The sequence below is a fragment of the Sphingobium yanoikuyae genome (assembly GCF_034424525.1).
Taxonomy (GTDB): Bacteria; Pseudomonadota; Alphaproteobacteria; order Sphingomonadales; family Sphingomonadaceae; genus Sphingobium; species Sphingobium yanoikuyae.
Window position 1 is genome coordinate 2387995 of record NZ_CP139979.1, and the last position, 114506, is coordinate 2502500.

The 114506-nt window shown below is 65.0% G+C and carries 92 protein-coding genes, 2 tRNA genes, 2 rRNA genes, 1 other RNA gene and 1 other annotated feature (2 of these 98 only partly in view); of the genes, 39 read left to right on the forward strand and 58 right to left on the reverse strand.

The genetic code is table 11. The features are described from left to right. Positions 1 to 1594, forward strand: the 3' portion of a protein-coding gene (locus U0025_RS10990) for a TonB-dependent receptor (RefSeq protein ID WP_004207426.1). It extends 1205 nt beyond the left edge of the window; only the last 1594 of its 2799 coding nucleotides appear in the window; the start codon falls outside the window, past its left edge; it ends in the stop codon at positions 1592 to 1594. 100 nt (positions 1595 to 1694) lie between these two features. On the opposite strand, the gene U0025_RS10995 is transcribed toward U0025_RS10990, so the two are convergent. Continuing rightward, entirely contained in the window at positions 1695 to 2312 is a 618-nt protein-coding gene (locus U0025_RS10995) for a hypothetical protein (RefSeq protein WP_004207427.1), read from the reverse strand. Further along, a complete protein-coding gene (locus tag U0025_RS11000; RefSeq protein WP_004207428.1) occupies positions 2309 to 3070 on the reverse strand; it encodes a DUF2092 domain-containing protein in 762 nt (253 codons plus the stop codon). The genes U0025_RS10995 and U0025_RS11000 overlap by 4 nt, the downstream gene beginning before the upstream one ends. A gap of 555 nt (positions 3071 to 3625) precedes the next feature. On the opposite strand from U0025_RS11000, the gene U0025_RS11005 reads away from it, so the two are divergent. Further along, on the forward strand, positions 3626 to 4003 hold the full coding sequence (locus U0025_RS11005; RefSeq protein ID WP_004207429.1) for a YidH family protein: 378 nt from the start codon (positions 3626 to 3628) through the stop codon (positions 4001 to 4003). A gap of 83 nt (positions 4004 to 4086) precedes the next feature. Then, the gene (locus tag U0025_RS11010) at positions 4087 to 5001 is read left to right on the forward strand and encodes a formylglycine-generating enzyme family protein (protein WP_051156873.1); all 915 of its coding nucleotides are present in this window, start codon (positions 4087 to 4089) and stop codon (positions 4999 to 5001) included. 45 nt (positions 5002 to 5046) lie between these two features. On the opposite strand, the gene U0025_RS11015 is transcribed toward U0025_RS11010, so the two are convergent. After that, positions 5047 to 5874: an outer membrane beta-barrel protein gene (locus U0025_RS11015; RefSeq protein ID WP_004207431.1), complete on the reverse strand. Its 828-nt coding sequence runs from the start codon at positions 5872 to 5874 to the stop codon at positions 5047 to 5049. A 662-nt stretch (positions 5875 to 6536) separates the two neighbouring features. Between U0025_RS11015 and U0025_RS11020 the strand changes: the two genes are divergently transcribed. After that, complete coding sequence (locus U0025_RS11020; RefSeq protein ID WP_004207432.1) at positions 6537 to 7694, forward strand: sensor histidine kinase; 1158 nt, start codon at positions 6537 to 6539, stop codon at positions 7692 to 7694. A 52-nt stretch (positions 7695 to 7746) separates the two neighbouring features. On the opposite strand, the gene U0025_RS11025 is transcribed toward U0025_RS11020, so the two are convergent. After that, positions 7747 to 8397 carry a response regulator gene (locus U0025_RS11025; RefSeq protein WP_004207433.1) on the reverse strand — a complete coding sequence of 217 codons (651 nt, stop codon included), beginning with the start codon at positions 8395 to 8397 and terminating at the stop codon, positions 7747 to 7749. Positions 8398 to 8698: 301 nt separating this feature from the next. Between U0025_RS11025 and U0025_RS11030 the strand changes: the two genes are divergently transcribed. Continuing rightward, positions 8699 to 9748, forward strand: a complete 1050-nt coding sequence (locus U0025_RS11030; RefSeq protein ID WP_004207434.1) for a SphA family protein — start codon at positions 8699 to 8701, stop codon at positions 9746 to 9748. Positions 9749 to 9764: 16 nt separating this feature from the next. Here the strand turns inward: U0025_RS11030 and U0025_RS11035 are convergent, their stop codons facing one another. Together U0025_RS11035 and U0025_RS11040 are read right to left on the reverse strand one after the other, a co-directional pair. After that, positions 9765 to 12281, reverse strand: a complete 2517-nt coding sequence (locus U0025_RS11035) for an ABC transporter permease (protein ID WP_004207435.1) — start codon at positions 12279 to 12281, stop codon at positions 9765 to 9767. Then, a complete protein-coding gene (locus U0025_RS11040; protein WP_004207436.1) occupies positions 12278 to 12967 on the reverse strand; it encodes an ABC transporter ATP-binding protein in 690 nt (229 codons plus the stop codon). Before U0025_RS11040 ends, U0025_RS11035 begins: the two co-directional genes overlap by 4 nt. Here U0025_RS11040 and U0025_RS11045 point away from each other — a divergent pair. Next, positions 12966 to 13688, forward strand: a complete 723-nt coding sequence (locus U0025_RS11045; RefSeq protein WP_037490195.1) for an arylesterase — start codon at positions 12966 to 12968, stop codon at positions 13686 to 13688. The two genes, U0025_RS11040 and U0025_RS11045, sit on opposite strands and share 2 nt — an antisense overlap. 285 nt (positions 13689 to 13973) lie before the next feature. On the opposite strand, the gene U0025_RS11050 is transcribed toward U0025_RS11045, so the two are convergent. The 13 genes from U0025_RS11050 to U0025_RS11110 all read right to left on the reverse strand — a co-directional run bounded on the left by U0025_RS11050 (position 13974) and on the right by U0025_RS11110 (position 26323). Next, a complete protein-coding gene (locus tag U0025_RS11050) occupies positions 13974 to 14720 on the reverse strand; it encodes a prepilin peptidase (protein ID WP_004207438.1) in 747 nt (248 codons plus the stop codon). After that, on the reverse strand, positions 14717 to 15439 hold the full coding sequence (gene gspN, locus U0025_RS11055; protein WP_004207439.1) for a type II secretion system protein N: 723 nt from the start codon (positions 15437 to 15439) through the stop codon (positions 14717 to 14719). Before gspN ends, U0025_RS11050 begins: the two co-directional genes overlap by 4 nt. After that, positions 15436 to 15924 (reverse strand): type II secretion system protein GspM, encoded by a 489-nt coding sequence (gene gspM, locus U0025_RS11060; protein ID WP_004207440.1) that lies wholly within the window; start codon positions 15922 to 15924, stop codon positions 15436 to 15438. Before gspM ends, gspN begins: the two co-directional genes overlap by 4 nt. After that, positions 15921 to 17039 carry a type II secretion system protein GspL gene (gene gspL, locus U0025_RS11065; RefSeq protein WP_004207441.1) on the reverse strand — a complete coding sequence of 373 codons (1119 nt, stop codon included), beginning with the start codon at positions 17037 to 17039 and terminating at the stop codon, positions 15921 to 15923. Before gspL ends, gspM begins: the two co-directional genes overlap by 4 nt. Continuing rightward, on the reverse strand, positions 17036 to 18031 hold the full coding sequence (gene gspK / locus U0025_RS11070) for a type II secretion system minor pseudopilin GspK (protein ID WP_004207442.1): 996 nt from the start codon (positions 18029 to 18031) through the stop codon (positions 17036 to 17038). Before gspK ends, gspL begins: the two co-directional genes overlap by 4 nt. Next, positions 18018 to 18704 (reverse strand): type II secretion system minor pseudopilin GspJ, encoded by a 687-nt coding sequence (gspJ, locus tag U0025_RS11075; protein WP_004207443.1) that lies wholly within the window; start codon positions 18702 to 18704, stop codon positions 18018 to 18020. The genes gspK and gspJ overlap by 14 nt, the downstream gene beginning before the upstream one ends. Continuing rightward, positions 18704 to 19066 carry a type II secretion system minor pseudopilin GspI gene (gene gspI / locus U0025_RS11080; protein WP_004207444.1) on the reverse strand — a complete coding sequence of 121 codons (363 nt, stop codon included), beginning with the start codon at positions 19064 to 19066 and terminating at the stop codon, positions 18704 to 18706. The genes gspJ and gspI overlap by 1 nt, the downstream gene beginning before the upstream one ends. Positions 19067 to 19283: 217 nt before the next feature. Next, positions 19284 to 19739, reverse strand: a complete 456-nt coding sequence (locus U0025_RS11085; RefSeq protein WP_051156944.1) for a GspH/FimT family pseudopilin — start codon at positions 19737 to 19739, stop codon at positions 19284 to 19286. Positions 19740 to 19935: 196 nt separating this feature from the next. Continuing rightward, complete coding sequence (gspG, locus tag U0025_RS11090) at positions 19936 to 20454, reverse strand: type II secretion system major pseudopilin GspG (protein ID WP_004207446.1); 519 nt, start codon at positions 20452 to 20454, stop codon at positions 19936 to 19938. 11 nt (positions 20455 to 20465) lie between these two features. After that, complete coding sequence (gspF, locus tag U0025_RS11095; RefSeq protein WP_004207447.1) at positions 20466 to 21683, reverse strand: type II secretion system inner membrane protein GspF; 1218 nt, start codon at positions 21681 to 21683, stop codon at positions 20466 to 20468. Further along, positions 21676 to 23190 carry a type II secretion system ATPase GspE gene (gene gspE / locus U0025_RS11100; RefSeq protein ID WP_010336568.1) on the reverse strand — a complete coding sequence of 505 codons (1515 nt, stop codon included), beginning with the start codon at positions 23188 to 23190 and terminating at the stop codon, positions 21676 to 21678. The genes gspF and gspE overlap by 8 nt, the downstream gene beginning before the upstream one ends. A 23-nt stretch (positions 23191 to 23213) precedes the next feature. After that, complete coding sequence (gene gspD, locus U0025_RS11105) at positions 23214 to 25466, reverse strand: type II secretion system secretin GspD (protein ID WP_004207449.1); 2253 nt, start codon at positions 25464 to 25466, stop codon at positions 23214 to 23216. Then, entirely contained in the window at positions 25463 to 26323 is an 861-nt protein-coding gene (locus tag U0025_RS11110) for a type II secretion system protein N (protein ID WP_004207450.1), read from the reverse strand. The genes gspD and U0025_RS11110 overlap by 4 nt, the downstream gene beginning before the upstream one ends. A 184-nt stretch (positions 26324 to 26507) precedes the next feature. On the opposite strand from U0025_RS11110, the gene U0025_RS11115 reads away from it, so the two are divergent. Next, complete coding sequence (locus U0025_RS11115) at positions 26508 to 27167, forward strand: prolyl hydroxylase family protein (protein WP_004207451.1); 660 nt, start codon at positions 26508 to 26510, stop codon at positions 27165 to 27167. 139 nt (positions 27168 to 27306) lie between these two features. On the opposite strand, the gene U0025_RS11120 is transcribed toward U0025_RS11115, so the two are convergent. Further along, entirely contained in the window at positions 27307 to 29436 is a 2130-nt protein-coding gene (locus U0025_RS11120) for a TonB-dependent receptor domain-containing protein (protein WP_004207452.1), read from the reverse strand. Between the two features lie 440 nt (positions 29437 to 29876). On the opposite strand from U0025_RS11120, the gene U0025_RS11125 reads away from it, so the two are divergent. Continuing rightward, positions 29877 to 32642, forward strand: a complete 2766-nt coding sequence (locus U0025_RS11125; protein WP_004207453.1) for a bifunctional aconitate hydratase 2/2-methylisocitrate dehydratase — start codon at positions 29877 to 29879, stop codon at positions 32640 to 32642. A 410-nt stretch (positions 32643 to 33052) separates the two neighbouring features. On the opposite strand, the gene U0025_RS11130 is transcribed toward U0025_RS11125, so the two are convergent. Beyond that, positions 33053 to 34762: a restriction endonuclease gene (locus tag U0025_RS11130; RefSeq protein WP_323156771.1), complete on the reverse strand. Its 1710-nt coding sequence runs from the start codon at positions 34760 to 34762 to the stop codon at positions 33053 to 33055. A gap of 761 nt (positions 34763 to 35523) precedes the next feature. Between U0025_RS11130 and U0025_RS11135 the strand changes: the two genes are divergently transcribed. Next, the gene (locus U0025_RS11135; RefSeq protein WP_004207456.1) at positions 35524 to 36033 is read left to right on the forward strand and encodes a hypothetical protein; all 510 of its coding nucleotides are present in this window, start codon (positions 35524 to 35526) and stop codon (positions 36031 to 36033) included. A 73-nt stretch (positions 36034 to 36106) separates the two neighbouring features. Here the strand turns inward: U0025_RS11135 and U0025_RS11140 are convergent, their stop codons facing one another. The 4 genes from U0025_RS11140 to ssrA all read right to left on the reverse strand — a co-directional run bounded on the left by U0025_RS11140 (position 36107) and on the right by ssrA (position 41870). Then, positions 36107 to 38806 carry a TonB-dependent receptor domain-containing protein gene (locus U0025_RS11140; RefSeq protein WP_004207458.1) on the reverse strand — a complete coding sequence of 900 codons (2700 nt, stop codon included), beginning with the start codon at positions 38804 to 38806 and terminating at the stop codon, positions 36107 to 36109. 91 nt (positions 38807 to 38897) lie between these two features. Then, the gene (locus U0025_RS11145; protein WP_004207459.1) at positions 38898 to 40583 is read right to left on the reverse strand and encodes a hypothetical protein; all 1686 of its coding nucleotides are present in this window, start codon (positions 40581 to 40583) and stop codon (positions 38898 to 38900) included. A 253-nt stretch (positions 40584 to 40836) separates the two neighbouring features. Further along, positions 40837 to 41217, reverse strand: coding sequence for a hypothetical protein (locus tag U0025_RS11150; protein WP_004207460.1), 381 nt, complete (start codon positions 41215 to 41217; stop codon positions 40837 to 40839). Positions 41218 to 41515: 298 nt separating this feature from the next. After that, positions 41516 to 41870: a transfer-messenger RNA gene (ssrA, locus tag U0025_RS11155) on the reverse strand. Between the two features lie 23 nt (positions 41871 to 41893). Between ssrA and U0025_RS11160 the strand changes: the two genes are divergently transcribed. Further along, positions 41894 to 42658: an NRDE family protein gene (locus tag U0025_RS11160; protein ID WP_004207461.1), complete on the forward strand. Its 765-nt coding sequence runs from the start codon at positions 41894 to 41896 to the stop codon at positions 42656 to 42658. Positions 42659 to 42868: 210 nt separating this feature from the next. Here the strand turns inward: U0025_RS11160 and U0025_RS11165 are convergent, their stop codons facing one another. The 3 genes from U0025_RS11165 to U0025_RS11175 all read right to left on the reverse strand — a co-directional run bounded on the left by U0025_RS11165 (position 42869) and on the right by U0025_RS11175 (position 45203). Next, positions 42869 to 43210 carry a gamma-glutamylcyclotransferase family protein gene (locus U0025_RS11165; RefSeq protein WP_004207462.1) on the reverse strand — a complete coding sequence of 114 codons (342 nt, stop codon included), beginning with the start codon at positions 43208 to 43210 and terminating at the stop codon, positions 42869 to 42871. A gap of 16 nt (positions 43211 to 43226) precedes the next feature. After that, complete coding sequence (locus U0025_RS11170) at positions 43227 to 44624, reverse strand: aldehyde dehydrogenase family protein (RefSeq protein WP_004207463.1); 1398 nt, start codon at positions 44622 to 44624, stop codon at positions 43227 to 43229. A 174-nt stretch (positions 44625 to 44798) separates the two neighbouring features. Continuing rightward, positions 44799 to 45203, reverse strand: a complete 405-nt coding sequence (locus U0025_RS11175) for a cupin domain-containing protein (protein WP_254792341.1) — start codon at positions 45201 to 45203, stop codon at positions 44799 to 44801. Between the two features lie 76 nt (positions 45204 to 45279). On the opposite strand from U0025_RS11175, the gene rnr reads away from it, so the two are divergent. Further along, positions 45280 to 47595 (forward strand): ribonuclease R, encoded by a 2316-nt coding sequence (gene rnr / locus U0025_RS11180; protein ID WP_004207465.1) that lies wholly within the window; start codon positions 45280 to 45282, stop codon positions 47593 to 47595. Between the two features lie 37 nt (positions 47596 to 47632). Here rnr and U0025_RS11185 read toward each other — a convergent pair whose 3' ends face one another. Continuing rightward, positions 47633 to 48121 carry a hypothetical protein gene (locus U0025_RS11185; RefSeq protein WP_004207466.1) on the reverse strand — a complete coding sequence of 163 codons (489 nt, stop codon included), beginning with the start codon at positions 48119 to 48121 and terminating at the stop codon, positions 47633 to 47635. Between the two features lie 143 nt (positions 48122 to 48264). Here U0025_RS11185 and U0025_RS11190 point away from each other — a divergent pair, with 143 nt between their 5' ends. Beyond that, positions 48265 to 48855 carry an anthranilate synthase component II gene (locus tag U0025_RS11190; protein ID WP_004207469.1) on the forward strand — a complete coding sequence of 197 codons (591 nt, stop codon included), beginning with the start codon at positions 48265 to 48267 and terminating at the stop codon, positions 48853 to 48855. A gap of 137 nt (positions 48856 to 48992) precedes the next feature. On the opposite strand, the gene U0025_RS11195 is transcribed toward U0025_RS11190, so the two are convergent. Both U0025_RS11195 and U0025_RS11200 read right to left on the reverse strand, forming a co-directional pair. Continuing rightward, entirely contained in the window at positions 48993 to 50483 is a 1491-nt protein-coding gene (locus U0025_RS11195) for a SulP family inorganic anion transporter (protein WP_004207470.1), read from the reverse strand. 76 nt (positions 50484 to 50559) lie between these two features. Then, positions 50560 to 50615: a sequence feature (sul1 is cis-regulatory element that is thought to sense ions involved in sulfur or methionine metabolism; They are found in Alphaproteobacteria), on the reverse strand. Between the two features lie 161 nt (positions 50616 to 50776). Beyond that, positions 50777 to 52531, reverse strand: coding sequence for a chloride channel protein (locus U0025_RS11200; protein ID WP_004207472.1), 1755 nt, complete (start codon positions 52529 to 52531; stop codon positions 50777 to 50779). 132 nt (positions 52532 to 52663) lie between these two features. Between U0025_RS11200 and trpD the strand changes: the two genes are divergently transcribed. The 5 genes from trpD (at position 52664) to lexA (ending at position 56873) form a co-directional block, all read left to right on the forward strand. Next, positions 52664 to 53656, forward strand: coding sequence for an anthranilate phosphoribosyltransferase (trpD, locus tag U0025_RS11205; RefSeq protein ID WP_004207474.1), 993 nt, complete (start codon positions 52664 to 52666; stop codon positions 53654 to 53656). Further along, the gene (trpC, locus tag U0025_RS11210) at positions 53653 to 54444 is read left to right on the forward strand and encodes an indole-3-glycerol phosphate synthase TrpC (protein WP_004207475.1); all 792 of its coding nucleotides are present in this window, start codon (positions 53653 to 53655) and stop codon (positions 54442 to 54444) included. The genes trpD and trpC overlap by 4 nt, the downstream gene beginning before the upstream one ends. Further along, the gene (gene moaC, locus U0025_RS11215) at positions 54441 to 54926 is read left to right on the forward strand and encodes a cyclic pyranopterin monophosphate synthase MoaC (protein WP_004207476.1); all 486 of its coding nucleotides are present in this window, start codon (positions 54441 to 54443) and stop codon (positions 54924 to 54926) included. The genes trpC and moaC overlap by 4 nt, the downstream gene beginning before the upstream one ends. Continuing rightward, positions 54923 to 56107 (forward strand): molybdopterin molybdotransferase MoeA, encoded by a 1185-nt coding sequence (locus tag U0025_RS11220; protein WP_004207477.1) that lies wholly within the window; start codon positions 54923 to 54925, stop codon positions 56105 to 56107. Before moaC ends, U0025_RS11220 begins: the two co-directional genes overlap by 4 nt. Positions 56108 to 56195: 88 nt before the next feature. After that, positions 56196 to 56873 carry a transcriptional repressor LexA gene (gene lexA / locus U0025_RS11225; RefSeq protein WP_004207478.1) on the forward strand — a complete coding sequence of 226 codons (678 nt, stop codon included), beginning with the start codon at positions 56196 to 56198 and terminating at the stop codon, positions 56871 to 56873. Here lexA and U0025_RS11230 read toward each other — a convergent pair. Continuing rightward, positions 56864 to 58996 (reverse strand): ComEC/Rec2 family competence protein, encoded by a 2133-nt coding sequence (locus U0025_RS11230; protein ID WP_004207479.1) that lies wholly within the window; start codon positions 58994 to 58996, stop codon positions 56864 to 56866. The two genes, lexA and U0025_RS11230, sit on opposite strands and share 10 nt — an antisense overlap. 49 nt (positions 58997 to 59045) lie before the next feature. Between U0025_RS11230 and gltX the strand changes: the two genes are divergently transcribed. Together gltX and gltA are read left to right on the forward strand one after the other, a co-directional pair. Then, the gene (gltX, locus tag U0025_RS11235) at positions 59046 to 60488 is read left to right on the forward strand and encodes a glutamate--tRNA ligase (RefSeq protein ID WP_257010910.1); all 1443 of its coding nucleotides are present in this window, start codon (positions 59046 to 59048) and stop codon (positions 60486 to 60488) included. A 20-nt stretch (positions 60489 to 60508) separates the two neighbouring features. Then, the gene (gltA, locus tag U0025_RS11240) at positions 60509 to 61795 is read left to right on the forward strand and encodes a citrate synthase (protein ID WP_004207481.1); all 1287 of its coding nucleotides are present in this window, start codon (positions 60509 to 60511) and stop codon (positions 61793 to 61795) included. Positions 61796 to 61855: 60 nt separating this feature from the next. Here gltA and U0025_RS11245 read toward each other — a convergent pair whose 3' ends face one another. From U0025_RS11245 to U0025_RS11265, 5 genes are all read right to left on the reverse strand, one after another. Beyond that, entirely contained in the window at positions 61856 to 62197 is a 342-nt protein-coding gene (locus tag U0025_RS11245) for a gamma-glutamylcyclotransferase family protein (protein ID WP_004207482.1), read from the reverse strand. A 76-nt stretch (positions 62198 to 62273) separates the two neighbouring features. Next, positions 62274 to 63665: a sensor histidine kinase gene (locus tag U0025_RS11250; protein ID WP_037490209.1), complete on the reverse strand. Its 1392-nt coding sequence runs from the start codon at positions 63663 to 63665 to the stop codon at positions 62274 to 62276. Beyond that, positions 63662 to 64747, reverse strand: a complete 1086-nt coding sequence (locus U0025_RS11255; RefSeq protein ID WP_017500594.1) for a DUF2336 domain-containing protein — start codon at positions 64745 to 64747, stop codon at positions 63662 to 63664. Before U0025_RS11255 ends, U0025_RS11250 begins: the two co-directional genes overlap by 4 nt. Positions 64748 to 64824: 77 nt before the next feature. Next, the gene (locus U0025_RS11260; RefSeq protein ID WP_037490212.1) at positions 64825 to 65997 is read right to left on the reverse strand and encodes a hypothetical protein; all 1173 of its coding nucleotides are present in this window, start codon (positions 65995 to 65997) and stop codon (positions 64825 to 64827) included. Between the two features lie 101 nt (positions 65998 to 66098). Beyond that, positions 66099 to 66401, reverse strand: coding sequence for an Hpt domain-containing protein (locus tag U0025_RS11265; protein WP_004207486.1), 303 nt, complete (start codon positions 66399 to 66401; stop codon positions 66099 to 66101). A gap of 81 nt (positions 66402 to 66482) precedes the next feature. Between U0025_RS11265 and U0025_RS11270 the strand changes: the two genes are divergently transcribed. Then, the gene (locus tag U0025_RS11270) at positions 66483 to 69158 is read left to right on the forward strand and encodes a coiled-coil domain-containing protein (protein ID WP_004207487.1); all 2676 of its coding nucleotides are present in this window, start codon (positions 66483 to 66485) and stop codon (positions 69156 to 69158) included. 38 nt (positions 69159 to 69196) lie between these two features. On the opposite strand, the gene U0025_RS11275 is transcribed toward U0025_RS11270, so the two are convergent. Next, positions 69197 to 70282, reverse strand: a complete 1086-nt coding sequence (locus tag U0025_RS11275; protein WP_004207488.1) for an anhydro-N-acetylmuramic acid kinase — start codon at positions 70280 to 70282, stop codon at positions 69197 to 69199. A gap of 55 nt (positions 70283 to 70337) precedes the next feature. On the opposite strand from U0025_RS11275, the gene tyrS reads away from it, so the two are divergent. Together tyrS and U0025_RS11285 are read left to right on the forward strand one after the other, a co-directional pair. Next, positions 70338 to 71555, forward strand: coding sequence for a tyrosine--tRNA ligase (gene tyrS / locus U0025_RS11280; protein ID WP_004207489.1), 1218 nt, complete (start codon positions 70338 to 70340; stop codon positions 71553 to 71555). A 76-nt stretch (positions 71556 to 71631) separates the two neighbouring features. After that, complete coding sequence (locus U0025_RS11285) at positions 71632 to 71988, forward strand: PilZ domain-containing protein (protein ID WP_004207490.1); 357 nt, start codon at positions 71632 to 71634, stop codon at positions 71986 to 71988. Here U0025_RS11285 and U0025_RS11290 read toward each other — a convergent pair. The 3 genes from U0025_RS11290 to recG form a co-directional block, all read right to left on the reverse strand. Then, a complete protein-coding gene (locus U0025_RS11290; RefSeq protein WP_254792343.1) occupies positions 71960 to 73036 on the reverse strand; it encodes a mechanosensitive ion channel family protein in 1077 nt (358 codons plus the stop codon). The two genes, U0025_RS11285 and U0025_RS11290, sit on opposite strands and share 29 nt — an antisense overlap. 90 nt (positions 73037 to 73126) lie before the next feature. Next, entirely contained in the window at positions 73127 to 73840 is a 714-nt protein-coding gene (locus U0025_RS11295) for a CPBP family intramembrane glutamic endopeptidase (protein WP_004207492.1), read from the reverse strand. Between the two features lie 52 nt (positions 73841 to 73892). Then, the gene (gene recG / locus U0025_RS11300) at positions 73893 to 75956 is read right to left on the reverse strand and encodes an ATP-dependent DNA helicase RecG (RefSeq protein WP_004207493.1); all 2064 of its coding nucleotides are present in this window, start codon (positions 75954 to 75956) and stop codon (positions 73893 to 73895) included. Positions 75957 to 76159: 203 nt separating this feature from the next. Between recG and U0025_RS11305 the strand changes: the two genes are divergently transcribed. The 3 genes from U0025_RS11305 (at position 76160) to U0025_RS11315 (ending at position 81835) form a co-directional block, all read left to right on the forward strand. After that, positions 76160 to 76426: an FAD assembly factor SdhE gene (locus U0025_RS11305; RefSeq protein ID WP_004207494.1), complete on the forward strand. Its 267-nt coding sequence runs from the start codon at positions 76160 to 76162 to the stop codon at positions 76424 to 76426. Positions 76427 to 76560: 134 nt separating this feature from the next. Beyond that, entirely contained in the window at positions 76561 to 80025 is a 3465-nt protein-coding gene (gene mfd / locus U0025_RS11310; RefSeq protein ID WP_004207495.1) for a transcription-repair coupling factor, read from the forward strand. 130 nt (positions 80026 to 80155) lie between these two features. Next, the gene (locus U0025_RS11315) at positions 80156 to 81835 is read left to right on the forward strand and encodes a DUF262 domain-containing protein (protein ID WP_004207496.1); all 1680 of its coding nucleotides are present in this window, start codon (positions 80156 to 80158) and stop codon (positions 81833 to 81835) included. Positions 81836 to 81934: 99 nt separating this feature from the next. Here the strand turns inward: U0025_RS11315 and U0025_RS11320 are convergent, their stop codons facing one another. Then, positions 81935 to 82270 (reverse strand): DUF2322 family protein, encoded by a 336-nt coding sequence (locus tag U0025_RS11320; protein WP_004207497.1) that lies wholly within the window; start codon positions 82268 to 82270, stop codon positions 81935 to 81937. Between the two features lie 481 nt (positions 82271 to 82751). Here U0025_RS11320 and U0025_RS11325 point away from each other — a divergent pair, with 481 nt between their 5' ends. Further along, positions 82752 to 83159, forward strand: coding sequence for a hypothetical protein (locus tag U0025_RS11325; protein WP_004207498.1), 408 nt, complete (start codon positions 82752 to 82754; stop codon positions 83157 to 83159). Beyond that, positions 83146 to 83883 carry a TorF family putative porin gene (locus tag U0025_RS11330; RefSeq protein ID WP_004207499.1) on the forward strand — a complete coding sequence of 246 codons (738 nt, stop codon included), beginning with the start codon at positions 83146 to 83148 and terminating at the stop codon, positions 83881 to 83883. The genes U0025_RS11325 and U0025_RS11330 overlap by 14 nt, the downstream gene beginning before the upstream one ends. On the opposite strand, the gene U0025_RS11335 is transcribed toward U0025_RS11330, so the two are convergent. After that, positions 83872 to 85884, reverse strand: a complete 2013-nt coding sequence (locus tag U0025_RS11335; RefSeq protein WP_004207500.1) for a putative bifunctional diguanylate cyclase/phosphodiesterase — start codon at positions 85882 to 85884, stop codon at positions 83872 to 83874. The genes U0025_RS11330 and U0025_RS11335 overlap by 12 nt on opposite strands. A 121-nt stretch (positions 85885 to 86005) precedes the next feature. Here U0025_RS11335 and moaA point away from each other — a divergent pair, with 121 nt between their 5' ends. From moaA to U0025_RS11350, 3 genes are all read left to right on the forward strand, one after another. Beyond that, positions 86006 to 87019: a GTP 3',8-cyclase MoaA gene (moaA, locus tag U0025_RS11340; RefSeq protein ID WP_037490215.1), complete on the forward strand. Its 1014-nt coding sequence runs from the start codon at positions 86006 to 86008 to the stop codon at positions 87017 to 87019. Next, complete coding sequence (locus U0025_RS11345; RefSeq protein WP_004207502.1) at positions 87016 to 87792, forward strand: NAD kinase; 777 nt, start codon at positions 87016 to 87018, stop codon at positions 87790 to 87792. Before moaA ends, U0025_RS11345 begins: the two co-directional genes overlap by 4 nt. Positions 87793 to 87868: 76 nt before the next feature. Beyond that, positions 87869 to 87943 (forward strand) — tRNA-Asn (locus U0025_RS11350). A gap of 103 nt (positions 87944 to 88046) precedes the next feature. Here the strand turns inward: U0025_RS11350 and U0025_RS11355 are convergent. Further along, positions 88047 to 90167, reverse strand: a complete 2121-nt coding sequence (locus U0025_RS11355) for a TonB-dependent siderophore receptor (protein ID WP_004207503.1) — start codon at positions 90165 to 90167, stop codon at positions 88047 to 88049. A 494-nt stretch (positions 90168 to 90661) separates the two neighbouring features. Here U0025_RS11355 and U0025_RS11360 point away from each other — a divergent pair, with 494 nt between their 5' ends. From U0025_RS11360 to U0025_RS11395, 8 genes are all read left to right on the forward strand, one after another. Beyond that, a complete protein-coding gene (locus tag U0025_RS11360) occupies positions 90662 to 92227 on the forward strand; it encodes a PepSY-associated TM helix domain-containing protein (protein WP_004207504.1) in 1566 nt (521 codons plus the stop codon). After that, on the forward strand, positions 92224 to 92514 hold the full coding sequence (locus tag U0025_RS11365; RefSeq protein ID WP_004207505.1) for a DUF3325 domain-containing protein: 291 nt from the start codon (positions 92224 to 92226) through the stop codon (positions 92512 to 92514). The genes U0025_RS11360 and U0025_RS11365 overlap by 4 nt, the downstream gene beginning before the upstream one ends. Further along, complete coding sequence (locus U0025_RS11370) at positions 92511 to 92804, forward strand: hypothetical protein (protein ID WP_004207506.1); 294 nt, start codon at positions 92511 to 92513, stop codon at positions 92802 to 92804. The genes U0025_RS11365 and U0025_RS11370 overlap by 4 nt, the downstream gene beginning before the upstream one ends. Positions 92805 to 92806: 2 nt before the next feature. Beyond that, entirely contained in the window at positions 92807 to 93568 is a 762-nt protein-coding gene (locus U0025_RS11375; RefSeq protein ID WP_004207507.1) for an energy transducer TonB family protein, read from the forward strand. After that, positions 93565 to 95619, forward strand: a complete 2055-nt coding sequence (locus tag U0025_RS11380) for a TonB-dependent receptor plug domain-containing protein (protein WP_037490218.1) — start codon at positions 93565 to 93567, stop codon at positions 95617 to 95619. The genes U0025_RS11375 and U0025_RS11380 overlap by 4 nt, the downstream gene beginning before the upstream one ends. A gap of 56 nt (positions 95620 to 95675) precedes the next feature. Next, the gene (locus U0025_RS11385; protein ID WP_004207509.1) at positions 95676 to 95978 is read left to right on the forward strand and encodes a hypothetical protein; all 303 of its coding nucleotides are present in this window, start codon (positions 95676 to 95678) and stop codon (positions 95976 to 95978) included. 158 nt (positions 95979 to 96136) lie between these two features. After that, positions 96137 to 98278: a TonB-dependent receptor gene (locus U0025_RS11390; RefSeq protein WP_004207510.1), complete on the forward strand. Its 2142-nt coding sequence runs from the start codon at positions 96137 to 96139 to the stop codon at positions 98276 to 98278. Between the two features lie 114 nt (positions 98279 to 98392). Further along, entirely contained in the window at positions 98393 to 99730 is a 1338-nt protein-coding gene (locus tag U0025_RS11395; protein WP_004207511.1) for an LLM class flavin-dependent oxidoreductase, read from the forward strand. Positions 99731 to 99787: 57 nt separating this feature from the next. Here the strand turns inward: U0025_RS11395 and U0025_RS11400 are convergent, their stop codons facing one another. The 8 genes from U0025_RS11400 to U0025_RS11435 form a co-directional block, all read right to left on the reverse strand. After that, entirely contained in the window at positions 99788 to 100438 is a 651-nt protein-coding gene (locus U0025_RS11400; protein WP_004207512.1) for a peroxiredoxin-like family protein, read from the reverse strand. Between the two features lie 95 nt (positions 100439 to 100533). After that, complete coding sequence (locus tag U0025_RS11405) at positions 100534 to 101325, reverse strand: class II aldolase/adducin family protein (RefSeq protein ID WP_004207513.1); 792 nt, start codon at positions 101323 to 101325, stop codon at positions 100534 to 100536. A gap of 17 nt (positions 101326 to 101342) precedes the next feature. Continuing rightward, positions 101343 to 102296: an aliphatic sulfonate ABC transporter substrate-binding protein gene (locus tag U0025_RS11410; protein WP_004207515.1), complete on the reverse strand. Its 954-nt coding sequence runs from the start codon at positions 102294 to 102296 to the stop codon at positions 101343 to 101345. Between the two features lies 1 nt (position 102297). Beyond that, complete coding sequence (locus tag U0025_RS11415) at positions 102298 to 103386, reverse strand: LLM class flavin-dependent oxidoreductase (protein WP_004207516.1); 1089 nt, start codon at positions 103384 to 103386, stop codon at positions 102298 to 102300. A 21-nt stretch (positions 103387 to 103407) separates the two neighbouring features. After that, the gene (locus tag U0025_RS11420; RefSeq protein WP_004207517.1) at positions 103408 to 104670 is read right to left on the reverse strand and encodes a rhodanese-like domain-containing protein; all 1263 of its coding nucleotides are present in this window, start codon (positions 104668 to 104670) and stop codon (positions 103408 to 103410) included. Further along, positions 104667 to 105281 (reverse strand): cysteine dioxygenase family protein, encoded by a 615-nt coding sequence (locus tag U0025_RS11425; RefSeq protein ID WP_004207518.1) that lies wholly within the window; start codon positions 105279 to 105281, stop codon positions 104667 to 104669. Before U0025_RS11425 ends, U0025_RS11420 begins: the two co-directional genes overlap by 4 nt. Further along, a complete protein-coding gene (locus U0025_RS11430; protein ID WP_004207519.1) occupies positions 105278 to 106069 on the reverse strand; it encodes an ABC transporter ATP-binding protein in 792 nt (263 codons plus the stop codon). Before U0025_RS11430 ends, U0025_RS11425 begins: the two co-directional genes overlap by 4 nt. A 2-nt stretch (positions 106070 to 106071) precedes the next feature. Further along, positions 106072 to 106890 (reverse strand): ABC transporter permease, encoded by an 819-nt coding sequence (locus U0025_RS11435; RefSeq protein ID WP_004207520.1) that lies wholly within the window; start codon positions 106888 to 106890, stop codon positions 106072 to 106074. Positions 106891 to 107158: 268 nt separating this feature from the next. Here U0025_RS11435 and U0025_RS11440 point away from each other — a divergent pair, with 268 nt between their 5' ends. Then, complete coding sequence (locus U0025_RS11440; RefSeq protein ID WP_004207521.1) at positions 107159 to 107995, forward strand: LysR substrate-binding domain-containing protein; 837 nt, start codon at positions 107159 to 107161, stop codon at positions 107993 to 107995. A 141-nt stretch (positions 107996 to 108136) separates the two neighbouring features. Here U0025_RS11440 and U0025_RS11445 read toward each other — a convergent pair whose 3' ends face one another. From U0025_RS11445 to U0025_RS11470, 6 genes are all read right to left on the reverse strand, one after another. Further along, the gene (locus tag U0025_RS11445) at positions 108137 to 109081 is read right to left on the reverse strand and encodes an NAD(P)-dependent oxidoreductase (RefSeq protein WP_004207522.1); all 945 of its coding nucleotides are present in this window, start codon (positions 109079 to 109081) and stop codon (positions 108137 to 108139) included. A gap of 4 nt (positions 109082 to 109085) precedes the next feature. Continuing rightward, a complete protein-coding gene (locus U0025_RS11450) occupies positions 109086 to 110261 on the reverse strand; it encodes an acyl-CoA dehydrogenase family protein (RefSeq protein WP_004207523.1) in 1176 nt (391 codons plus the stop codon). 4 nt (positions 110262 to 110265) lie between these two features. Further along, the gene (locus U0025_RS11455) at positions 110266 to 111240 is read right to left on the reverse strand and encodes an ABC transporter substrate-binding protein (protein WP_004207524.1); all 975 of its coding nucleotides are present in this window, start codon (positions 111238 to 111240) and stop codon (positions 110266 to 110268) included. A 449-nt stretch (positions 111241 to 111689) separates the two neighbouring features. Continuing rightward, positions 111690 to 111766 (reverse strand) — tRNA-Met (locus U0025_RS11460). A 111-nt stretch (positions 111767 to 111877) separates the two neighbouring features. After that, positions 111878 to 111992: ribosomal RNA gene (gene rrf / locus U0025_RS11465) — 5S ribosomal RNA — on the reverse strand. Positions 111993 to 112157: 165 nt separating this feature from the next. Beyond that, positions 112158 to 114506, reverse strand: a 23S ribosomal RNA gene (locus U0025_RS11470) (it continues 443 nt past the right edge of the window).

The window sequence follows — 114506 nt, forward strand, 5'->3', positions numbered from 1 at the left end:
CAGCTATTCGCGCACCAAGCAGGTCGAAACCCAGACCGGCAACGTATCGCGCAGCCGCGTGGAGCAGGCGCTCAAGACCACCTATGACAGCGACGGCAATCTGGTCTGTTCGGACACCAGCAATGGCTGCGTCCCGCTGAACATCTTCGGCGAAGGCAATATCAGCAGCGAAGCCGCCGCCTTCATCTCGATCCCGGTCAAGAATGTCAGCACCGTGACCGAACAGGTCGCCAGCTTCGCAGTCACCAACGGCAATCTGTTCGATCTGGGCGCCGGCCCGGCCGGCATCGCCTTCGGCGCCGAATATCGCTCCGAACATGGCAGCTATGATCCGGACTATGCCCTGTCCTCGGGCGACGTCGTCGGCTTCAACGCCGGTGAGGGCCTGTCGGGCGGCTATAATGTGAAGGAACTGTTCGCCGAAATCGACGTGCCGCTGCTCGCCGATCTGCCGCTGGTCCACAAGCTCGACTTCAACGGTGCCTATCGCTTCTCGCATTACTCGACCGCAGCCAAGAATGTCGGCACCTTCTCGGCCGGCCTCATCTATGCGCCGATCAAGGACGTCACCTTCCGCGGCCAGTATAGCCGGGCGGTGCGTGCGCCGACCGTCGCGGATCTCTATTCGGGCCAGTCGCAGGACTTCCCGACCGCGAACGATCCCTGCTCGACCGAGGACGCAACCACCAATGCCAGCCTGGCGGCCAGCTGCGTCGCGACCGGCGTTCCGTCGAGCGCGCTCGGCACCGACATCAACGGTGGCAGCTCGCAGATCGACTCGATCACCGGCGGCAACCCGAACCTGCGTGAGGAAAAGTCGGACACCTGGACCGCGGGCGTCGTGCTCCAGCCCAGCTTCCTGCCGCGCTTCAGCCTGACGGTCGATTATTACCATATCAAGATCGACAATTACATTTCGACGCCGGGCACCGCGAACATCATCAAGGCCTGCTATGGCGATCAGTCCAATGGCTGGACGCCCTATGACAGCAGCTATTGCTCCCTGCTGCCGCGCAACGAGAACAGCTATGCGATCGAAGGCGCGGAAAATCTCCTGTCCAACACCGGCGGTCTCAAGACCGAAGGCGTGGACTTCGAGATGAACTACAGCCTGCCGCTCAACTTCGGCGTGTTCGGCGCCAAGACCGGCAAGCTCAGCTTCCGCGTCGCGGGCACCCGTCTGATCCGTTACGACCTGAACCCGGTCGCGGCGATCCCGGAACTGAACCAGAGCTGTGCCGGTCGCTTCGGCGTCTATTGCGGCGATCCCTATTCCAAGCTGCGGCTCAACAACCGCATCACCTGGAGCAGCGGTCCGATCACCCTGGGCCTGACCCATCGCTATCTGTCGAGCGTCCGCGACGACGACGATACGACCACCTATACCGTCGAGAAGATCAAGGCCTACAACCTGTTCGACCTCGGTCTTCAGGTGCAGGCGACGGAAACCTTCGGCTGGTCGCTGGGCATGAACAATATGTTCAACAAGAAGCCGCCGATCATGGGCGACAATCAGCAGCAGTCGAACACCTATCCGTCGACCTACGACGTATATGGCCGCGCCTTCTTCGTGAACGCCTCGGTCAAGTTCTGATCGCTCTGCCGGACGGGCCTACTCGCCTGTCCGGCACCTGCCCCACAAAAAAGCGGCCGCCCTTTCGGACGGCCGCTTTTTCCTTTGATCGACCGGCGCATCAGCGCGGCGGATTGACCACCACATATTGCACCGACGATCCGACATATTGCGGCTGATACCAGCTGTTGCCGCACTGCGAATAGCTGATGCCGTTGACCACCACGGTCGAGCAATCCGGCGGAATGCTGCGCACGATCGAGCCGATCGCCGCCGCCGTCAGCGTCACTGCGGCCGCGGTCGCCACCGGATGCCAGTGATCGTCCCAATCATCATCCCACCGGTCATGGCGATGATGATCATAATGGTCGTAGCGGTCCGGACCGCCCCCATGATGCCCACCGCCATGATCGACATTCACATGGACATTATTGACCGTGTTGTGATGCCGGTTGTGATTGACATTGTTGACCGATCCGCCGCGCACGCCCGGCCGCCCGCCGGGATTGGAATTGCCCGGCCGCGCCGCATGACCGCCACCCGAGGGCCGCGCCGGTCGTGCGCGCCCGCCGCCACCGCGATTACCGCGGTTCCGGGGCGGCGCCGCCTCTGCCGTCGAAGCGGTCATGCCCAGCACCAGCGCCGCCGATGACAACATGACCCGACCGATGACGACCGGTTCAGCCATCAGGGCAAGCGATGCGATGATGGCCAGGCCGCGTTTTGCCTCCATGCTCATTTCGCCTCTCCCTTGCTCAGGTCCACCATGCGGATCGGATTGGCGCCGGCCGGCGCGGTGAAGGCGAGGTCAGCCGCCGACGGTCGCGCGCTGCCGTCCCAGCGCATCAGCGCGCTATATTGCGGCATCGACGGATCGTTCGTGTCGGTGATCACCATCTTGCAGGGCAACTGGCTGCTGTCCTCGATCCATATCTGCCAGTCGACCTTTTCCTGGCGGAAGGCATAATGGGTGCAGGTACGGCCATCGATCGTCTCGGGACGGATGACATAGCCCGACTTTATGCGGCTGCGCAGCGTCTGGTCCGTGCCCCAGGTGAACAGGTCGGCCAGCGGCAGTTCGACACCATAGGTGGTGCGCAGGCTGTCGAGCGACTGGCCGATCGAACCAGTCACCGGCACGCTGGCATAATAGTTCAGCCGCGGCGCCAGCACCGTGAACTTGCCGCCACCGAAATAATATTCGCGGTTCTGGATGTCGGATGTGGCGACGATCTTGAACGCGTCGGGCTTGTGGACCTGAATGTCCAGCGCACCGGTAAACTGAAGCTTCTGCCCGGTATCCAGCACCACTTCGGTCGTGACATCCGCCTTCAGCGCGAAGCCGGGCAGCGAGATCAGCTTGGCGCTCATCTTGTCCATGGCGTCCATCGCCCCCGGCTCGACCACGCCCGCCGCCTGCGCGGCAGTCTGCGCATGGGCAGTGGATGCGGCCAGCAGCGCCAGCGGCACACAGAGACATTTTATCCTAGACCTCATCACAAGCTCCTTCTGCCCGGATCGGACGCGCGGCGAGATGCGCGATGCAGCCATCGGACGCCATCTCCCTTGCTGCGGCCGACTATCGCTGTTCCGCCGATACGGCCCATCGGGATAATTGCCGATTTGGCCGCATTTCTTTCCGAGCAGGGCCTGAGCCTGACGGAGCATCAGGCGGAAAGTGCAGTCCTTCTTCCCGCCTGATGCATGACCACACCCGGGGGGATGGGTGGCAGTCATTTCATGGGCCGGTAGTCCCGGCCGATCCCTGCTGCCGGGTGGTCATTTGCGCACCATCCCGGCCTTGTCCTGTCGCTATCAAGCTAGAGCGCCGCCGGGGCCGGCCAAGTCGGGATTTGCCCTGATCGGCCTTTTGCGCCGATGCCCGTCATCCGGCGCGCGCCTAACATGCTGCTATCCAACGCTCCGCGCCGCTTTGCGCCCGCGCACCGGGAACAGATCCTCACTGTGCCGTCCCAGGGTTTATCATGATCGCCAATCCCCGACGGCACGCCTAGGATCACCGCAAGATTTCTCGCTGATGGAGCGGCGATCATGACGGAAGACATTCCCAATCTGCCAGCCGATCTGGGTGCAAAACGCACCGTCATGGCCGCCGATCGCACCTTGATGGCCTGGATTCGCACCTCGCTCTCGATGCTCAGCTTCGGCTTCACCATCTACAAATTTCTCGACGCCGCGACGGAGAAGACGGGCCATGGCGATTCCCAGAGCCCGCAGCATATCGGCCTGTTCCTCGCCGGCATGGGCACGCTGGCCATCCTGCTCGGCACATGGGGTTACTGGATGACGCTCTCCGACCTCAAGCAGACCAACCAGTTTCATCTGGGCCGGCCGGTGCTGGTCATGGCGCTGATCATGTGCGTGGCCGGCATCGCCCTGTTCGCGGCCATTGCGACGCGCGCCGTATAGGCGCATCAAAAGGATCGACAGACAAGGAGTATCGGTTGACCGTGCCATCCCCCCTCGCCCCTGCGGCCACTGCGCCGGACAACATGATCCATATTCCCGGCGGCCGCTTCATCATGGGGTCGGACCATCATTATCCCGAGGAAGCGCCGGCCCATCCGGTCGAGGTCGACGCCTTCTGGATCGATGCCACCCCCGTCACCAATCGCGACTTCCGTCGCTTCGTCGAGGCGACCGGCCATCGCACCACGGCGGAGATCGCCCCCAATCCGGACGATTATCCCGGCGCCCAACCGGACATGCTGCGCCCCGCCTCCTTGGTCTTCACGCCGACCGAACGCCCCGTGCCGCTGCATGACTGGAGCCAGTGGTGGCGCTATGTCTTCGACGCCGACTGGCGCCATCCGCTCGGCCCGGACTCCTCGATCGATGATCTCGACGATCATCCGGTGGTCCATGTCACCTATGACGATGCCGCAGCCTATGCCGCGTGGGCCGGCAAGGCGCTGCCCACGGAAGCGGAATGGGAATTTGCCGCGCGTGGCGGCGTCGATGGCCAGGAATTTGCCTGGGGCGACGAACTGTTGCCTGATGGCAAGGCGATGGCGAATTTCTGGCAGGGCAATTTCCCGTCCGAAAATCTGCTGATCGACGGCTATGAACGCACCTCGCCGGTCGGCAGCTTCCCCGCCAATGGCTATGGCCTGTCCGACATGATCGGCAATGTCTGGGAATGGACCGAGGATTTCTATGCGGCCCGGCATCAGGCCGATCCCTCGCGCCCCTGCTGCGCGCCGCGCAACCCGCTCAACCAGGCGCGCGAAGCCAGCTATGACCCGCACCAGCCGCACATCCTCATCCCCCGCCGTGTCCTGAAGGGTGGCTCGCACCTCTGTGCGCCCAGCTATTGCCGGCGCTATCGCCCCGCTGCGCGCCATGCCCAGGCGATCGACTCCTCGACCAGCCATATCGGCTTTCGCTGCGTGATCCGCGCCGTCTGACAGACAGAAGGGGCGTCGCGCCGACCCGCACGACGCCCTTTCCTGTCAGAACCCGACCTGCATGAAGACCGCCGGGCCGCTAAACCGATATTTCATCCGCCCGGCCCAGCTATCCTTGTCGACATCGACGCGATAATTGACGTAGCGCCACATCGCGCCGACCCCGACATTCCGGGCAAAGCGCCAGGTCATGGCCGCTTCGGCGTTGAGCAGCCGGCCCTTATAATCGTCGACCTTGAGCGACAGATAATCCGCCCTTGCGCTCAGCGTCAGGTCAGTGGCGATCCGCTGCGTCGCGAACAGCCCCACCGTCGGCAGCGGCGCCAGCGCCTTGCGACGACGTTGCGTGCCGCTCACCTGGGTTTCGCCCAATCGGGCATCCCCCTTGAGCGTCAGGGTGAAATCGGTCGCATGCAGCCCCAGCGCCGCGCCGACGCGGGTGTCAGGGGTGCTCACGAACGCATAGCCGAAGGTCAGCCGATAGACGTCGCTATCGAAGCCGCTCTCCACCCGCACCCCGGCCGGATAGGTGACATCGTCAAAGACTATATCGCGCGCCACCGTCTTTGACCCGTTACGGCTCAGCGAATAATATTCGCCCATCACCGACCAGTTGCCGCCCAATCTGATCCCCGCCGCGACCTGCGGCAGTGCCTTGTGCTTGTCGAGATCGAGGTCCGATTCCAGGTCGATATTCGTGCCGCCATCCGGATTGGACGCGGGTGCGACCCGGACATGGGAACTGACCGATGGCCAATAGGCCCCCACCTCGATCCAATATTTGTCGTCGAGCGATTGCGCATGCACGGGCGCTGCGGCTACCCACGTCATCACGACACAAATGCCGCCAAGCCTGATGCTGTGACGCGCCATTTCGTCCTCCCTGTGGCCAGCGGCCGCTCATTTGATATGGCGACCATGACGCCTGCCCCCCCTTGTGCGCCCTTGCGTAGAGCTTGGGCATCGGGGTCATTGCCTAGGAGCGCGGAGAATGTTGCCGGGGTAAACCCGATGCCGTCATCACCATTGGCCTGTAAAGCGGCCGGAAAATGCCGTGCGGGCCGATCCCCCCATCTCGGGGTAAATCCCCGGTCGTCAAATCAGGCCGCTCAACCATCCATCCGACATGCGCGACTCAGGAGCGTCGAGCAGGCCGCCGACCACATCCGCGCGTTACAGTAGGTATATTTCCTTAGACCTAAAATTATACATAAAACTCACATTTCTTCAAAGTATACAATGTCATACTTTAGTCCATTAACGCTGTTAAACGCCCATTTCCCATAGGTTTCGTGGCAGAAACCTGCCAAATATCCACCAATGCAGAAAGCATCTCAAGTTCGCGAAAAACTCCGACTTTTGCATCGCCCCAACCATTGCTACATAGAAATACCCCCGGTATACTTCCTGATAACAGGGTCGCTCGTTAGTTAGTCCATTTTCACGCGGCATTTGCCGCGCAGATGATCTTTACGCGCCGGGACTTTCGCCCCGGTCGAATGATACAGGGCATTTTAGCTGGTGAGGGAGACGTCATGCTCGAACTACATCAAGCGGGGGCACCCTATTATCCGGAGTTTTTCGGTGACGAACGTGGTAGTGCCACAGTTCCCGTGCCGATCTATCTGGTTCCGCCGAGTCCATCCCATACAACGTCCCGTGCAGAGCTGCAGCGCCTGATCAACAGCATTCCGGTCAAGATCGTGGTGGTGGATCGCGATGCCTGCATCGTGGCTATCAATGGCGCCTGCCAGCCCTATCTCCGCGCCGTTGGCCTCGACCTGCATCTCGTGGCAGGCCAGAGCTACTATGCCGTGAAGGCGCGTTTCGCCGCGCCGCCGCAGGATGCCCGCAGCGTGAGCGAACATGTCGCCGCCCTCTGTCAGCACAACACGCCCTTCAGCCAGACCCTCAGCTTCCCGCTCGCCGGGCAGGACATCCGCATGGTCGTCCATGGCGAACGCCTGCCGGGCGCCGAGGATCTGTTCATCCTCAGCCATCTCGATGATGAAGATCCGGAAAGCGAAACCGCCAATCCCCGTCGCTACCACCTCTCGATGCTGCAGGCGGAGGAAGAGGAGCGCAAGCGGATCGCCCGCGAGTTGCATGACGAAACGGCCCAGCAACTGGCCCTGATGCAGTTCAACCTCATGACGCTGCGCAACAGCGACATGAGCCCCCAGGCCAATGACGCCTATCAGGCCATGGAAATCTCGCTCAAGGCGATCCAGGACCAGGTGCGGACGCTCAGCTATCTGCTCCATCCGCCCGAACTGGCGGAGGATGGTATCGAGGCGGCCCTCGCCCATTTCACCCGCGGCTTCGCCCGCCGGTCCGGGCTCCAGGTCGAATTTCGCTGCCTTTCGGGGCCGATCAAGCGCGACCCGGACATGGAAATCGCCTTCTATCGCGTCGCGCAGGAAGCACTGGCCAATGTCTACAAACATGCCGATGCCCGCCACGCCGTCGTCCGCCTGCGACGGACCCAGACCAGCTTCACCCTGGAAATAGAGGATGATGGCCGGGGCGTGCCCGAACATATCCTCAACGGTCAGGGCCGCGACATCGTCGGCGTCGGCCTGTCGGGCATGCGGGAGCGGGTCGCGGCCCTCGCTGGCCAGTTGGAAGTCCGCCGCACCGGCGCTGGCACGCTCGTCACCGCGACCATACCGCGCCGACGTCAATGTGACTGAACCAGCCTGATCGGCGGCGCAGGATCAGGCCCGCCCGCCGATCGCCCGCCGATCAGGGTTCGACGATATTGTTGCGCACCGCATAGCGCACCAGCTCCGCCGTCGTTCCCAGCTTCAGCTTGTGCATCGCCGCCGCGCGGTGGGTCTCGACCGTCTTCACGCTGATATCCAGCAGATGGGCAATCTGCTTGTTGATCTTGCCCTCGGCGATCAGTTGAACGATCTCGCGCTCGCGCGGGGTCAGCGTGGCGACATTGCTGCCGGCCACGCTGCTCTTCACATAATGGTCGAGCAATGTTTCGGAGATCGCCGCCGAGAAATAGGGCTTGCGCAGCGACAGCGCCTCGACCGCCGACTGCAGATGCTGGCCGCTGTCGGACTTGAGCACATAGCCGCGCGCGCCCGCACGCAGCACCTCGACCAGCAGATCCTCCCGATCATGCATCGTGTAGATCAGTATTTCGATCCGCGGGAATTCCTGCTTGAGCGCGCGGGTCAGTTCCAGCCCGTTCATCAGCGGCAGCGAATAATCCAGGATCGCGATGTCCGGCTGGGTATCGCGCGCCGCTTTCAGCGCGTCATGCCCGTCCGATGCCTCGGCGACGATCTGCCAGCGATCCTGGGTTTCGAGGAAAGTCCGAACCCCCTGGCGCAAGGCCTGATGATCGTCGGCAATCAATATCCGCGTCAATGGCTTGCTCATCCCTTACCCCTGTCCACTCCCGATGGCGCCCATGATGAGCCCGCCTATCTTTGCGGCCCGCCCGCCTGAAACAATGGGGGTTTTCCCCCGCATCGGCCGATATTGCCCCGACAGCGCGCAAAGCCGCCAATATCGGCCTTTCCGTCATGGTCCACGTGGAGCCTGGCAGCGGAAAATCTGCCATGTCCCGCTTTGCTTGGCGAGAGGAAAGCATGGTTATCGTGCATTTTCCTGATCTTAGCATCGATCATAGGGTTTTCTGCGATGCGAGCGTCCCCCAACCGGATCGGGGATTATCCCGATGGCCCCACCCGCCGCGCCGATGGATGATGGCACCGGGCTTCATGGCCTTCAGGGAAATTGGGGACAGATGATGCGCAACGTGAAGACCTGCCTGCTGGGCGTTCTCCTGCCGCTGGCCGGTGCGATCAGCACCCCGGCGAAGGCCGTCGAGGGCGCAGCCAGCCTCTATGTTCCCGGCACCGGCGGCCCAGCGACCGCCGTGATGCCGCCGCTGGAGGGTGTCTATTTCGACGACACCATTTACATCTACAATGGCAGCGCGAGCGCCAGCAAGGAATTCGTCGTCGGCGGCAATGTCGTCGCCGGCCTCGATGCAACGATCGTCGCCGATTTCCTGACGACGCTGGTCGTGCCCTCCACCAACTTCCTGGGCGGCACATTGTCGATGGGCGTGACCGTGCCGGTCGGTGCGCCGATGATCGATGCCAATGCCGTCGTCACCGGCCCGTTCGGCAATCTGCGCAGCCTCAACGTCCATGATTCCGCGCTCGTCGTCGGCGATCCGGTGTTCAACACCATGCTCGGCTGGAAGGCAGGCAAGCTCCGCATCCAGGCCAGTAGCATGGTCAACATCCCGGTCGGCCATTATCGCGAGGACCAGCTGGCCAATCTGGCGCTGCATCGCTGGGCAGTCGACACCTCGCTCGCGCTCAGCCTGCATGATGATGAGAGCGGCTGGGATCTCACCGGCAAGGCCGGCGTCACCTTCAACGGCAAGAATGACTATACGGAATATGACAGCGGCAACGAGTTCCACCTCGAAGGATCGGTGGAAAAGGCGCTGTCGAAGAAATTCTCCATCGGCGCCCAGGGCTATTGGCTCAAGCAGATCAGCGATGACAAGAGCAGTGGCGCCCTGCTCGGTGCCTTCCGGGGTGAGGTGGTCGGCGTCGGCGGCACGGCCGCGCTCAATGTCACCATGGGCCGCTCGCCCGCGACCTTCCGCCTGCGCGCCTTCAAGGAACTCGACGCCACCAACCGGCTGAAGGGCGAGGCCTTCTTCCTCAGCCTCACCCTGCCGCTCTACATGAAGATGCCCCCGCAATAGCGCCGGGGCATCCCCTCTATAGCTGCCGCAGCGCCCTTGCGGGCCGCACCGACATCAGCGGGATCGATCCGGCAAGCCCAATCCCCAGCGTCAGCACCGCTCCGCCCGCCAGCGTCGCCAGCACCACGCCCCAGTCGGGCGCCCAGCCGAAACTGAACAGCTGCACCACCACATACCAGGCGGCGGCCCCACCCAGCAACAGCGCCACCAGCGCCAGAAGCCCGGCCAGCACGCCATATTCCAGCGCCTGCGCCCCCAATATCTGGCCGCGCGTCGCGCCCAGCAGCTTCAGCACCACGCTGTCATAGCTGCGGCTCTGCCGCCCGGCCGCGATCGCGCCGATCAGCACCGCGACCCCCGCCAGCACCGTCACCGACGCCGCCGCCAGGATCGCCCCCGACATCTGGTCCAGCAAGCCAGACACCTGGCCGATCACCTGCCCCACCTCGATCACCGACGCGCCGGGGAAGCTCGCCAGCAGCGCGCTGGTCACCGCCTGCTCCTGGCGCTTGTCGGGCAGGCTGATCGTCGCGGTCAGGCTGTGCGGCGCCGACGCCAGCGTGCTCGGCGAAAAGACCATCACATAGTTGAAACCCATCGTGTCCCAGTTGATCTTGCGCAGCGACGCGACCCGCGCCTCGATCTCGCGGCCCAGGATCGACACGGTGATGCGGTCGCCGACCCAGATGTCCAGCGCCTTGGCCTGGTCGGCGTCGAGCGACACCAGCGGCGGCCCGACATAATCGCGCGACCACCAGCGTCCCTCCACGATCTCGCTGCCCTCGGGCAGGGTCGCGCTATAGGTGACGCCGCGCTCGCCGCGCAGGATCCACGCCCCTTCCGGTTTTTCCTTGAGGTCGGCGACGCGCTTGCCCGAATAGCCGGTCACCGTGCCACGCAGGATCGGCACGACATTCAGCTTCGCCGCCGGCACGCGCCTGGCCATCAAGGCGCGAAACTGCGCCTCCGCCCCGGCCGGCATGTCGAGTATGAACAGGTTGGGCGCCTGTTTCGGCACGGTCCGGCCAATCTCCGCCTGGATGCTGGTCTGGATCGCCGCCAGCGTGACGAACAGGGTCAGCGCCAGCCCCAATGCCACGGTCAGCGCCGCGGTCTGCGCGCCGGGCCGATGGAGGTTGGCAAGCGCCAGCCGCAGCAGCGGCCGCCGCGCATGGGGCATGCGCCGCGCCAGCCACTTTATCCCCTGCCCCATCGCCAGCAGCAGCAACAGGGTCGCCGTAATGGCGCCCAGCATCGCCGCTGCGAACATCGGCGTACGCGCCGTCAGCAGCACGACCGCGACCAGCAGCGCGATCGCTCCGCCGACCAGCGCCAGCGTGTGCCGGTCGATCCGCCGCCGCCCGTCGACCAGAGTGCGCAGGATCGCCGCCACTGGCTCGGTCCGCGCACGGGCCAGCGGCGGCAACGTGAAGATCAGCGCGATCAGCAGGCCATAGGCGGCGCTCGTCGCCAGCGGCAGCGGATAGAGGTGGAAGCCCGGCGCCACCGGCAGCATGTCGCCCGCCGCCCAGACCAGCAAGGGCGGCGACAGCGCGCCCGCCACCAGCCCGGCCAATATGGCCAGCCCCGCAACCACCCCGATCTGCAGCAGATAGATGCGCTGGATATCGGCCGATGTCGCGCCCAGCACCTTGAAAGTGGCCAGCGCGCCGCGCTTGATCGCCAGATAGGACGCAACGCCATTGCTGACGCCGATCCCGGCAATCACCAGCGCGGCCAGGCCGATCAACAACAGGAACTGGCCCATATTCTCGATGAAGCGGTTGGTGCCCGGCGCTGCCCGCTCGCGGTCCTTATATTCCCAGCCCTGCTCGACATAGCGCTTCTCCAGCCGCTCGCGCAGCGCCTGCGCATCCGCCCCGGCGGGCAGGCGCAGCCGATATTTGGCGCGGTAGAGGCTGCCCGGCTGGATCAGCCCGGTGCGGTCCAGCCCGTCCATCGACACGATCGCCACCGGCCCCAGGGTAAAGCCCTCGCCCACCCGGTCCGGCTCGTCGGCGATGATCGCCGCCACCGTGAAATCGGCCGTGCCATAGCGCAGCGCGTCACCGACGCCGATCGCCATCCGCTCCGCCAAGGCCGGGCTGATCAGGATGCGGTCGGCCGCCAGCGGCGCATAGCGTCCATGCTGCAACGCCAGCGTGCCATAGAGCGGATAGGCATCGTCCACGCCTTTCAACTCGGTCAGCAGCGGCGGCGCCTCGAGCCCGCCGCCCTTGTGGACCATGGCGCGCAGCCGCACCGTCTCGCTCATCCGGCCCAGCCGCGTGATCGCCTGCTGGTCGCGCGCGTCCATCACCCGCTGGGTCATGGCTATCTCGACATCGCCGCCCAGGATCATCTGCCCCCGCGCCGAAATCTCGCCGGTGATCGCGCTGGTCAGGCTGCCGATCGCCGCCAGCGTCATCACGCCCAGGAACAGGCAGACGAACAGCAGCCGCAAGCCGCGGAACCCGGCATGCAGGTCGCGCCGCGCGATCCGCCAGCTTGCCCCCCACCCCAATGGCGTCACGCGGCAACCTCGCCGCTCAGCTGCCCGTCCCGCATCTCGACGGTCCGGTCACACCGCGCCGCCAGCGCCGGATCATGGGTGATGATCAGCAGGGTCGCGCCGCTCGCCTGTTGCCGGGCGAACAGCAGGTCGATGATCGCCGTGCCGGTCGACTGGTCCAGATTTCCCGTGGGTTCATCCGCGAACAATATCGCCGGATCGGGCGCCATGGCCCGCGCGATCGCCACGCGCTGCTGCTCGCCGCCCGACAGCTGGGCGGGATAATGGGACAGGCGATGGCCCAGACCCACCGCCTTCAATTCCTGCGCTGCCCGCTCGAACGGATCGGCCAGCCCCGCCAGTTCCAGCGGCACGGCGACATTTTCCAGTGCCGTCATCGTCGGCAACAGATGGAAGGATTGCAGGATGATGCCGATCCGCCCGCGCCGCGCCCGCGCCAGCCCATCCTCGTCGAGCGCGCGATAATTGACGCCCGCCACGCTGACCGTGCCGCCGCTCGCCTGCTCCAGCCCGGACAGGATCGCCATCAGCGATGACTTGCCCGATCCCGACGCCCCCAATATCGCCAGGCTCTCGCCGCGACGAATATCCAGGTCGATCCCCTTCAATATCTGCGTGTTGCCGAGCGAGAGGGTGACATTGCGCGCCTGGATCGCGATATGGGGGGCATCGATGGTCGCATGCATGAAGAAGGAAGGCTCCTTGGCGAACGGTTTCCGGCTATATGGGTTCTCGCTGCTGCTTGTCCAACTGCTCGCCGCCTGTTCCCCAACGAAGCAAGAGGCGCTTCCCGCCGCCGACAATAATGCAGCGAACATGACAGCGAAGGCGACACAGCCAATCGCCGATGGCAAGCTGGTCGTCGTCTTCGGCGACAGCCTCTATGCCGGCTATAATCTTCAGCAGGATCAGGGCTTTGCACCCATACTTGAACAAGCCCTGTCAAAACAGGGGATCAAGGCCCATGTCGTCAATGCCGGCGTGTCGGGCGACACCAGCGCGGACGGCCTCGCCCGCCTCGCCTTCGGTCTCGACGGCCTGCCGCGCAAGCCCGATCTGGTCCTCGTGGGCCTGGGCGGCAACGACATGCTGCGCGGCCTCAGCCCGCAGGCGACCCGGGCCAATATCGACGCCATCCTGACCGAACTCGACAAGCGCGGCATCCCGGCGATGCTGACCGGCATGATGGCCTCGCCCAATATGGGGCCGGACTATGCCGCCGCCTTCAACCCGATCTATCCCGATCTGGCAAAGAAGCATGGCGTGCCGCTCTACCCCTTCTTCCTCGACGGCGTGATCGGCCAGCGCAGCCTGCTGCTGCCCGACGGCATCCACCCCAATCCCCAAGGCGTCCAGCGCATCACCGCCAAGGTCGCGCCGTTGGTGGCCAGGCAGTTGGGGGAGTAGACCGCGGGCGAAAATCGGGTGTCCGTCAAAATGGCTAAAATGGGTGGGAACAAGACATTCCTCCCCGGCACGGGGAGGGGGACCGCTCGCGTAGCGAGTGGTGGAGGGGCACAGGCCGGATAGCGCAGCGCCAAGAGGCACCTGCCCCTCCGTCAGCGCTTCGCGTCTGTTCAATGGAGACCCGTGTCTCCATTGAACTCCCCGTTCCGGGGAGGAATGTCCACTTCTGGTCGCTTCCTGCCCGCCCAAATTTGCCCTCCCGGCCCAGACACGCTCGTCGGCCCGCTAGATCAGTCCTCGCACGATCCAGCCCGGCAGCGTCGCGATCGCCAGCAACGTCCCCAATGGCGCCCGGCTCTGCCCCTGCACCGCCCGGCCCAGCGCCAGCGCGACCAGCGCCCCCGCCAGCCCCAGCGACGCCGCGATCAGCAGGATGAAGGGCAGCGCCTGCCAGCCCAGCCAGGCGCCGATCGCGCCGAGCAGCTTGGCGTCGCCCAGCCCCAGCCCTTCGCGCCCACGCAGCGCGCGATAGCCGAGCGCGATCGCCAGCAGCCCCAGATAGCCCGCCGCCGCGCCGATCACCCGGTCGACCAGCGCGACGTCGGTGGTCCACAGCCCCAGGGTAAAGCCGAAGAAGGCAAGCGGCAGGGTCAGCGCATCGGGCAGCCAGAAATGGCGCCAGTCCAGTAGCGCCAGGGTCAGCAGCAGCCAGCCGAGCAGCGCCCAGCCGATCCCGCCCAGATCCGGCACGAACCCCAGCGCCAGCGCGCCGATGATGGCGCAGCCCGCCTCCACCCGGCCATGGAGCGGATCGATCGCCGCGCCGCAGCTCCGGCATCGCCCACGCTGCACCAGCGCGCTCAGCATCGGCACCAGGTCGATCGCCCCCAGCACCCGGCCACAGCCGTCGCAGGCCGACCGGCCGCGCATCACGCCCCGTCCCTGCGGCCAGCGCAGGATCAGGGTGGCAAGGAAGCTGCCCGCGATCGCACCCGCGACCGCGCCGAACAGGGCCGCCCAGGGATCGATCACAACGTCCCTTCGACCTTCAGCACATAGGCGTTGCCGACCGTGGCGAAGCCCGCCTGGCCCAGTGTCCCGGCCAGCGCCGGGTCGGCGGTTTCCACCCGCATTTCCGCAGTATAGCGGCCTGACCGCCAGATGCGCAGGTTGATCTTCTCCATCCCCGACTGGCTGACCAGCGGCAGCAGCAGCGCATCACCATCGCAGGCGACCGTGCCCGACAGCCCCTGCGACAGGTTCAGCCCGGCAATCTGCGTCGCCATCCGCGCCCGCACCCGGCCTTCGGCATGGCCGCAGACATCGCCGCGATAATAGCCGCTGACATCCTCCATCATCAGCCCGCTGACCGGCAGCGGCGCGAAGGTACGGCCCAGCGGTACCGAGCCGGTCACGTCATCGATGCCGATCCGGTCTAGCCCGACCGTCAGCGCCCCTTGGATGTCGTCGGGCTGGCCGCGATGGCGGGCAATGTCGAACCGCGCCCGGCCGACCAGCAGCGAGACAGGCGACAGGCCGGCGCGCACCGACCCCATCGGCATTTCGCCGAGCATCAACTGGTCGATCCGCCCGCTCCACACGCTGCCGCGTATCTCGCGCGCGGCCAGGCCCAGCCGGTCAAGCTGCGCCAGCCCCAGCGCCACGCGCATCGGAATGAAGACGATCAGGCCCAATATGAACAGCGCGATCAGGATCATGCGCATCCGGCGCGACAGGATCAGCCCCTTCATTGGCCACCTCCGCGCACCAGCACCGCCTGCACCGACACGCTGCCTGCGGTCGGCGAGGGCCGCGCGCTCATCGTCTCGACCCGAAGCCCCTGCGCCTCCAGCCCCGCAATCCAGCTCATCATCGCCACCGGTCGGACCGAGGCGATGGCGATCTCCATCCGGCCATTGCCCTGCGGCTGCGCCCGTTCCAGCGTCAGTCCGGCCTCGCCCGCGCTCTGGCCGACAAATTGTTCGATCGGGATGGCCGGGCCGGTCGGCGCGGGCCTGCGCGGCAGATGCTTGAGCAACTTCACCTTGGCGCGGATCGCCGCATTGCGATCGGTCGCCTCGCGCAAAGCATCGCGGGCGGAAACCTGCGCATGGGTCAGCGGCCGGGCCACGCCCAGCCACAATATCACCACTGCCAGCAGCGCGAACATCACGCCCAGCATCCATTGCTCACGCGGCGACCGCTCGATCCAATAGGCTTTCATCCTGTCCATCATGACCGCACCGTAATATCTGCCAGCGTGCGCCCGCCCGGATCCTGGGACGGGGTCGCCGTGATCGTGTAACCGGCCGCCTGCAACGCCAGCAGCACGATGTTGATGTCATCCGCCTTGGCGGCGGCCAGCGTCGCGCGCACCATGCCGTCGGGATCGCGCGACAGCGACGTCAGCGACACGCCCGGCGCATCCTGCATTGCGCTCATCAGTCCGGCGACCGGCGCGGTGAAGGCATAGGCGCCGGCCCCGCGCGCGGCGAGTTGCCGGTCCATCTCCGCCTCGACCTGCATCACGTCCGAAGCCTCCGGCAACACCTGCCGCGCCAGCGCCAGGCTCTCGCCATCGACCTGGCTGGCGGCGACATTCTGCCGCACCAGCGTCACCAGGCTGATAAGCAGGCTGGCCAGCAGGATCAGGCCGCACCAGATCGCGACCCGGCCCAGTGCCCGCGTGTCGATCTGACGCCGCACCCGCTTGGCGAAATCGCCCTGGCGCAGGTCGATCGGCGGCGTATCGAGCGCCGCCACCAGTCGCGCTTCGATCTCGTCGGCCGCGACCGCCCGCACCGGCGCGTCGCCGATCAGTTCGGGCAGCGCCATGTCAGCGGTCAGCGCCATGTCCGCGCCGCGCAGCACCTGCGCCCCGCCAATCATTCCGGAAACGAAACCATCATCACTTTCCGGCAACAGCAGCGCCGCCGGCACGATGATGTCCGGGTCCAGCCCATGATGCTGCGCCCAGAGCAGCCAATGCTGCATGTCGCTGCGCGCCGCGACCGCCACGATATGCGGGCGGGCCGGATCGTCATTCTCGTCAGCGGCGGCGAACAGCTGATCGGACGGCAGGATGGCGCCGGCCAGCGCGCCCAGCCGCGCCGCCGCCCGCCCCTGCCGCGCCGGCAGGTCGGGGTGCGACACCCAGTGCAGCGCCACCAGTGCGGCCGGCGGCACCAGCATAACCCGCGCCTTGTCGGACAGCTCGGCAAGGCCACAGGCGGCCAGCCAGTCGGCCCCGGCGCCGGTCTGGACGATCGCGCCATCCACCACCCGCATCCATGTCGGCGCGTCCTCCGCCCCTTCGGGCAGGGCAATGATCAGGGCATCGGCCGAACTCATGCGCCCGTCCCCCAATCGCGCCGCACCAGCCGGATCGGCGGTTGCCGGGCATCGATCAGCCCGCGCTCCACCACTTGCGTTCCCCCTACATTCACCGACACGTCCACTCTGAAAAATCCCGTCGTCAACTTGACCTGCTCGGCCACCTCGGTGAGCGGGCTGAGCCCGACCAGAGAGGGTGCCTGCCAGAATTGCGGTATGCTGCCGTAGCCTTCCGCCGGCCGTTGCGCCAGCAATTGCCGTGCCTGCGCCACGCTCAGCTGCCCCGGCAGCAGCATCGCGAACAAGGGCGCCTGATCGGGCAGCAAGGTATTGATATTGATCGGCGACATGTCCGATACCGGCAGCGCGCAGACCCAGGGCCGGACCAGATCATAGACCGCCGGCGTGATGCCGTTCACCGCCCGCAATTCGCTGGCGTCGACCATGAAGCGGTTGGCGGTGCGATAGGGCCGCGCCGCGCGGGCATAGGTCTCGTCCTCCGCCCCAGCCGGTTGGGGCACGCTGTCGGTATCGATCCAGTCGGCAAGCGAGGCAGCGGCGACCTGCGCCTGGCGCACATCGACGCCCAGCGCCTGCAACAGCGCCTGGAACTGCGAAACCGCCACCGGGCGCACCTTCAGGCTGTTCTCGTTGTTGCCGGCGACCACGCTGTTGAGGTTGAAGCAGTTGCTGCCGTCGGTCACCCGCGCCGTCGCCATGCCGCCGGGCACCGGGATCGCCTGCGGCGTGCCCATCCAGTTGCCCGCCAAGGTCGTCTTGCCGGGGCTGGCCGCGACCAGATCGCCGATCTTGAGGCGCGCGATCACCATGCCCGCATCGGCAAAGGCCCGCCCTTGATCGACCGCGCCGCCATTGCCGGTCATCCGCGTCGCCAGCGCCACCCGCTCCAGCGCCGTGGCCGCCACCACCGCCATCACCGCGACCAGCAGCAAGACGGTCAGCAGCGCGGCGCCGCGCTCCTCGGGACGGTTGGGATCAGGCCGCCGCATTGGCCGCCTCCTGATCGTCAAGCGGCGCTTCCTTGGGACCGGGCGCCACCAGGAAGCGCAGCGTGACCGGCGGCTCGCCGGTGCGCTTGACCACCATCTCCACCGCGCGCGGCATCAGATCGGGCTGGCCCGGCGTCCACTCCTCGCGCCACTCGCCTTCCCCATCGCGGAAGCGGAGCGTCACCTCCTCGACATGGTCGAGCAGCGCCGCCGGCTCGTCGCCCGCCGCCCCGTCGATCTGGGCATAGCCGCGCCGTTCCAGCCGGCCCTGCCGCACCCAATATTCGACCTTCTGCAAGGACGGCCGGGGCAGGTCGCCCAGATTATCCCATCCGCCGCGCACGAACTGCATCACCGGCTGTTCCTCGCCATCGCGATGCGCCCAGAAGGCCGGCGCCAGCGTCCCCGCCTCGGTGCGACTGATGCGCGGCACCGCCTGGCCAAGATCGGCCGACAGCGCGCCCGCGGCCCGCTGGATCGCCGCCATGTCGTCCAGCCGCGCCTTGACCTGCGCCTGCGCCGACACGCTGTTGCCCAGCAACAGCACGCCCGCCGCCGCCAGCATCGCAAAGATCATCAGCGCGACGAGCAGCTCGATCAGCGTGAAGCCGTGTTCGGCGGAACGCCTCAAAGACGTGAAGCCTTGTTCGCCCTGTGGCTTCTCCGGCCTCATCACTCCACCTCCCGCAGGAAGCTGAGCACCACCGGCGATGCGCCCGGCTGGCCATCAACCACCAGATCGACCTGCAACAGGCGCTTGTCCTCGCTCGCCTTGACGGTGCGCGTCCAGTGCCAGCGGCGGCCGCCATTCTCGACCTCGCCATCCTCCTCGCCGACCGAGGGCGGGGCGACATCGCTCTGCACCTCGACCATCAGGTTGCGCGCGACGATCTGGCCCAGCGCCTTGCTGTCGAGATCGGCGGCGGTGCGCAGCGTCACCCCCTGCAACCGCACCAGCGCCAAAGCCGCCAGGCTGAACACCGCCAGCGCAACCAGCATTTCGAGCAACGTGAAGCCGTGTTCGGCGGAACGCATAGGAGACGTGAAGCCGTTTTCGGCGGAACGCCTCCCCCTCTCACTGCCGTCATCCCGGACTTGATCCGGGATCCATTCGGCACTCCATCGCCGGGCGTGGAGCCCTGTTGGGCGGAACCCATAGGAGAGGTGATGCCCCGTTCGGCGGAACGCTTCAAAGCGCAGCGCCGAATGGATCCTGACTTTCGTCAGGATGACGGAAGAAAAGGGCCGCCGATCAGCCACCGACCGCGACCTTTCCGGCCATGTCGACGCTGACCTGCACCCGCTCCGCCTCGCGCGCCAGGGTGATGGTCAGCGGATCGGTGGGCAGGCCGGTGCCGTCGAAGGCGATCTGCTGACGGCCGTCCTGGCCCACGAGCGCCCGCGTGCCGGTCTTCCAGTTGGCGCTGACGAAGGGCTTTTCCTCCATCGGCACCCACTGGCCACCCTCGCGGCGCTGGAACCCATAGCCCGAGGCGGAGACCCACACGCCCATCGGGCGCGCGGTGACGACCGCTTCGTCGCGCGCGGCGGCAACGCGCGCGGCAAAGCGATCGGCATCGTCGACGATCCGGCCGCGCGGATCGGGAATGGCGATCACCACGGCAGCCGAAATGAAGCCGATGATCGTCAGCACGACCATCAGCTCGATCAGCGTGAAGCCGTGTTCGGCGTAACGCTCCAAAGGCATGAAGCCCTGCTGGGCGGAACGGCCGCCCCGCTCACCGTCGTCATCCCGGACTTGATCCGGGATCCATTCGGCGCTCCGCTCAAGGCGCAGCGCCGAATGGATCCTGACTTTCGTCAGGATGACGGCAGGAGAAATCCACCGGTCAGCCACCGCCATCCACCGTCCGGCCATCAAGGCGAGCGGAAGGCGTGCGGCATCACATTTCGCTGGAATAAATGTCCGCATTCTCATTCTCGCCGCCCGGCTGGCCATCGGCGCCCAGCGAGCTGATGTCGAACGCGCCCTTCTTGCCCGGCACGGTGTAGATATAGGCGCGGCCCCACGGGTCCTGCGGCAGCTTCTTGATATAGCCGCCACGGCGATAGCGCTGCGGCTGCGCCAGCGAGGCGGGCGGGTTGAGCAGTGCCTGCAGCCCATCCGACGCGGCGGGATAGGTCAGGTTGTCGAGGCGATATTGCTCCAGCGCCTGCTCGATGGTCGAAATGTCGGCCTTGGCCTTCTCGACGCGGGCGGTATCGGTGGCGGGAATGACGTTGATCGCCACGATCGTCGCCAGCAGGCCGATGATGACGATCACGACCATCAGTTCGACCAGCGTGAAGCCGTTTTCGGCGGAGCGCCGAAAGGGCGTGAAGCCGTTTTCGGCGGAGCGCCGGGCGGCAAGCTGCGCCTCCCGTTCGATCAGCGCGGCCCGGATCTTGTTCAACTTCAGCATATTCTACTCCTTCAAGCCCCGGTCAGGCTTTGCAGCTGCAGGATCGGCAGCAGGATGGACAGGATGATGACGGCGACGATGCCGCCCATCAATATGATGATGATCGGCTCCAGCATGGCGAGCGCGGCCGAGGTGAAGGCGTCGAACTCGCGCTCCAGATAATCGGCCGCGCGCTCCAGCATCGTGTCGAGCCGCCCGGCACTCTCGCCGCTCGCCGCCAGATAGACCAGCAACGGGGGAAACACCCCTGCCCGCTTCAACGCCGCCGACAGGCTGCCACCGCCCCGGATCGCCTCGACAATCTCGTCCGACGCCTTGCGCAGCACCCGATTATGCACCGTGTTGGCGGTCAGCGACAGACCCTCCATCAGTGGCAGCCGGCTCGCCACCATGGTCGAGAGCGTGCGCGCCATCCGCGCGGCATGCAGGTCGCGGATCAGCCGGCCCAGCACCGGCAGGCCCAGCAGCATCGCGTCGAAGCGATAGCGGAAGCTGTCGATCTTGAGCGCGCGCCAGAAGCCGAAGGCGCCAAGCCCGATCAGGATCAGCAACAACCACCAATAGCCCGCCAGAAAGGCGGAAATGCCCATCACCATCCGGGTCAGCAGCGGCAATTGCTGGCCCACCGTGTCGAACTGTTCGACCACCTTGGGCACCACGAAGATCATCAGCGCCGCGACCACAAACACGGCGAAGGTCGCCAATACCGAGGGATAGGCAATCGCGGTCAGCACCTTGGACCGCATCACTGCCTGCCGCTCCATCAGTTCGGACAGACGCTCCATGATGGTGGGCAGGCTGCCCGAGCTTTCGCCAGCCGAGATCATCGCGCGATAGAGGGCGGGAAAGCTTTTCGGCTCCGCGCCCAGCGCATCGGCCAGCCGCCGTCCCTCCAGCACGCCCGAATGGACCTTGCCCACGATCGCGCGGACATGATCCTGCTCGCTCTGCCGGCTGATCGTGCGCAGCGACTCCTCCAGCGGGCTCACCTGGATCAGGGTGGAAAGCTGCCGAGTGAAGAGCGTCAGTTCCTTGGCCGACAGCTTGGGCGCGCGCAGCGACAGGCCGGCCCGCTTGCGCGCGACCGACACCGCGCCCGGCTCCAGCCGCACGACGAACAGCTTGCGCGCATCCAGCTTTACCCGCGCCTCGTCCAGGCTGTCCGCCTTGACGCTGCCCTTGCGTTCCTTGCCCGCCGGGTCGATCGCGACATAGTCGAAATCAGCCATCGGCAATGGTTTCCACCTCGGTCGCGTCGCGGCGCGACACGCGGATCGCTTCCTCGGCCGTGGTCTGGCCGTCGCGCACCAGCGCGCGCGCGGCTGACCCCAGGTTCGGCGCATTGAGGAAGGCATGGCGGGCGATCAGCGACTCGTCGCCGCCATCGTTGATCAGGCGGCGGATCGTGTCGTCGACGCGGATCGCCTCGAACACGCCGATCCGGCCCTTGTAGCCGGTGCCATTGCATTCGTCGCAGCCACGCGCCCGGTAGATGATCGTGCCGGGGTCAAAGCCCAGCAGGGCGCTTGCCGACTTGTCGGCCTGCACCGGCTCGCGGCAATGCTGGCACAGCCGCCGCACCAGCCGCTGGGCGACGACGGCGCGCAGCGTGGAGGCGAGCAGGAAGGGTTCGACCCGCATGTCGCGCATACGGGTGATCGCGCCGACCGCGTCATTGGTATGGACGGTCGACAGCACGAGATGGCCGGTCAGCGACGCCTGCACCGCAATCTCGGCGGTCTCGCGGTCGCGGATTTCGCCGACCATGACGACATCGGGGTCCTGGCGCAGGATCGCGCGCAGCCCGGCGGCAAAGGTCAGGCCGACCTTGGCATTGACCTGGGTCTGGCCGACGCCCTCCATCGCATATTCGACCGGGTCTTCGACGGTCAGGATGTTGCGGCTGCCATCATTCAGGTTGCGCAGGCCGGCATAGAGCGTGGTGGTCTTGCCCGAACCGGTCGGCCCGGTGACCAGGATGATGCCGTTGGGCTCGCTCAGCCCCTCGCGGAAGATGCGGTCCGGCGCGCCGGTCATGCCCAGCAGGTCGAGCGTGATGCCCGCATTTTCCTTGTCCAGAATACGCAGCACCACCCGTTCGCCCGCCCGGCTCGGCAGCGTCGATACGCGCACGTCGAGCAGCTTGCCGCCCAGGGTCAGGCCGATGCGGCCATCCTGCGGCACGCGCCGTTCGGCAATGTCGAGCCGCGCCATCACCTTGATGCGGCTGACCACCACCGGCGCGACATGCGGCGGCATGCGCAGCGTCTCGCGCAGTACGCCATCCACGCGCATCCGCACGATCAGGCCCGTCTCATAGGGTTCGATATGAATGTCCGACACACCCTGGCGCGCGGCCTCGGCAATGATGCCGTTGATCAGGCGGATCGCCGGCGCGTCGTCCGCGCTGTCGAGCAGATCGTCGGCGGTCGGAATATCGGCGGCCAATATGTCCAGCTCGTCCGCGCCGACGTCGATCGACCCGGCCATGGCGGCGGCACTGCCCTCCATCGCATAATGATCGGACAGATGGCGGTCGAACTGCGGCGCCTCGACAAAGCGCACGTCGAAGCTGCGGGCGAGATGCCGGCGCACCTCCAGCAGCACGCGCGGATCGCTGCCCTCGCGCACCGCGATCGACAGTCGCTCGCCATCCTGCGGCAGCATCACCACGCCATGCTTGCGGGCAAAGCCATAAGGAATGTCGACCGGTCGTGGCGGAAGAACCGACGGCATTACCGTCACATGCTCCTGTTCGCTCACTTCTGCTCTCCGCTTGGCGGCAGGTCGACCGGGCGGACGACGCCGCTCGACTGCCGCACCGTGGGTTCGATGACCTGGACCTGCCCCGGTGCCGGCGAAGTCGCCGGCGCGGCGGCCGGCGCACCGGCCTGCGGTTCGACCAGCATGTCGCCGGGCTGCGGCGCGATCGGCGGCTGCGCGCCCATATAGTCACGCACCAGCTCGTCGATGGTCGGCTCGCTGTCGGGGCTGCGCTGCAACTGCATGCCGCGCACATAGCCATAGCGCTGCTGGGTCAGGCGCTGCGCATCTTCCTTGGTGCGCAGGATGGTCGGGCGGATGAAGACCATGAGGTTGGTCTTGGTCCGGCTTTTGCTGCGCGACTTGAACAGCTCGCCAATGCCCGGAATGTCGGACAGCAGCGGGATGCGCTCGATCGTCTTGCGCTCATTATCGTCCAGCAGGCCGCCCAGCGCCAGGATTTCGCCATCATCGACTGTGACCGTGGTCTCGATCTCGCGCTTGTTGATGATCAGGTCGCTGCTCGAATTGCTGACCGGGCCGGCCACGCTCGACACTTCCTGCTTCAGGAACAGCTTGATCGCACCGCCGGTGTTGATCTGCGGCTTCACCTCCAGCTTGATGCCGACATCCTGGCGCTGGACGGTGCGGAACTGGTTGTCGAAATTCTGGCTCAGCGCCTCGCCGGTGGTCACCGGCACCTGCTGGCCGACCAGGATCGACGCCTTCTGATTGTCCAGCGTCATCACCGACGGCGTGGAAAGCAGATTGCTCTCGGTATCCGACTTCACCGCATTGATGATCGCGCCGAAAATGCCATTCTTGCCGATCTGGGTGCCCAGCCCCCCGACGATGCCGGTCGCGCTGGCCAGGCTGTCGACCGCCGCCTGGGTCAGGCTGCTGGCCAGGTCGCTGTTGGTCTGCGTCTCGGTCGTCGTGGTCGTGCCGTCGGCCGCCACCACCGTCGTCTTGGTGGTGCCCAGCTTGGTCGCGCCATAGGCACCGGCGATGGTGATCAGGCTGGGCGAGGCATTGCTGTAATTGGTCGCGGCAAAGCCGGTCGATGTGCTGCCCAGCAGGAACTGCACGCCCAGCTTCTTGGCTGCCGCATCGCTGATCTCGACGATGATCGCCTCCACCAGCACCTGCTCGCGGCGGGTGTCGATCTGGCGGATGGTCTCGCCCAGCATGCGCTGCACATCGCTGTTGGCGGCAACGATGATCGCATTGGCGCCTTCATAGCGGGTGACGATCGCCGGGCCGCGGGTCGAAATGCCACTGCCGCTCGATCCGCTGGAGGCCGCCGCGACCGGTGCCGCCGCAGCGCTGGCCGGAGCCGCGCCGCCGCCAGCGCCGCCGCTGGCGCCCGCCGCCGGCACCGAGGAGGTGACGGGCGAACTGCTCGACTGGCCGATCAGCTGCTGCAACACCGGCAACAGCTTCTCCGCATCGGCATGTTCCAGCCAGTAGACGCGGATTTCCGTGCCGCTCGCCGCCTGACGGTCCAGCTCGCGCGCCATATTGGCCAGCCGGGTGACGGTATTCACATCGCCGCGAATGGCGATCGCGTTGCTGCTGTCGATCGGCACCACGCTGGCGGCCGCTGGCGCGCCATTCTCGCCGCCGCCACTTTGCACCAGTGCCTGCAGCGATGTCGCGATCTCGCGCGCACCGGCATTTTTCAGCATCACCATCTGGGTCGAGCTGGTGTCGCGATCGACCCGCGCAATCACCTGACGGATGCGCGCGACATTGTCGGCATAGTCGGCGACGACGATGCTGTTGCCAGCGCGATTGGCGGTGACCGTGCCTTCCTTGCTGATCAGCGGGCGCAGCGTTTCCAGCACGCTGGCCGCGTCGACCGAGCGCAGGCGGAAGACTTCGGTGACGAAGCTGTTGCGGGTCGCCGCCCGGCCCACCGCGCTCGGCTGGCCGGCCGCGCCGTCCGCCGGCTGGATGCGATAGGCGCCACCGGGCGCCGGCACCGCGACCAGGCCATTGGCGCGCAGCGTCGACAGCACGATCTCGAAATATTCCGACTTGGACAGCGGCCGGTCGGTCACCACCGACACCTTGCCCTGCACCCGGTTGTCGATGATGAAGGTGCGACCGGTGACGCGCGCGGCATCTTGGATGAAGGCGCGGATATCGGCATCGCGCACATTCAGCGTCTGCTGCGCATGTCCGGGGACCGGGGCAGCCAGGACCAGCGCGAGGGCGGCGGAATATTTGAGGATATGTCTGGTCATTGGCCTTGCAATATCAGGTTGATCGGCACGGTGACGGCGCCGCGCTCCACGGTCAGGGACAGGCGTGCGCCGGGCACGATCTGGTTCTGCAATGATGCCAGGTCACCGGCCGATCCGATCGGCTGGCCGTTGATCTGGGTCACGATGTCGCCGGCCTGGAAACCGGCATTCTGAAAGCCCGGCCCCTTGGGGCTCAGCACCAGCCCGGTCACCCGGCCATTCTGGGTGCGCGGGGAAAAGCCGATGTCGCGCTTCACCGCATCGGCGCTCGGCGCATCGCGGCCCGGCACCGGCGAGGGCGCGCCTTCACCCGGCGCCATATCCCCTTCGGGCGCGCCGCCCGGTCCACCGGCCGGCCCACCGGCCACCGACGCAGGCTGGGACTGGTCGAGGAACACCTGCTCCTCCGCCCCACCGCGATCGATCGTCACATGATCGAAGAACACCGCCTTCAGCACCACGCCGGGCATGATCTCGTCGCCCACGGCATAGCTGTTCTGGATGCCATCGGGCGTCGCCAGGATCGCCGATCCCTGCCCCGTCCCCTCGTTCAGCCGCACGCCATAGAGCGTCAGCGCCAGCGAAGTGACGACGCCGTTGCCCGCCTGCGGCGCGCCGGTGCGGAAAAAGGGATCGAAACTGGCGAACAGCGCCTGCCGCGCACTGGCCGACAGTACTTGCGCCTGACGCCCTTCCCAGGGGCCGAAGGCGCCGACCGGCGTCAGCAACACCCACACCAGCCGGGCAAGCTGCAATGCCAGCACGGCCAGCAACAGCTTTTCGACCAGCCCCAGCCAGTCGACCGGCCGCGCATAGCGCCGCCACCCTTGCAACTTGTCGCCGAACGGCACACGCATGAGCCGAAATGTCCCCCTTGGTTCGCCCGCCTGCTAGGCAACTCTTCTTACTGCCAGATGACGTTTATGTTACCATAATATGACAGGTAGCAATGGGGCCGCGACGATGCTTGCATTTCGCAGGGTCAACGATAGCTAGGGCCACGGAAACCGGCCTGCAGCGCCGTCATTCGCGGAAATGCCCATGACCTTGTCCGACCCGATCCTGTCACCGCCCGCCGCACCCGACGCCGATCCGGCCTGGATTGCCAGCCATCCGCGCGTCCAGCGGGTGCCCAGCAAGGATCTCACCCTGTTCATCCAGCGTGATTTCCTGAGTCTTGACGAATGCGCGCAGGTGATCGCGCGGATCGATGCGGACCGTCGCCCCTCGACCATCGCGGACGCCAATGGCGATGGCTATTTCCGCACCAGCGAGACCTGCGACCTCGACCATGGCGACCCGTTCGTCGCCGCCATCAACGCCCGGCTCGACAGCTTCGCCGGCATCGCCACCCAATATGGCGAACCGATCCAGGGCCAGCGCTATGGCGTCGGCCAGGAATTCAAGGCGCACACCGATTATTTCGAGCCCAAGGGCGCGGACTATGACAGATTCTGCGCGGTCGCGGGCAACCGCACCTGGACCTTGATGGTCTATCTCAACGAGCCCGCCGCCGGCGGCGCCACCCGCTTCACGAAGATCGGCAAGACGGTGCAGCCCGAAACCGGCAAGCTGCTCGCCTGGAACAACCGCATCACCCCGGATCGCTTCAACCCCGCCAGCATCCACCACGGCATGAAGGTCCGCAGCGGCGTCAAGCATGTCATCACCAAATGGTATCGCGAACGCCCCTGGGGCTGAAGGCGATGCCCCAGGCGGCGCACATATTTCAGCCGCGCTGGGTGATTTTCCGCCAGCGGGGTGTGCGTTCGCAACGTCCGCCCTGCAAGGCAACTATGACACCGCCCCGCGCCTGGCGCGCAGGGCGGCGCCTGTCTCGTCAGAAGTCGACCGTGGCCGAGAGCCAGAGGCGGCGCCCTTCCTGGTTGATCGAATAGGCCGGGGTCCAGGCGGTCACATTGGCCGCAGTCTGATAGGGCACATAGACCGCATAGTCGGTGTCGAGGATATTATAGAGCGTCGCCGACAGGCGGAAGGCCGGCGCGACCTGGTAGGAACCACCCAGGTGGAAGACTTCATAGCTGCGGAAGTCGCCCACGGCGCTCTGCTGCGCATTGGCGCCGCGATAACGGCTCGACCGCACTTCCGCCCGTGCCCAGACGCTGGCCTTGTCGCCCAGCTTCCAGCGCAGATTGCCGTTCAGCATATGCTTGGGCATGCCGATCAGCGGCAGCCCTTCTTCCGATCCGCTGAGCTGCTCGGTCTCGGTATAGGTATAGTTGGCGGACAGCGACAGGGTGGAGGTCAGCGCGAAACGGGTTGCCACCTCGACGCCGCGGGTGCGGGCCTTGTCGATGTTGATCGACTGGCTGAACATCTCGACATTGGGGAAATTGCCGACATCGACGCAGCCCGGCAGGTTGGGCGCGGCCGAGAACTGGCAATTGGGCACCCCCGGACCGCTGGCGATCTTGTCGGTGAAGTCATTGTTGAACAGGGTGACATTGCCGCTGAAGAAGCCGTCGCCGTCATAATAGAGGCCCGCTTCATAGCTGGTGCTGGTTTCCGGCGTCAGGCCCGGCGATCCCAGCAGCGGCACCCGCCCCTGGCTGCCGAAGCCGATGATGCCCTCGGCAATCTGTTCGACGCGTGGCGTCTTGAAACCGCGGCTGACACCGCCCTTCAGGGTCAGCGCATCATTGATGTTCCACACCGCATAGGCGCGCGGCGACCATTTGTCGCCAAAGGTCGAGTGATTGTCGTAGCGCGCGCCGCCGGTGATGTTGAAGCCGTCGACGACGGTCAGCGTCGCTTCGGCAAAGCCCGCCCACTGGGTGAACTTGAACGGCTCGGGGGCCACGCCCTCGACCATGCGCGCCTTCCAATATTGGCCGCCAACGGTGAAGGCCAGCGCGCCCGCCTTGCCGGCAAAGCGGGAATCGATGATGTCGTTGCGCGCCTCCAGCGTGCGCGGACTGCCCGGCACCGCGCCCGGCGTGCCATTGGGGATCAGGCGGCCGATCGTCTCGGTCTCGTTGCGGGTCAGGGTGGTGTCGAGCTGGCCGAAACCCATGCGCCAGCTGTGCGCGATCACATAATTGCTGCGGTTGAACCGCTGTTCGGGGGCATAGCCGCCCGATCCCAGCGTGCCGAGCTGGCCCCGGCTATTGTCATAGCTTTGTTCATTGCGATCATATTCGAACCACAGGTCATGATCGGCATGGGGCGTCAGCGTCAGCCGGCCGCCATAATTATAGATGTCCGATTCCACCGGATTGCGGCCCAAGGTCAGCGCCGGATCGCCGGGGATCTCGATGTCGGAGCCGGCGCGGTGGAACACACTGCCACGCAGGGTCAGGCCGGCCAGCCCCTTGATGATCGGCCCCTGGGCAAAGCCGTTGACCGACCGGATATTGCCAAAGCGGTCATCGCCCTGGATCGTGCTTTCGGCGCTGGCGGTGCCGACCCAGCGATCGCCGACCTTGCGGGTGATGATGTTGACGACGCCGCCCATCGCGTCCGAACCATAGAGGGTGGACATCGGGCCGCGCACCACCTCGATCCGGTCGATCGCGGAGAAGGGCGGCAGGAAGCTGGTGGAAGTTTCGCCAAAGCCGTTGGGCGTGACGCCGCCGGGCGCATTCTGGCGCCGGCCGTCGATCAGCACCAGCGTATAGTCGCTGGGCATGCCGCGGATCGAGATGTTGAGGCCGCCGGTCTTGCCCGCTTCGCCGCCGACATCGACGCCCTGCACATCCTGCAGCGCTTCGGCCAGGCTGCCGAACCGCTTTTCCTGCAATTCCTCGCGGCCCAGCACGGTGATGCTGGCCGGTGCCTCGATGATATTCTGTTCATAGCCGGCCGCGGTGACGACGATCGCGCTGGACTGCGCATCGGCATCGGCATCGGGCGCCTGTGCCTGGGCGGCGACGGGCAGTGCGAGCGCACCGATCAGGGCAGCGCCCCCAAGCAGATGGGCACGCGTCGAGAAGATTACAGGAAATGGCATTTCAGACCCCCATTGAAATAATAGTGCGACTTAGTCGCATTAGAATTTCACGGGCTGATGTGGAGGAAGAAGGTAGTGGTCAATCAATGATGATATGCCCGGCCGCCTGCGCAACAATTTCTCACAATCGCGACACCGGCGGAGCGCATGCCTCTTCTTTGCGGGACATGTTGGAGCCGCCTGGGCAACATAAGAAGGGTTGCAGACATCATGGTGGCACCCAATATCCGCTTCGACACTCGTCCGCCGCTACGGATCGCCTCCGCTCCCCGCACAGCGAGCGCCGGGGCGATCCGGATCGGTGCATCCGGGCCTATCGGGCAGCTTGCAAGCCGGGCGATCTTGGCCTACGCGCGACCCGTCACCGCCCCAGGTCGGTCCATAAAGCCGTCCGGTGGTGCCACGCCCGGATTCATACACTTTATGGCATTGGATTTATAATGAGCATCTACCTGGATTATCTGGCCGAAATCGACAGCAGGAAAGTCCAGGGGCTCGCACCCAAGCCGATCGACGACGGCGCCCTCGTCGCCGAACTCATCACCCTGATCCAGGACGCGGGCAGCGAACATCGCGCCGACGCGCTCAAATTCTTCATCTACAACACCCTGCCCGGCACCACCAGCGCCGCCGGCGTGAAGGCCGACTTCCTCAAGAAGATCGTGCTGGGCGACGTCACCGTCGCGGAAATCACCCCTGCCTTCGCGCTGGAACTGCTCAGCCATATGAAGGGCGGCCCCTCGATCGCCGTGCTGCTCGACATCGCGCTCGGCGATGACGCGGCGCTGGCCGTCCAGGCGGGCGAAGTCCTGAAGACCCAGGTCTTCCTCTACGACGCCGACATGTTCCGCCTGCGCGACGCCTTCGCCGCCGGCAATGCCGTCGCCAAGGACGTGCTGGAAAGCTATGCCAAGGCCGAATTCTTCACCAAGCTTCCCGAGGTCGAGGACGAGATCAAGGTCGTGACCTTCATCGCCGGCGAAGGCGATATCTCGACCGACCTGCTCTCGCCGGGCAACCAGGCCCACTCGCGTTCGGACCGCGAACTGCACGGCCTGTGCATGATCTCGCCCGAGGCGCAGCAGGAAATCGTGGCCCTCAAGGCCCAGCATCCCGACGCGCGCGTGATGCTGATCGCCGAAAAGGGCACGATGGGCGTCGGCTCGTCGCGCATGTCGGGCGTCAACAATGTGGCACTGTGGGCCGGCAAGCAGCAGAGCCCCTATGTCCCCTTCGTCAACTATGCGCCCGTCGTCGCCGGCACCAACGGCATCTCGCCGATCTTCGCGACCACCGTGGACGTCACCGGCGGCATCGGCCTCAACCTCAAGAACTGGGTCAAGATGACCGGCCCGGATGGCAAGGCGATCCTCAACAATGACGGCAATCCGGTGCTGGAGGAGGCCTTCTCGGTCGCGACCGGCACGGTGCTGAAGATCGACGTCAAGAACAAGAAGCTGACCGACGAGGCCGGCAAGGAACTGGTCGACGTCGCCGCCGCCTTCACGCCCCAGAAGATGGAATTCATGAAGGCGGGCAGCAGCTACGCCATCGTCTTCGGCAAGAAGCTGCAGACCTTCGCCGCCGAGACGCTGGGCATCGAAGCGCCCAAGGTGTTCGCGCCGAACAAGGAAATCACGGTCGACGACCAGGGCCTGACTGCGGTGGAGAAGATCTTCAACCGCAACGCCGTGGGCGTGACGCCGGGCAAGGTGCTGCATGCCGGTTCGGACGTCCGCGTGAAGGTCAACATCGTCGGCTCGCAGGACACCACCGGCCTGATGACCGCGCAGGAACTGGAGGCGATGGCCGCCACCGTCATCTCGCCGCTGGTCGATGGCGCCTATCAGTCGGGCTGCCACACCGCATCGGTGTGGGACAAGAAGGCCCAGGCCAACATTCCCAAGCTCATGAGCTTCATGAACAATTTCGGCCTGATCACCGCGCGCGACCCCAAGGGCGTCTATCACGCGATGACCGACGTGATCCACAAGGTGCTGAACGACATCACCGTGGACGACTGGGCGATCATCATCGGCGGCGACAGCCACACCCGCATGTCGAAGGGCGTCGCCTTCGGCGCGGACTCGGGCACGGTCGCGCTGGCGCTGGCCACCGGTGAAGCCACCATGCCGATCCCGCAGTCGGTCAAGGTCACCTTCAAGGGCCAGATGGCGCCCTATATGGACTTCCGCGACGTCGTCCACGCCACCCAGGCGCAGATGCTCCACCAGTTCGCTGGCGAGAATGTCTTCCAGGGCCGTATCATCGAAGTCCATATCGGCACGCTGCTGGCCGACCAGGCCTTCACCTTCACTGACTGGACCGCCGAGATGAAGGCGAAGGCGTCGATCTGCATCTCGCAGGACGAAACGCTGATCGAGTCGCTGGAAATCGCCAAGTCGCGCATCCAGATCATGATCGACAAGGGCATGGAAAATGCCGCCGGCACGCTCCGTGGCCTGATTGCTCTGGCCGACAAGCGCATCGCCGAGATCCGCTCGGGCGAGAAGCCGGCCCTGTCGCCCGACGCCAACGCCAAATATTATGCCGAAGTCGTCGTCGACCTCGACCAGATCGACGAACCGATGATCGCCGACCCGGACGTCAACAATGCCGACGTGTCGAAGCGCTACACCCATGACACCATCCGCCCGGTTTCCTATTATGGCGGCACCAAGAAGGTGGACCTGGGCTTCATCGGGTCGTGCATGGTCCACAAGGGCGACATGAAGATCCTGGCCCAGATGCTCAAGAACATCGAAGCCGCCGAGGGCAAGGTCGAGTTCAAGGCGCCGCTGGTCGTCGCCCCGCCGACCTACAACATCGTCGACGAGCTGAAGGCCGAAGGCGACTGGGACGTGCTCAAGAAGTATGCCGGCTTCGAATTCGACGACAGCCACCCCAAGAACACCGCCCGCACCGAATATGAGAACACCCTCTATCTGGAGCGTCCGGGCTGCAACCTGTGCATGGGCAACCAGGAAAAGGCCGCGAAGGGCGACACCGTCCTCGCCACCTCGACCCGCCTGTTCCAGGGCCGCGTGGTGGAAGACACGGCGAACAAGAAGGGCGAATCCCTCCTCGCCTCGACCCCGCTGGTAGTGCTCTCGACCATCCTGGGCCGCACGCCCAACATGGACGAATATAAGAAGGCGGTGGTCGGCATCGACCTCACCAAGTTCGCCCCGCCCAAGGCGGCCTGATCAACACCGCCGCCCGGTCGCAGGATCGGGCAGCGGTATCAGGACAGCGATGATCAGAAGCGGCGCGGGACAGCATCCCGCGCCGCTTTTTGTTCGGGGGCGCTGTTGGGGTGAGGTGATGGCGGTAAGGCGGCTAGGCGCCCATCCTTGCAGTTCGACGGCAATTTTCCTGCACCCCAGAGCGGACATCCAGATTTGACTTGGCCTGGGACATTGCTGCTGTTCCCTCGCGAATTCGCGAACGGCAGGTCCGGCCAGTAGCGGTCATTCGGCATCTGCCAGAACTCAACAGCGGAATGATTGGATATGCAGGATCGGGCGGTTAAAACAGGAAAACGCTCCTTTTAATTCCGCGTTGCAGTGATCCATCGAACGAGCAAAGCCTTGATGCCGGTAGATGGCGAGACGCATCAAGGTCGGGCAGCTCGAGCCTCGGCGACGTCTATTCGCGCCTGGTAGCCGTGCCGCTCTAGCATGTGGAGCAGGTTGGCTCCATTGAGCAGCGCCAGAGGCTTATCGCTGGCGAAGCGGTAGGCGTCAGGCCCGTAATCAGAGGTCGTCACAAGAATGCCGCGTGAGGCACCCTCGTTCATCACCGTGCCAAAGAGGTCGCGGACCGCCGAAACGCCGACGGTGCGCGTGTAACGCTTCGCCTGAATAACGATCTTGCCACCGCTGATCGGATCGGGGTCAAAGGCGATCGCGTCGACCCCTCCGTCGCTTGACGACTGAGTGACCTTCACCTCACCGCCGCGGCTTAGGAACTCCTTCTCGAACAGCTCACGCACTAGGTGCTCGAAATCGTCCCACGAAATCGAGGCGAGATTGGTCGAGGCGTCGATCCCGCCAACTACCTCGCGTTCGTCGATAAAACGGCGATCTTCACGATCCATCTCGATCACCGGCGGGACAGGCGCCAGTGCGGCGAGGTTTGCAGCGGAGACGCCCTTCAGCGCCTTGAAGCAGGCCTTCGGATCGGCGCGGGAGAGGTCGATGCGGCAAAATTCGTCACGTTTCGCGAGGATCGACATGATGCAGCCCTGCCGCTCCAGTCCGGTGGCGGGATCGATCGATTCGACCATGCCGTTAAACAGAATAGCATCGAGGTTGCCATCGACGTCGGCTTCGAAAAGTTCGTGAAGGGTGCGCAGGCAAATCTGATAACTCGCGCTATCGAAATTCGCCTTGCGATCACGGTCGGAAATGCGCGTCTCGGTTAGCTCGCCGGTCGCCTTGACGTATTTGACGGCCTTGACCTGTGGAAGGTCATCGGGTCCCGGCAGGCGGTACGCCAACATGAGCAGCCGGTCAGCCGGCCGATACTGCATGTCGTACGATTTCTCGAACAATCCGCTGTACTCAGAGTTCTCTAGGACGAGCGAGGCATGCTCGATTACGGCGTCTGGATCACGGTCGGCGATCGCGTTGCGCAAAGCGTCGATCTTGGCATGTGAAGCGGCCTGCGCGGCAAGGAACTCAGCCTTTGCGGCCTCGTGCCCGGTCCAGAACGCTTCTTCGCGAAGTGTCCACGCTGCGATGTCCGCCGCGTAACCTGCCTCGCGCTCAGCCTCCGCAGTCCGCCATTCCTCACCCGCGCGAGCGTTACGCCTTGCAACCTGGTCTTCGAGATGTCTGCGCTTTCCCAATAGCTTATCGAGTAAGCCGATTTGCGGAGCCTCGTAGGCTGGCTCCGGCCGTGCGGCGGTGGTGGGCCGCGCTTCGGGGAACTTCGCGGGCATCGCATATGCGCTGTGGTCTTTAAGTGTGTTCCAATCGATAGCGTCGTCGATCGTTAGGGTATGCGCAAGGATCCGACCGATACCCTCTTGGGCGCGGATCGCGTCGGCAGTCATTTCGTCGGCCGCGCCCTTCCCGGTCTGAAACAGCCGCTTGGTTTCGAATGCAACTAGCTTTGCGTCCCAATCGGCGAGCAGCGCATCGACCTTGCTCTGCAAGATGAACAACTCGGGAGCGCCGAGTTCGCGGTGCAGGTTCATTGTCTTGTGCCGGATATCAATGTAATATCGCAGGATACGATCGCCACGCGCGCTAAATTTGGCGCTTAGTGGCCCGATCTCAAGCTTATCTAAGTTTGACGAATGCAGTGTGATGTCGTTCATGCTTGGCAGCCCCCCTCAGCGTCTCTGTATCATCTTTGACATTCGAGCAAAATGGGGCCTGCGGCAAGTCAGCTTGCGATCAGTCGACGGCTATCGCGTCTCGCTTATGGCTCATGGAACGACGGAGATGAGGCCGCACAGCCGACCGGCCGGTTTGCGTGATCTGAACGGCGGGTTACGGCAAATGCTGACGCTTACGTCAGTGATGCTGAACGTCTTGAGTTGGTCGGCTGCCGACACCGCACGACCGTCAGCTATCCACGCAACCCAACTCCGAACCGGATAGTCGCCTAGCGGCCAAAACGTGCCCCTCCCTACCGCGCCTCACTCTTTCCTACTCACCCGTTCTCTGTTCTATCCTGCGCGATGGAACCGGCTTCCTCCCGTCCCCCTCATCCCTGTCACCTGTCGCGCGACAAGTGCGCGACAGGCGCGTTCCTGTCGCTTCGCTGTCGCCTGGCAGGCGCTTGGGAGACGCTGCGGCATGACCTGCCCTGCCGTCCAACAGGTGCGTTCCCGGCGCGCGACGCGCGCGTCATGGGGGCGGCACAGGGGCAAAAGGCCCCGAAACCCCGTTTACACTGTGAACTTCGTAGGAGAATCCCACTGGCGCGTCGCGGGTCGGGCCTCTGCCCCCTTGCAGCGCCGCCGCCCATCTCCACAACGATGGCTGCACGCCTGCCCGCCCGCGCGTGCGGCCAGCCTCTTTCCTTTCGCACCCGTCCTGGCATGACGGGAACAAGGCACGGGGGGAGGATCGCGTGGTTACAGCCTATGACAGGAGCATGGCGCCGTTCGACTGGGCGGCGATCCTCTATCTGATCTTCTTTGCCCTCTTATTCCTGGGCGCCCGCTGGTGGAAGCGATCCGGGCGACGGATGCCACGCTATACGCCGGCTGCAATCCTGCTGGCCGGCCTGTGGTTCGGCGGCCTGCCGCTGGTCGACCAGTTGCGGGTCGGCGCCATGGACATGGACCAGATGAGCGTGACCAGGGGGCGGATCAGCAAGCTGTGGGACATCCGCATGCGCAGCCGGAATACCGAACCCCTCTCCTTCCAGAAGCATCAGACCAATGTCACCCATGGCTTCGACATCGGCGAGGAGAGTTTCTCCTGGCGCGGCGGCAATCGCTGTCCGGTGGCGACCTTCTGCGGCTTTGCCGGCGGTCCGCCCTATCTGCGCGAAGGGCAGAAAGTGGAAGTAACCTGGTTCGCCGACCCGCTGCGCTTTGGCAAGCGCCGGATCGTGAAGCTGCTCATCGAGAAATGAGCCTGCGCCGCCGATCCCTCAACGCAAAAGGGCGCCCGATCGGGCGCCCTTTCCGTTTCGGCTGTGCCTGACGTCAGAAGGTCGTCGACAGCGAGAAGTTGAAGGTCGTGCCATAATTATAGGCATTGTAGATGACCTTGTTGGTGCCGTTCGACTGGCTTTCCTCATAGTCGTTGCCGAGGATGTTGCGCACCTCGAACTTGGCGTCGAACTGGCGCCCCGCGACATAGACACCCTGGCGCGCCACGAAGTCCAGGTTGATGCCGGGATGTTCATAGACGTCCGGCTGGTCCTGGTTGGCCAGGCCACGGCTGGTCACGCGCTTGCTGGCATAGGACAGGATCAGCGTCTGCTGCGACAGCCTGTCCTGGTCTTCCAGGCCGAACTGGAAGTTGACCAGATGGTCCGACTGGCCCGTCAGCGGCGAACCGTTGCGGAAATAGTCGGTCGCCAGCGTCGACGACGCGCCGAACACGGCGGTCGTATCGCCTTCCTTCACCTTCAGCTTCGACTTGGTGTAGGTATAGTTGGCGATCGTCACCAGACGGCGGGTCGAGAAGAACGCGCTGTCCGACATGGACGACAGGTCGAAATATTTCTGCAGCTCGACTTCGCCACCATAAAGGTCGGCCTTGGGCGCGTTGGCGAAGCTGGTGATGAACGCATCGCTGTTGAGCGAGATGAAGGTTTCGATCGGATTGTCGATGGTCTTGTAGAAGCCCGACAGCGTAAAGCGCTGATCCCGCGCGAAATACCATTCATAGCGCGCTTCCGCGTTGAACAGCTTGCTGTCCTGCAGATAGGGGTTGCCCTGATAGCGACGGTTGGTGTCCGGATCGAAATAGAATTGATAGATCAGCTCGCGGAACTGCGGCCGGGCAATGGTCTTCGACGCGTTCAGGCGCACCTGCATGTCGTCGCGCATCTGCCAGGTCAGCGTGCCGCTGGGCAGCCAGTAATCATTGTCGAGCTGGGTCGAGGCCGTGCTGGCGCCCGGCGTGCTGAACACCTGCAGCGGCGACACGTTGAGCTTGGCCGTTTCATAACGCACGCCTGCATCAAGTGACAGGTCGTCCAGTATCTGCCAGTTCAACTTACCATAGCCGGCATGGTTCTTGAGCGTCGCGCGGAAGGCAGGATTGCCTTCGTTGGTCTCGATCAGGGCAATATCATACGCGTTGACGATGCCCGGTGCCAGCAGCAGGTCGGGGCGCAGCACGCCCACGCCCTCGGGCATGTCGCTCGACGCGCGGAACTGGAAGTCGCGGCGCGAGCTGGTGCGGTTGGTGTCGACATAGGCATAGCCGGCGGTCAGCGCCATGTCGGCCGACGGCTTCCAGGTCAGGTCCGCGCCGCCCGACCACAGATCCTCGTTGAGGTCGGAGAAGCTGACCGTCGCGGTCTGGCCGGTATTGCCGTTCAGACGGTTGACGAACAGATTGCCATAGGGGTCGGCCGCCGCATTGGTGCGGATATATTCGAACGACAGTTCATAGGGGGCTTCGCGCTGCGAATTGGCGAAGCCGCCGCGCACGTCCAGGCTGAACGCCGGGCTCAGCTTGAACTCGCCCACCACCTGCGTGTCGATCAGTTGGCGCTCATACCAGGCGGTATCCTGCTCCATGATGTCCGACGTCGGCTGGGTCTGGGTGTTGCCCAGGCCCATGCGGGTGTGCTTGAGCGTGTCGCGGATATAGAGGTTGGTCCATCGGATCTTGTTGTCGCCAAACTCCAGGCCCAGGCCCAGCAGGCCGTTGACGACGATGCGATTGTCGGTGGTGACGCGCTGGAAATCCGAATTCAGCGCCGACAGGTCGGGCGTGATCGAATTTTGCTGACGCTGGTCGCGCGTGGTCCACTTGTTGCTGTAGCCGGCAGTGGCGATCAGGCCCAGGGTCGAACCGCCCAGGTCGAACGAGGTGCCGCCCGAGATGGTCGCCGAATAATTGGGGTCGATATCCTTGATGCGCTGGACGGTGCCCTTGCTGAAGCGCACCATTTCCGCCGCGATCGCGGTGCTGTCGACATTGCCCGAACTGATCCGTTCGCCGCTGGCGAAGAAGGCGGCGAGCGCCGGCGGAATGTCGCGGCTGCCATTGTCGAAGCCGGTCCAGTCGCTCTTGCTGCCATAATAGCTATAGCCCATCTGATAGGTGGTTTCGGTGTTGGCACCGATACCGCCGCTGATCGTCAGGAAGCTTTCCGCCGGCACCGCATTGGTCGTCAGGTTGATGACGCCGCCGCCGAACTCGCCGGGATAATTGGCCGAATAGCTCTTCTGCACCATCGACGAAGAGACGATGTTGGTCGGGAACAGGTCCAGCGGCACGACGCGCTTGAGCGGCTCGGGGCTGGGCAGCGGCGAACCGTTCAGCAGTGCGAGCGAATAGCGATCGCCCAGGCCTCGGACATAGACATAGCCGTTGCCGACCACCGACAGGCCGGTGACGCGGCCCAGCGCGCCGGCAATATTGCCGTCGCCCGTCCGGGCGATATCGGCCGAAGACAGGACCGAAACCACCGCCGGAATATTCTTCTGGACGTTGGCACTGCGGCGGCCGGTGACGATGATGTCGGAACCGGGGACCGAAATGTCGGGCGCCGCCTCCGGATCCTCGGCGGTCGAACGACCGGCAGCGGCAGCAGGATCGGCCGCCTGCGGGTCGGACCTGGTGGCATCGGCGGGCGCGGGCACTTCCTGGGCCAGCGCGGCCGGCGCGACCAGCGCAGTGGAAAGCAGCAGCAGGCCCGCGAACTTGAGCGGCGTCGCCATCGAATATCCCCTAGATAAGGTCATTGCACGTTTCGGGGCGGGATGCGGCCGATCATGGCCGCGTCCCGCCCCGCATCAGGTCCGTCCCGTCTTAGAGCGGGATCGAGGTGCAGGCGCGGCGGCCGTTGCTGGTGCTGTCAAACGGCGCGTAGGCCGAGTTGCAGGTCCAGCCGGCGTACCAGGTGTCGTTGGCGTCCTTGACCGCGCCGACATAGGTCGTCGTGTCGAAGAAGCTGTCCAGCGTCTTGGCGTCGATAGCGGTAGCGGCAGTTTCGGCCGCACCGTTGATGAACACCGCGCTCAGCGAGGCCGTGTAGGCATCATTGTTGTTGTTGCCGCTGAAGATGGCGGCAACATCGGCGGCGGTGTAGGCGGTCGCGCCGCTACCCGAACCGATATACTTCGTCGCGTTGCACTGCATCAGCACCGAACGGGCGGTCAGCGTGGCGCGGGTCGAGGTCGTGCCGGTGCCATGCAGGCGGACGCACTCGTTGTTGGGCGACACGACGATGCCGTTCACCAGCGTCAGGTCGCTGTTGCCGCGGTTCAGGATCGAGGCCTGGTCATTGGCTTCGTTGTTGCTGCTGCCCTGCGACTGGATCGCGGTGAAGTTGGCGACGATGGTGTTCTGGCGCGGGGTATCGCTTTCCAGACCATTGCTGTCGATTTCCATCAGCGCGTCGCCCTGGCCCGGACGCTGCACGATCAGCACATATTGGAAGCGCCCCTGGATGCCGGTGTCGGCGTCCACGCTGTCATCGTCCGCGCCGGTGGCGACATAATGCTTCATGTGGACCGTGCCGCCGAAGAATTCCGCGCCGTCGTCCGAGCTGTTGAAGCTCTGGATATAGTCCAGCGTGGTGCCGCTGCCGGTGCCTTCAGTCGTCAGCGCCTGCAGTTCGGAGTTCGAACCCAGCACATAGCCCGAATAGCGGATCTGGACATATTTCAACGTGCCCGCATTATAGGTGTCGTCACGACCACCATAGACGGCCGGATCGGCCGAACCTTCGGTCTGGCGCTCGCAGGTATCGGCACCAACGGAACCGCCGCTGTTGCAGTCGGTGACGCGCGCACGGCCCATCAGCACGACGCCGCCCCACTGACCCATCGAGCTTTCGCTGGCGATACCCTTGATATTGTCGCTGCTGGTGAAGACGATCGGCGAGGTCGCGGTGCCAACGGCGTTGATCTTGTTGCCGCGATTGACGGCCAGCCAGCTCGTGCCGGTGCCGCCATACACCACGACGCCTGGCTCAATCGTCAGGGTAACGTTGGTGTCTGCGGTCAGCGCGGGCGCGGTTTGTCCCGACGGCAACGTCACCGTGCCATTCAGCGTAAAGCCTTTTTCCTTAGTGCAATTCACGGTCGTGCTGGCGACCGGAGCAGAGGTCGTCGGCGCTGCAAAACCGCTATCACAACCAACGTCGACGCGCCCCTTCATCTGATAGACCAGCCCGGCGATCTTCGGCAGAGTGATGCTCTTGGCGATGATCGACGGCAGCGTGCAGACGCGCCAGCTGTCACCGGCAGCATTGGAAATCGTGCCATCATCCGTCAGGCCCTGGGGGTCGGCGATCGTCGGGCAGCCGCCAGCCGGGGTGACGGCGGCCGGGGTCGGCGTGGGGGTCGGCGTCGGCGTGGGGGTCGGCGTCGGGTTGATGATCACGTCGCCGCCGGTGCCGGGCGAAGCGATGTCGTCCGCGCCGCAGCCAGCCAGCGCCGCGCAGGCGCAGCCCGCCATCAGGATATTATGGATACGGTTGATCTTGGCCATGTCGTCTCCGCTCCGGCTTCTGCCGGGTTTGTTGCGATGCGGAGCGCAAGGGGGAAAAGCGAATCGGACAACGCCCCCTGTCGCCCTCGGAAGCGGCAGGTAGGCGCGGTAAATGACAGCCTCATTTTCCTTTTATGACATATCGGGGTCGATAAAATTACAGTTCAAAGACAGTGACCCAACCGCCACAGCCAACAGAAAGGGGCGCCGTCCACCGGACGACGCCCCTGCGCGAGCCACTGAAACAGGGCGTTCAGCGCATCGCATAGCTCGTATTCAGGCGGGCCGAGGCGCGCTGCGCGATCGAGCGCGAGGATTCCTCGCTGCCATCGGCCAGCACCAGCGTCATGTCGGGCACGCGTGCCACCGCGGCATAGGCCTCACGCGCATCGCTGGTGCGCCCCATCCCCGCATAGGCATTGCCCAGGTTGATCAGGCGCGCCGGATCGTTGATGGTGTCGGGCCAGACCGCCTGCAACTTGCGGGCGGCCTTGTCGAAATCATGGGCGAGCAGCGCCGACGCGGCCAGACCCGCATCCGGCACGACGCTGACGATCACGTCATCCGCCGCCGACGCCATGGCCGGCACTGCCGAAGCCAGAAGAAAGCCCGCAACTGCCGCCGCCTTGAACATCGATTTTCTCCGAAAAAAACTTTCCAACATAGCCGGAATTATTTCATCTTGATGACATCGGCACAAGATCAGGCATGGGCGCCGATTCCATTTTATATATACGCAATTTCATTGGCTTATGTGTTTTTCACATCAGTGTCATAAAAGTGAAATCGAATGTGGCATGCAAATTTCGCCCGATTCGAATCGCATCATGGACGCGCAAAAAGGCCATGCACCGCAAGCGGCGTGGCCTGAAAAAACATCGATGATGGATTGGGTCCGGAGGCTTCTGTTGCCCGGCGCCTCCGGGGGCCGCTGAATTCCCTTCTGTTGCCCGGTGGGTTCAACCGCGCTATTTTAGAGTAATGTCAGGCCGTGAGGCCCTCAATTACGCTGCAATGGCGAGTGCTTCGTTATCGTTGGCACTTGTGAGTTTTGCACAGTTTAACGGCTTACACGGGCCGGGTAAAAGCATCGCCTTTGAACACACGTCGATCCTAGTTCGGCCCCATCAGACACCCCGCCAGACCAAAGGCCATCCGGGACATGTGGTGGAACCGCCGGGTACTGCCCCCGGGTCCGCTGCGTCTATTATACGACACGATTTATCACCATAGCCGGGCGAGCCCGGCACCCCCTATATGGCGGCGGCCGCGCCATTTATCAAGCCGGTGTTGGGTGATGGAGGTAGCAAATGTGTATCGTGGCACTGGCCTGGCGGGCACACCCGCGCTGGCAGCTCGTCCTGATCGGCAATCGCGACGAATATCATGCCCGCCCCGCCGCCGCGATGGCGCGCTGGGACGATCGGCCGGGGCTGATCGCCGGGCGCGACCTGCAATCGGGCGGAACCTGGCTCGGCGCGGACGAGGATGGCCGCGTCGCCGTCATCACCAATTTGCGCGGCTTCGGCGACCCCCTGCCCGACCGCGCCTCACGCGGCGCACTGGTCACCGACCTGCTGACCGGCAGCGGCACCTATGCCGATCCTAACACTGCGGCACTCGACGATTTCAACCCATTCAACCTGCTGCTCGCCGACCGCGACCGGCTCCTCTTCCTCACCAATCGCCCCGAACCCCAGCGCAGCCTGCTCGCGCCCGGCCTCTACGGCCTGTCCAACGGTCCGCTCGACCAGCCCTGGCCCAAGACGCTCGCGCTCAAGGAAGCGATGCTGCAATGGCTGGTCGCCGGCGCGACCGATCCCGAAAACCTGTTCGAAGCCCTGCGCCGCGAGACCCTGCCCGCCACCGGCATCGCCCCGGCCACACCGTCCGACGCCCCACTGGAGCCACCCCTCTCCCCCATCTTCATCCGCAACCCCGTCTATGGCACACGCTGCAGCAGCGTCGTCGCCATCGCCCCGGACGGCACCGGCCTCGCCTTGGAACGCCGCTTCGACGCGCAGGGCCACGTCACGGGCGACAGCCGCATCCCCTTCCATTGGCCGGCGGCCTAGCAGCGAGGATATGTTCTGCCGGTCTAGAAGCGACCAGAAGCGGCCCATCCCACATCGTCACCCTGAACTTGTTTCAGGGTCCATTCCTCCCATAAGACCAATAGTTTGTTGGGCCCGATGGATGCTGAAACAAGTTCAGCATGACGTAGGTGTGATGGCCGCAACCCACCCTTCCCCGCCATTCCATATATGTGCCTTGGCGCTGCCAGCCTAAGCCTCCTTGCCCCCATAGACAAAGGCCCGCCGCCCCGACCGCAGCACCACTTCGCGCCGGACATAATCGACCTCATAGGCGTCGGCGCTCGCGACATCCGCCTCCGTCAGGCGGAACAGCGTCCCCTCCACCGCATCCTCGGGATCGTCGCTCGGCTCGACCATCGGGTGCCAGCGCGTGCCACTCTTGGCGATCACGTCCGGATCGCTGATCTCGATCATGCGCTGGCGATAGCCCGGCATCGCATCCGGCTCGCCCTGCACCAGCCGGCCGAACAGCGCCATCTGCACCTCCGCCAGCCGCAGCGTGCCATAGGAAAAGAGCAATATCTCGGTCATCACCACGCTCCTCCGCTCAGCCCAGCGCCGCGTTGACGATGCGGATCTGGGTGAATTCCTCCACCCCGGCCAGCCCCTGGTGCCGGCCGATGCCCGATTGCTTGGCGCCGCCGATCGGCACGTCGAAGGGCAGGTCGAACAATCGGTTGACCCAGACCAGCCCGCTGTCGATCCGCGCCGCCATCGCCTGCCCGCGCGCCGCATCGGCGGTCCATACCGACGCGCCCAGCCCATAGGGGCCGTCATTCACCCGGCGGACCAGTTCTTCCTCGTCCTCATAGGCGAGCAGCGGGATGATCGGCCCGAACTGCTCCTCCTGCACCAGCCGCGCCGCGTCGGGCAGGTCGGTGACGATCGTCGGCGCAATATAATAACCGGCTCCCTCCATGGGGGCGCCGCCATGCAGCACCCGCCCCTGCGCGCCCGTCTCCGCCAGCAGATCGACCAGCCGCGCATATTGCGCCGCATTCTGCACCGGACCGATGGTCGTGCCGGCCGCCCGCCCGTCGCCGACCACCGCCCGCTCCGCGCAGGCAACCAGCGCCGCGCCCAGCGCCGGCATCAGCGCGCGCGGCGCATAGATGCGCTTGACGCCCAGGCAGACCTGCCCGGCATTGCCCATCGCCCCGTCGAACAGGATCGGCGCCACCGCCGCGACATCGGCATCGTCCAGCAGGATCGCCGGATCATTGCCCCCCAGTTCCAGCGTGAAGCGCTTCACCGTGTCGGCCGCCGCCACCATCACCCGCCGCCCGGTCGCGGTCGATCCGGTGAAGCTGACATGGGCGATTCCCCGATGCGCCGTCAGCATCGGCCCGACATCGCCGGCATCGCCCAGCATCTGCACCACCCCGGCGGGGAAGATGTCGGCCGCCAGCGCGCCCAGCATCAATGTCGTCAGCGGCGTCGTCGGCGCGGGCTTGGCGATCACGACATTGCCCGCGATCAGCGCCGGCGCGAGCTTGAGCGCCAGCAGCAGCAGCGGATAATTCCACGGCACGATCGCCGCCACCACGCCCAGCGGATGGCGCTGCTCGACCACGCGCTCGGCCGCGCTGTCCTTCAGCACCACCGGCTCCAGCCGCAACCCGGCATGATAGCGCAGCGCCGCCACCGCCCCCTCTATCTCGCCCCGCGCCTCGGCCAGCGGCTTGCCCTGTTCCTGCGTCAGGAGCGTAGCAAAATCCTCGGCCCGGCCCTCCAGCGCATCGGCCAGCGCCGCAATCCGCGCGCCACGTTCGGCAAAGTCCAGCGCGCGCCAGCCGGCAAAGGCCCGCTGTCCGGCTGTCACCGCCCGCTCCACCTGCGCCGCATCGGCACAGGGCGCGGCGGCAAAGACCTGCCCGTCCGCCGGATTGACAAGGTCGATCGCGCGCGCGCCATCGACCAGCTCACCATCGATAAGAAGCTGCATCCCGCCCCTCTACCGCCAAGCCTGTCCTACAGCCAGCCCGACGGGCTAGAATGTCGCCATGTCCCGCGCCCGCACCACGAACATCCCCCTCACCGATCCCGCAACAAGATTTCCAACATCTGTTCCAAAATATCAGAATGTGCGGGAAATATGCGAAGTTAAGCGGGGGATTTCCTATTTTTCCGCCGGTGCCTCGACCCGGTCGCCATGGCTTTTGGGCGTCGAATTGACCAGGAAATCGACCGGCGCGCCGCTCCTGTTCTGGGCCCGGTGCGGCACGCCCGGCGGCACGTCCAGCCCCTGCCCCGCTTTGAGCACATGGGTCACCCCGCCCGCCTCCAGCGTCAGTTCGCCCGACAGGACATAGAAGAACTGCCGCGCCCGCTGATGATAATGGCGCACTTCCGCCCCGCCCGGCACGATCCGTTCCTGGATCACCGACATCTCGTCGCGCTTCACCAGATGCCAGCCGTCATTGCTGCCGCCCCAGACATAATGTTCGGCACTGGTCTTATCGATCGGCGCGATCGGGGTATCAGGTGCGGCAGCGAGCAACAGGGGGAGAAGCAATATCGTCATGCCCGTTCCAACGATCCGTCCCCGCCATCCCGCCATGCCACTGGCGCCCATGCGGCCTGCCCCCTATAGCGGAGCCATGGCATCGACCCAGAAGCAGAAGAAGGCGGCCCCGGCCCGCGCGAAAGTCCGTCCCGCAGGGTTCCCGACCCGGCAGCAGGTGATGGACTTCATCACCGAGTCCGACACCCCCGCCGGCAAGCGTGAAATCGCCAAGGCATTCGGCCTCAAGGGGCAGGAAAAGATTGCGCTCAAAGCGCTGCTCAAGGACATGGCGGACGAGGGCCTGCTCGACATCGGCCCGGCCCGCGCCTTCCACAAGATGGGCGGCGTGCCCAAGGTCACGGTGCTGCGCATCGTCGATGTCGACGACACCACCCTGATCGCCACCCCCGAACGCTGGGAGGCCGAAGGCCAGCCCGCGCCCCGCATCCGCGTGGTCGAGCGGGGCAAACGCGGCGCCCTGACGATCGGCGACCGCATCCTCGCCCGCACCGAGGAAGCGGGCAAGGGCTGGCTCGCCCATCCGATGAAGAAGCTCGCCAAGGCGACCGAGATGCTGCTCGGCGTGGTCGAGGAAATGGCCGACGGCAAGCTGTGGCTGCGCCCGGTCGACAAGCGCATCCGCAAGGATACGCCGATCAGCGATATCGGCACCGCCAAGAAGGGCGATCTGGTCCTGGCCGAGCCGACCGGCCGCCCGCCGCGGATCAGCGCGCGCGTCACCGACATTCTCGGCGATCCCTTCGCCCCGCGCAGCTTCAGCCTGATCGCCATTCACAAGCATGGCATCCCACATGTCTTCCCCGAAGCGGTGGAGGAAGAAGCAGTCACCGCGTCGAAGCTGCCGCTGCATGAGGACAAGCGCGAGGATCTGCGCCATCTGCCGATCGTCGCGATCGACCCGGTCGATGCCCGCGACCATGACGATGCCGTCTGGGCCGCGCCGGACGAAGACCCGGCCAATGAAGGCGGCTACAAGGCGATCGTCGCGATCGCCGATGTCAGCTATTATGTCCGCCCCGGCAGCGCGCTCGACCGCGAAGCCCGCAAGCGCGGCAACAGCGTCTATTTCCCCGACCTGGTCGTGCCGATGCTGCCGCACCAGCTCTCGTCCGACATGTGTTCGCTGCGCGCCGGGCAGGACCGCGCCGCCATGGCCTGCCATCTGGTGATCGACGCGCAGGGCAAGGTGAAGAGCTTCCGCTTCTCCCGCGCCATCATCCGCGTCGCCGCCGTCCTCGCCTATGAAAATGCGCAGGCGGCGATCGATGGCGAGCAGGATAATGAACTGCTCGAACCGGCGCTCAAACCGCTCTGGGCCTGCTGGGCGCTGCTGCGCAAGGCCCGCGAAAAGCGCGATCCGCTCGCGCTCGACCTGCCCGAACGGCGTGTCGTCCTCGACGAATGGGGCAAGATCGTCAGCGTCGCGGTGCGCGAACGGCTCGACGCCCATATGCTGATCGAGGATTATATGATCGCCGCCAACGTCGCCGCCGCCAAGGCGCTGGAGGCGAAGAAGGCGCCGGTCATGTACCGCGTCCATGAAACGCCGGGCCGCGACAAGCTGGTCGCGCTCAAGGAATATCTCGCCACCTTCGACATCGACTTCGCGCTTGGCCAGGTGATCCGCCCGTCCACCTTCAACCAGCTGATCAAGAAGGTCGGCGAGTCGGAGGAGAAGGAGCAGATCATGACCCAGATCCTGCGCTCCCAGACCCAGGCCTATTATGCGCCGCAGAATATGGGCCATTTCGGCCTGGCGCTCGGCAGCTACGCCCATTTCACCTCGCCCATCCGCCGCTATGCCGACCTGCTGGTCCATCGCGCGCTGGTCGGCGCCTATGATCTCGAACTGCCCGCGCCCAAGGACAAGGCGATCCCCGATCGCTCCTCCCTCAGCCAGGAGGATTATGAGAATATGGGCCGGGTCGGCGAGATGATCTCGGGCCATGAACGCCGCGCGATGGAGGCGGAGCGCGAGACGATCGACCGCTATGTCGCCGCCTTCCTGTCAGCCCATGTCGGCGAGGTGGTGAAGGCGCGGATCACCGGCGTCCAGAATTTCGGCTTCTTCGCCACGGTCGAGGGGCTGGGCGGCGACGGCCTCGTGCCCGTATCGACGCTGGGCGCCGAGCATTTCTTCTTCGACGAAGCGGGCAAGGCGCTGCAGGGCGTCGAAAGCGGCGACCGCTATACGGTGGGCCAGCGGCTTGAACTGCGCCTCGCCGAAGCCGATCCGATCAACGGCGCGCTGCGCTTCGAACTGCCCGACAATCCGGCCCCGCGCGGCAGCCCGCTCAAACGCGACCGCACCCGCCCGAAAATCCACCGCGGCCGCCCCACCAACATCCGCCACATCGGCAGCAGCCGGGGCAAGCACAAGAAACGGTAAAGGGATAGGCGGCGGCTCAGCGCCGCTTGACCATTTTTTAGGGGAGAAACTCCGGATGAGGAACCGGCATTGATGCCAAAATTCCTTGGAGAACTTTGTTTCTAGCCGCATGGCGCTGACCGTCGCAGCCATAATCCACCGCGTAAAATTGATCTACGGACTCGCCCTTCCAATGAAGGCTTATGCCACCTTGGTCAGTGGCATAATGGCCCTCGCAGCGCTGCCCACTGGCAATGTAATTGGAAACCTCCTTCGCCGACATGGAGTCATCGGAAATCCGAAAAGGCTCTGTTTGCGTTTGCAACTTCACGAAGCCCTCGCGACCGATGTCAAAGTGCCCCGTCTTGCGTTCCGAGATTTGATGATATTGGCCAGCACCATTCTGCTGCACAGATATTTCCATACCCGGCGCGAAAATCTCGATTTGATCCAGCGTAGGCACCGCGCCATCGCCGCATGAAGTCGTGGCGACACAACTCACAATAACGCCTAGCGCCCGCACCCGCTCCCACACTGTCCGCACCATCACATGCCCCCTCGGAGGTGTAAGCATCCAGAGATGCCTCGCAAAAGCGCAAACGGCAATTCCAGTGCATCCGCGTTCCAAATTCGCCTCCTGCCCCACATCCCCTTCCCCCCATCGTCATCCGCGCCTATAGGCTGTGTCCCATGATCCTCGTCATCGACAATTATGACAGCTTCACCTGGAACCTGGTCCATTATCTGATGGAGCTGGGGGCTAAGGTAGAGGTCGTGCGCAACGACGCCATCTCGGCGGGCCAGGCCCTGTCGAGCGGGGCCAAGGCCTTCCTGCTGTCGCCCGGTCCCTGCACCCCCAATGAGGCGGGTGTCAGCCTGGATCTGGTCGCGGCCTGCGCCGATGCCGGCGCGCCGCTGCTGGGCGTGTGCCTGGGCCATCAGGCGATCGGCCAGCATTTCGGCGGCAAGGTGGTGCGCGGCGGGCTGATGCACGGCAAGACATCGCCGGTGCGCCATGACGGCACCGGCCTGTTCGCCGGCCTCCCCTCGCCCTTCACCGCGACCCGCTATCACTCGCTGATCGTCGAGGATATTCCGGCCGATCTGGTGGTCAACGCGACCAGCGAGGACGGATCGGTCATGGGCTTCCGCCACGCGACCCTGCCGATCCATTCGGTCCAGTTCCACCCGGAAAGCATCGCGACCGAACATGGCCATGACATGCTGGCCAATTTCATGAAGGTCGCCGGCATCCCGGTCCGCGAGCGCGAAGCGGCGTAAGCCCGCTTTTGCCCAATTTCACTGCCGTCATCCCGGACTTGATCCGGGATCCATTCAGCGCTCGCTCGTCAGCGTAGCGCCGAATGGATCCTGACTTCCGTCAGGATGACGAAAAGGGAAAAAAGGCCGCCGCAATGTCAGTGCGGCACCGCCCCCGTCTCCACCCCGATCTTGTCGTGCAGGGCGAAGCGGTCGACGATGTCGGCGCTCGCCCGGTTATAGCCGACCACCTCGACCATGCGCCCTTCGCGCCGCAGCCGGGCGATGATCTTGTCGAGCGCGCCGACGCCCGAAATATCCCAGAAATGCGCGCCCGACACGTCGATCAGCACATGGGTCGCGCTTTCCTCGCCCGTGAAGGCGCGGGTGAAGCGGTCGACCGAGGCGAAGAAAATCTGGCCAGTGACGCGATAGGTCGCCCGACCATCGACCTCGCTGCGCTCCACCGCGAACATGCGCTGCACCTTGGCAGCGAAGAATATGCCCGACAGCAGCACGCCGGTCAGCACGCCCAGCGACAGGTCGCGGGTCGCCACCACGACCACCACCGTCGCCAGCATGACGGCCGAGGAGGTCGGCGGATGGCGCCGCAGATTGGCGATCGAGGCCCAACTGAAGGTGCCGATCGACACCATCACCATCACCGCGACCAGCGCCGGCATCGGGATGCGCCCGACCCACGGCCCCAACACCGCCAGCAGGAACAGCAGGAATGCGCCAGCGACGAAGGTCGACAGCCGCCCGCGCCCGCCGGACGTGACGTTGATCACCGACTGGCCGATCATCGCGCAGCCGCCCATGCCGCCGAACAGGGACGCGACGATATTCGCCCCGCCCTGCCCCATGCATTCGCGCTGCTTGTCGCTGTCGGTGTCGGTCATGTCGTCGACGATCTGCGCGGTCAGCAGCGATTCGAGCAGGCCGACCGCCGCCATCGTCACCGAATAGGGCAGGATGATGCGCAGCGTGTCCCAGGTCAGCGGCACCTGCGGCAGGGCCAAGCTCGGCAGTCCTTCGGGCAGGCGCCCCATGTCGCCAACGGTATGCACCGGCAGGCCCAGGCCGATCGACAGCACACTCAGCAGCAAAATCGCCACCAGCGGCGCCGGCACAGCCCTGGTGATCCGGGGGAAGACATAGATGATGGCCAGCCCCCCCAGCACCATCGCATAGGTCTGCCAGCCGACATTCGTCAGCTGCGGCAGTTGCGCCATGAAGATCAGGATCGCCAGTGCATTGACGAAGCCGGTGATGACCGATCGCGACACGAACTGCATCAGCAGATCCAGCCGCAACAGCCCGGCGATGATCTGCACCACGCCCATCAGGATCGTCGCGGCGAACAGATATTCGACGCCATGGTCGCGCACCAGCGGCCCGACCAGCACGGCGACAGCAGCGGTCGCGGCGGAGATCATCCCCGGCCGCCCGCCGATCAGCGCGATGGTGATGGCGATCGCGACCGAGGCATAGAGGCCGACGCGCGGATCGACCCCCGCGATGATGGAAAAGCCGATCGCTTCGGGGATCAGGGCGAGCGCGACGACGATGCCGGCCATGATGTCATGGCGCGCCGTCCGGACGTCGCTGAACCATTGGCGGCGATAGCGGCTGAAAAATTGGGTCATGTCGAAAATCCACATCAATGCACATTATCGGGCTTTGGGCGCCGACTCCGGGCGCGCGTTCGATAATCATGTGTGATGTTGTCCGGCGGATCGGCGGCCGGAATAGCCACCCGGAATTTCACCGGGTCCATGCGAATGCCGGCCTTCTACAGCCCTGCCCCGCCAATGCAACCCCGCGCCGGCCCGCGCCTCCACCCGGACGCCCCGCGGCGATATACTGTGGGAGGCCGGGTGGGGGCGCGGGCCGGTGCGGCACTGAAAATGCGCTCTTCCGCGCATTTTCCAAAAAGCCTCTACCCTTCCCCAAACAACGCCCGCTGCGAACTCTCAATCTCCTCGAAATAGCGCCGCCGCGCATGTTTCTCGGTCAGCACGCCCAGCACCAGCCCGCTTTCGTCCACCACCGCCAGCTCGTCCGCCGCCGCCTTGTCGAACAGGGGCAGGATCGCGCGGATATCCGCGTCGGCGCGCAGCGAGATATCGGCCATCGTCGCCAGCGGCGCGATCGGCGCATCCTCCGCCAGTTCGGGGCGATAGGCCGCTGCCGTCGGCACGATGCCGCGATAGCCGCCCGCGCCGTCGATCATGATCGCCTTGCTCGCCGACCCCAGCGGCACCAGCGCGCGAAACTGGCCGACGCTCATCGTATCGGGCACCGACACCCAGTCGCGCCGCATCATCCGCCCGGCGGTCAGGTTCATCACCCAGCCAATGTCGCGCGGGCTGCGGATGGTCGATCCGCGCAGATGCAGCCGCCAGGTGGAGAAGGAATAGCCGAACATTTCCCGCGTCACCGCGCTCGACAGCAGCGACGCGGTCAGCACCACGCCCATCAGTTGGAAATCATGGGTCGTCTCCAGCATCAGCAGCCCCAGCGTCATCGGCCCGCCGACGATCGCGACGCTGAGCGCTGCCATCCCCACCAGCGCCGCATCATTGGGGTCGAGCGACCAGCCGATCCCGACAAGGTCGACCAGCTGCGCGAAAATCTGCCCCGCCAGCGATCCCAGGAACAGGGACGCGAAGAACAGCCCGCCGCGAAAGCCGAAGCTCAGCGAAATCACCGATGCCGCGATCTTGAGGCACAGGATCATCAGCAGCACGGTCCAGTCGGGCAGCAGGATGAGGTTGAGGTGCAGCGCGCCATGCCCGGCCGACAAGGTCTGCGGCGTCAACCAGGCGAGCGGCATCAGCAGCACGCCGCCGATCACCGGCCGCCATCGTCCCGGCCAGGTCCAGCCCTGCACCCGCAGCTCGGCAAAGGTCACCATCCGCATGATGAGGATGCCCAGCCCCGCGCAGACCAGGCCGAGCAGCGCATAGAGAAGATAGTCCGCCGTCCCCAATATCCGGTCCGCCGTGGTCGCGATCAGCCAGGGTTCGACGCCCAGCGCACGCGTCACGAACGCCGCGCTCAAGGCCGCCGCCACCACCGGCGCAATCGCGGCCGGCGTATAATGGCCGATCACGATCTCGAACGCATAGAAGGCGCCGGCCAGCGGCGCACCGAAGGCCGCGCCCACGCCTGCCCCCGCCCCGGCGCCGACCAGGGTGCGCAGATCGTTGCGCCGCAGCTTCAGCCATTGGCCCAGCAGCGACGCGACCCCGCCGCCCATCTGCGCATAGGCCGCCTCCAGCCCGACCGAGGCACCTGCCCCGTTCGACAAGACCGTCTGCCCGGCGATCACCAGATTGTCGGCCATCGGGATGCGCCCGCCATGCAGCGCATTGGCCTCCACCACGTCGATCAGCGGCCGTTGCCGGCGGCGCAGCAGCCGCGCCAGCAGCACCAGCGCCAGCCCGCCCAGCGGCAGGCCCAGCAGCCGCCAGGGATGGCGGATCTCGCCCAGCGCGCTCAGCCGGTTGATGCTGACGCCATAGAGAAGTTCCTGAATGCCGTGCGCCATCAGCTGCAACAGGTTGGTGATCAGCCCCGCCGCCACGCCCGCCAGTATGGCGAGCAGGATGAAGGCCGCCTCGCTCTCGCGCAACCGGCGGCGCTGGCGGATGGCAAGGCTCCAGAACAGGGTTGACCAGGAACGGCGCATGGCTTCCCCGACAACGCCCCTTTGGCACCCGCGTCAAGCCAATTGCCGGGTCACGCAACAAAATTCCAATTGGCGGGCAAATAGCATGTCGCCCTCGACTTTCGCGCGCGGCCGGGACTAAAGGCTTGGGCCATGACCCTGTTGCCCGATCCCAGCGCGCCCCTGGCCGCCGAAGAAGCCGCCCGCGCCTTCGACCTGCTGTTCGACGCCGACCTGTCGAACGAGGCGATCGCCGGCTTCCTCGTCACCATGGCGCGGCGCGGCGAGACCGCGACGGAAATCGCCGCCGCCGCCCGTGCGATGCGCACCCGGATGATCCCGGTCGACGCCCCCGACGGCACGATCGACGTCTGCGGCACCGGCGGCGATGGCCATCATACGCTCAACGTCTCGACCGCCGTCAGCCTGGTGGTCGCGGCCGCCGGCGTGCCGGTCGCCAAGCATGGCAATCGCGCCGCCTCGTCCAAGGCGGGGGCCGCCGACACGCTCGAAGCACTGGGCCTCGACCTCGATCGCGCCGCCGCCACGGCGGAAGCGACGCTCAAGGATCTGGGCATCTGCTTCCTGTTCGCGCAAAATTATCATCCTGCGCTCAAGCGCCTCGGCCCGATCCGCCGGTCGATCGGCGAACGCACCATCTTCAACCTGATGGGGCCGCTCGCCAATCCCGCCAATGTCCGCCGCCAACTGGTCGGCATCGCCCGCCCCGCTTACGTCCCCATCTATGCCGATGCGCTCGGCCAGCTTGGCGCCACCCATGCGATGATCGTGTCGGGCGACGAAGGGCTCGACGAACTCTCGCTCGCCGGCGGCAACGACATTGCCGAGGTGACGGCCGACGGCGTGGTCGCGATGCGCCGCCTGACCGCCGCGGACCTCGGCCTCTCGACCCATCCCGTCACCGCCATTCGCGGCGGCGACCCGGCCCATAATGCCGCGGCGCTCCGTGCCCTGCTCCAGGGCGAGGCCGGCGCCTATCGCGACGCCGTGCTGCTCAACGCTGCCGCCGCTCTGGTGGTGGCTGACGCTGCCCATGATTTCCAGGAAGGCGTCGAACAGGCCGCCGAAGCGATCGACAACGGCCTTGCCAACGCGCTCCTCAATTGCTGGATTGCCTATCAATGACCAACAAGCTCATCGAAATCTGCGATTTCAAGCGCGAGGATGTCGCCCGCCGCAAGGCCGCGACGACGATCGCGTCGCTCCACGCCCGCGCCAGCGAGCAGACCCCGCCGCGCGGCTTCCGCAGGGCGCTGGACGATGCCGCCCGCTCGGGCTTCGGCCTGATCGCCGAAGTGAAGAAGGCCAGCCCGTCCAAGGGGCTGATCCGCGCCGATTTCGATCCGCCGGCCCATGCGGTGGCCTATGCCGCCGGTGGCGCTGCCTGCCTCTCGGTGCTGACCGACGAGCCCTATTTCCAGGGTCATGACGATTATCTGATGGCCGCCCGCTCGGCCTGCGCGCTGCCGGTGCTGCGCAAGGATTTCATCGTCGATCCCTGGCAGATCCTCGAAAGCCGCGCGCTCGGCGCCGACGCGATCCTGATCATCGTCGCCGCGCTGGACGACGGCCAGATGCAGGAGATAGAGGACGCCGCGCTCGGCCTTGGCATGGATGCCCTGATCGAGGTGCATGACGAGGCCGAACTGGAACGCGCGCTCAAGCTGCGCTCGCGCCTGATCGGCGTCAACAACCGCGACCTGCGCGATTTCAGCGTCGATTTCGCTCGCACCTATGAGCTGGTCGGCAAGGCGCCCGACGGCTGCACCTTTGTCGCCGAAAGCGGCCTTGGCTCGCATGCCGACCTCACCGCCATGGCCGATCATGGCGTGCGCTGCTTCCTGGTCGGCGAAACCCTGATGCGCCAGGCCGATGTCGAGGCGGCGACCCGCAACCTGCTGACGGGCGCATGACCGGCCTCACCCATCTGGACGAGGATGGCGCCGCTCGCATGGTCGATGTCTCGGCCAAGGCTGTGACCGCGCGCGAGGCGGTGGCCGCCGGGCGCATCACCATGGCCGCCGACGCTGCGCAGGCGATCGCCGCCGGCCTCATCAAGAAGGGGGATGTGCTGGCCGTCGCCCGCGTCGCCGGCATCATGGCGGCCAAGCGCACCGCCGAACTGATCCCGCTCTGCCATCCGATCCCGCTGAGCGCCGTCACCATCGACTTTGCCCTGCACGACGATGGCGTCACCGTCACCGCGACCGCGCGCACCGCCGGCCAGACCGGGGTGGAGATGGAGGCGCTGACCGCCGCGACCGCCGCGCTGCTTACCGTCTATGACATGGCCAAGGCGCTCGATAAGGGCATGATAATTGGCGATGTTCGCCTACTCGCCAAGCGCGGCGGCAAATCGGGCGACTGGACCGCGCCGGAGCATGCCGGCCGATGAGCCTGATGCCGGTCGCGGACGCGCAAGCGCGGCTCCTTGCCCTTGCCGATCCGTTGCCGGCCGAACATGTGCCCGTCTCCGCCTGTGCCGGCCGCTGGCTCGCCACCGACATTAGCGCGCTCCGCGACCAGCCCTGGGCCGATCTCTCAGCGATGGACGGCTATGCTGTGCGCGCATCCGAAGGCGCCGGGCCATGGCAGGTAATCGTCACCAGCAGCGCGGGCGACGCCGATATCCCAGCCCTGCAACCGGGCCAGGCCTGCCGCATCTTCACCGGCGCGCCCTTGCCAGCCGGCGCCGACGCGATCCTGATCCAGGAAAATGCCACGCGCGACGGCGACACACTGACCGCGCATGACGGCATATTGTCGCCCGGCAGGCATGTCCGCCCGCTCGGCTCCGACTTCCGCGCTGGCACACTGCTGGTCAGCGCAGGCAGCCGCCTCACGCCGGGCCAGATCGCGCTTGCCGTCCTTGGCGGCCATGGCAGCCTGCGCGTCGGCGCCCGGCCGCGCATCGCCCTGCTCTCGACCGGCAATGAACTTGTGCCCCCCGGCGCGCCGACGCCGCCGGGCTATCTCCCCTCGTCCAACGCGCCGATGCTGGCCGCGCTGCTCGCCGCCCTGCCCTGCGACGTGATCGACCTCGGCATCGTGCCCGACGATCTCTCCGCCATGACGCAGGCGCTGGAACAGGCGTCACAGGCCGACATCATCGTCTCGACCGGCGGCGCCTCGGTCGGCGATCATGACTATGTCCGCCCCGCCTTTGCGGCCGCCGGCGGCACGCTCGATTTCTACAAGATCGCGATGCGGCCGGGCAAACCGCTGATGGCCGGGCGCCTGGGGAACGCCACCTTTCTCGGCCTGCCGGGCAATCCGGTTTCCGCCTTCGTCACCGGCACCCTCTTCCTCTGCCCGCTGGTGCGCCATCTCGCCGGATCGCGCGCGCCATTGCCGCCGGTCGTGCAGGCCCGCCTTGCCGCCCCACTCGGCGCGACGGCGGAACGCGACGATTATCTGCGCGCCTATCGCGGCGCCGACGGCATCGTCTCGGTCACGTCGCAGGACAGCGCCGCCACCGCCGCCATGGCGCTGGCCGACTGTTTGATCCGCCGTCCGGCCGGTTCAGCCCCCGCCATTGCCGGCGACATGGTGGACATCATCCCCCTGACTGCCTGACCGGCAAAAGCAGCGCATGGCTTAACGCACTTGACTTACCCCTTTCCGTTTCCTATGCGTTCTTCATTCGTTCCATGGAGGACCGCCGATGTTGACGCCCAAGCAGCAGGAATTGCTGAGCTTCATTCAGACCCGGCTGGAAGAGGGCGGCGTGTCCCCTTCGTTCGAGGAGATGAAGGACGCGCTCGACCTGCGCTCCAAGTCCGGCATCCACCGGCTGATCAACGCGCTGGAGGAGAGAGGCTTCATCCGCCGTCTGCCCAACCGCGCCCGCGCACTCGAAGTGCTCAAGCTGCCCGACGCGATGCACCGTGCGCCTGCACCAGCCGTCCCGACGCCCAAGGTGTCGGCGCCCGCCGTGCTGTTGCCGACCGCCGCCAACGACGTGATCGAAATTCCGCTGCATGGCCGCATCGCCGCCGGCGTGCCGATCGAGGCGATGGAAAGCCATACCATGCTCTCCGTCCCCGCCGCCTTGCTCGGCTCGGGCGATCATTATGCGCTCGAAGTGTCGGGGGACTCGATGATGGAGGCCGGCATTCTCGACGGCGACTTCGCGCTGATCCAGCGCACCGATGTCGCGCGCGAGGGCCAGATCGTCGTCGCCCTGATCGACGACGCCGAAGCGACGCTCAAATATTTCCGCCGCGAAGGCAGCCGGGTCCGGCTCGATCCCGCCAATGCCGCCTATGAACCGCAGATCTACGATCCGCGCCAGGTCCGCATCCAGGGCAAGCTCGCCGGCCTGCTGCGCCGCTACAACTGACCGGCTGTTCGGGGCCGGCGGCGCACGATCCACGGATGCGCGTCGCCGGGCCGATGGACGGTGTGAACTTTGCCGCTTTCAAGGCCAATCGACAGGCCGCCGGTGCGGGATAGCAGCCGGCGGTCGATCTTCATCCAGCGCGGCCGGCACCACCAGGGCAGGCCCCGGTCGCTGATGACGATATCGGCCGCCGCGCAGTCCCGCTCCAATATCGGGCGATCGACCAGCATCGCATTGCGGGTCACCAGCAAGCGCCAGTCGTGCCCGCCCCGCGGCAACGTCACCGCGCACAGATCGGTCGAACAGCGTGCCTGCTTCATCTTCGCGATCGCCTCCAGCGTCCCGTCATAGCCCGCACTCTCGCTCAGCACGTCGCGGACATAGTCGCCCGCCCCCTCGCGCAGCAGCGCCATCGTCCCCGCCGGCGTCCGCACCGCGACATGCCGCCCGTCGCCCGTCACCACGATATCGGGCGGCGCCAGCAGCGCGATGCCGATCAGACCAACCGCCACCGGCCCAAGCCCCAGCCAGCGCCAGCGACTGCGCCAGAGCAGGCACCAGAGGCCTCCCACCACGATGATCCCGAAAATCCAGCCCGGCACCGCCGGCGCCAGCATCACCGCCATCGGGCTCGCCGCCACGCCATGCGCCACCGCCAGCAACAGCGCGATCGCCTTGGCCGTGAGCCACCAGAAGGGCGCGCCCAGCCCGGCCAGATCGAAGCACAGCGCCAGCGCCTCCAGCGGCATGATGACGAAGGTGGTGAGCGGGATCGCGACCAGATTGGCCGCCGCGCCCAGCAAACCTGCCTTGTGAAAATGGTAAAGCGCGATCGGCGCCAGCACCATTTCGATGGCAAGGCCGGTCATCAGCATCGCCGCCACCGTCCGCCCGGCCTTGCGCAGCCAAGGCTCGTCCCGCGCCATCGCGAACGCCTTGAACCGCCGATGCTCGCCCAGCGCCACCAGCGCGACCACGGCGGCGAAGCTCATCTGGAAGCTCGGGCCGATCAGCGCCTCGGGCCAGAAGACCAGCACCACCAGCGCCCCGGTCGCGACCAGCCGCAATGTGATCGCCTCGCGCCCCAGCGCCAGTCCGCCCAGCACCAGCAGCGCCGCGATGCAGGATCGCACCGTCGGCACCTCCGCCCCCGTCAGCAGCGTGTAGCCGATTCCCGCCAGCGCGCCGCCGGCCGCCGCGATCAGCATCAGCGGCCAGTCCAAAGCCGCGCGCGGAATCAGCGCCAGCAGGCGCAACAGCAGGAAGATCACCGCCCCGATCAGCGCCGTCACATGCAGCCCGCTGATCGAGAGAAGATGGGCAAGCCCACTGCGCCGCATCGCCTCCGCATCCGTTTCGGCAATCGCGCCCTGGTCGCCGGTCGCCAGCGCCACCGCAATCCCCGCCGGTGCGCCCGCCACCTGTCCGCTGATATGATCGAACAGCCGCGCCCGCAGCGTCGGCCCCTCACGCGCCTTCTCCACCACCTCGACCGGCGCCAGCGCCCGCCCGGTCGCCCCGATCCCCTGGAAATAGGCGCGTCGCGCAAAATCGAACGCGCCCGGCACGCTCGGCGGCGCGGGCGGCATCAGCCGCACACGAAAGCGCAGCACCGCCCCCTTGCCCAGCCCTTCGGTCACGTCCGCCTCCGCGATATTCACCCGGATCGCCGCGGGCAGCGCCGGCGCCGCGATCGGCCGCAGGCCCACCCGTATCATCTGTTGCGCCGGCAGCTTGGCCACCGCCGTCACCGTGCCCGTCACCTGTACGAATATGGGACGGGCCAGCGGCGGCTGACCCAGCCATGTCGCCTTGCCCCAGACCAGCAGGCAACCGACGCAGGCGAGCAGCCCGGCCGTTACCAGCATGTGCCGCAATCGCGCGCCCACCGGCAGCAACAGCGCCAGACAGGCCAGCCCCAGCGCCCCGCAGCAACAGGCCAGCCAGTGTGCCGGTCCCGGCAGCACGAACCAGCCGGCAATGCCCGCGCCCAGCGCCACCGGCACCCACAAGGCAAGCTGTTCGCGCTCCACCTCCAGCCATTGTTCGATCCGCGCAAATCCATTGTGCGCAATACGCACCGTCCTGCGCCCAACGGACGTTTGTCGTGGCTCAAAAGCCATGCTAGGGGGCGTCGCATCCATGGATCAGGCAGGAAGAATGTCAGCGAATATGACGGCAAGTGCAACGGGATTGAACAAGCAGGTGGTGACCCGTTTCGCCCCGTCGCCAACGGGCTTCCTGCATATTGGCGGCGCCCGCACCGCGCTGTTCAACTGGCTGTTTGCGCGCCATCATGGCGGCAAGTTCCTGCTCCGCATCGAGGATACGGATCGCGCCCGCTCCACCGAGGAAGCCGTGGCCGCCATTTTCGACGGTCTGGAATGGCTGAACCTGGGCGGCGATGAGCCGGCGGTGTTCCAGTTCGAGCGCACCCCGCGCCATGCCGAGGTCGCCAACCAGCTGCTCGCCAATGGCCATGCCTATCGCTGCTATGCGACGCAGGAAGAGCTGGCCGAACTGCGCGAACAGCAGCGCGCTGCCAAGCAGCCGATGCGCTATGACGGCCGCTGGCGCGACCGTTCGCCGGAGGAAGCGCCCGAAGGCGCCCCCTTCGTCATCCGTATCAAGGCCCCTCGGACCGGCGAAACAGTGATCGAGGATGCGGTGCAGGGCCGCGTCGTGGTGCAGAATGCCGAGCTGGACGACATGATCCTGCTCCGCTCGGATGGCACCCCCACTTACATGCTGGCCGTGGTGGTCGACGACCATGACATGGGCGTCACCCATGTCATCCGCGGCGACGACCATCTCAACAACGCCTTCCGCCAACTCGCCATTATCAAGGCGATGGGCTGGGAAGAGCCGGTCTATGGCCATATCCCGCTGATCCACGGGTCGGACGGCGCAAAGCTGTCGAAGCGCCACGGCGCGCTCGGCGTCGACGCCTATCGCGACGAGATGGGGATGCTGCCCGAAGCGGTGCTCAACTATCTGCTGCGCCTGGGCTGGGGCCATGGCGATGAAGAGATCATCTCGATCGAACGCGCCATCGAACTGTTCGACATCGACGGCGTCGGCCGCTCGCCCTCGCGCTTCGACATCAAGAAGCTGGAAAATCTGAACGGCCATTATCTGCGCGAAGCCGACGAGACGCGCCTGGCCGCTCTGGTCGCCCCGCGCGTTGAGTCGCGTCTTGATACGCAACTGAATGACGCCCAGCGCGATATTTTGACCCAGGCGATGGTTTCGCTCAAGCCACGGGCCAAGACGCTTAACGAAATTGCAGAAGGCGCGGAGTTTCTGTTCAAATCTTGCCCGCTCGATTTTGACGAGAAGGCGTCTGCTCTGCTAGATGAACCCGCGCGTGAGCTGCTGAAAAAGACAGCCGACGCTCTCCAGCCCGTCCAGTCCTGGACGGTTGAAGCGATCGATGAAGTGATACGCCGCGTGGCAGAGGATGCGGGGCTTGGCCTGGGCAAGGTGGCACAGCCGCTTCGTGCGGCGCTCACCGGGCGCACGGTCTCGCCGGGTATTTTTGATGTCCTCTTCCTTCTGGGGAAAGAGGAAAGCTTGAAGCGACTGACCGCTGCGGGGCACGTGGTGGCCGGTTGACGGCAGTTAAGGAGAAAAACATGTCGGATAATAATGCCAGTTTGACCGTTGGCGGAGAGGCCAAGGACTATGCCATCATGGATGGCACCGTCGGTCCCCAGGTCATCGACGTTCGCAAGCTCTACGCCAACACCGGCATGTTCACCTACGATCCGGGCTTCACCTCGACCGCCAGCTGCGAGTCGGGCCTGACCTATATCGATGGCGACGCCGGCGTGCTGCTGCATCGTGGCTATCCGATCGGCCAGCTCGCCGAACAGTCCAGCTTCATGGAAGTCTGCTACCTGCTGCTGAACGGCGAACTGCCTTCGGCAAAGGAACTGGCCGATTTCACCAACACCATCACGCGCCACACCATGGTGCATGAACAGCTGACCGCCTTCTTCCGCGGCTTCCGTCGTGACGCCCACCCGATGGCGATCATGGTCGGCGTCGTCGGCGCCCTGTCGGCCTTCTATCATGACTCGACCGACATCAACGATCCGGAACAGCGCCGCATTGCGAGCCACCGCCTGATCGCCAAGATGCCGACGATCGCTGCGATGGCGTACAAATATTCGGTGGGCCAGCCCTTCGTCTATCCGCGCAACGACCTCAGCTACACCGCCAACTTCCTGAACATGACCTTCTCGGTCCCGGCGGAAGAGTATAAGATCGACCCGATCGTCGTCGACGCAATGGACAAGATCTTCACCCTGCACGCCGACCATGAGCAGAACGCGTCGACCTCGACCGTCCGCCTCGCCGGTTCGTCGGGCGCCAACCCGTTCGCCTGCATCGCGGCCGGCATCGCCTGCCTCTGGGGCCCGGCACATGGCGGCGCGAACGAAGCCGCGCTCAACATGCTGCGCGAAATCGGCACCGTCGACCGCATCCCGGAATATATCGCCCGCGCCAAGAACAAGGACGATCCGTTCCGCCTGATGGGCTTTGGCCATCGCGTCTACAAGAATTACGATCCGCGCGCGACCGTGATGCAGAAGACCGCGAAGGACGTGCTGGAGAAGCTGGGCGTCAACGACCCGATCTTCGACGTCGCCAAGGAACTGGAGCAGATCGCGCTCAACGATCCCTACTTCATCGAGAAGAAGCTCTATCCGAATGTCGACTTCTATTCGGGCGTGATCCTCTCGGCGATCGGCTTCCCGACCGAAATGTTCACCGTGCTCTTCGCCCTCGCCCGCACCGTCGGCTGGGTCGCGCAGTGGAACGAAATGATTTCGGACCCAGCGCAGAAGATCGGCCGTCCGCGTCAGCTCTACACCGGCCCGACGCAGCGCGACTATGTCGCCGTCGACAAGCGCTAAGACGCGGTCACAGAGACAAGAGGAACGGCGCCCCATCGGGCGCCGTTTTTCGTTTAGGGCTCAGCCGCCCACCCCTGCATAGACATAGATCCAGGCCGGCACCCGCCCCTGATCGGTAACGACATCGATCGCGGCACGGCGATAATCCGTCCCCTCGAACGCATCGAGCCGCGCCCAGTGCGCCGGCAGGTCGGGCGAGCGGAACAGCTGGACCGGCACCGCGGCGCCGCCCTCGTCGGGAATGAAGGCAGGAAAGCCCATCGACGCGGCCCAGCCATGCGCGACCAGATGGCCGGTCACATGCCCCGCCTGCCAATGGCCCTGCAGCTGCGCCAGTTGATGATGATTGGCCCGGCCGGGCGCCAGCGTGCCATAGGTGGCCAGGCAATACGATCTGTCCATGCCGCCACCCTATCGGGGCAGCATCGGCCGGACAAACAAACGCTCTTTATCTCATATAAGCGCGATCGCGCGCCCGTCAGTCGAGCACCGGCAAGGTCAGGATGAAGCGCGCACCCTCGCCCGGCGTGCCGCCAACGCTGATGTCGCCGCCCATCGCCCGCGCCAGCTTGCGCGAGATATAGAGGCCAAGCCCGCTACCGCCCGGATCGTCGCGTCCCAGCCGCTCGAACTTGTCGAAAATCTTCTCGCGATCCTCCAGCGCCACGCCCGCACCCTGGTCGATCACCAGCACCCGTGCCTGCCGATGCTCGCGCTCCACGACGATGCGCACCTGCGATCCCTCGGGCGAATAGCGCACCGCATTGCCGACCAGATTGACCAGTATCTGCAGCACGCGGCGGAACTCGCCCCTCGCCATCAATATCTGGTCGACATCCGGACAATGGATCTTGATGTGCCGGTCCAGCGCCTTGACCGTCAGCAGACCGCCGGCCCGCCGTCCCAGATCGGCCAGGTCGACATCCTCGATGATCACGCCGAAATCGGGCCGGTCGATCGCCTGCAGATCCGCCAGATCGTCGACCAGCGCCATCAGGTGACGACCGGCGGTCGCGATATCATTGGCATAATCGGCATAATCGGGCCGCAGCGGCCCTTCCAGCTGCGCGCCGATCGTGTCCGCATTGGCGATGATCCGCCCCAGCGGCTGGCGCAGCGAGCGATCAAGCCGCTTGCCGAACTCGCCGGGATAGAGCGACAATTGCGTCGTATCCGCCCGCGCCAGCGCCGGCGGTCGTTCGATCGGACAGGCCTTGCCGCGATAGCCGACCAAATGGCCGGCCAGGTCGAACAGCGGGAAGCCTGCCAGCCGCACATGCTGTTCGGGATCATGCACCAATGTTGCGACCTGATCGCGGAAGGCGCGGCGCTGGGTGAAGCCGCGCAGGATCGCCATGTCACCCTCACCATCGCTCTGCAGCTCGAAATAGCTGGAGAAACGACTGCCCGGCAGGGGCGGCTGCGTCGGCAATGCGCCCTGCCGGTCGGTCCCGGCAATCGCCATCTGAAACTGCAACTGGGTGTCGATCTGCCAGGTCCAGCCATCGGCCAGCGCCGCCAGATCGGCCTCGCGCCGGCTATGGTCGCCGGCATTGGCGAGCGGCGGCCGCTCGCTCCAGTCGACCACCGCCAGCGACACGATGCGCCCGTCCGGCCCTTCGTCGCTGCGCGCCCGCACCCACATGTCGATGTCGCCCCGCTCGGCCGCCGCGACCACCGGCCGCGACACCGTGACACCCAGCCGCGCCGCCAGCCGCACCACGGCGGCCAGTTGCGGAATGGCGAGCGGCCCCAGCAGATCGCTCCCCGCCTCCCGCTGCAAGGCAAGCAGCGGCGCATCAGCACTCAGAAGCGTGCCGTCTGCCGATGCCGTTGCCCGGACGATGGAGGGGTGGAGCGTCATGTTCATCCGGTAACGCGCCGCAAATGATCGAGCTTCGCGCGGAAGGCGGCCGGCGCGCGCAGGGCGCCCACCACGGCTTCCGCCTTCACGTCGCTCAGCAATTGATATTGGTCGGCCTCGGCCACGATCACCGCGTCGGACAGGCCCGGCCGCACCGGCCGCAGCGCCAGCAGCAGATGGCGATAATCCGCCCCGGTTCCGCCCAGCGCCCGGCACAGGGTCGCCACCTGCATCACCGGTCCCATGATCAATATGTCGGTCACCTGCGCGGTGCCAAGGCGCAGCCGTCGCCCGGCCAGCGCCGCAAACAGCAGAAACCGCCGCTGCCCGAGCGCCGCGCCCAGAAGGTCGGGCGCATCGGCCTGCGGCCCCAGCCGGCGCACCAGCTGGTCGGCGGCCGCGATCGGGCCGTTGCTTTCGTCATGGCTGGCGAGCAACGCCCAGCCCGCCCGCTCGAACGCGCCGAGCAATTGATTGTCCGGCTCCAGCGCGGTGCGCTGCACCACGGCCGCCAGACAGGCAGCCGCCGTCCACACCAGTTCGGCAAAATGTTCGGCCGGCAGATCGGGCCGCATCGGCTGATCCTCGCCCCCCATCGCCTGCCACTGTCCTTCGGCCAGCGCCAGCGCGACGATCGCGTCACCAATTTCGGGATCGTCCGACGACAGGATCGACTCGGCCTCGGGCTGTTCCGGCGGCTCGCCATCGGGACGCCCGATCTGCCGCAGCAACAGGCTCACCCCCGCGCGCATCTGCATATGCGCCAGCAAGGCCGGCCCCAGCAGGGTCGGCTGCGCACAGATGGTCGGCCAGCAGAGCCCATCGGGCCAACGTCCCAGCGCCGCCGCAATGGCAGGATCGCCCGCCAGACTCAGCCGCAGCGCGGTCTCGATCGCGGTCAGGCACCCGCCCAGATGACGGCGCGTCTCGGCGATCAGCGCATCATGGCGCGCGCGGTCCTCGACCGGAAAGAAAAAGGCGAGATCAATCGCATGGCCGACGGGCACGGCCGACATGCCGGCCATGACATGTGCCATGGGCCAGCTGTCCGCCATGATGGATCCGGCAAGGGACGTGTGGGCGCTCATGCAAGGCAGCATAACCCCACGTCGTTAAAATGCACTAAACCCTGAAAGCAAAATCAACGCTCTCGATGCGACAAAAATCATCCGCCCCGACGCGACAGGATGATCGCCCCGATCGATCCGATCGCCGCCAGCATGGCAATGTCGAAACCAAGCGCCTCTGCCCCCGTCAGCAGGGCTGCCAGCAGCACGAGCAACGCGGTGCCCGGCGTGAAGATCATCCAGGGGCGGGCCGCCCCGGTCCGGCGCCAGCGATCGGCAACCGTGATGATGCCCAGCAGCAATGCCAGATAGTTGGGCACCATCCCGCTGCCCGACAGCATCACCCCGATCAGCGCCAGTCCCGGCGCCAGAAAGGCGATCCAGCCGCTCGGCGGTCGGCGCAGCGCCATTTCATCGAGGCGATCGGCCAGTTCCGCCAGCAGCAGGGCGAGCAGCAACAGGCTGAGCCCGGTGCCCGGCCAGCCCAGTTCCAGCGGCATCAGCGCAATGCCGGCCAGCGCGATCGAACCGATCCGCACCTGCATCGCCGGCACCTGGCTCCGCATCAATGCGGGGCCGAGCAGCCGGGCGAGCGGCCCGAACAGATAATGTTCTATCCCACCGCGGCTGGACGATCCCGATCGCGCGCCGGTCGACATCACCGCCTGCGCGGCGAGGTCCGCCTGTTCCTGCCCGTCGACCAGCGCGACTCGGCCCTCCAGCAGATCATCCTGCGGCACGGTGATTCGCACCGCACCGCCCTGCACCGCTGATCGCACCAGCGTCAGCGCCAGATCCCAGTCACCGATCATGTCCAGCGTGCCGAACAGCAGCGCCGGATTGATCCGCCCCAGCCCGGCCCAGCGCTGCCCCGCATCGATCCGCTCGAACGGCGCGCTGGCGCGGCTGTCGTCGGTGACCAGCAAAGCATTGCCCGCTTGTCCCGCCAGCGCGTCATAATGGCCCTGCGCCACTACGGCGCCGTCGGCCACCAGCAGCACATCGGTATCGCGCGGCGCATCGCGCACCATCGACACCATGTCGCGGATCAGGGCGACGGCAATGCCGTCCGCACTCAGCCGGTCGACCGCCTGCGAAATGGCCGGCGTGATGACGCTGACCAGGATCATGATCCGGTCCGCACCGGCCCGGACCGCCTGTCGCGCCTGATATTCGACCAGCGTCTGGCCGGCGAAATGCAGGGTGGCACGAAGCGCTGCAGGCGAATCACTTGAAGCCCGGCTGGCACTGAGAATGGCCGCGAATGTCATATTGTCTGGAAACCGACCCGTTTTGATTGCGACGATCTTCTTGCAAGCCGAACGACGCAGCGCAAGCAGGCGCTTTCAAATCACCGGTTTCAGGTCGCCGGTCAGCCCTGCTGAAGCAATGCGATCGTGCTGCGCAAGCGCTGCAAGGCGCGCGGATCGCCCGGCGCGGCCTCGACCGCCTCGTCCGCCAGCGCCATCAGGTTGGTCAGGCCGAAACTCGCCGCCAGACCTTTCAACCGCCAGGCCGCCAATTCCCAATTGGCGTCGCAGCGCGCCCGGCTCATCAGGTCGAGATGGCGCTCCGCGCTTTCAAGAAAAGCCACGCGCAGATCGGCGATCAGCACCGCGTCTTCGCCAACGGCGGCGGCCAATGCCGCATTAAGAGCGCCAGGATCATAGGACATGGGGACGGAAGCTATCGAAATTGCGTTAAGTTTTGGTAACAAGGCATTTGCGCAGACGGAAAAGATGATAGGATCACACCCATGAATGGGGGCAGCACAATCGTCGAATTCTGGCGAGACGAGGGAAACGCGACCGGCAACGCGCCGGCCGCGGATGACATCCTGCTATTGAAGCAGGCCGTACTGGACATTGAGGACGCCCCTGACGACGCGCAGGGGGCAGGCGAAAAGCTGGTGCGCAACGCCCGGATCGGGCTCGGCCTGCTGGCGGCGCTCTGGCTCGGCTTCGCGCTCTGGGCGACGATCGTGTCGGATCAGTGGCGCGCCGGCCCGGCCGCCTGGCCCGCACTCGTCGCCACGCTGCTGGTGCCGATCAGCCTGCTCGGCATCGCCTATCTCCTGATCGTCCGCAACAGCCGCGCCGAATCGCGCCGCTATCTCGATACCGCCCATGCGCTGCGGACCGAGGCCGAACTGCTCGAACTGCGCCTCGGCCGGATCGCCGACCGGCTCGAATCCGCGCGCCAGACGATGCAGGATCAGGCCGAACTGCTCGACAGCTATGGCGCCGCCGCCAGCAGCAATATGGAGGCGTCGGCCGAACTGATCGCCGGCCGCGCCCAGACCACCGCCGATCGCGCCGAAAGCGCCGAGCGGGCCGGCACCGCCCTGGTCGCACGGATGGACGCTCTGATCGCCGCCATGCCGCAGCTCGAAGAACGATCCGTGCGCATGGCCGCGCAGATCATGGACAATGGTCACGCGCTCGCCGAACGGATCGACACGCTCGAAGCGCGCCTCCATGCGCTGGGCGAACTGTCCGACGACACCCGCACCCGCACCCTGTCCGCGACCAAGAGCCTGTCGAGCCAGCTAGGCCAGCTGCAGGAAACCACCCGCAGCGCCACCGACGAGGTGAACGGCCTGGCCGACATCGCCGCCGGGCGGATCGAGACATCGGCGCAGAGCGCGCGCGCCGCCATGGTCCTGACCCAACGGGATATCGATGCGCAATCCGCCGCGCTGGAGGCGCTGGTCAATCGCGTCGCTGTATCGCTCGGCGAAACCAGCGATGGTGCCGTTCGCGCCCTCACCCAGGATCTCGACCTGGTCGAGGCATCGCTGCGCGGTCGCCTCGAAACCTCGATGGATCAGGTGCGCGACACGATGGAGCGCGCGCAGGAAGGGCTTTCGACCCAGCGCGCCACGCTGGAGGCGCTGGTCGCCCGTGCCCAGGCCAGCATCACCGCCACCAGCCAGAATGCGCTCGCCGCGCTGGGCCAGGATCTTGGCTCGATCGAGGATGATCTGCGCCAGCGGCTCGACGCCACCCTGCTTCAGGCCCGTGAAACGCTCGCCCTGACCGATGCCGGGCTGCGCGATCAGGCCGGCGCACTGGACAGCCTAATCACCCGTTCGCGCGACAGCATCGCCGCGATCGGCACCGACACCGTCGCCGGCCTTGCCGACGATATTGGCGAGGTCGAAAGCCGCCTGCACCAGATCAACGATCTGGTCGAAGGACAGCGCAGCCTGATGGCCGGGTTGCACGGCACGCTCAACCAGACGATCGACCAGGCCGAGGCTCGCTTTGCCGCGCTGGAGGATAATGCCCTCGCCCGCAGCCAGAAGCTGACCGACGCGCTGACCCGCCTGACCGAGGAAACCCGCCGGATCGACACGGCGCTGCATGACGGCGGCACCACCGCCGAAAAGCTGATCGGCAATGCCGAAACGCTGATGGTCGCGCTCGATTCGAGCGTTCGCGAACTGGACGAAACCTATCCCGGCGCGCTTGCCCGCTTCGACGCCCGACTGGAAACCAGCCGCGCCATGCTGGGCGCCGCGACGCCCGAACTGGAACGGCTGGAGGCCATTTCGGAGGCGCTGGTCGGCCGTACCCAGGAAGCCGAAGAGATGCTGCGCGGCCAGGGTCGTCGCCTCTCCGAATGGCTGGAAAGCACGCAGAGCGGCATCGAATCCAACCGCGAACTGGTGGAAAAGCTGCGCACTGCGCTCGACGCCGCGCATGAGGATACGACCCGCATCACCGAAGGTGCCGGCCCGCTGCTCATCACCGCGCTGCTGCGCGTCAAGGACACCGCCGAACAGGCCGCCGAGCGCGCCCGTCAGGCGCTCGGCCGCGCCATCCCCGACGCGGTGCAGAATCTGGCCGAAGCCAGCGAGCAGGCCATGCAACAGGCAGTCGGCGATCAGGTTTCGGCCCAGATCGAGAAGCTGGCCGATGTCGCGGAAGAGGCGGTGCGCGCCGCGCACAATGCCTCGGACCGGCTGACCCGCCAGTTGATGACGATCGCCGATACCAGCGCCGGGCTGGAACAGCGGATCGAGGAAGCCGGCCGCGCCGCCGAGGAACGCGATCGCGACCATTTCTCGCGCCGCTCAGCCCTGCTGATCGAATCGCTCAACAGCACCGCGATCGACGTCGCCAAGATCCTGTCCAACGATGTGACCGACACCAACTGGTCGGCCTATCTCAAGGGCGATCGCGGCGTCTTCACCCGTCGCGCAGTCAAGCTGCTCGACGCCGGCGAGTCCCGCGAAATCGCGCTCCATTATGACAATGACGCCGATTTCCGCGAGCATGTGAACCGCTACATCCACGATTTCGAGGCGATGCTGCGGATCATCCTGTCGGCGCGCGACGGCAACGCTCTGGGCGTCGCCATCCTCTCGTCCGACATGGGCAAGCTCTATGTCGCCCTTGCCCAGGCGATCGAGCGCCTGCGCCAATAAGGATCAGGGGCGGCGTCCGGCCGCCCCATCCCCCTTTCTCAGGGCTGGAACAGCACGCCGCCGGTCATCGGCTCGGGTGCGCCGGTGGTGCCGGGAAAGCTGATCGGCAGGCCGTTGAGGTGCCGCACCGCCATATAGGCAAAGCCCTGCGCCTCCAGCGCGTCGCCATCCCAGCCCAGTTCGTCGACCGAGCGGACATCGGCGCCGGTGCGCGTCGCCAGCATCGCCATCAGCGTCGCATTATGGCGGCCGCCGCCCGCCACATAGATGCGCGCCGGCCGTTCGGGCAGATGATCCATTCCCCGTGCCACCGCCTGCGCGGAAAAGGCGGTCAGCGTCGCCGCCCCGTCCGCCAGCGACAATCCCTCGACCGGCGCGATAGTGAAGGCTTCGCGGTCGATGCTCTTGGGCGGCGGCGCCGCGAACCAGGGATCGGCCATCATCGCCGCCAGCCGCGCCTCGTCCACCTGGCCCCGCGCGGCGGTCGCGCCGCCCGCATCATAGGCGGCGTCGCCATGCGCCTGCATCCAGTTGTCGATCAGGCCGCTCGCCATGCCGGTGTCGAAGGCGACCAGGCTACCGTCCGATCCGATCGCGGTGATGTTTGCCACCCCGCCCAGGTTGAGGATGCCGACCGGCTTGACCAGCCCGTCGGACAATGCCCGATGATAGACCGGCATCAGCGGCGCCCCCTGCCCGCCCGCCTGCACATCGGCGCTGCGCAGATCGGCGACCACGGGAATGCCGAACGCGCCGGCCAGCACTGCGCCGTCACCAATCTGCCAGGTCCAGCGCCGCTCGGGCCGGTGGGCAACGGTATGGCCATGAAAGCCAATCACCCCGATATCCTCCGCCACATGGCCGCTGCGGCCCAGCATGTCGGCGATCGCATCGATATGGAAATTCGTGAGGTCCATCTCCACCGCGCGGATCAGCGGATCCTCGCCCGGCGCGTCCATCGCCATCGCCCACACGCAGGCGGCGGCCAGCCGTTCGCGAAAATCATCGCTGTAGGGCTGGGCGTGGAAAATGATTGCCTCGGCCTGCCCCTCGCCATCCGTCTCGATCAGCGCGGCGTCGATCCCGTCGCGCGAGGTGCCGGACATCAGACCGATTGCCAACATGATCGAAAACTCCGCCTCTTTTCCACTTGCTGCCCCAATGCTACAGGCGCGCGTCATGAGCAACTATCAGTCCGATCTCCTCCGCCTGCTCGAAGCACGCGGCTACATCCACCAGCTGACCGACGCGGAAGGGCTTGATGCCATGGCCGCCAAACAGGTGGTGCCGGGCTATATCGGCTTCGACCCGACTGCGCCGTCGCTCCATGTCGGCCATCTCGTGTCGATCATGATGCTGCGCCAGCTGCAGAGGGCGGGTCACAAGCCGATCGTCCTGATGGGCGGCGGCACCGGCAAGATCGGCGATCCCAGCTTCAAGGATGAAGCGCGCAAGCTGCTGACCGTCGACCTGATCCAGGAAAATGTCGCCAGCATCAAGCGCGTGTTCGAACGCTTCCTGACCTTTGGCGACGGCCCGACCGACGCGATCATGGTCGACAATGCCGACTGGCTCGACAAGCTCGAATATATCCCCTTCCTGCGCGACATCGGCCAGCATTTCTCGGTCAACCGGATGCTGAGCTTCGACAGCGTCAAGCTGCGCCTCGACCGTGAGCAGTCGCTCAGCTTCCTCGAATTCAACTACATGATCCTCCAGGCCTATGACTTCCTGGAACTGTCGCGTCGCAGCGATTGCCGCCTGCAGATGGGCGGATCGGACCAGTGGGGCAATATCGTCAACGGCGTCGAACTGGCCCGCCGCGTCGATGGCACGCAGGTGTTCGGCCTCACCACGCCGCTGCTGACCAATGCCGACGGCACCAAGATGGGCAAGACCGTGGGCGGCGCCGTCTGGCTGAACCAGGACCAGCTGTCCGACTATGATTATTGGCAGTTCTGGCGCAACACCGCCGACGCCGATGTGTTCAACCGGCTGCGCCTGTTCACCGACCTGCCGATGGACGAGGTCAACCGTCTCGCCGCGCTGCAGGGCGCGGAGATCAACGAGGCCAAGAAGATCCTCGCGAACGAGGCGACCGCGCTCTGCCGTGGCATCGAAGCCGCCGCTCTGGCCGCCGAAACCGCGCGCAAGACCTTCGAGGAAGGCGCGTCGGATGCCAATCTGCCGACCGTCGCGCTGGGCGCCGAGGGCCTGACCGTCATCCAGGCGACCACCGGCCTTGGCTTTGCGACCTCCAACAAGGAAGTCCGCCGCAAGCTGGCCGAGGGCGCGATCAAGGTGAATGGCGAGGTCGTTACCGACCCGGCCGTTACGCTCAAAGCCGGCGACAAGCTCAGCTTCGGCGCGAAGAAGCACGGCCTGGTCACCGCCTGAGGACAAACAGGGTTTCAGCCCAGTTAACGCTACCAGGTAGGAAAGCCTCCACTTTCCGCCCGCTAGGCTGAAACCCATGTCCTCCTCGGTTTTCGCCAATCTTGGCCATGTCATGCGGTCGCGCGACCCGTCCGTCGATCAGCGGCGGGTGGCGCGCGACCTGGTCGACATGGTCAGCCATATCACAGCGGACGGCCGCACCCATGGCGTGCGGATCATCAACATCTCGCCGCTCGGCCTGATGTGCCGCACGGAAGAGTTGCTCACGCTGAGCGGCCGGGTGCTGATCTGGCTGCCGGTGCTCAAGGATCGTCGCGCGCTCGTCCGCTGGAGCGAGGAAGGCCGCATCGGCCTCGAATTTGTCGAGCCGATCCCGACCGCCGGCTATGACGCCATGATGGCGCTCATCCCGCCACGCCGGACCGCCTGGTAAAGGCCTCGTCCCTCTCCAGCGTCTGACGCCCGCGCACCAGCGCCTCGGGCATGTCGGTCCGCAGGAAAGTCAGCATCGCCTCGCGCACCTCGCAGCGCAGATCGAAGGCGATCCCGGCATTGCGCGCCGACAACAGCCCGCGCAGTTCCAGCGCATCGGCACGATGGTCGGTCACCTGCAGGATCGCCACCCGCCCGTCCCAGCGCCCGTTCGCCTTCACCGCCTCGACGAAGCGCGCGCGGATCCGCTCGATATCGGCGGTGGGATCGACATAGAGGAAGACGGTGCCCAGCAGGTCCGACGTCTTGGTGGTCCAGTTCTGGAACGGCTTCTCCAGGAAATAGGATACCGGCACCACCATGCGCCTGTCGTCCCAGATGCGCACGATCACATAGGTCAGCCTGATCTCCTCGATCCGCCCCCACTCCCCTTCGATGATGACGACATCGTCCAGCCGGATCGGCTCGGAAAAGGCCATCTGGATGCCGGCGATCAGATTCTTGAGCGCCGGTTGCGCCGCCGCGCCCACCGCCAGCGCGGCGAGGCCCGCCGACGCCATCAGCGACACGCCGATCGTCCGCACGCCCGGAATGGCGATCAGCATCATCGCGATCACGAAGAAGCCGACGATGCACTGGCAGATGCGATAGAGGATGCTGATCTTGGTGCGCTGCCGCCGCGCCTTCAGATTATCCTCGACGCTGATGTCGGCGCGCGCCTCCAGCATCGCCTTGCCCGCCCGCATCGCGCGAAAGATCAGCCAGCCGACCAGCAGCGCGAATATCATCCGCGCCCCGATCGACCAGATATCCTCGATCCGCGGCCCCATCTCGATCGACTTGAGCCCGGCCCCCAGCGCCAGCAGCACCACCAGCCAGCGCGTCGGCTGGAAGATGGCCGGCAACAACAGGGGCTCGATCCGCGCGCGCTTCACCAGCCGCAACGCGATCCAGTAAAGCGCCCAATGGACGACGAAGGCGACGACCACCGACAGCGCGATCGAAAGCGCGGCCATCGGCGTGATATGGGTCAGGCTGATGTCGGTCATGCCAAAGGCAACGCAACCGCCCCGCATTTTGTTTCGCAGGTGCAGCAAAGATTGTCGCCACGCCCTACAGGATGAAGCCCCGGTCGATCACTACTTCCATCGCATGAATATGGCGGTGAAGGTGAGCGTGTCGATGACGCCGTGCAACAGGATCAACGGCCACAGATTGCGCCTGAACAGCAGGAACATCGTTCCGAACGCCAGCCCGATCCCGCCCGTCACGAAGGCCCCTCGCCATCCCTGATAATAGAAATGACCATAGCCAAAGATCAGTGCGGACAGGAGGACAGCCAGCATGGCGCCCACGCGGCCGGCTGGAAACAGCGCCTGCAACCGGGTGATCAGGTAACCGCGAAAGAACATCTCCTCACCAAAGGCCGCCGCACTCCAAACGATGCCGATCCACAACAGGAAATGCGGCAGGCTCCCCGCCACCGCGCCCCAGCGATCGGCTATGTCAGCGGATTCCTTCGCCAGGAACGCCAGTCCAATCGCCGGCCCGACGATCGTCACCAGTGCAACGACGATGGCAAAGGCCAGCAACGTCACCCCCGCCTTGGGCAGGACCATCAGCTTGGCCTTCCATCCGGGCAGCGGGATCAGCCCCATCGCCGACCAGCGCAGGCCCCGACCGCGCATATCCAGCGTCAACAAGGCTAGCGTCAGCAGCAGCGACACGGGGCCAGCATAGCGCCAGAAGATCAGGCTCAACCCATATTTGGCCAGCAGCGCGAAGCCGACAAAGGCAGCGATCTCGACCGCAATGCCACGTCGGCTCAGTTTTTGGATCGGCTCTGGCGTCATCGCCACGGGGTGTCCTACGCGAGCAATACTGTCAAGGGAGCGGCCGCGCCCCTCATCCCCCCCGCAGCAACCCGACCGCGGCATCCTTCTCGAACAGATAGAGGCAGGTCCGCGCCGCCTGTCCCCGTTCGCTGTCCAGCCCGCCGTCGCGGTCGATCAGCAGATGGGCATCGTCGCGCGCCGCGTCCACCAATGCCGACACATGTTCGGGCGTCGCGATCTTCAGTTCCGCCTCGCCCGACTGGCGCGTGCCCAGCACCTCGCCCGCGCCGCGCAGCTTCAGATCCTCCTCGGCGATGCGGAAGCCGTCATTGGTCTCGCGCATCAGCGCCAGCCGCGCCCGCGACGTCTCGCCCAGCGCATTGCCGCGCAGCAACAGGCAGACCGACGGCTTGTCGCCGCGCCCGACCCGGCCGCGCAACTGGTGCAACTGGGCCAGGCCAAAGCGCTCCGCCCCCTCGATCACGATCAGGCTGCTATTGGGCACGTCGACGCCGACCTCGATCACCGTGGTCGCGACCAATATCTGGGTGCGGTTGGCGGCAAAGGCCTCCATCGCCGCATCCTTGTCCGGCCCCTTCATCTTGCCATGGACCAGGCCCACCCGGTCGCCGAAGCGCTGGCGCAGCGTCTCGGCGCGCATCTCGGCCGCCGCCTGGTCACTTGTCTCGCTCTCCTCGACCAGCGGACATACCCAATAGGCCTGCCCGCCCCCCTCGACATGGCGGGCCAGCCCCTCGACCACCTCGTCCAGCCGGTTGGCGGACATCACCAGCGTCTGGATCGGCTGGCGGCCCGGCGGCATCTCGTCCAGCCGCGACACGTCCATCTCGCCATAATAGGTCAGGGTCAGCGTGCGCGGGATCGGCGTCGCCGTCATCACCAGCAGATGCGGCGATCGCTCGGCCTTGCTCGCCAGCATCATCCGCTGCGCCACGCCAAACCGATGCTGCTCGTCGATCACGGCCAGGCCCAGCGCCTTATACTGCACCTTCTCCTGAAAGATCGCGTGGGTGCCGACCAATATATGGATGCTGCCATCGGCCAGCCCCATCAGCGTCGCCTCCCGCACCTTGCCCTTTTCGCGGCCCGTCAGGATCGCGATCTCGATCGGCAGACCCGATGCCATCTTGCGCAGCGTCTCATAATGCTGCCGCGCCAATATTTCGGTCGGAGCCAGCATCGCCCCCTGCATCCCGGCCTCGACCGCGTTCAGCAGCGCCATCAGCGCCACCAGCGTCTTGCCCGATCCGACATCGCCCTGCAGCAGCCGCAACATCGGCGTCGCCTGCGCCATGTCGCCCTCGATCTCGCCGATCGCGCGGCGCTGGGCACCGGTCGGGGCGAAAGGCAGCTTCAGCATCGCCCGCAGCCGCCCGTCGCCGCTGATCGGCACGCCGCGCCGCCGCCGCGACGATTGCCGCACCAGCATCAGCGCCAGCTGCCCGGCGAAAATCTCGTCATAGGCCAGCCGCTCGCGTGCCTGGGCGTCGGTCGGGTCGGCATGGAAACGCTCCAGCGCCGCGCGCCAGGCCGGCCAGCCCTTGCTCGCCAGCAGGCTCGGCTCGATCCATTCGGGCAGTTCGGGCGCACGGCTAAGCGCCTGCCCCACCAGGTCGCGCATCCGGTTGTTGGTCAGCCCTTCCGACAGGCCATAGACGCTCTCGCGCGCCGGCACCGTGTCGGCCTCCTCGGGCGGCAGCACATAGTCGGGATGGACCATCTGGAGGTTGTCGCCATAGGCCTCCAGCTTGCCCGACACGAATTTCGGTTCGTTGAGCGGCAACAGCTTGCGCGGCCAGGCGCTGTTACGGCCGAAATAGACGAGGGAGACGGCGTTGCCATGGGCATCGACCGCCTGCACCCGGAAGGGCGCGCGCGCATTGCCGCTGGCGCGATAATCGACCGGGGTGAGCATGATGCCGATCACCTTGCCGGCGTCCGCCATGTCCAGTTCGTCGATCAGTTTCCGGTCGACATAATTGACCGGCAGGTGAAAGGCGACATCGACCGCCCGCGCCAGCCCCAGCCGTTCGAGCGGACGGGCCAGCGCCGGGCCAATGCCCTTGAGCGCGGAGATTTCGGCAAAGAGCGGATTGAGAATATCGGGTCGCATGGCTATCTGACGGCTGTAACGCGTGATCGTTCCTGTGTGAACGTCATTGCGAGCGTAGCGAAGCAATCCATGTCTGACCGGTGGATTGCTTCGCTACGCTCGCAATGACGAGCAGTTCGGGGATGGTCAGGCCCCATTCCAGCCGGGACGGTCATTCAAATATCCGATCGGCTGTTTCGGCACGTCCGTTAAAGGAACAAATTGTGAACGACAACCCGCTGATGCGTCGCCTGAAATTCCGCGCCTGGCACCGGGGCACGCGCGAGGCGGATTATACGGTCGGCGGCTTCTTCGAACGCTATCATGCGACCTGGAACGAAGAGCAGATCGCCTGGTTCGAGCGTTTCATGGACGAGCAGGACGCCGACATCATCGGCTGGGCGCTCGGCACCATCCCTGTGCCGGACGAATGGAAGGGGCCGATGATGGACCAGTTCCTGAAGCTCGATTTCGTCAAGATCGAGAACTGAAGCCATCCTCCCCTGGCAGGGGAGGTGGCTGGCCGCAGGCCAGACGGAGGGGTGTCAACCTCTCGAGAGCGTAACACCCCTCCACCGGCTTCGCCGGTCCCCCTCCCCCCAAGGGGGAGGAAGGAAGTAGAAACATGACCGATCTCCAGAAAATCCTGAAGGCGAAGGCGCCGCTCACTCTGTCCGGCGTGCCGGCCGGCTTCCAGCCCTGGCTGCTGGCGGACATCGCCCGCGCGGCAACCACCCGCGCCGTCTTCGTCGCTTCGGACGAGCAGTTGATGCGCGCGGTTGCCGACACCGCCCATTATTTCGCGCCAGAGATCGAGCTCATCGAAATTCCCGCCTGGGACTGCCTGCCCTATGACCGGGCCAGCCCCTCGCTCCGCACCGCGTCGGCTCGCCTCGCCGGCCTCCATGCGCTGCAGGCAAAGCCAAAGGGACCGCAACTGGTCCTCACCACCCTCAACGCCCTGACCCAGCGCACCCTCACCCCGTTCCGCGTCCGCCAACTGGTCGCGCGGCTAGCGCCCAAAGAGCGGATCGCGATCACGCGCCTCGCCGACATGCTGCAATCCAACGGCTATGTCCGCACCGACACCGTCCATGATCGCGGCGAATTCGCCATTCGCGGCGGCATCGTCGATCTGTTCCCCGGCGGCGAGGAGCAGCCGCTCCGGCTCGACTTCTTCGGCGACGAGATCGAGACGGTCCGCCGCTTCGACCCGACCGACCAGCGCACCACCGGCAGCGTCGACGGCTTCACCCTGCTCCCCGCGTCCGAGGCGCTGCTCGACGAAGACACGATCAAGCGCTTCCGTGGCCGCTATCGCGAAACCTTCGGCGCGACCGCGACCGGCGACCCGCTCTATCAGGCGGTAAGCGAAGGCCGACGCCTCGCCGGCATGGAACATTGGCTGCCCTTGTTCGAGGAAAAGCTGGTTCCGCTGACCGAGCATCTGGGCGATGACGCGATCATCGTCCGCGACCATGGCGTGGTCGGCGCGGCCGACGCCCGGTTCGAGGCAATCCGCGACTATCATGCCAACCGCATCGCCGCGAAATCGGCCGATCCCGGCGCCTATCGCCCGCTGAAGCCCGAAGCGCTCTATCTTGACGCCGCCGAGTGGGACGCCTCTGCCGCCAGCTGGCCGATGCACGCCACCACCCCCTTCCACGAGCCCGAAAGCGCCACCGTCCTCGACTTCGCCGTCGACGGCCCGCGCGACTTCGCGCCCGAACGCGCGCAGAACGTCAATGTCTATGAGGCGGTCGGCAAACATATCGACGCCCTGCGCCGCACGAAGAAGAAGGTGGTGATCGCCAGCTATTCGGCCGGCGCGCGCGAGCGCCTGTCGGGCCTGCTCGCCGATCATGGCGTCGCCCGTCTCGCCACCGCCGACAGCTGGCAGGAAGCACTCGGCACCGCAGCGGGTGGCAGCGCCGTCCTCACCGTGCTCGGCCTCGACCATGGCTTCACCGCGCCCGACGTCGCCGTCCTCACCGAACAGGATATGCTGGGCGATCGCCTGGTCCGTCGCGCCAAGCGCAAGAAGAGCGCCGACGCCTTCCTCGCCGAACTCGCCACCCTCTCCCCCGGCGACCTCGTCGTCCATATGGACCATGGCATCGGCCGCTATGAGGGGCTGACCCAGATCCCGGTCAGCAAGACCGCGCATGACTGCGTCGCCCTCTCCTATGCCGGCGGCGACAAGCTCTACGTGCCGGTCGAAAATCTCGAAGTCCTCTCCCGCTACGGCTCCGACAGCGAGGGCGTGAGCCTCGACAAGCTGGGCGGCGAGGCCTGGCAGCGGCGCAAGGCCCGGATGAAGGAGCGGATCCGCGAGATTGCGGGCGAACTGCTCAAGACCGCCGCCGAGCGCGCGCTGCGCCCGGCCGAGATCGCCGAACCCGACGCCGCCGGCTATCCCGCCTTCGTCGACCGCTTCCCCTATCAGGAAACCGACGATCAGGACCGCGCGATCGGCGATGTCATCGAGGATCTGGGCGCCGGCCGCCCGATGGACCGTCTCGTCTGCGGCGATGTCGGCTTCGGCAAGACCGAGGTCGCGCTGCGCGCCGCCTTCGTTGCCGCCATGGCCGGGATGCAGGTGGTGGTGATCTGCCCCACCACCCTGCTCGCGCGCCAGCATCACATGAATTTCGTCGAGCGCTTCCGCGGCTTCCCGCTGGAAGTCGCCCGCCTCTCCCGCCTCGTCCCCGACAAGGAGGCGAAGGCGACCAAGGCGGGCCTGGCCGACGGCACGATCGACATTGTCGTGGGCACCCACGCCCTGCTCGCCAAGGGGCTGGAGTTCAAGCGCCTCGGCCTCGTCATCGTCGACGAGGAACAGCGCTTCGGCGTCACCCACAAGGAACGCTTGAAGTCCCTGAAGACCGACGTCCATGTCCTCACCCTGACCGCCACCCCCATCCCGCGCACGCTCCAGATGGCGATGTCGGGCCTGCGCGAATTGTCGGTCATCCAGACCCCGCCGGTCGATCGCCTGGCGGTGCGCACCTACATCATGCCCTGGGACGGCGTCGTCATCCGTGAAGCGCTGCTGCGCGAACATTATCGCGGCGGCCAGAGCTTCTTCGTCGTGCCGCGCATCTCCGACCTCACCGAGGTCGAGGAATTCCTGCGCACCGAAGTGCCCGAGGTGAAGCCGATCGTCGCCCATGGCCAGATGAGCGCCACCGATGTCGAGGAGCGCATGTCCGCCTTCTACGACAAGCGCTATGACGTGCTGCTCTCCACCACCATCGTCGAATCCGGCCTCGACATCCCCAGCGCCAACACCCTCATCATCCACCGTGCCGACCGCTTCGGCCTTGCCCAGCTCTATCAGCTGCGCGGCCGCGTCGGCCGGTCGAAGACGCGCGCCTATGCCTATTTCACCACGCCCGCCAACCGCATCATCACCGAAACCGCGGAAAAGCGGCTGAAGGTGCTGTCCGATCTCGATACGCTCGGCGCCGGCTTCCAGCTCGCCAGCCACGATCTCGACATTCGCGGCGCCGGCAACCTCGTCGGCGACGAACAGTCGGGCCATATCAAGGAAGTCGGCTTCGAGCTTTATCAGTCGATGCTGGAGGACGCGATCATGGACGCCAAGGCCGGCGGCGCCGGTCTCGAAGCGCGCCGCGACAGCTTCTCGCCGCAGATCAGCGTCGACGCGCCGATCATGATCCCCGAAGAATTCGTGCCGGACCTCGACCTGCGCATGGGTCTCTATCGCCGCATCAACGAACTGGAGGATCGCCAGGGTCTGGAGGCCTTCGCCGCCGAACTGATCGACCGCTTCGGCAAGCTGCCCGCGCCGACCCAGAACCTGCTCAAGATCATCGAGATCAAGCAGAATTGCCTCAAGGCCAATATCGCCAAGATCGATGTCGGGCCAAAGGGCGCGCTGGTCAGCTTCTTCGAGGATCGCTTCCCCAACCCCGCAGGTCTGGTCGCCTATGTCCAGCGCCTCGACGGCGTCGCCCGCCTGCGCCCGGACAGCAAGGTGGTCGTCACCCGCGCCTGGCCCGACCCCGCCGCCCGCCTCAACGGCGCGCTGCAATTGTCGAAGGGGCTGGCCAAGGCGGCGGGGTAAGCCGCATCCTGTTCGGGAAGTACGCCTCTTGCACATTCGCACCGGTCCGCCCCCACTGGAGATCCGATACAGTCTGTTGACAAGATTGAAGGCGATTTGCACTCTTCGGTTAAGTAACAGGGAGTAGATCGTGTCGAAGAAAATTAGCGGTGCCGAATATCCTCTTTCTAAAATTTTCTCCTCCGATTTTGAATATGTCATTCCTTCCTATCAGCGCCCTTATGCCTGGACTACCGATCAGGCAGACGAACTTTTCAGCGACTTGATTGCATTCTTCCAGGCAGAAGCAGAGGAAGGCTACTTCCTCGGAAGCATCGTGCTGATCAAGTCCGAAGACAGTGCCTATTCGCAAGTGATTGACGGTCAGCAGCGTCTAACGACCCTCACCATTCTGCTCGCAGCGATGGCTTGCGCAAATAATGGCGAGGACAAGGAGGAATTGCGCCCCTACATTCTGGAAGCAGGCAAGAAGATGGAAGGTATATTGCCAAAACCCCGACTGTCGCTGCGTGAACGCGACAAGGGATTTTTCGCAAAATATATCCAGGATTTGCAGCTTGCAGCACTGACCGACCTCGATTCATCGTCACTCGACAATGAATCTCAGCGCAACATTCAGGCAAACGCAAAGCATTTCATGCAGTTGGTAGCCAGTACGCTTCCCACCCCCGAGAAGCTGCGCGCCTTCGTCACCTTCCTATTAACTCGATGCTATCTTGTGACCGTCTCAACTGCGAGCCAGGAATCGGCCTTTCGGGTATTTTCGGTGATGAACAGCCGGGGCCTCAACCTTCAACCCACAGACATCATCAAGGCTGACACAATCGGAAAATTGAAGGGTGAAGACGATCGCCAAACCTATAATGACAAATGGGAAGAGATTGAAGTCGAACTCACGCGCGATGGCTTTCGCGACCTCTTCACCTTTATTAGGATGATCTACGCCAAGGAAAAATCGAAACGGATATTGCTTGAAGAATTCAGAACCCATGTGCTTCCGAACAACCCTGATCCAAAAATCTTCATTGACAATGTCCTGGAGCCTTTCGCCGATGCCTTGGATGCGATCCGCAACGCATCCTATACGGCGACATCCCATGCGGAAACCGTCAACTATTATATCAAATGGCTCCAGCGAATCGACAATTCCGACTGGATTCCGCCGGCAATGCTTTACCTTAAAGAACAGCGTAACAAACCAAAGCGGGTCGCACGCTTCTTTGAACTGCTCGAACGCCTTGCCGCATTCATGCATATTTGCCGCTGGAATGTGAACCAACGCATCGAGGTCTATGCAGAGCTGATCAACGATATCCAGTCGGGCGCAGAACCGGACGACATGGCGCAATTTGAATTTACGGATGACGATCGCGAAGAGTTTCGCGATGCGCTGGACGGCAATATCTATGAACTGACGCCGCGCCGACGCAACTACCTGCTTCTAAGGCTTGACTCCTTCATTTCGGACGGCGCCGCCACCTATGATCCTTCGGTGTTGACGATCGAACATGTACTACCGCAAACCGTGCCGGCCAAGAGCGAATGGGCAACATGGTGGCCCAGTACAGCCGAGCGCAAGGCATGGGTGCATAGGCTATCAAATTTAGTCCCGCTGAATAAAAAGAAGAATTCAGCGGCGCAAAATTACGAATTTGGGCCAAAATGCGACATATATTTTTCGGGCACCAAGAATGTGTCCTCCTATGCGCTGACCAGCCAAGTTATGTTGCAAAAAGCATGGACACCTAAAATCGTCGAAGGACGTCAGCAGGAACTGCTCGAAATTCTATACGATAATTGGGATATTTAGCGTTTTCCAATCGAAGAGCAGTCGATCCTACGCCGTCGGATCGACTGCTCCAATGCGTCTGGAGCCCGGTTGAGAATGCGGCTCCAGCACATACCTCCTTCAGCCTCCCACCCCAACAACCTCCACCATCAGCGCATCGCCACCGTCCACGATCGCGACCAGCCGATCGACATTGGGGTGCGCGCCCGGCCGGTTGCGGGCATCGGCCGTATGTTCGGCAAACACCGCCAGCCCATGCTCGGCCGCCGCCGCGTCGAGCGTGCCAAACACCTTCTGCAAATAGGCATAGACCGCCAGCGAACCCTGCTTGCCCGGCTGGTTCTCGATGCTGGCGACCACCGCGCCGGTCGCATCCTTCAGGTCGATGCGGGCGATGCCGTCAATCGGCGGCAGCAGTTGGAGATTGTCCTTGAACGTCGCACCCGGTTGAATCATCGCTGGTTTCCCGCCTCGAATTTGGAATGAGCGCGCGCCTAGCAGCTTCCCTCCCGCCCGGCCAGCCAGGCCATCGACCACATCTTTCCTATTTGGATTTTCCCTGCTCTATCCTGTCGGATGAAACAGCACACACCCATCGCCTTGCCCGCATTACCGACCCGGTCCCGCCCCCCCCGCAACACGCCAGATCATCGCCCATGATCGTCGCTTTGCTGTCGCCTCATTGTCGCTTCACTGTCGCGTCACAGGCGCGCCACTGTCGCTTCGTCGGCGCATGACTGTCGCCTTCTCGGGCAAAAACGCCCAAATGCGCACGGCATCGACACTATGTACTTTCAACTGTCGCGTCGGCGCCCCTCCCCATCCGACCCTCATGTCGCCATTCATCATCAACCGGAAAAGAAGCAGCAACAGTAGAAACCTACATGCCTTCGTGACGACCGGGCAACAAAGCGCGGCGTCACAGCAGGAGAATGAAATGAGTTTGATCCTTATGGCGCTTGCCGCCGCCGCGACCCACAATGTGTCGGTCGAGCATCATGGCAACCAGATCGGCGCCACCTACACCGCCCGTGCCGACATCCGCACAAAGACCATCGGCGCCAAGACGCCCAACCGCATGGACAATCAGCGCTGCCAGTGGACCGCGACGATCGTCGTCGACCGCAAGCTGGACCATGGTCCTGCGCTCGCCCGCACCGTGTCGAGCGACAAACGCTTTTCGGGTAGCGAGGCTGGTGCCTGCACGACCGGCCGTCAATCGGGCGAACGCAACATGGCCCAGTATCAGGACAAGATCGAAGCGCACCTGATCGCCGTGGCGGAAGCCGATCGCGCGCCGCTGCTGGCCGAACTGGACTCGGTGCGCAATCTTGCGTCGAACTGATCGGACCATCGGCCTGGCATGGCTGGGCGGGCTTGGCCTCGCCCTCCATGCCGTACCGGCCGCCGCCCAATATGCCAGCGGCCCCAACGCCACGGTCGAGGTCGCCAGTGACGAGCGTCGCCGGGGCCTGAGCTGGAGCGACGGCGATCCGGTGCTGCGCGGCAGCGTCTCCGTGCCGGTCGCGCAGGGCCTGTCGCTCGATGGCGCCGCCACCAGCCTCTGGGGCAGCGATCGCCATGGCGGCGCCGACGCCGTGATCGACCTTGGCCCTTCCTATGTCCACCAACTGGGTGGCTGGCGCCTGTCGCTCGACGCGCGCTACCATCTCTTCCCCGGCGCCGATCATCAGGGCTATGGCGAATTTGGCGCGGGCGCCGGCTTCCTGATCGGTCCCGCCAGCATCGACATCGGCGCCCAATATGCCCCGCGCCAGTCGGCGATCGGCGGCGACAATCTCTATCTGTCCTCCGCCGCCGCCTTCGCCATTCCCGGCACCCCGCTCACCGCCTCGGCACGGGTCGGCCATAGTTCCGGGTCGGATCGCGATCCGCTCGCCTCGCAACGGCTGCGGCCGGGCGGGGATTATTGGGATTATGGCGCTGCCATCGCCTGGTATCGTGGTCGCTGGTCGGCGGAATTGCGCTACAGCGACACGGACATCGACAGCCGCGACGCACGCCACGCCGGCTCGGCCCTCATCGGAAAGTTCGGTCTAACCCTGTAGCACCAGGGATATGAGTTCGGGCGAGGAGACGCCCGCCGAGCGCAGGAAGCCCTGATAATAATCACAGCCTTCCCGTGCCAGCAGGTCGAGCTGCTGCTCCGTCTCCACCCCTTCGGCGATGACGTTGAGGCCCAGCGACTTCGCCATATGGATCACCCCGCGCACGATGATCCGGTCCCGCGCCGACCCGGCGATATCCTGGGCCAGGCTGGAATCGATCTTCAGATAATCGAGCGGCAGGCCCTTGAGGTAGGCCAGGCTCGAATAGCCGGTGCCGAAATCGTCGATCGCCACCGCCAGCCCCTCGGACCGCAGCGCCGTCAGCAGCGCCGCCGCTGCGTCGACATCCTGGATCAGCCCGCTTTCGGTAATCTCCACCGTCAGCCGCGACCGGGGAAAGCCACTGCGGTCCACCTGGCCCAGGAAATCGGCCATGAACCCCGGCTGCGAAATATCCGCCGCCGTGACGTTGATCGACAGGCGCAGATTGGACAGCGCGCTCGGCCAGGCCGCCGCCTGCCGCAATGCCTCGGCCTGAATATGCGCCGACAGTGGCAGCATATAGTCGGACCGTTCCGCCGTGCCGAACAATATGCCGGCCCCCAGCGGGCCATAGATCGGGTGGTTCCACCGCGCCAACGCCTCGACCCCGCTGATGCGATGGTCATAGACCGGATATTGCGGCTGGAACACGATGCCGATCTCGCCCCGGTGCAACGCCAGCCGCAGGTCGGTTTCCAGTTGGTCGGCGTCGAGCTGGCGGCTGCGCTTCTCGGCGGAAAAGATGCGAATGCCCTCGCCCCCGCCCTGCCGCGCATCGGCCAGTGCAGCCCCTGCCCGCCGCAGCAACTGGGTCGCATCATCCTCCGCCCGCGCCTGCGCGATACCGCATCGCGCAATCAAACGGATCAGATGATCGCCCGCACTGAACGGCCGGCTGATCGCCTCGATCAACTGCCGCGCCAGATAGGTCGCCCGCTCCGCCGCCGCCGGCTCGCCGGTCAGGCCGACCAGAAATTCCGTGCCGGCGATCCGCGCGACCATCGCATGGCCCGCCACGCTGTCGACAATCTGTTCGATCCGCCGCGCAATCCGCCCCAGCAGTGCGTCACCCACCACTTGGCCATAGGCCGCATTCATGCGATCGAACTGGCTGATCGACAGCAGCACCACCGTCGTCGGCAGCCCCGACCGGCGATCCAGCCAGTCCAGCGCCGCCTGGCGCGAACGCAGCCCGGTCAGATTGTCGCGGCTCGCCACATCCTGGTCCTGCGCGTCGGACAGCCACTCCACATCGGCTGCCACCGTGCCATCGACGAAGCGCAAATGATGCACCAGCCGATTACCCGGCCGCCCCGGCACGGCATGGGCAAACGCCGCCGGGCGGCCCGACTGCATCATTCCCTCCAGCGCGTTCAACACCGCCTTGCGCTCATTGCGCGCCAGCCGGTGGATCAAGGTCGATGGCGTCGGCTGCCACGCCTCTATCCCCAGATTGCGGGCCAGACTCTCGCTCAGCCGCAGCCCGGCGCCGTCGCGGTCCATCTCCCAGTACAGCGCGTCACCCCGGCGGATGCGCTGCGCCCGCTGGCTCTGCATCGCGCCACCGCCCAGCCGCTCGACCAGCCGCTGCGCCGATGCCAGCGTCGCCTGCAACAAGGGTTGCGTTACCGGCGCCACCAGAAAATGGGTCGCGCCGGCGTCGAACAATTGCGGCAGGGTCGCGACCGCCGCCGCATCGACCAGCACCACCAGCGCGCAACCACCCGCATCCACCGCCGGCACCAACGGCGCGATCAGCTTGGCCGCTGTCCCGCCGCGCATGTCGACCAGCGCGATCTGGGCATCGCTGCGCAGGAAACGTTGCGGCGCATCGGTGGCACGCCGCGCACCGATCGCGCGCCAGCCCGCCTCCTGCGCGGCACGGCACAGGGGGTCGCGGTCGCCGGGCGACAGGATGAAGATGCTGCGCTGCCCGTCCGGGGCGGCCTGCCCGCTCACTCTTTTATCGACTCCCTGACAAGGCGCATGCCGCTCTTGTAACAGCAACCGGTTACCGACCTCTTCACCGCCCCGCAACCGGCCAGCTTGCGCCCGCCATGCCCATGGCCTAGCTAGGGGCATGGCCATGGTCGATCCTGCCGCAACTTCCATGACCGACGGCCTTGGCCGCCGGATCGATTATCTGCGGATTTCCGTTACGGATCGATGCGACCTGCGCTGCCGATACTGCATGGCGGAACGGATGCAGTTCCTGCCGAAAAATCAGGTTCTGACGCTGGAGGAAATCGCGCTGCTCGCCGATCTCTTCATTGCGCGCGGCGTGCGCCGCATCCGCCTGACCGGCGGCGAACCGCTGGTGCGCCGCGACATCATCGACCTGATCCGTCGAATCGGCCGCCATCTGGATGCCGGCCTTCAGGAACTGACGCTGACAACCAATGGCACACGCCTCGCCGATCATGCGGAGCCTCTGCACGACGCTGGCGTCCGCCGCATCAATGTCAGCCTCGACAGCCTGCAGGCCGATCGCTTCGCCCATATCACCCGCGGCGGCGACCTGTCGGCCGTGCGGCACGGACTGGATGCCGCGCGCGCGGCGGGCCTTGCGGTCAAGATCAACATGGTCGCGCTCAAGGATATCAATGCCGACGAGATCCTGCCGATGCTGCGCTGGTGCGACAGCCAGGGCTTCGACCTGACCCTGATCGAGACCATGCCGCTGGGCGAAACCGGCGAGGATCGCACCGACCATTATCTGCCGCTGTCGCATGTCGCGCAGGAGATCGACGCCCATCATGCCCTCACCCCGATTGCGGCGCGCACGGGTGGCCCGGCGCGCTATCATGATGTCGAGGGGCTGGGCGTCCGCCTTGGCCTCATCACCCCGCTCACCCGCAATTTCTGCGCCGACTGCAATCGCATGCGCATGACCTGCGAGGGCAAGATCTACATGTGCCTGGGCCATGACGATCATGTCGATTTCAAGGCCGCGCTGCGCAGCGGCGGCCTCGCCGCGGTCGAGCCGCTGGTCGATCGCGCACTGCGGCGCAAGCCTGCGGCCCATGATTTCCGGATCGGCGCCGACGCACCGACTGCGGCGGTCCAGCGACATATGAGCGTCACCGGCGGATGAACAGCGAACCCCGGCGCGCCCTCGTCGCGTCCCCGACCCAGGCTGCGCGGGCAGCGGAAGAGCGGTTGCGCGCCGCCTATGATTTCGTGCCGCTGGAACAGGCGGACACGGTCATCGCGCTGGGCGGCGATGGCTTCATGCTGCAGACGCTGCACGCCATGCTGGAATCCCGCCGCATATTGCCGGTCTTCGGCATGAACCTCGGCACGGTCGGCTTCCTGATGAACGAATGGCGGCTGGAACGGCTGGAACAGCGGCTGGAGAAGGCCAAGAGCTTCAAGGTCAATCCGCTGCGCATGGTGGTCGATACGGTCGATGGCGAGCGTTTCTCCATCCCGGCGATCAACGAAGTCTCGCTGCTGCGCGAAACCCGCCAGACCGCCAAGCTGGAAGTGCAGGTCAACGATCGCCCCGTGCTGCCCGAACTGGTGTGCGACGGCGTGCTGGTCGCAACGCCCGCCGGGTCCACCGCCTATAATCTGTCCGCCCATGGCCCGATCCTGCCGCTGGGGTCCGCCCTGGTCGCCCTGACCCCGATCAGCCCGTTCCGGCCGCGCCGCTGGCGTGGCGCCATCCTGCCTGAAAATACCGCGATTCGCTTCACCGTGCTCGATCCGGTCAAGCGCCCGGTCAGTGCCGTCGCCGACCAGCGCGAAGTCCGTGACGTCGCCCAGGTGGAGGTCAAGATCGACCGCGCCACGCCGCTGACTTTGTTGTTCGACCCCGAACATACGCTGGACGACCGGATCGCGGCCGAACAATTCATCGCGTAATTTTCTGCAATTTCACGCTTGCCATTTGGGACAAGCCGCTGCATATGCGCGGCCTGCCCGGCGCAAGCAGGGCTGCTCCCCGATAGCTCAGCGGTAGAGCATTCGACTGTTAATCGAATGGCCGTAGGTTCGAATCCTACTCGGGGAGCCACTATTTCAGCCCTTGGCAAGGCCGGGCTGGCTCCAGACAATCCGAAATTCAGCGCATCGCACGATTGCGGCGCTCGCCAACCATGGCTGGCGAGCGCATGCCTTCAGATTCTGCCGCGCAGCGTCACCAGAATATTGCGCGGATCGCCATAGGCATCGGTCGAGCCCCAGCGGATATCATAGCCGATCGCCTTGTAATAATGCTTGTCGAACAGATTGTTGATGTTGGCCTGAAGATCGAACCGGTCGCTGATCTTGTATCCCAGCATCAGGTCGGCAACGGCATAGGCCCCCTGTTCGACGCGGAAGGCGACATTGTTGAAATTGGCGCCGTTATTGTCGTTGTATATGCGGCTCTGCCAGTTAAGTCCGGCGCCGACACGCAGCCGGTCGAGCTTCCCCGGCAGAGTGTAGAAGGTCGACAATTTAGCCATGTGGCGGGGCATGTCGGTGTCGAAATTCTTGCCGCCATTTTCGGGGTTGGTGTCCCGCACAAATTGAATGCTGGTATAGGTATAGCTGAGCGAAATGTTCCAGTCGGGCGTAATCGCGCCCTGAAGCTCGGCATCAATGCCCTTGCTGCGCACCAGGCCAGCAGCCGTCGAGCAACTGCTGGCCGGGAAGCTGGGACAACCGCTCTGATCGGTCGGCACAAATGCCCTATTCCGTTGGTCGATGCGGAAGAGCCCGATCGCCGCATTCAGCGCCCCGTCGAGATATTCGCCCTTGATGCCCACCTCGTAATTCTGGCCGGTGATCGGCTTCAGGATCGTCTGGCTGTCGGTGTCTACGGCAAAGCCCCTGGCCGTCTGCGGCTGGAAAATGTCGGTGAAGCTGGCATAGAAAGAATGATGACGATCGATGTCCAGGATCGCGCCGGCATAGACGGTCTTGTGGGCATCGACCTTGTAATCGCCGGTCGCAGCCGTGCGATTATCATAATCATACCAATCCAGCCGCCCGCCCAGGATGACCTTCAGCCCATCGAACGGATTGAGCCGGGTCGAGGCATAGAGACCGCCCTGGGTGATGACGTTCCGGCTGTAGGTCGTCGGCACGAAATTGGGTCGAGCACCGCTGGCCGGGTCGAAATCGAACATGTCGACATTGCCAGCGAGCAGCCCGCCCCCGCTGTAATTTTGCGTGCCTGTCGAGGTCTCGCGTCGGCTGGCGCCGAATGTCAGATCATGGTCACGACCAAACAACGTGACCGGCCCGCTGGCATAGAGGTCGACACTGGCCTGATCCTCGTCATAGGCGGCCTGATAGGCGGAATGGGTGAGCGTCAGGTCGGGCCGGCGATAGACATAGGTGCCGGAGAACATGGCATCCTGCCACACCTTCATGCTCGCCAGCCGGACGCTCCAGTCGTGACCGAACCGATGGGTCAGTTCGCCAAAGACAGTGTTCGACTTCTGGCTTTTGTCTTCCCAGTCATAGCTGGGCCGGGTCGAGCGCGGCAGGTCGAAATGCGCGCCGGTAGCGCTGAGCGGCAAGCCGCCCCAGAAGCTGTTGAAGAAATCATCCTGATGGGTGGCGCCTACCATCAGCGTCGTATCAGGACCGATATCATATTCGCCGATCGCATGGATCAGGCCGCGATGAATGACCTCGCCGTCGCGGAAACTGCTGCTGTCCTGATAGGAGCCGATAACCCGCACCCGCAGATTGCCGGCCTGATCGACACCGCCCGACATGTCGATCTGCCCGCGATAATTGTCCCAACTGCCGGCCGATCCTTCGAGATTGAGCTGAAAGTCGCGGGTCGGGCGCTTGCGCACCAGATTGATCGCCGCCGATGGATTGCCGCTGCCGGTTACAAGGCCCGTAGCGCCGCGCACCACCTCCACCCGGTCATAGATGGCCATATTGGCCTGACTGCCCACGACCCATCCCTGATAGCGGGACGGCAGGCCGTCATACATTATGTTGTCGATATCGAAACCGCGCGCGGTAAAGCTCGGGCGGCCGGGCCCGCTGGAATAGTTGAGGAAAAGGCCTGGCGTATTTTTCACCACGTCGGTGATGTTGGTCATCACCTGATCATCCAGTCGCTGGCGGGTGACGACGGTCACCGACTGCGGCGTCTCGCGGATCGACATGGGCAGCTTCGTCGCGGTCTTCATCGACCGGGTCGTGTAAGAGCCGGTCCCTTCGGTAGATGCGGGATCGCTGGTCAGCCCATCATCAACGGCCTCCCCTTCAACCCGGACCGACCCGAGCATGACAGCCTGACCATCCTGACTGGCTTGTTCCTGCCCAAACGCAGGCACCGCCGCGGCAACGATACCGCCCCCAGACAGCAACGCCCCCATCCATCTCATATGTCGCATACCAGCCCCTTTATTGCTATTGATTCGCATATGCGAATTAGGGGCTGTGATTTATGCTGTCCAGTACGGGGCATGTTGCGCGTTCGACAAGGACTATTTGCCGGACATGGCAGCCCTTACGACCACAAAAAATCAAACGTCTTGTTTTGCAAATAAATCTCATTTGCGTTAATGGCACCATCCCAACGCGACGAGGTGCCAAGCGAACCACTCGCCATGGGGTATGCAATTTGTAGGCAACGGGGCGGCTTTCCAATATTTCTCGACGTTTTTCTTTGGAAATCCAGTCACGCCAAACGTCAACCAAACAGGACATTGATGGGCATTAGCGAACAGCGGGACATGCACGAACACAGGTCATCAGAGGTCGCCGGAGGCAAGACATCATGAAGGCATCGCTGCGCCAGACCATGTCGACGCTGCACACCTGGACCGGGCTGCTGCCTGGCTGGCTGCTGTTCGTCATCTTCCTGTTCGGCACGGTCGCCTTCTTCCAGCAGGAAATATCGCAATGGATGCGACCTGAACTGACACCCGCCCCGGTCAGTGATAAGGCAATCGAGGCCGCCGACACAATCCTGCGCAAGGAAGGCGCAGGTGCAGACGACTGGACGCTCTCCCTTCCCGGTTCGCGCGGCGGCGACGGCTTCTCGATCAGTTGGACGCCGGCCGGCGGCGACCGCTCAAGTCAGCAGGAACGGACGCTCGATGCCACCAGCGGCACCCTGACCAGCGTGCGCGATACGCGGGGCGGCTTCTTCCTCTACCGCATGCATTTCGACCTTCATTATATGCCGGTCATGTGGGCGCGCCTGCTCGTCAGCCTGGCCGCGCTCGCCATGCTGGTCGCGATCCTGAGCGGCGTCGTCACCCACAAGAAGATCTTCACCGACTTCTTCCTGCTGCGCTTCGGCAAGGGCCAGCGCTCCTGGCTCGACGCGCATAATGTCACCGCCGTCCTTGCCCTGCCCTTCTATCTGATGATCACCTATACCGGCCTCGTCACCCTGCTGTTCACCCTGATGCCCTGGGCGATCAGCGCCAATTTCCCGTCGACCGACGCCTATTATGAGGCGGCCTTCCCGTCCGGGCCAAAGAGCGAACCGAGCGAGGCGAAGGCCGACCTGCGCCCGATCCCCGAACTGCTGCAGCGTGCGCGTGCGCTGCGGCCCGGTTTCGAGCCCAGCTATGTCAGCATCAGCCATCCCGGCAATGCAGCCGCGATCGTCCGCATCTGGCCCCGTACCGAAACGCTGGGTGGCCACCAGCCGATGCTCTACCTCGACGGCGCCACCGGCGAACCGCTGGCTGGCCCGCGCGAAGGCGGCGCGGCGACAGCGACCAAAGGGGTGATGGTCGACCTTCATGCCGGCCGCTATGCCAACCCGGCCTTGCGCTGGCTCTATTTCCTCTCCGGCGTGGGCGGCACGATCATGGTCGGCAGCGGGCTGGTGCTGTGGACGGTCAAGCGCCGCGCCAAGCTGCCCGATCCGGCCCGACCGCATTTCGGTTTCCGTCTGGTCGAACGGCTGAACATCGGCGTCATCGCCGGCGCATCGGCAGGGATCGCGGTCTATTTCCTCGCCAACCGGTTGCTCGATCCGACCATGGCCGGACGCGCCGACTGGGAAGTCAACGCCCTGTTCATCGCCTGGGGCGCGATCTTTGTGTGGAGCCTGGGCCGGCCGGCACGGCGGGCCTGGGTCGAGACGCTGGCCGCCTGCGCCCTGCTCTATGCCGCCATTCCGCTGGTCAACGCCGCCACCACGCCCCGCGGCCTGCCTGCCAGTATGATGGCGGGTGACGCTATCTTCATCCTGTTCGACCTGATGATGATCCTGACCGCCACCGGCTTCGCCTTTGCCGCCCACAAAGTGGCGACCCACCAGTCCAAGGCCAAGGCGCGCCGGACGCGCCAGCCCAAGCAAGATTTTCAGGAGGTGCCGGCATGACCCATGTCGCAACAGCCCTGCTGTCGCTCGGCGGCTTTGCGCTGCTGTTTCTGGCGATGGCGCGTCACCAACAGGACTGGCTTCGCCACAAGCTGCCCGACGCGCAATCGCGCCGGTTGCGCCGGGGCGGCTTTGCGCTGCTGAGCATTGCCTTCCTGATCGCAGGCCTTGGCCTTGGCTGGGGCTATGGCAGCGTCGCCTGGTTCGGCTGGCTGAGCGCCGGCGCCGTCACGATCGTGACGCTCAACTGCAATCGCGAGCGCATCCTCGCTCAGGTGCGGCCATGATCGGGTTCAGTTCCGTCGCCCGTGCCCGACTGGCCAATGCCGGGCGGGTCACGGCCTGCACGCTGGGCGCCTATGGCCTGACCGCGCTCGTCTCCGCCGCCCTTTCCCGTCTGCTCGTGCGCCTTGGCATGGACGCTGTGGAGGCGGTCACCGGCGTTACCCTCGCCAGCTTTGCCTTGTTCGCAGTTATCGCGATGAGCGCCTTCCATGCGCGCAGTCCTGCGCGGGCATGGGTCATCATGATCCTCCTCGCCTTGCCGCCCACCCTGCTGCTCGCGCTTTCGGAATAGACATGGCTTCGCTGCCTCTCGCCCGTGCGCCACTGACCGATCGCACGCCTTCACGCATCGAACCGGGTTGGAGCTATAGCCGCTACAGCGACCAGGCGATGCCGCTTCGCACGCGCCTGGCGGGCATGGGCGGCGTCGGGGCGATCGGACTGGCCGTCCTGGCGGTGGGCCTTGTCACCTGGCGCACCTATGTCGCGCCGAAATCGACGCCGACGCTGAGTGTCTTTGCCGTTGCTCCGCCGGCTGCGCCACCCGAACCGGCACGCGAAGTGTCGCCCGGTCCCGAACAGGTGCAGAAGGAAAAATTGCAGCCCACGCCCCAGCAACCAATGCTGGAACCGCCCAAGATCATGGTGCCGAGCGCCAATGTGCTGCCGGTCGTGGCGGCCAAACCTGTTCCCGATCCCGGCCCCCCGATCAAGGAAAGCACCGCGCCGGAAAGCAGGCCAGCGCCACCGGCACCACAGATATCGACCGGCAAGCCAGCCTGGGAAGGGCTGGTGCTGGGCGCGCTCAACAAGGTGAAACGTTATCCCCGCGATGCCCATTTCGCGCGGCAACAGGGTGTTCCCTATATCCGTTTCATCATGGACCGGACCGGCAAGCTGTTGTCGGCACGGATCGAGCGTTCGTCCGGCGTGCGGTCGCTCGATCAGGAAGCGCTTGCCTTGCCCAAGCGCGCGCAGCCGCTGCCCAAACCGCCCGAGGATGTGAAGGGCGACAGCATCGAACTGGTCGTGCCGGTAGAGTTTTTCCTGCGATGATGTTGTTTCATGCGCTGATGGCCGGCCTTGCCATGACGGCGGGCGCGATGGCGAGCGAACAAGAAGGGGCGCAGGACAATAGTCCACCGGCTCATCCGCCAATCGTCCCGACCGGCCCTGATCCGGTTTATCCGGCCGATTTCTACGCGCCCTTCCAGCCCCAGACCGCGCTCGACATGCTGGAGCGCACCCCCGGCTTCCTGCTGAGCGAGGGCAACAGCCTGCGCGGTTTTGGCGGCGCGGCCGGCAATGTGCTGATCGATGGCCAGCGACCGACGGTGAAAGCCGGCGGCATTACCGAAGTGCTGCGCCGGATCGGCGCCGCACGCGTCGAGCGGGTCGTGCTGTTGCGCGGGACCGACGCGGCCGAGGCTCAGGGACAGACATTGGTGGCCAATGTCATCCTGCGCACCGATGGAGGCGGATCGGGCAATGCCTCGCTGAAGCTCAGCCATACCCGCGACGGCCGAATATCGCCCTCTGCCCAGATCAGCCATGCACGCAAGATTGCCGGCTGGCAGAGCAATGTGGAACTGTCGGTCGAGCAGGTCCGCTATCCGATCGACGGCATCTACCATATCAGCGACGGCAATGGCATGCCGACCGAGACCCGGCATGAGCGCATCATCGGCAAGGCGCCGGAGATCGGGCTTGCGGCATCGACATCCGGCACGCTGGCCGGTGGTACGCTGACGCTCAATCTGCGGCTCAATCGGGATGGCTATGAATCCGACCGGGCGATCATGATCATGCCGGCTGACGGTGCAGCGATGATCGAGCGGACCATCGGCTATGACGAAAAGGGGCGCAGTGGCGAATTGGGGCTCGACTGGACCCGCAGCCTTGGCAAGGACTGGTCGGCAAAGCTGGTGGGGCTCGGCCGGGTCGAACGCCAGACCACCAACGAGGACTATGTCGAAGCTGGCTATCGCGGCGTTTCCACGCTGGCGCAGAAGCCGTTGGAACTGGTCGGTCGTACGACGCTGACGCGGGGGGGCGACCATGTGCTCCGCCCCGAACTGGGGATGGAGATCGCCTATAACCGGCTCAACAGTGCCCTCGACTATGCGGAGGATAATGGCAGCGGCCTGACCCCGATCACCCTGGCAAATGCCAATAGCCGTGTATCCGAACTGCGGGGCGAGGCCTTTGCCAATGTCACGCTGCGCCTGGGCAAGCGATGGACGCTGGAAAGCGGCATGGCGTTCGAACTGTCGCGTATTCGCGTTGCGGGCGATGCCGCGAACGAGCAAAGCCTGTCCAACTGGAAACCGTCTGCCGCTCTGGTCTGGTCGCCGCGCGATACCAGCCAGTTGCGACTGGGCATCCGCCGCACCGTCGATCAGCTCGACTTCGGCGATTTCGCTGCATCGGTAAATCAGGCCGACGGCCGGCCGCTTGGCGGCAATGCCCAGTTGCGCCCGGGCCGCGTCACTCGCGCGCTCGTCCGTGCCGATCATCGCTGGGGCAAGGGCGGCGCGCTGGCGGTCGAGGCTTATCATCAATGGCACCAGGGGATGCTCGGCTATCTCCTCCTCCCCACGGGCGACGAAGCGCTGGGGACGATCGGCAATGCCCGCCAATGGGGTATCAGCACCCAGGCGACCCTCCCGCTCGATGCCGCCCTGCGTGGCGCGCGGCTGACGCTCGACGGTACGCTACGGGGATCGCGCATGCGCGACCCTGTAACCGGAGACAACAGGAAGATGGATGATATCGCGCCACGCAGCCTGAGCGCCGAGTTCCGCCACGACGTGCCGAAACTGCGTTCATCCTGGGGGATCAGCTATACCGCCGCCGAACAGGGCGATGTCTTCTACACCGGCGAGCGACTGACCTGGCGCGACGATGCCGCATTCGATGCCTATATCGAAACCACGGCGCTCGCCGGTTTCAAGGCCACGCTGCGGGCCAGCGCTCTCAACGGTCAGGATTATCATCGGCTGCGCCGTTTCTACAGCCCGAGCCGGGCAGGCAGCTATAGCGGGCAGGAACAGCGCAACCAGTGGGAGGGTGCAGTCGTCTCGCTGACACTGGCACGTGCGCTGTGAACCGCTCTACCCTTCCCCTCCACCGCCGCACGCGGACCGAGCGCCGGGTGCTCGCAATGCTGCGGGGCGAGGAGCAGCGGATCGGTCTCGCGGCCATCGACAGCTTCGCCCGCCTGCGCAGGATCGCCACCGAATGCGGCCTGCGTATCCAGCCGCCCGGCACCCGCTATGTCAGTGACGACGAACTGGTCCTGCTCGCCTCGTTAGCGGATGCGCAACGTCTCAACTCTGCCCCCACAATACCCCTGGACGAACGACTGACCGCCGATACCCGCGCATGCGCAGAACTGCTGATCCGGAATAATCTGCGGCTATCGCCCCTGACCCTTTATAGCGGACGTGGAGCACGTCGAAGCTGACCACAGCCGATGATCGGCGCGCCCATCTCTGCCGCGCAAATCTATGAGCCATTCTCCCGCCAGATTGCCCGAACTCATTTGCGCAAATTGTCTACAACTTTAGTTGACAGTTAACGCTGCGCGCCTGGCTGCGGCGGATCAAGATTGAGTGGGGAACAATGAAAAAAGGGATTTTCCTGGCCGCTGGTTGCAGCGCGATCATGGCCGCGACAATGGCCGGATCGGCCTGGGCCCAGGCGCCAGCAGAGGATGGCGACGCTGGGGGCGGCATCATCGTCACCGCCGAGCGACGCGCCACGGACCTTCAGAAGACCGCGATCGCGATTTCCGCCTTCACGCCCGAGACGCTGGAGCAGCGCAACATCACCAATGTCCGCGACCTGGCCGGCCAGGTGCCCAACCTGTTCGTGGCGCGGACGTCGATCAGCCATACCACCCAGACCTTCTCGCTGCGCGGTGTGGGCGAATCCGATCCGATCCAGGAGCCGGTGCTCGCCATCTATGTCGACGATGTCTACATCCCGCGCCAGATCGCCTCGATGAGCGAATTTGTCGATCTGGAGCGGATCGAGCTGCTGCGCGGGCCGCAGGGGACGCTCTATGGCCGCAACTCGTCGGCCGGTGCGCTGCGCATCATCACCCGCGCGCCCGACGAGACCACCCATGTCACCGCCGAACTGGGCTATGGCAGCTATAATGACGTGCAGGGCCGGGCACTGGTCAGCGGCAAGATCGCAGACGACCTGTCAGGCAGCATCGCCTGGATTCATCGTACCCGTGACGGCGTCACCTATGACCCGACGCTGGGCCATGACGTCAACCGGATCGACCTCGACGCCTGGCGCGGCAAGCTGCGCTATACCGGCATCGCCAATCTCGACGCGCTGCTGACCGTCAATATCCTGCGCGACCGCAGCGATACGCGGTCCTATATTCCGGTCAACCAGCCCGGCAGATTCAGCCGCCGCCGATCCTATTCGGAGGTCGAACCGGACCAGCATCTCAATTCGCGCAGCGCGTCGCTGCGGCTGGTCTATGACCTGTCGCCTACCCTCTCTATCAAGTCGATCAGCGCCTTTACCGGCTTCAACCTCAATCCCGTCAATTACGAGAATGACGGCGAGGCCGCGCTGATCCAGAAGAACCTGATCCATTATAATGACCGGGCCTTCAGCCAGGAAGTGCAGCTGAACGGCGACTTTGGCGACCTCAGCTTCACCAGCGGCCTCTTCTACCTGCATGAACGCTTCTTCGTGGAGCGTGACGGCTTCAGCCGCACCAGCACGGCCGCGACCGCCCCGGTCAACCGGCTCCGCGCCCACAACATCACCTATACGGATGCCTATGCTATGTTCGGCGAGGGCACCTGGAAGGCGAACGACATATTCAGCCTGACCGCCGGCCTGCGCGGCACGATCGAAAAGAAGCGCTTCGTCTTCGACAACAAGGTGATCGACGATGATCGCAATGTCGTGGCCCAGTCGATCGCCGGCGAGGCGGAAAAGACCTGGAAGGCGCTGACACCGAAATTGTCGGTGCAGGCGCAATGGACGCCCAATCTGCTCAATTACCTCACCTATTCGCGCGGGTTCAAATCGGGCGGGTTCGACAATCGCGCGACCCGGCTGGATCTCGCCACCCTGCCCTTCGATCCGGAAAAGGTCTCGACCTATGAAGGGGGCCTCAAGGCCACCCTGTTCGGCGGCGCGCTGCGCAGCAATCTCGCCATCTTCTACAATGATTACAAGGATCTCCAGGTCTCCTTCTACGACCCTGCCTATGTCGGATCACGCCGCGGCAATGCCGGCAAGGCGCATAGCTGGGGCGTGGAGCTGGAAAATGACCTGCGCCTGTCGGAGCGTTTCTCGCTTCAGGCATCGGCCGGCTACCTCAAGGCCATTTATGACGATTATAAGGGCGCGGGCGGCAATGGCGTGGACGCCGATGGCAATCCGCTGCTGAACGCGCCCAAATGGTCGCTGTCGGGCGGCGCCAATTATGCGCTGCCGCTGGGTGCGTCGGGCAGCACATTGCGGCTGTCGGCCAACGCCCAATATCAGAGCAGCTTCTATCAGAACGCCCTGGCCCGGCCGCAGGACGAAGTGCCGGGCCAGACCTTCGTCAACGGCTCGATCACCTGGATATTGCCGGACGACCGTTTCCAGTTCGCCATCCAGGGCAAGAATATCCTGGGTGCGAACAAGCCGGTCAGTTCGACCTACATCCCTTCGACCGGGGTCTATTATAAAAATTATGCCGATCCCGCGACGATCCTGCTGAGCGCCCGCTTCTCCTACTGACGCCCGCCCTATTGGCCCATTTCATATGCGCTTGATGAGTCCGCGTTGGTCGCGCGAACCATCCGGGCGTAGATGGAATGGGCTCACCCTCCCCTCCAGCAGAAGGACAAGGCCATGGCCCGTTCTCCGCATATCAAGCTCGGCTTCATCCTGCATGGCGTCGGCCGCACCTGGCATGACTGGCGCCATCCCGATCGTGACGTGAATGCCAGCACCAGCCTTGCCCGCTATCAGGAACAGGCGGCGACCGCCGAACGCGGCAAGTTCGATTTCCTGTTCGTCGCCGACAGCCTGTCGATCACCGAACGATCCAGCCCCCATTATCTCAACCGGTTCGAGCCGATCACCATCCTGTCCGCACTGGCCGCGACCACCAGCCGGATCGGCCTGGTCGGCACATTGACGGTCAGCTACTCCGAACCCTTCAACGTCGCCCGCCAATTCGCCTCGCTCGATCACCTCAGCGGCGGGCGGGCCGGCTGGAATGTCGTCACCTCCTGGCTGGGCGATACCGCCGCCAATTTCAGCAAGAGCGAACATCCCGCCCATGCCGTGCGCTATCGCATCGCCGCCGAATATCTCGATGTGGTCCAGGGCCTGTGGGACAGTTGGGAAGATGGCGCCCATGTCGCCGACAAGGAAAGCGGCCAGTTCGTCGATCCCGATCGGCTGCATGCGCTCGATCACAAGGGCGAGTTCTTCCAGGTGCGCGGGCCGCTCAACATCAAGCGCACGCCGCAGGGCCAGCCGGTAATCTTCCAGGCCGGCGCGTCGGACGATGGCCGCAACTTCGCCGCCCGCCGGGCCGAGGTGATCTTCACCCATGCCGAGACGATCGAGGCGGGCCACGCCTATTATGCCGACGTGAAGGCGCGGGCGAAGGGCTTTGGCCGGGATGCCGACCAGTTGTTCATCCTGCCGGGCATCGCCGCGATCGTCGGTGACAGCGATGAGGAGGCCGAGGCGCGCTACCGCGAACTCGCCGCGCTGGAGTCGATGGACACCGGCCTTGGCTTCCTGTCGCGCACCTTCAACGACCATGATTTCCGCCAATATGATCTGGACGCACCCTTCCCCGATGTCGCGCATCTGGGCCTCAACAGCCAGCAGAGCGGGACGCTGCGCATCCTGGCCGAAGTCGAGGCGGAGGGGCTGACGCTGCGCCAGGTGGCCGAACGGCTGGCGACGCCGCGCGGCGCCTTCGTGGGTTCGGCCGAAACGGTGGCCAACCAGTTGCAGCGCTGGTTCGAAAATGGCGCGGCCGACGGCTTCGTCCTGTTCGAGCCGCTGCCGGGGCAGCTGGCCCTGTTCGTCGATAGGGTGATCCCGATCCTGCAGCAGCGCGGCCTGTTCCGCACCGACTATGAGGGCACGACCTTCCGCGAGCATCTGGGCCTCACCGTGCCCGACAATCGATATAGCGCAGCACGGGACGCCCGGTCAGCCGCTTGATCCCATCGAACAAAAAAGGGCCCGGCAATTTGATTGCCGGGCCCTTTTTTGTTGCGTTCAGCGCAGCCAGGCGAGGATATCGTCGGCCTCCGGTCGGTCGAGCCAGTCGGGGCTGACCTGCAAGCGCTGCACCACCCGGCCCGGCCCCAGCAGCAGCACGGCGGGCTGCGGCAATTCCCAGTTGCCCGTGCCGGTCACCTCGCCGATCCAGCCGGCGGGCGGCGGCGACGGGCGATCATCGGGAAGGAAGCTGATGCCGAGCAGGCGGGCGAGCTGATTGTCGCGATCGGTTGCGACGGCGAAGGGCAGATCATGGCGGCGCTTGATTTCCGCCAGCCGATCGGACTGCTGCGGGCTGAGCGCAACCAGTGGAATGCCGCGCGCCCGCAGCACCGGCCAGAGCGTTTCGGCATAATAAGGCAAGGCGATGTTGCAGGCCGGGCAACCGGCGAAGCGGAAGAAGATCAGCAAGGCCGATCCCTGCGCCGTCAGCGCGTCGAGCGTCAGGGTGCCGCCATCGACATCATCGAACCCCAGATCGGGCAGGACATCGCCGGGCTGCGCCACCGTCGCCGGATCGAAGCGCGCCACCAGCTGCTGCCGCTGCGCCGCGTTGCGCGCCAGTTGGGCCGGCGGCCAGTCCCGTTCCCGTTCTGCCTGAAGCGCGGCATAGCGCGCCCTCAAATTGTCGCCGACGATCGTCGCCATCTGCCTGTCTCCTTTGCTGGAGATAGGAAAATGGCGCCGCGTGTGACGCGACGCCAATGAGACTTGACGGAAAGCCGCCGATTAATCCTTATAGATCAGGCGTCATAGCCAGCTGCCTGGCGCGATGCCTTGCGCAGCGCCGCTTCCCAGACCAGATCATAATGGGTGCGCCGTCCCTCGACCGGCTGGCGCTCGCGCGACATCTGGCGCTTCACTTCCGCCTGCGCCTCCTCCGGCGCGATCAGCACATTGTCGCGCCCGACGCTGAGCGAGCGGACCTGCGCGGTGCAGGCGGATTCGAGCTGATAGATGCCGCTCCACGCCTCACCGGGGCTTGCGCCGAGCGCCAGCGTGCCATGGTTGCGCAGCAGCATGACCTTGGTATCGCCCAGATCGGCCACCAGCCGCTCGCGCTCGTCCAGGTTCAGCGCCACGCCCTCATAGTCATGATAGGACAGGCGCGGGATCAGGGCCAGCGCACGCTGGTTGAGCGGCAGTAGCCCTTCGGCATGAGCCGACACCGCCATGCCGTCGGCGCTGTGGAAATGGGCGATATAATGGGCATCGTCGCGCGCGCCGTGGATCGCCGAATGGATCACATAGCCCGCATAGTTGATGCCATAGTCGCTCTCCCCGATGACATTGCCGTCGAGGTCGACCTTGACCAGGCTGGACGCGGTGATCTCGTCGAACATCAGACCGAACGGATTAATCAGGAAATGATGGTCCGGGCCCGGCACGCGGGCGGAAATATGGGTGTAGATGAAATCGTCCCAGCCATAGAGCGCCGAGAGGCGATAGAAGGCGGCGAGATCGACACGCACCTTCCATTCGGCTTCGCTGATGCCGGTGCGCGAAAAACGATCATCCTTGAGGATGGTGGCCATGGGGAAAGCTCCTTGCGTCAGGATCCGAAACTGGTGTCGAAGGCCTGCGCCACGTCCCGTTTGGGATCGATCAGGCCGGCGCGGCGATAGCGCTCGACGATCGCCTGTTCATGGGCGATCACCTTGGCATCGACAGGCTGCGAAATGCGGTTGCTGCGCTCGAAACTGGCGCGGGCGATGTCGATCGGCAGGCCGGTTTCCTTGGCCAGCACGGCGGCGAACTGGTCGGGATGGTCGCGGGCCCAGGCGACCGCCTTCGCCTCGCGCTGCAGGAAGTCGGCGAGCAGTGCGCGCTTGGGCGCGATCGAGGCATCATGAGCGATGTCGATATAGAGCGGCAGGCCATAATCCCTGGCATCGGCAACCGCCCGCGCCCCTTCCTTGACCGCGACATTGGTATAGGGGGTCCAGGTCGACCAGGCGTCGATCGATCCGCTGTCGAACGCAGCCTTCGCATCGCCCGGCGGCAGGAAGGTGACATGGACCTGATCGGCCGGGATATGCGCCCGCTCCAGCGCCTGGAGCAGCAGATGATGGCCGATCGATCCGCGCGTGGTGGCGATTGTCCTGCCGACCAGATCGTGCGGCGAGCGGATCGACGAGCCATTCTTCACGAGGATCGCCAGCGCCTCGGCCGCCTGGTTGGCAGGGGCCTGCACCGCGATCGCCTTGACCGGGCTGCCGCTCTGATAGGCGAAGATGAAGGGCGCGTCGGCGGCGAGGCCCAAATCCGCCGCGCCGCCGCCAACCGCTTCCAGCAGCGGCTGAGCAGCAGGAAATTCCGACCATTCGACCTTGTAGGAGGCGCCATCGAGCGCGCCGGAGGCAAGCATCATCGCCTTGACCTGCCCCTTCTGGTTGGCGACGCGCAGCACCGGCACCTGTTCGGCGCGATATTGGGTGACAGCGAAAGCGACACCGGCGGAGGCGATCAGCGCGCCGGCGATCAGGATCAGCTTTGTCTTCGCCATGTCAGCCCGCGAGCGCGACGTCGACCTTCTCCCGCTCGGCCACCTTGCGGCGGACGACCGGCAGCAGTTCGCGGCCATAGAGGATGGAATCGCCCAGCGGATCAAAGCCGCGGATCAGGAAATGATCGATGCCGATGTCGTAATAATCTAGCATCGCGTCGGCCACCTGTTCGGGCGTGCCGACCAGGCCGGTGGAATTGCCCGCCGCGCCGGTGAGCGCAGCGACGCCGGTCCACAGGCGCTTGTCCTGTCGGTTGGCGCTCGCCGCCTCCAGCAGGCGCAGCGATCCGACATTGGGCGGGCGATGGCCGGTCAGCGGCAGGCCGGCGGCGGTGCGGTTTTCGCGCACCTGCTCCTCAATCTCTGCCGCGCGCTTCCAGGCGGCTTCTTCGGTATCGGCGATTACCGGGCGCAGCGACAGCGAGAAGCCGGGATTGCGGCCATGACGCGCGGCGGCACGGCGCACCTGACGCACCGTGTCCTGCACCGCTTCGAGCGTTTCGCCCCAGAGCGCATAGACATCGGCATGGCGCCCGGCGACCTCGATCGCCTCGGCCGAGGAACCGCCGAAGAAGACCGGCAGATTGTCCGGCTTGATCGCGCTGAAGGCCTGGCGAATGTCGTAGAAGTCGCCCTGATGGTCAAAAGGCTGGGCCGCCGTCCATTCCTGGCGCAGGATGGTCAGATATTCGTCGGTGCGCTGATAGCGCTGGGCCTTGATCGTGCCGGTGTCGCCATCGCGCGCCATTTCCTCGTCCGCGCCGCCGGTGATGATATGCACCGCGACCCGCCCCCCCGACAACTGATCAAGCGTGGCGAGCTGGCGCGCCGCCACGGTCGGCTGGGTGAAACCGGGCCGATGGGCGACTAGGAAGCCGAGCCTGCTGGTCAGCGCAGCGGCATGGGCCGCGACGATCTGGCTTTCCGGGCTGTTGGAGCCGAAGGGGATGAGGACGCGGTCGAAGCCGCCCTCCTCCTGCGCTTTGGCCGCCGCCTCGACATACTCCTTGTCGAGCACGCGGCTGCGCACCGCCGCCTGGGTTTCCGAGCCATTGTTGAAGCCGATATAGCCGATGAACTTGACGCTCATGGGATCATTCCTTCCCGAAATTCAGATGACGTAGAAGCCGTGGGTGCCGTCCTTTTCGAGCTGGGCGACAAGGCCATATTCCCAGTCGAGATAGGCCTGCATCTTCTCGGCCTTGTTGTCGGTGCCCTCATAGGGGCGCTTGTAGCGGCCCTCGGGTCCACGCGGGGTTGGCGCGCCGTCGCTGCCGCGTTCCAGCACCACCGCCGACCAGTCGACCGACAGGACATAGACTTCCCAGCCAAGCTGGGCGAGCCAGGAGGCGCTCATGTCGGCGCGCGGGCCAAGATCGTCGGTGACGACGATGCGGGCGCCGCGCACCGGCGCATTATGGTCGGTTTCCTGCACCAGCTGGCCGCCCTGCGCATTGCGGAAGCCGGGCAGATGCCCTGCCTCATATTCGCGCGGCTGGCGCACATCGTAGAGATAGAGGGTGCGGGCGGTATCAGCCTTCAGATGCTCCAGATCGTCCCAGCCGATCCACTTGACCCCGGCGCGATAGGCGACGTCGCGGGCATGGGCACGGGCCGCCTCGATCGCCTTGCCATCGACCTCCGGCGCGGCACGCACCTGACCGGTTTCCAGCCCCTGCCCGGCCAGCGTCCAGCCGATCGTGCCGTTGCGCAGCGCATAGACCTTGTTCGGCAGGCCGGCATTGACCAGCGACTGGGTGCCGATGATCGACCGGGTGCGACCGGCACAGTTGACGATGATGGTGGTGTCGGGATCGGGCGCGATCGTGCCGGCGCGCAGGACCAGTTCGGCGCCCGGCACGCTGGTCCCGGTCGGGATGCTCATCGTGTGATATTCGTCATAACGGCGCGCATCGAGGATCGCGATGTCGGCCTTTTCGTCGATCAGCGCCTGCACATCTTCGGCCGCAAGGCTGGGCGTATGGCGGCGATGCTCGACCAGTTCGCCGAACGCCTTGGAATAACTGTTCACATCCTCGAACAATTCATAGCCGGCATCGCGCCATGCGCTGAGCCCGCCCTCCAGTTCGCGAACGTCGGTATAGCCCAGGCCCTGCAATCGCACGGCGGCGCGGCGCGCCAGCCCCTCGCCCGCATCATAGACGATGATCGGCGTATCGAGCCGGGGGATGCGCCAGCGCGCTTCCTCATCAATGCGGCGCAGCGGGATCTGGGCGGCGAACAGCGGATGGCCCTGCGCGAACTCATGCTCCTCGCGCACGTCGATCAGGGCGATCTCGTCGCGGGCGATCAGCGCGGTGCGGATATCGGCCGGGGTGGCGACCTCTATGCGGTCCAATATGTCGGTTGTCATGCGTTTCTCGATCTGTCCCAGAGGTTGGGGATGACGCGGTTGGCGTATCCGGAAATGAAGCTTTTGGGCGTGCCGTCGGGCGCGAAGGTCGCGCGCTCGACCGCGCCGATATTGGCGCCATAGACATGGATGCTGACCGACGGGGCGTCGGCACGGCCGTTGGAGACGCGGTGGATGTCGCTGATCCGGGGCGACACGGCATCGACCTCGCCCTCGCGCAACAGGTCGCTGCCCTGGGCGACCAGTCCGCCGCCGGGCAGGCGATGGAACCGCTCCACCTGCTCGCTGCCGCGCAGCACGCCGACCAGCCCCCAGACGCCATGGTCGTGGATCGGGGTCGACTGGCCCGGTCCCCAGACGAAGCTGACGACACTGAACCGCTCGCGACTGTCGCAGTGAAGCAGATATTGCTGGTAGCGATCGGGGTCCGGCCGGGCATATTCGGGCGGCAGCCAGTCATCGCGGGCGATGAGCCGGGCGAGCAGGGTGCGGCCACTTTCCAGCAGGGCCTGTTCGTCGCGGGTGCAGGCGATCAGATCGGCCAAGGCGGTGACGAAACCGCGTAGGCGGCTGGTATCGACCGGCCGCTCGATGGTGGTGACGGCGTTCATTCCGCCGCCTCCGCCTGGCGGGCGAAGGGCACCACACCCTCACCATGATGGTCGCCGCCCAGATGGGACAGAAGCTGTTCGCGCAGCCGGCCGGCAAGGCCCGCGCGCTCGCCGCGCTGGGCGTGAATACGTTCTTCCGCAACGATCCGTCCCTTGTCGAGCACCAGCACCCGGTCGGCCAGCGCAATCGCTTCCTCGACATCATGGGTGACGATCAGCACCGCCGGCTTGTGCGTCCGCCAGAGCGAGAGGACGAGGTCATGCATGCGATAGCGGGTCAGTGCGTCGAGCGCGGCAAAGGGCTCATCGAGCAGCAGCAATTGGGGTTCGCGCACCAGTGCGCGGGCGAGCGCGGCGCGCTGCGCCTCGCCACCGGACAGGGTCAGCGGCCAGGCATCGAGCCGATGGCCAAGGCCGACCTCCTTCAGCGCGGCTTCGGCGCGGCTACGAATGTCGCCGCCTTTGAGGCCCAGCGCGACATTCTTCCAGACCGGTTTCCAGGGCAGCAGCCGGGCATCCTGGAACACGACGGCGCGGCTGTCGGGCACCTCCACATCCTGTGCGCCGGCATCGTCCAGCCCGGCGAGGGTGCGCAGCAAGGTGGTCTTGCCCGATCCCGACCGGCCCAGCAGGGCGATGAACTCGCCCGGCGCGATTTCCAGGTCCAGCCCGTCGATGATGCGGTTGGCGCCAAAGCTGCGGGTGAAGTGCTGCAGGCGGACGACCGGTTCGGGATGCGGCTGGTGGGCCGCGCTGTCGATGCTGGAAAAGCCGAGGCGCGCGTCCATGATCAATTCTCCACTATGCTGGGGCGCCAGACGAGGGCGCGGGCTTCGAGGGACCGGACCAGCCAGTCGGCACCAAGGCCGAGAATGGCGTAGACCATGAGGCAGACGACGATGATGTCGGTGCGCATGAAGTCGCGGGCATTGTTGATGAGATAGCCAAGCCCGGCCGAGGCGTTGATCTGTTCGGCCACCACCAGCACGAGGATGGAGATGGACAGGGCGTAGCGCAGCCCGACCAGCAGCGAGGGCAAGGCGGCGGGCAGCACGACATGCCAGACCTGTTCCCAGCGGCTGAGGCCGAAGCTCTTGGCGGCATCGAGCAGGCGCGGATCGACGCCTCGAATGCCGGCATAGAGGTTGAGATAGACCGGGAAGATGGTGCCGAAGGCGATCAGCGCGATCTTGGGCGTCTCGCCAATGCCGAACCAGACGATGAACAGCGGCGTCAGCGCCAGCGCCGGAATGGTCCGCTTGATCTGCATCAGCGGGTCGATCGCCAGTTCCGCGCCACGCGACAGGCCCGCTGCCAGCCCCAGAGCCAGCCCCAGGCCGACGCCGATCAGCAGGCCGACCGCGACGCGGGCGAAGGAGACAAGCAGGTTGGAGGGCAGTTCGCCGCTCAGCACCATCTGGATCAGGGTGCCGATCACGGCGGAGGGCGCGGCCAGCGTGCGTTCGGGGATAAGGCCGGTCCGCGAGCCCAATTCCCACAGCAAAAGTAACAGCAAAGGTGACAGCCATCGGCCGCCGAAGCGAGCGAGGGAGAAGCGGCGTCTGGCGCGCTGCGGCGGCGTTTCGCCCCTTATTGCCAATGCGGTCATGTCCATCCGTCATGCTGGTGAAGTCGCCTTCATCCAACATCAATTCTCTACCCATTCAATTGAGTTTTATCGTGCCGGTCTATTAGGGAAAATCATAAGTCGCCATTCGCCCCTGATTCCGGGCGTTTCGGCGCGCGACGGGCGGGATAGCTTTTCCTGCCCCCGGACAAACTCTACTATTTTGATTGATATATTGCCATGGATCATAAGTAGCAGGCCCGTGCCCGGCATCGGATCGGCCCCCTTTTTATCATCAGAAGGATATGCCGTGCCGGTCAATTTGCCGACCAATCTCCTGCGCAGCTTTGTCGCGATCGTCGACACCGGGTCGATGCTCAATGCGTCGGAACAGGTGTTCGTGACCCAGTCCGCCCTCAGCCTGCAGATCAAGCGGCTGGAGGAGCTGGTGCAGCAATCCCTCTTCCTGCGCGAAGGCCGACGCCTGCACCTGACTGCGGCGGGCGAGGTGCTGCTCGATTATGCGCGCCGGGTGCTGAGCCTTCATGACGAGGCGGTGGCGGCGGTCAGCGCCGGACGCTTTGCCGGCCCGGCGCGGATCGGCATGGTCCAGGATTTTGCCGACAGTCTGCTCTCGGGCCTGCTGTCCCGCTTTGCCGAGCTGCACCCGGATGCGCAAATCTATGCGCGGGTGGCGGGCACGGCGGAGTTGCAGGCACTGCTCGACCGGCGCGAACTGGATATCTTGCTGGGCTTTGCCGCCCCCAATGACGGCAGCGCGGTCACGGTGGCGCCGATGAGCTGGTATGGTACGGCCGAACTGGTCGATCGCGACACCATCCCGCTGGCGGTGCTGGAGGAACCGTGCCGTTTCCGCGAGGCGGCGATCCGGGCGCTGGAGGATATGGGGCTGCAATGGCGGATCGCGGTCGAGACGCCCAACCTCGCCACGCTGCGCGCGGCAGTCGCCGCAGGGCTGGGCATCACCGCGCGGACCCATTTGTTCCAGGATGACATGACGGTGCTGGAGCATGAGCGGCTGCCCACCCTGCCCCGCGTCGCCGCGATCCTGCGCACCAGCGACAAGCTGGATCGCGCCGCGCACCGGCTGGCGGAACTGGCGCGCGAAACGGTGACCGGGCTTTAGATCGGAATGATTTAGACTGATCCACTGCGTCATTGCGAGCGCAGCGAAGCAATCCAACATCGCTCGGGTGGATTGCTTCACTTCGTTCGCAATGACGTTTCAAGGGCAAGTCATCGCTCTTTTACGGCCGTCTTCCAGACCTCAGTAGCCACGCGCCGGATCGACGATGTCGGACGGCGCCTCGCCCCGGACGAAGCGGGTCAGATCGTCCTGGATCTTTTCCAGCAGGCGATGGCGTACCAGCTGGTAATTGCTGGAAATATGCGGGGTCAGCCGCACCCTGGGATGGGTGTAGAGGACATGCCCCTCGGGCAGCGGTTCGGGGTCGGTGACGTCGAGCGTCGCAAAACCCAGCCGGCCATCGTCCAGCGCCCGCACCAAAGCCGCCTGATCGACCACCGATCCGCGCGCGACATTGATGAGATGCGCGCCCGGCCGCACCCGCGCCAGCAGCGCATCATCGACCAGATGGCGGGTCTGGGCGGTCGCCGGCACGGCGAGCAGGATATGATCCGCCTCCTCCACCAAAGTGCCGACATCGCCGACCAGTTGCACGCCCGGCACGCTGGGCTGCGCGCCGGATCGCCGCACGCCGATCACCTGCGCGCCCAGCGCCAGGCCGCGCCGCGCCACCGCCGCGCCGATCGCCCCCATACCAATGATGCCGATGGTCGTTCCTGACACCCGGCCCAGTTGCGCCGGCCCCCATTGTGCCCGCGAACGGACGGTGACGGCGTCCAGATTCTTGGCATGGGCATAGATGGCGGCGATCGCATAATCGGCGATCTCCTCCGACGCGACGCCCCGGCCGCAGGTGACGAGCGGCGCGTCGAGCAGCCAGTCGGGATAGAAATCGACCCCGACCGAGGCGCTGTAGACCCATTTGAGGCGCCCCGGCCAGGGTGCGGGACGACGCACCTCCGGCGCGCGCCAGGCCGGCGACGGGCGGATCAGCAATATGTCGGCCTCGTCCGCCGCGCTCCAGGGCGCGTCCTCGGCAACGTCGATCAGCACGGGGGCTGACGGGTGGCGGGCAAGGCTCCGGTTGAAATCCGGCTCCATCTGGCTGGCGATGATCAGGGACATGGGCTCAATTCCCCAGCGCCGCGCGACCAGCGGCAATCAGGATGGTGTCGGTCTGCGGCGAATGGATGCGACTGCACAGCACGTCGCGATAATGACGCTCCAGCGGATTATGGCGGCTGATGCCGGGGTTGCCGGTCAGTTCCAGCCCGATCTCGACCGCGCGGATGGCGTTGGCGGTGGCGACATATTTGATTGCATTGGCCTCGACCGCCGGTGGCGGATCGCCTGCGTCGATCCGCGCGGCGGCGTCGCGCACCAGCGTCCGGTTGACCTGCAACAGCGCCTCGATCTCGCCGAACTTCTCCTGCACGCGCGGCAGGGTGGCAAGCGATGCGCCGAGGTTGCTCGGCACCCGATCGTTGAGATAGGCACGCAGCCAGTCGCGCGCGGCGCGCGCCACCCCCTCATAAATGACCGAGATGGAGAGCGCATTCCACAGCGTCTGGACCGGATCGGGCGCGCCCCATTCCTCCGGCCGGCGAATATCGACCGCATGGTCGGCCGGCGTCGGCGTGTCGGTGAAATGGACGGCATGGCTGACCGTCGCGCGCATCCCCAGATGATCCCAGGCCGGCTCGATCTCCACCCCCGGACTGCCGGCGCGCACCAGGAAATTGCCAACGCGTGGGCTTTCCTCATCGGTCTTCGCCCAGACCGAATACCAGTCGAGGCCAGTCGATCCGGTCGAGTAGATCTTCGTGCCGCTGATCGCCCAGCCATGGGCCGTGCGCCGCGCAATCGTGGCAGGCAGGCCACCGCGCACGGGCGTGCCCAGTTCCGGTTCGACCCGCAGCCCGCCGATCAGGCCCCGGCCCGCGACCGCATCGCGCGCCAGCGTCTCATAGATGTCCGCCGGCCAGCCGCGCGTCCGATTGGGCGTGGCGTGATAATGATAGGTCATGAACAGGATCAGCGCGGTCGAAGGATCGCCCTTCGCCACCGCCGCCAGCACCCGCAGCGCTTCGGAAACCGACGCGCCGCGCCCGCCATGCGCGCGTGGCACGGTCAGCGCGATCAGCCCCTGTTGCGCCAATATGTCGAAATTGGCGCGGGGAAATTCGGCGCTGCGGTCATATTGTTCCGCATTGGCCGCGAGCAAGCGGGTCAGCCGATCAAGCTGGTCGGCGGGCACCGGCCCTTCGGGCGGCTGCGGCTGCACGGAAATTGCCTGGGTCGCCATGATATCAGCCTCTCTTGGGAATGGCGTCATTGAAGCGGGCGTCCCACAGCGGGCGGACGTCCACCCGCTTGGGAACCAGCCCGGCCTTGAAGAAGACGTCGGCGACCTGCTGCTGCGATCCGATCGCCTCGGGCGTGACCGGGCGCAGCTCATAGGTCGCGCTCTTGCGGCGGAACTGGTCGAGCACATAGTCGCGCGGCACGCCGATATCCTGGGCGACGATGCCGGCCCACTCGTCCTGATGTGCCGCCGCCCAGCCAAAGCCCTGCTGCACCAGCGCCAGATATTCGCGGATGATCGCCGCCTTGTCGGGATCGGCCAGCGCATCGACATGGGCGGAGACGAGATAGTTGCCTGACAGGATACCATAAGCGGTGCGCAATATCCGCGCCCCCTCGGTCGCGATCGCGCGCTGGATCGGAAAGCCATAGATCGCCCAGGCATCAAGCGCCCCTTGCGAGAAGGCGGCGGCGCCATCGGACACGCCCATCGCGACCGGAGTGATGTCGTCCCAGTTCAGGCCGACCTCCTCCAGCATCCGGATCAGGAAATATTGGGCCGTGGTGGCGCGGACATAGCCGACGCGCTTGCCCTTGAGGTCGGCGATGGAGCGCGCCTTCGATCCCTTCGGCACCAGCACGACCTGGTTATTGACGTCGCCATGGGCGACCGCGATCTGGCGGAAGCTCTGGATGGTCGAAGCGGCGGCGAAGATCGGCGGGATCTCGCTCATCCCGCCATAGTCGAGCGATCCGCCATTGAGCGCCTCGACCACGAGGTGGCCGGACTGGAACTCGCTATAGACAAGGTCAAAGCCCTTGGGCTGGATGCCCGCCGCCTTGAACAGCAGGCGGGTGTCGCCATCGCCCTTGCTGGTGATCGACACCCGCAGTTTAGGTTGCCCCTTGCCGGCGGTGCCACAGGCGGTGAGCATCAGGCTGCCCGCTGCCGCGCCCAGCAGATTGCGTCTGGACAACATCTCAGCGACCGCCGGCCGCTTCTCGCACGCTTGCTGCGCTCGGTTCGCGTTCGAATAGGATCACCGTCGGATCGCGCAGCAATTCGCGCCGGGCCGCCGCCCTGAACCGGGCCAGCCTATCCGTCCACCGCTGCGTCCACGCCATGATATCCAAGTCCTCGTCTGATATGAGAGGACTTTATCTGCCAATTAAGTAGAGATATGTCTGTCAAGCTTTGCTGGGCCGCTTATTAGAAAGCCTTGACCTTCGCAGGGCTGCGCCGGCTGGTGAAGGTGGCGTTGCAGGAGTGGCTGCGACGGTTGCCGGACTTTGCGGTTCGGCCTGATGCGGTGATCAGCTACTGGCCTGGCGGTGTGGTTGGGCCCAGGTCACTTCCGCTGTTTTGGTAGGGCGCGGGCATAAAAAAGCCGCCGCGGAATGCTCCGAAACGGTTTGTGATATCGGTATGTGGTTGCGGGAGTAGGATTTGAACCTACGACCTTCAGGTTATGAGCCTGACGAGCTACCGGGCTGCTCCATCCCGCGACACTGGGCGATTTGGGTGCCCTGATACGCAAAAAGGGCGGCTTTGTCGGCCGCCCTGTTTTGTAACATTGTGATGGGTTTTTTGATCCGTTGCTATGCGCGTGCTTCAATGCCTGGCGACGCCCTACTCTTCCAGTGCTTGAGCAATAGTACCATCGGCGCAGACTGGTTTCACGGCCGAGTTCGGGATGGGATCGGGTGGGTCACAGACGCTATGGTCACCAAGCAATGAAGCAGGCGCATAACTGCGGGTTTTTAATCGATACCGTGCACAATTCACTTTCGCTTGGGAAAGTGAACAACAAGAGCTTGTGTGTATGTTCGTATATCTGGGCTGGCTTAACGACCACATCGTGGACAGTTCCCAGAACTGTCGTTGATGGTGGAACTCTTAAGCGCGAACAGAGCAATTAGGACTGGTTAGCTCCATGCGTTACCGCACTTCCACATCCAGCCTATCAACGTCGTGGTCTACGACGGCTCGATGAAATCTTATCTTGAGGGAGGCTTCCCGCTTAGATGCTTTCAGCGGTTATCCCGTCCATACATAGCTACCCTGCTGCGCCACTGGCGTGACGACAGGTACACCAGAGGTATGTTCAACCCGGTCCTCTCGTACTAGGGTCAACTCCTCTCAAATTTCGACGCCCACGGCAGATAGGGACCAAACTGTCTCGCGACGTTCTGAACCCAGCTCACGTACCACTTTAATTGGCGAACAGCCAAACCCTTGGGACCTGCTCCAGCCCCAGGATGTGATGAGCCGACATCGAGGTGCCAAACGATTCCGTCGATATGAGCTCTTGGGAATCATCAGCCTGTTATCCCCGGCGTACCTTTTATCCGTTGAGCGATGGCCCTTCCACGAGGGACCACCGGATCACTATGACCGACTTTCGTCTCTGCTCGACTTGTCAGTCTCGCAGTCAGGCGGGCTTATGCCATTGCACTCTAACAGACGGTTTCCAACCGTCCTGAGCCCACCATCGCGCGCCTCCGTTACTCTTTAGGAGGCGACCGCCCCAGTCAAACTACCCGCCACAGAGGGTCCCTGCACCGGATAACGGTGCGAGGTTAGACATCAGAAAACAACAGGGTGGTATTTCACCTATGGCTCCACATCAACTGGCGTCAATGCTTCAAAGCCTCCCACCTATGCTACACAGTTCTTTCCTAATGCCACTCTGAAGCTGCAGTAAAGGTGCACGGGGTCTTTCCGTCTAACCGCGGGTACTCCGCATCTTCACGGAGAATTCAATTTCGCTGAGCATATCCTGGAGACAGTGGGGAAGTCGTTACGCCATTCGTGCAGGTCGGAACTTACCCGACAAGGAATTTCGCTACCTTAGGACCGTTATAGTTACGGCCGCCGTTTACCTGGGCTTCAATTCAGAGCTTGCACTCCTCCTCTTAACCTTCAGGCACCGGGCAGGCGTCAGGCCCTATACGTCGTCTTGAAGCCGACTTAGCAGAGCCCTGTGTTTTTGCTAAACAGTCGCTACCCCCTGGCCTGTGCCCCCCATCAAAAGTTGCCTTGAGATGGGGCCTCCTTCTTCCGAAGGTACGGAGGCAATTTGCCGAGTTCCTTCAGGATACTTCTCTCAAACGCCTTGGTATACTCTACCATTCCACCTGTGTCGGTTTAGGGTACGGTCTATACGGTGGGGCTATTTCCTGGGACCCCTTCACTGCCCGGAGCAATCCAATAAGCCCGAACAATTTACGGCATCCGTCACACACCACCAGGCCCACGAATATTAACGTGGTTCCCATCGACTACCCCCTTCGGGCTCGTCTTAGGGGCCGGCTTACCCTGCTCAGATTAGCTTTAAGCAGGAACCCTTGGAATTTCGGCGAGAGGGCATCTCACCCTCTTAATCGCTACTCATGTCTGCATTCGCACTTCCGATACCTCCACGGTCGGTTACCCTTCCGCTTCAACGGCCTACGGAACGCTCCGCTACCGCTCAGTCAAAGACTGAACCCTAAGCTTCGGTGCATCACTTTAGCCCCGTTACATCTTCGCCGCAGGATCTCTTATTTAGACCAGTGAGCTGTTACGCTTTCTTTAAAGGATGGCTGCTTCTAAGCCAACCTCCTGGTTGTTTTGGAAATCCCACATGCTTTCCCACTTAGTGATGACTTGGGGACCTTAGCTGTAGGTTAGGGCTGTTTCCCTTTTGACGACGGACCTTAGCACCCGCCGTCTGTCTGCCGAACTAGACTCGTTGGTATTCGGAGTTTGGTTAGAATTGGTAGATCTCGCGACCCCCGCATCCATCCAGTGCTCTACCCCCAACGGCAAATATTCGACGCTCTACCTCAATAGATTTCGCGGAGAACCAGCTATTTCCCGGCTTGATTGGCCTTTCACCCCTAAGCACAACTCATCCGACAATTTTTCAACATTGAACGGTTCGGTCCTCCAGTGCGTGTTACCGCACCTTCAACCTGGTCATGCATAGATCGCCGGGTTTCGGGTCTAATGCATCAAACTATGGCGCCCTATTCAGACTCGCTTTCGCTGCGCCTACACCTAACGGCTTAAGCTTGCTTGATACACTAAGTCACAGACCCATTATGCAAGAGGTACGCGGTCAGGTCTCAAGGACCCTCCCACTGCTTGTAGGCATCCGGTTTCAGGTACTGTTTCACTCCCCTCATCGGGGTGCTTTTCACCTTTCCCTCACGGTACTGGTTCACTATCGGTCATGTACGAGTATTTAGGCTTGGAGGGTGG

Coding starts and splice junctions, on each gene's coding strand:
- U0025_RS10995 (WP_004207427.1), bottom strand. CDS start 2,312: ATGAGCATGGAGGCAAAACGCGGCCTGGCCATCATCGCATCGCTTGCC.
- U0025_RS11000 (WP_004207428.1), bottom strand. CDS start 3,070: ATGAGGTCTAGGATAAAATGTCTCTGTGTGCCGCTGGCGCTGCTGGCC.
- U0025_RS11005 (WP_004207429.1), top strand. CDS start 3,626: ATGACGGAAGACATTCCCAATCTGCCAGCCGATCTGGGTGCAAAACGC.
- U0025_RS11010 (WP_051156873.1), top strand. CDS start 4,087: ATGATCCATATTCCCGGCGGCCGCTTCATCATGGGGTCGGACCATCAT.
- U0025_RS11015 (WP_004207431.1), bottom strand. CDS start 5,874: ATGGCGCGTCACAGCATCAGGCTTGGCGGCATTTGTGTCGTGATGACG.
- U0025_RS11020 (WP_004207432.1), top strand. CDS start 6,537: ATGCTCGAACTACATCAAGCGGGGGCACCCTATTATCCGGAGTTTTTC.
- U0025_RS11025 (WP_004207433.1), bottom strand. CDS start 8,397: ATGAGCAAGCCATTGACGCGGATATTGATTGCCGACGATCATCAGGCC.
- U0025_RS11030 (WP_004207434.1), top strand. CDS start 8,699: ATGGCCCCACCCGCCGCGCCGATGGATGATGGCACCGGGCTTCATGGC.
- U0025_RS11045 (WP_037490195.1), top strand. CDS start 12,966: ATGAAGAAGGAAGGCTCCTTGGCGAACGGTTTCCGGCTATATGGGTTC.
- U0025_RS11040 (WP_004207436.1), bottom strand. CDS start 12,967: ATGCATGCGACCATCGATGCCCCCCATATCGCGATCCAGGCGCGCAAT.
- gspN (WP_004207439.1), bottom strand. CDS start 15,439: ATGAAGGGGCTGATCCTGTCGCGCCGGATGCGCATGATCCTGATCGCG.
- gspM (WP_004207440.1), bottom strand. CDS start 15,924: ATGATGGACAGGATGAAAGCCTATTGGATCGAGCGGTCGCCGCGTGAG.
- gspL (WP_004207441.1), bottom strand. CDS start 17,039: ATGAGTTCGGCCGATGCCCTGATCATTGCCCTGCCCGAAGGGGCGGAG.
- gspK (WP_004207442.1), bottom strand. CDS start 18,031: ATGCGGCGGCCTGATCCCAACCGTCCCGAGGAGCGCGGCGCCGCGCTG.
- gspJ (WP_004207443.1), bottom strand. CDS start 18,704: ATGAGGCCGGAGAAGCCACAGGGCGAACAAGGCTTCACGTCTTTGAGG.
- gspI (WP_004207444.1), bottom strand. CDS start 19,066: ATGCGTTCCGCCGAACACGGCTTCACGTTGCTCGAAATGCTGGTTGCG.
- U0025_RS11085 (WP_051156944.1), bottom strand. CDS start 19,739: ATGCCTTTGGAGCGTTACGCCGAACACGGCTTCACGCTGATCGAGCTG.
- gspG (WP_004207446.1), bottom strand. CDS start 20,454: ATGCTGAAGTTGAACAAGATCCGGGCCGCGCTGATCGAACGGGAGGCG.
- gspF (WP_004207447.1), bottom strand. CDS start 21,683: ATGGCTGATTTCGACTATGTCGCGATCGACCCGGCGGGCAAGGAACGC.
- gspE (WP_010336568.1), bottom strand. CDS start 23,190: ATGCCGTCGGTTCTTCCGCCACGACCGGTCGACATTCCTTATGGCTTT.
- gspD (WP_004207449.1), bottom strand. CDS start 25,466: ATGACCAGACATATCCTCAAATATTCCGCCGCCCTCGCGCTGGTCCTG.
- U0025_RS11110 (WP_004207450.1), bottom strand. CDS start 26,323: ATGCGTGTGCCGTTCGGCGACAAGTTGCAAGGGTGGCGGCGCTATGCG.
- U0025_RS11115 (WP_004207451.1), top strand. CDS start 26,508: ATGACCTTGTCCGACCCGATCCTGTCACCGCCCGCCGCACCCGACGCC.
- U0025_RS11120 (WP_004207452.1), bottom strand. CDS start 29,436: ATGCCATTTCCTGTAATCTTCTCGACGCGTGCCCATCTGCTTGGGGGC.
- U0025_RS11125 (WP_004207453.1), top strand. CDS start 29,877: ATGAGCATCTACCTGGATTATCTGGCCGAAATCGACAGCAGGAAAGTC.
- U0025_RS11130 (WP_323156771.1), bottom strand. CDS start 34,762: ATGAACGACATCACACTGCATTCGTCAAACTTAGATAAGCTTGAGATC.
- U0025_RS11140 (WP_004207458.1), bottom strand. CDS start 38,806: ATGGCGACGCCGCTCAAGTTCGCGGGCCTGCTGCTGCTTTCCACTGCG.
- U0025_RS11145 (WP_004207459.1), bottom strand. CDS start 40,583: ATGGCCAAGATCAACCGTATCCATAATATCCTGATGGCGGGCTGCGCC.
- U0025_RS11150 (WP_004207460.1), bottom strand. CDS start 41,217: ATGTTCAAGGCGGCGGCAGTTGCGGGCTTTCTTCTGGCTTCGGCAGTG.
- U0025_RS11160 (WP_004207461.1), top strand. CDS start 41,894: ATGTGTATCGTGGCACTGGCCTGGCGGGCACACCCGCGCTGGCAGCTC.
- U0025_RS11165 (WP_004207462.1), bottom strand. CDS start 43,210: ATGACCGAGATATTGCTCTTTTCCTATGGCACGCTGCGGCTGGCGGAG.
- U0025_RS11170 (WP_004207463.1), bottom strand. CDS start 44,624: ATGCAGCTTCTTATCGATGGTGAGCTGGTCGATGGCGCGCGCGCGATC.
- U0025_RS11175 (WP_254792341.1), bottom strand. CDS start 45,203: ATGACGATATTGCTTCTCCCCCTGTTGCTCGCTGCCGCACCTGATACC.
- rnr (WP_004207465.1), top strand. CDS start 45,280: ATGGCATCGACCCAGAAGCAGAAGAAGGCGGCCCCGGCCCGCGCGAAA.
- U0025_RS11185 (WP_004207466.1), bottom strand. CDS start 48,121: ATGGTGCGGACAGTGTGGGAGCGGGTGCGGGCGCTAGGCGTTATTGTG.
- U0025_RS11190 (WP_004207469.1), top strand. CDS start 48,265: ATGATCCTCGTCATCGACAATTATGACAGCTTCACCTGGAACCTGGTC.
- U0025_RS11195 (WP_004207470.1), bottom strand. CDS start 50,483: ATGACCCAATTTTTCAGCCGCTATCGCCGCCAATGGTTCAGCGACGTC.
- U0025_RS11200 (WP_004207472.1), bottom strand. CDS start 52,531: ATGCGCCGTTCCTGGTCAACCCTGTTCTGGAGCCTTGCCATCCGCCAG.
- trpD (WP_004207474.1), top strand. CDS start 52,664: ATGACCCTGTTGCCCGATCCCAGCGCGCCCCTGGCCGCCGAAGAAGCC.
- trpC (WP_004207475.1), top strand. CDS start 53,653: ATGACCAACAAGCTCATCGAAATCTGCGATTTCAAGCGCGAGGATGTC.
- moaC (WP_004207476.1), top strand. CDS start 54,441: ATGACCGGCCTCACCCATCTGGACGAGGATGGCGCCGCTCGCATGGTC.
- U0025_RS11220 (WP_004207477.1), top strand. CDS start 54,923: ATGAGCCTGATGCCGGTCGCGGACGCGCAAGCGCGGCTCCTTGCCCTT.
- lexA (WP_004207478.1), top strand. CDS start 56,196: ATGTTGACGCCCAAGCAGCAGGAATTGCTGAGCTTCATTCAGACCCGG.
- U0025_RS11230 (WP_004207479.1), bottom strand. CDS start 58,996: ATGGCTTTTGAGCCACGACAAACGTCCGTTGGGCGCAGGACGGTGCGT.
- gltX (WP_257010910.1), top strand. CDS start 59,046: ATGACGGCAAGTGCAACGGGATTGAACAAGCAGGTGGTGACCCGTTTC.
- gltA (WP_004207481.1), top strand. CDS start 60,509: ATGTCGGATAATAATGCCAGTTTGACCGTTGGCGGAGAGGCCAAGGAC.
- U0025_RS11245 (WP_004207482.1), bottom strand. CDS start 62,197: ATGGACAGATCGTATTGCCTGGCCACCTATGGCACGCTGGCGCCCGGC.
- U0025_RS11250 (WP_037490209.1), bottom strand. CDS start 63,665: ATGAACATGACGCTCCACCCCTCCATCGTCCGGGCAACGGCATCGGCA.
- U0025_RS11255 (WP_017500594.1), bottom strand. CDS start 64,747: ATGAGCGCCCACACGTCCCTTGCCGGATCCATCATGGCGGACAGCTGG.
- U0025_RS11260 (WP_037490212.1), bottom strand. CDS start 65,997: ATGACATTCGCGGCCATTCTCAGTGCCAGCCGGGCTTCAAGTGATTCG.
- U0025_RS11265 (WP_004207486.1), bottom strand. CDS start 66,401: ATGTCCTATGATCCTGGCGCTCTTAATGCGGCATTGGCCGCCGCCGTT.
- U0025_RS11270 (WP_004207487.1), top strand. CDS start 66,483: ATGAATGGGGGCAGCACAATCGTCGAATTCTGGCGAGACGAGGGAAAC.
- U0025_RS11275 (WP_004207488.1), bottom strand. CDS start 70,282: ATGTTGGCAATCGGTCTGATGTCCGGCACCTCGCGCGACGGGATCGAC.
- tyrS (WP_004207489.1), top strand. CDS start 70,338: ATGAGCAACTATCAGTCCGATCTCCTCCGCCTGCTCGAAGCACGCGGC.
- U0025_RS11285 (WP_004207490.1), top strand. CDS start 71,632: ATGTCCTCCTCGGTTTTCGCCAATCTTGGCCATGTCATGCGGTCGCGC.
- U0025_RS11290 (WP_254792343.1), bottom strand. CDS start 73,036: ATGACCGACATCAGCCTGACCCATATCACGCCGATGGCCGCGCTTTCG.
- U0025_RS11295 (WP_004207492.1), bottom strand. CDS start 73,840: ATGACGCCAGAGCCGATCCAAAAACTGAGCCGACGTGGCATTGCGGTC.
- recG (WP_004207493.1), bottom strand. CDS start 75,956: ATGCGACCCGATATTCTCAATCCGCTCTTTGCCGAAATCTCCGCGCTC.
- mfd (WP_004207495.1), top strand. CDS start 76,561: ATGACCGATCTCCAGAAAATCCTGAAGGCGAAGGCGCCGCTCACTCTG.
- U0025_RS11320 (WP_004207497.1), bottom strand. CDS start 82,270: ATGATTCAACCGGGTGCGACGTTCAAGGACAATCTCCAACTGCTGCCG.
- U0025_RS11325 (WP_004207498.1), top strand. CDS start 82,752: ATGAGTTTGATCCTTATGGCGCTTGCCGCCGCCGCGACCCACAATGTG.
- moaA (WP_037490215.1), top strand. CDS start 86,006: ATGGCCATGGTCGATCCTGCCGCAACTTCCATGACCGACGGCCTTGGC.
- U0025_RS11345 (WP_004207502.1), top strand. CDS start 87,016: ATGAACAGCGAACCCCGGCGCGCCCTCGTCGCGTCCCCGACCCAGGCT.
- U0025_RS11355 (WP_004207503.1), bottom strand. CDS start 90,167: ATGCTCGGGTCGGTCCGGGTTGAAGGGGAGGCCGTTGATGATGGGCTG.
- U0025_RS11360 (WP_004207504.1), top strand. CDS start 90,662: ATGAAGGCATCGCTGCGCCAGACCATGTCGACGCTGCACACCTGGACC.
- U0025_RS11365 (WP_004207505.1), top strand. CDS start 92,224: ATGACCCATGTCGCAACAGCCCTGCTGTCGCTCGGCGGCTTTGCGCTG.
- U0025_RS11370 (WP_004207506.1), top strand. CDS start 92,511: ATGATCGGGTTCAGTTCCGTCGCCCGTGCCCGACTGGCCAATGCCGGG.
- U0025_RS11375 (WP_004207507.1), top strand. CDS start 92,807: ATGGCTTCGCTGCCTCTCGCCCGTGCGCCACTGACCGATCGCACGCCT.
- U0025_RS11380 (WP_037490218.1), top strand. CDS start 93,565: ATGATGTTGTTTCATGCGCTGATGGCCGGCCTTGCCATGACGGCGGGC.
- U0025_RS11385 (WP_004207509.1), top strand. CDS start 95,676: ATGCTGCGGGGCGAGGAGCAGCGGATCGGTCTCGCGGCCATCGACAGC.
- U0025_RS11390 (WP_004207510.1), top strand. CDS start 96,137: ATGAAAAAAGGGATTTTCCTGGCCGCTGGTTGCAGCGCGATCATGGCC.
- U0025_RS11395 (WP_004207511.1), top strand. CDS start 98,393: ATGGCCCGTTCTCCGCATATCAAGCTCGGCTTCATCCTGCATGGCGTC.
- U0025_RS11400 (WP_004207512.1), bottom strand. CDS start 100,438: ATGGCGACGATCGTCGGCGACAATTTGAGGGCGCGCTATGCCGCGCTT.
- U0025_RS11405 (WP_004207513.1), bottom strand. CDS start 101,325: ATGGCCACCATCCTCAAGGATGATCGTTTTTCGCGCACCGGCATCAGC.
- U0025_RS11410 (WP_004207515.1), bottom strand. CDS start 102,296: ATGGCGAAGACAAAGCTGATCCTGATCGCCGGCGCGCTGATCGCCTCC.
- U0025_RS11415 (WP_004207516.1), bottom strand. CDS start 103,386: ATGAGCGTCAAGTTCATCGGCTATATCGGCTTCAACAATGGCTCGGAA.
- U0025_RS11420 (WP_004207517.1), bottom strand. CDS start 104,670: ATGACAACCGACATATTGGACCGCATAGAGGTCGCCACCCCGGCCGAT.
- U0025_RS11425 (WP_004207518.1), bottom strand. CDS start 105,281: ATGAACGCCGTCACCACCATCGAGCGGCCGGTCGATACCAGCCGCCTA.
- U0025_RS11430 (WP_004207519.1), bottom strand. CDS start 106,069: ATGGACGCGCGCCTCGGCTTTTCCAGCATCGACAGCGCGGCCCACCAG.
- U0025_RS11435 (WP_004207520.1), bottom strand. CDS start 106,890: ATGACCGCATTGGCAATAAGGGGCGAAACGCCGCCGCAGCGCGCCAGA.
- U0025_RS11445 (WP_004207522.1), bottom strand. CDS start 109,081: ATGTCCCTGATCATCGCCAGCCAGATGGAGCCGGATTTCAACCGGAGC.
- U0025_RS11450 (WP_004207523.1), bottom strand. CDS start 110,261: ATGGCGACCCAGGCAATTTCCGTGCAGCCGCAGCCGCCCGAAGGGCCG.
- U0025_RS11455 (WP_004207524.1), bottom strand. CDS start 111,240: ATGTTGTCCAGACGCAATCTGCTGGGCGCGGCAGCGGGCAGCCTGATG.